Source organism: Geodermatophilus siccatus (assembly GCF_900103785.1).
Classification (GTDB): Bacteria; Actinomycetota; Actinomycetes; order Mycobacteriales; family Geodermatophilaceae; genus Geodermatophilus; species Geodermatophilus siccatus.
This window is the reverse complement of record NZ_FNHE01000003.1, coordinates 281,038-392,596: the sequence shown is the minus strand read 5'-3', so window position 1 is coordinate 392,596 and position 111,559 is coordinate 281,038. Positions and strand designations below refer to the sequence as shown.

Here is a 111,559-nt window from a genome sequence, read left to right as displayed (position 1 = left end):
CCTCGTCGGTGTCCGCGTGCAGCAGGGTGATCGGCAGCCCGGACCCGGCGTGCCGCAGGTGGGAGAGCATGCCGGCCATCGGGGTGACGCCGATGCCCGCGCTGGCGAAGACCGCCGGCCGCCAGTCGTCGAGCACCACGTCACCGAAGGGCAGCGAGAGGGTCAGGACGTCGCCGACCTGCACGGTGTCGCACAGGTGGGTGGACACCTCGCCGGCGGGCTTGCCGTTGCCGCGGACCCGCTTGACGGAGAACTGGCGGTGCTCGCCGTCGTCGGCGGCGGTCAGGCTGTACTGGCGCGGCTGGTGCACCCCGTCGGGCATGCGCACCTTGACGGACACGTACTGGCCCGGCAGGGAGGTCTTGACCAGCCGGTCGTCGACCCGCCGGACCCGGAAGGTGACCACGTCGTCGGTCTCGGCGGTCTTCTCCTCGACCTGCCAGTCCCGCCACACGGTGTCGGGGCGCACCCCGCGGGCGCTGTACAGACCCCGCTCCTGGTTGATCAGGGCGTAGGCCATCAGCCAGTAGACCTCGTCCCAGGCGGCGGCGACCTCGGGGGTGACCGCGTCGCCGAGCACGTCGGCGATCGCCCAGAACAGGTGCTCGTGCACGATCCGGTACTGGTCCGGGTGCAGGCCCAGCGAGGCGTGCTTGTGCGCGATGCGGTTCAGCAGCTGCTCGGGCAGCTGCTCCGGCGACTTCACCAGCGCGCTGGCGAAGGCGGCCACCGAGCCGGCGAGCGCGACCTGCTGGGTGCCCTCGGCCTGGTTGCCGCGGTTGAACAGCCCGTCCAGCAGCTCCGGCCGGGCGGCGAACATGTGCTGGTAGAAGCGGCGCGCGATCTCACCGATGTTGTCGGCCACCGCCGGAAGCGTGGCCTCGACGACCGGTCGGGCTCGATCGGACAGCACGGGCACTCCCCCTCGTGTGGCACTCGGGAACGGCCCGTCGCTGGGCCGCCCGCCGCCCATCCTGGCCCACCCCGGCAGCCCGAGCCCCGGGGGGGCTGCGCGGTCAGTGCTCGTCGGCGTCGATCCGCTGCAGGTCGGCGGCCATGCAGGCGGCCTCGTGCGAGGCGCCGGCGATGGCCTGCTGCGCCTGGGCGGTGGCCGCGCTCTGCTCCTCGACGGCGGCGGCGATGGTGCTCTGCGCGTCGACGACGCCGCGGATGATGTCCTCGACGCTGCCCAGCGCGGTCCCGGCCGTGTCGACCTCGTGCCGGACGGCGTCGACGACGGCGCGGATCCGCTCGGTCGCCTGGGCGGTCTCCAGCGCGAGGTCCTTGACCTCCCCCGCGACGACGGCGAAGCCCTTGCCCGCCTCGCCGGCGCGGGCCGACTCGATGGTGGCGTTGAGGGCCAGCAGGTTGGTCTGGTCGGCGATCGCGGAGATGCTGCCGGCGATCTGGTCGATCTCGGCCATGGTCCCGGCCAGCCGGTCGACCGTCGCTGCTCCGGTGCGCGACTGCGCGCTCGCCTCGCGCGCGGTGGTGCTCGCGCCGCTGGCCGCGGCGGCGATCTCGGCGATGGCCGAACGCAGCCCCTCCATCACCTCGGTGGCCGTGGCGACGTTGCCGTCCAGCCGGCGCCCGGCGTCCACGAGGCCGGAGATGCGCTCGCCGAGCCGCAGGGCGCGCTCCTCGGCCACCTGCGCCTGCCGGGCGGCCGCGTCGGCGGCGTGCGCCCGCTCCTCGGCCAGCTCGACCTCCGCCCGGGCCTGGGCGACCTGCTGCTCCTCGGCCCGCCGCTGCTGCGCCCGCCGCCCGGCCTCGGACTGCTCGGCGAACCTCCACCCGTAGGTCAGGAAGGTCGCCTCGATCAGCAGGAACACCGCGTGCAGGGCGGCGAAGGCCATCGGGTGCTCGTGCGCCTGGTGGGTGGTGGACACCGAGGTCGGCAGCCAGATCCCGGCGACGGTGTGGTGCACGGCGACGAAGGCGACGGCCAGCAGGAACGGCGTCCACATCTGGTACAGCGCGACCAGCGCCAGCAGCACGTAGAACCAGATGTGCAGGTCGGTGAGGCCACCGCCGACGTGCAGCAGCACGTCGGCGCCGACCATCAGGCCCAGGCTCACGGCGGCGGCCCGGGCGCCCTGGCCGCGCAGCACCAGGCCCAGCACCGTCAGGACGACGATCACGGCGAGCTGCCCCCACAGCAGCCACCCGCCCACGTCGCGGACCAGGCCGATGAGCACCAGCGCGGGCACGTGGGCGGCGAGCACCCCGGTGGTCACGCGGTGGCGGGCGGCGAAGCTGCGGGCGTCGAGCTGGGCACCCCGCGGGACGGCCGCCCGGAACCCGCTGCGGACGTCGTCGTCGGGGTGCGGCGCGGGCGGCTGCGTGGTGGTCACGACGCCTCTTCGGTCCCCGGCCGGGGATTGTTGAGTCCGAACCGGTCCCCGGTCCGGGAGCCGTACCCGTGTGACGCCAGCGACTCCTGGGGCGGGTGCACCGGACACGCGCTCCCCGGGTGCTGGCCGGGCCCGGCCCCCGCTGGCGACGCTGGGGCCATGACTCTCGCCTACTCCTACGGGACCGCTCACGCCGTCGTGATGGTCGGCTCGGTGGGCAGCGCGGAGGGCCTCGTCCCGCGGCAGATCGGGCCGGCGCACGCGACGATCGGCCGGGTGACCGGCCGCAGCCGCAAGGCGCTGTGCGGTGCCTACGTCGCGGTGGACGAGGAGACCGTGTGGCCGCCGGAGGACTACGACAGCTCGCAGCTGTGCGCGGAGTGCGCCGAGCTCGCCGTCCTCTGACCCAGCGACCCCGTTCGCTCCCGCGAGGCGCTCCGCTCCTCGCTCGCCGGCGCTCGCTGTCGGGCTCCCGCCCCTGTCCGCTCACCCACCGGCCACCGACGGCAGCACCTGGACGACCGCGCCGTCGGGCACCGGCGTGCCCAGCCCGCCGGCGTACCGGACGTCGTCGCCGTCCACGTAGACGTTGACGAAGCGCCGCACCGCGCCGGCCTCGTCGCGGATCCGGCGGGCCAGCGCCGGGTGGACGGCGGCCAGCGTGTCCAGCAGGTCGGCGAGCGTGCCGCCGGCCGGCTCGACCTGCAGGTGCTTGGTGCCGCCGGCCAGGTCGGCCAGGACGCCGGGCAGCACCACCTCGACGCTCACGGTCAGATCCGGGCGGCGCGGACGACGAGCACGTCGGGCAGGTGGTCGGCGACCAGGGCGAAGGTGTCGCCCTCGTCGGCGCTGGCGTAGACGCAGCCGTCGCGGGTGCCGAGGTAGAGCCCGGTCGGGTCGGCCTCGTCGGCGCAGGCCGCGTCGCGCACGACGGCCGCCCAGCAGGCGTCGGGCAGGCCGGTGGTCAGGGCGGTCCAGGTCTCCCCCGCGTCGCGGGTGCGGTGCACCTGCAGCCGGCCCTCCGGGGGCACGCGCTGCACGTCGGCGACCAGCGGCACCACCCAGGCGGTGCCCGGGGTGGACGGCGAGGCGACCACCGGGAAGCCGAAGTCGGCGGGCAGGCCGCCGGCGATGGACGTCCAGGACCGCCCCGCGTCGTCGGTGCGGAAGACGCCGAAGTGGTTCTGGGCGTACAAGCGGTCCACACCGGCCGCGTCGACGGCGACCTTGTGCACGCACTGGCCGTACTCGGGCGCGGGCTCGGGCAGGAACACGGCGCTGATGCCGGAGTTGCGCGGCTCCCAGCCGTCACCGCCGTCCTCGCTGACGTAGACGCCGCCGGTGCTCATCGCGACGGTCACCCGGTCCGAGGCGGGGTCGGGCAGCACCGTGTGCACCGCTCCGCCGCCGCCGCCCGGTTGCCAGGTCGGCCGGTGGGGGTGGTCCCACAGCGGACGGACCAGGTCGAAGCTGCGGCCGCCGTCGGTGCTGCGCCACAGCGAGTGCGGCTCGCAGCCGGCCCACACGACGCCGGGCCGGTCGGCGCTGTCGGGGCGCAGCTGCCAGACGCGGGCGAGCGCCGCACCGGTGTCCTCGGGGAAGCGGATGGCGCCGCTCTCGGTCTCCTGCCAGCTGGCGCCGAGGTCGTCGGACCACATCACGGTCGGACCCCAGTGGCCGTACTGGATGCCCGCGAGCACGCGCGGGGTCGGGCCGCGGGTGTCGATCGAGACCGCCGCGACCTCCTGGGCGAGCAGGTGCGGCCCACCCAGCGTCCAGGTGCGGCGGTCGTCCTCGCTGCGGGCCAGCCACAGGCCCTTGCGCGTGCCGATGGCGAGCAGGTCGGTCATGGCGCCCCTCCGGATCGGGAGGGCGTCGGTCGGCCCCCTCGGACGTCAGACCGTCCGGGGGGCCGGAACTCAGCGGCGGGTGGCGCCGCCGGCGGGCTGGTCGGGACCGGCCTGACCGCTGGTGCGGTTGCCGTGGCCGTCGGCGAGGTCGGGTGCCAGCTTCTCGGCCTTGGCGCGCAGCTGCTCGGCCGCCGACGCGTGCTCCTGCGCGGTGGCCGCCCGTTCCCGGGCCTCCTGCTCGGCCAGCCGGGTGCGCTCCTCGACCTCGGCGCGCTCCCGCCGGGCACGGGCCGCCTGCTCCTCGGCGGCCGCCTGCTCCTTCTCGGCCTGTGCCCTGCGCAGCTCCGCCTCGCGCAGGTGGTCACGGGCCTGCTCCCGCTTCCGGGCGCTGTTGATGCGGTTGCGCTTGGCCATGGTCAGGGCGAGCGCTGCCAGCAGCGCCACCACGACCACGACGATCAGCACGATCACCCAGGTGTCCACGGCACTCTCCTCGCGCTCAGGGGACGCGGCGATCATGCCCCTTCGAGCCGGGTGGGAAACGGCTCAGTCGAGCGCGCTGCCGGCCTTCCACTCCTCCCAGGGGATGGTCCAGTCGTGGATGGGCGAGCGCAGCGTGCCGGCGTCGGAGCCGCGGATCTCCACGACGTCCCCGGGCTGCGAGAACTCGAAGAACCAGCGGGCCCGGTCGGTGGAGAGGTTGATGCAGCCGTGGGAGACGTTCTCCCGGCCCTGCTGGGCCACCGACCAGGGCGCCGCGTGCACGAACTCGCCGCTGTCGGAGATGCGGACGGCCCACTTCACCGGCGTGCGGTAGCCGCCGGGGCTGTCGACCGGGACGCCGTAGGTGCTGGAGTCCATGACCCGGTCGGCGTTCATCTCGGTGACCACGTGTGCGCCGTTGTAGCTGGGGTTGTCCGGGCTGCCGGCGCTCATCGGCCAGGTCTGCACCAGCTGGTCGCCGTCGTAGACCTCCATCTGGTGGGTGCTCGCGTCGGCGATGGACACGTGCCGCTCGCCGATGGAGAAGGAGACCGTGCGGTCGGTCTCGCCCCACACGCCGTTGCCGAGGTCGACGCCGTAGAGGTCGGCGTCGAGGGTGACGTCGGTGTCGGCCGGCCAGTACTGCGACGGGCGGAAGTGCACCTCGGTGTCGCTGAACCAGTTCCAGACGCCGTCGGTCGGGGTCGAGCTGGTCACCGTCAGGTTGCGCTCGACGGCGGCCTTCTCGATCACCGGCTGGTCGAAGTAGACGCGGATCGGCATGCCGACGCCGACCGTCTGGCCGTCCAGCGGGCCGATCGACGGCGTCAGCTGCCGCTGCGGGGTGACCGTGGTGAAGGTGGTCGCGGCCTCGGCGGGCTCCGCGCCCTCCCCCTCGGCGGTGGCGGTCAGCGTGTAGGTGGTGCCGTAGGCCAGCGGGGTCTCCGGCGTCCAGACGTCGACGGCGGGGTCCTCGGGCGAGTCGGCCACCGCCCCCGGGACCTCGGCCCCGGCTGCGTCGACGACCTCCACGTCGGTGAGCTCGCCGTCCGTGACGGAGATCTCCATCGGGATCGTGGGCGAGACGTCGGTCGCACCGTCGGTCGGCGAGACCTCGACCGCGACCGGGGGCACCTCGGCGGTGTTCGGCGCCGCCGCCGTCCCGCCGTCACGGGTCCCCTGGCAGCCGGCCAGCAGGGCCAGTGCCGTGGCCGTGACCAGCGCCGACGTCCTCCGCATCACCATCTCCTCCGCGTCCTGGGCAGTCGTCTCCCCCGGGACGACGGCTTGCACCGACCAACCAGTGTCCACGTCGATGCCGGAACGACCTCGTCCGCTGCGTTGCAGGACCAGCCGTCGACGGGCCCGGGAGCGCTGGTATCGTTCTGCCCCGTCACCCGGTGCAGCCGGACGACACGCGCCATTAGCTCAATTGGCAGAGCAGCTGACTCTTAATCAGCGGGTTCGGGGTTCGAGTCCCTGATGGCGCACCCGGCAACTTCACACCTGGCCTGTTGCCCCGAGCGGGACGGCCCACCCCGGCGCACCCACCGAAGGTGCGGTGGTCACGCACTCCGCGCTCCTCGTGGGTGAGGGCTGGGCGACGACCCCGCGGGAACTGGCCTTGTCCGGGCTACCGGGGCGGAGCTAGCGTTCGATCCCCGAGCCAGGGGTGGTGATGACCACGAACCCCGCACCGCCGATCCCGGCCCGCACCGGCCGTCTGGCGCAGGACCGGCTCCTCATCGCCGTCCTGCTGGCGGTCGCCGCCGTCTGCTGGTGGCTCACGCTCCGGTCGGACATGGCCATGGACGCCGCGCTGGCCGGCTTCCTGCTCGCCTGGCTGGCGATGATGGCCGCGATGATGCTGCCGGCGGTGCTGCCCGCCGTACGGCTGTACGCGCGGGCGAGCGCGCGCACCGCGGCGCCGACGCCGTTCTTCCTCGCCGGTTACCTCCTGGTGTGGACCTCCCTCGGGGTGCCGGCGTACCTGGCGTGGCGGGTGGTCTCACCAGCCGTCATGGACGGCGAGGCCTGGGTCGGCCGCTTCGCCGGGGTGGCGCTGCTGGTGGCCGCCGCGCACCAGCTCAGCCCGCTCAAGGACGTCTGCCTGTCCCGGTGCCGTACGCCGCTGGGGATGTTCCTGCGGGCTCGCGGGAACCTGCGCAACCCGCTCACCGCGGTGCGGCTGGGAGCCGGTCACGCCGCGTACTGCGTGGGCTGCTGCTGGGCCTTCATGCTCGTCCTGGTCGCGGTCGGGGTGATGGAGCCGCTGTGGATGGTGGGCGTGGCCGGGCTGATCTTCGCGGAGAAGGTCCTGCCGTTCGGGAAGCGCGTCGTCCGGCCGGCGGCCCTCCTGCTCGCCGCGACGGGACTGCTCCTGCTCGTCGCACCGCACCTCCTGTCCACCCTCACCACCGCCTGAGAGGCACCGCCATGACCGCCACCGTGCCGGACAGCACCAGCCGGACCAGCTACCGGCTGCGCGGCGTCGGATACGAGTTCTGCAACTGCAACCCCGGCTGTACCTGCAACTTCAGCGGCTTCCCCACCTCCTCGGACAACAGCTGCAAGGCGATGGTCGCCAACGTCATCACCGAGGGCCGTTCCGGCGACGTCGACCTGAGCGGGGTCACCGCGGTCGCCATCCTCGACTGGCCGAAGGCCATCCACGACGGGAACGGCCGTGCCGTCTTCGTCGTCACACCGGAGACGACCGACGAGCAGATCGGCGAGCTCGCCAACATCTACACCGGGGCCTACGGCGGGCTGCCGTGGGAGATCCTCGGCTCCACGTTCCAGGTCACCGGCCTGGTCAAGGCCCCGATCACGATCGAGGCCGAGGGCCTGCGGGCCACCGTCCGGGTGGAAGGCGTCGGGGAGGCCTCCGGCGACTACTTCAAGAACCCGGTCACCGGCGAGCGGCACGAGGCACACATCGTGCTCCCCGACGGTTTCATCTGGACCAAGGGCGAGTGCGGTGTGGGCAGTTACCGGGCGACGGCCGAGGGGTTGGACCTGTCCTTCCAGGACACCAACTGGATCCTCTACGAGTTCGACTGGTCCAACGCCTAGAACGGGTGCCCGGAGTCCACCGGGCGGCGAGCGGGGGGAGGTCCGACCCGTGTCCCTCGTGCGCCACGTCGTCCCGGCGCCGCTGCGCCCGTTCGTGGCGGCGGCGCACGCCTACCGCTCCCCCGCCATGCCCACGGGGCTGCACCGCGGGCTGCCCTCGCGCCACCTCGCGCTGGTCGTCGAGCTGGCCGCACCGCTGCGGGTCAGCGGCACCGGCCCGGCCGTGGCCGCGCACGCCGTGGTCGGGGGCCTGCACACCCGGCCGGCCCTCATCGACGCCACCCGACCGCAGGACGGCCTCCAGTACGCCCTCACCCCCCTGGCCGCCGGTGCGCTCCTCGGGCTGCCGGCGGCCGAGCTCGCCGAGCGCACCGTCGACCTGGCCGACGTCCTCGGCCGGGCGGCGGACCGGCTCGTCGACGACCTGGCCGCGGCACCCGGCTGGACCGAGCGGTTCGCCCGGCTCGACGCGGCGCTGCTCGACCGGCTCTGCGGGGGCGTCGCGCCCGTGCCGCCCGAGGTGCGCGAGGCCTGGCGCGTGCTGCACCGCAGCGCGGGTCGCTGCCGGGTCGAGGACCTGGCCGCGCACGTCGGCTGGAGCCGGCGCCACCTGAGCGAGCAGTTCCGGCTGGCCACCGGCGTCCCGCCCAAGCAGGCGGCGCGGATCGCCCGGTTCGAGGCCACCCGCCGGCTGCTGCTCGACCCGCGGCGTCCGCCGCTGGCCGAGGTCGCGGTCCGCTGCGGCTACGCCGACCAGCCGCACCTGGCCCGGGAGTGGCGGGCGCTGGCCGGGTGCAGCGTCGGCACGTGGCTGCGCGAGGAGCTCCCGTTCGTCCAAGACGGCGCCCGGGCCGAGCAGGCACCCTCCCCCACATGACCGATGCGACGACGACCACCGCCCCTGCTCCCACCGTCTGGCCGAGCGTCGGCTTCACCGACGTCGACGCCGGCGTCCGCTTCCTCACCGAGGGACTCGGCTTCACCGTCACCGCCTGCTACCGCGACGAGGACGGCACCGTCGCGCACGCCGAGGCGCGCTGGCCGGACGGCGGGGGCGTCATGTTCGGCACCCGCGGCAAGCCCGGCGACTGGGGCGCCCTCGGACCGCAGGGCGTCTACGTCGTCGCGGCCGAGCCGGCCACCGTCGACGCCGCCTGGGAGCGCGTCCGCGGCCTGGCCGGGGTCGAGGTGCTGCGGGAGCTGCACGACACCGACTACGGCTCGCACGAGTTCGGGGTCCGCGACGCCGACGGCAACCTCTGGACGGTCGGCACCTACCGCGGCGCCTGACCGGGCAGCGGGGACGCCCGGGACACCAGCCAGCCCAGCAGCACCTGCCACAGGACGAAGCAGGCGAGCGCCCCGAGCCACCCGGCGGGGGTGATCCCGAGGAGCACCGGCCGCGGGACCACGGCGACCGAGCACAGCACCAGGACGCCGGCCAGCCACACGGCCAGCGCGGTCCAGCCGTAGCACGGCGCCCGGCTGGGACGGACGGCGATGCCGAGGGCCGACAGGTCCTCGGGCGGGTGCCGGCACAGCATCCGCCGCCGCGACCGGTAGACGGGCACCCCGGGGTAGCGGTCGGCCAGCAGCCGCTCGCAGCGGCGGCGGCGCCGGCGGGAGAAGCGGGCGCGGCGAGGGAGGCTGACGGCCAGGACGCGGGCCGCGGCGGCGCGGAAGCCGGTGTCGCCCAGGACGATCCGGCCGCGGGCGGCGACCACCGCGGTCACGTCCCCCCAGCCGGTGCCCAGGCCGGTGTGGCTCGGGTGGTACCAGCCGTAGAGGCCGCAGCCGCACCCCCGCGCCGGCGGCAGGTGCCCCTCGTCCACCATGCAGCGGGCGTGCTCGACCGGCCAGCTCCAGGGGCCGGCGCCGACGTGCACCGGCGGGCGCAGCCCGTCCTCGGCCAGGCGGAAGCGCCGGTAGCCCCGCAGCTCCCCCGGGACCAGCGCCGGCGGATCCGCGCCGGGATCGGCCGGCAGGGTCACGCCGGGGCGGGTGCCGCTGGGACGGGTTCGGGGCTCGGCGCGGCCGGGGCCGGGTCGGCCACCGGCTCGCACTCGATCTCCCGGCGTTCGGGGCCGATGTCGCCGGCCACGCAGGGCTCGGCCACCAGGACGGTCCGGGGTGGCAGCGGTGCGGTCAGCGTGTGCATCTGCGGCTCCTCGCCGTGCGACTGGACCTCGAACCGCTCTCCGCAGCCGCGCCGGGGACGCGCCCGCCGAGTCGGCCCCGCTGACACGAAGTGAAGCACCAGCCGGGCCGCCGGGTAAGGCGTTCACGCCGTCGCGCAGGTGGCGGTGGAGGCGATCCGGCAGCCCCGGGCTGGAGCGCGTCGTGGCCCGGCGGCACACGGGACGTCGGGACACGCGGGGCGGACGGGTGCAGGATCGTGGGGCCTCCTTGACCCGTCCCGGACGTCCCGCCCAGGCTCGCCGGCAGCCGATCACGAGGTGGAGGCCGCCATGGGCGCAGCAACCCGTCCCACGCCCCACCCGAGGTGGCGCCGCACGCTCACCGCGGGGGTCGCTTCCGGCGTCCTGGTCCTCGCCCCCCTGGGCGGCGCGGCCTGGGCGGCGCCGGTGGCGCACCCGGACGGCGCCGAGCTCCGGTGTGACAGCAGCGTCAGCGCGCAGCTGGACGCGGTCGTCACCGCGACGCTGGAGCGGACGGGCGTCCCGGGGGTGATCGTCGGGGTGTCGGGTCCGGACTGCCGGTACGAGGCGGCGTTCGGGGTCGCCGACACGGCGACCGGGGAGCCCATGCGCACGGACTTCCACAGCCGCATCGGCAGCGAGACGAAGACCTTCACGGTCACTGCTCTGCTCCAGCTCGTCGACGACGGCGCGGTGGGCCTGGACGACCCGATCGGCGAGTACGTGGCGGGGGTGCCGGAGGGCGACCGGATCACGCTGCGGCAGCTCGCGCGGATGCAGAGCGGCCTGTTCAACTACAGCGCCGACGAGGACTTCTTCCAGGCCCTCGCCAGCGATCCGTACCGGAGCTTCACCCCGCAGCAGCTGCTGGAGTACTCCTTCGCGCACCCGCTGAACTTCCCGCCGGGTGAGGGCTGGGAGTACAGCAACACCAACACGATCCTGCTCGGACTGGTCGTGGAGCAGGTCAGCGGCCTGCCCCTGCACGAGTACCTCGAGCAGGAGGTGCTCGAGCCCCTCGCCCTCGACGACACGGTCCTCCCGACCGACAACGCCTTCCCGGAGCCGCACGCCGAGGGGTACACCGCCTTCGAGGGCCAGGTCGTCGTGGCCACCGACTTCAACCCGTCCTGGGGGTGGGCGGCCGGGGCGATGACCTCGACCCTCGACGACCTGCAGACGTGGGCGGAGGCCGTGGCCAGGGGCACCCTGCTCGAGCCGGGGACCCAGGCCCAGCGCCTGGAGACCGCCGCACCGCCGGGTGCGCTGCCCGGGGTCGGCTACGGGCTGGGCATCTTCGTCGTCCAGGGGTGGATCGGGCACAACGGGTCGCTGCCCGGGTACCAGAGCCTCACCCTCCACCTGCCGGAGCGGGAGACCAGCCTGGTGGTGCTGCTCAACTCGGATGCACCGCCGCTCAGCGGGGACGTGGCCCAGTCGTCGTCGGCGTTCGGCACCGCGATCACCGAGGTCATCAGCCCCGACGACGTCTTCCGGCTGGACCCCTAGACCCGCCGGGTCAGGACGGCGTGGGCGCGGGCGGCCGGTCCCCGGTCTCCTCGTCCGCCGTGGGGGTGCCGGCGAGCCTCCGCCAGAGCCAGCTCGACGGCACCCGGCGACCGCTGACCACGTACTCACGGACGGCGTCCACGATCAGGGTGCGCTCCAGCGCCCGCCGGGCGGCCGGCCAGCCGGCGAGCAGGAGCTCGTCCCCGGTGGCCAGCAGCGCATCGGGTCCGGGTGCCAGCGTGGCGTCGTCCCTGCGGAGCAGGAGCAGCGGCACGGCGTGGAGGCACTCGTCGCGGTCCTCCGGGTTGCGCATGAGGTCGCCGAGCCGGGCCTCCCCCGAGGCCAGCCACGGCATGAGGGCCGGGGCCTCCCGCTCGGTGAGCCGCACCTTCCACAGCGCCTGCAGGTGCTGCCCGCACAGGGCGGTGAGCCGGTCGACCAACTGCGCGGCCCACTCGTCCCCGAGCGCCGGCATGTCACGCAGGAAGCGCCACAGCAGCGGGGTGGAGAGCTGCGCGTAGACCTCGTGCGCGATCTCCTCGGTCGGGACCAGCAGCGCGTCGAGCTCCATCGCGGCGAACAGCGGCGCGCTCGACGGCACGTTCTGGCGGGCGGCGAGGAACAGGGTCGGGTTGGTCCGGCGGGCGGTCTCCACCAGGGAGAGGTTGGTGATGTCGTTGTCGGTCCCGGCCACGAAGCCCACGGCCTCCTCGAGCCCCACCGCGGCCAGCACGCCGGACTCGTAGCCGCCGGCCACGACCACGTCGTCCACGTCGTCGTGCGGGCTCGGGTCGATGACGGTCACGTCGATGCCCTCGGCGCGCAGGTCCTCGGTGAGCTCACGGCCCAGCCGGCCGTAGCCGCAGACCACCCAGCGGCCGCCGCGGGGCGGTGAGGCCCGGTGGGGCAGCGGGGCGCCGGGGCCGCTCTCCAGCCAGGTCAGCAGCTGGTAGGACGCCGGCGCCCGCAGCGCGAGCTGCACGTGGTCGCCGAACAGGTCGAACGGGTTGACCACGCTCGGCGAGCCGAAGACCCGCATCCGCTCGGCCATGACGTCGGTCGTCGCCCGGGCGATGACCGGGACGTCGGGACGCAGCAGCGCGGTGGTCATGACGACGGCGAGGTTGGCCTCGTCGTCGTCGGTGAGCGCGACGACGGCCTCGCAGCAGGGGTGGTCCAGGCCGGCGACCCCGAGGTGCCCGGGGTCCCGGGCGTCGGCGGCGAGCCCGGGGACGTCGCCGTGGTAGGACTCGAGCTCCAGCCCGTCGATCCGCTCGGCGTTGCGGTCGAGGACGACGACCCGGCGGCCCAGGGCGTCCATCGAGTGCCCGAGCAGCTCGCCGGCGCGGCCGTAGCCGGCGATGAGCACGAACGGCTCGGACAGCCGGGCCACCTTGCGGGTGAACTGCTGGAGCGCGAGCGCCGAGCGGAACGCCCGGTCCTGCAGCAGGCCGAGCAGCGAGCCGATCGCGTAGGCCCAACCGACCACCGTGAGGTAGATCGAGATGGTGAGCCACATCCGCTGGTTGTAGGTGAACGGGTACGGGATCTCACCGAAGCCGATCGTCGTCGCCGTGTAGCTCATGACGTAGATGGCGTCGAAGAAGCCCATGTCCCACGGCCGGCCCTCGGCGTCCTGGCCGGGGATCACCGTCAGGCCCACCACGCTGATCGAGAAGATCGCGATCAGCACGATCAGGGGCGCCCGCATCCGCCGCAGGACCAGGAAGACGGTCTCGGAGGCCCGGTTGGCCGACGCGGCGGACGCCAGCAGCCGGGCGCGCCGGGCCCGCCGCTCCTCCTCCTCGCGCCGGTTGCGGCGCGCCCAGAACGTCAGCAGGGGATTGCCCACGGCGGCCTCCGGCTCACCCGCGGTGGAAGGAGACGGTCTCGATCACCAGCAGGACGACGGAGACCAGGTTGGCCAGCAGCGCGCCCCCGGACAGGGACACGACGCTCGACGTCCAGCCCTCGGTCATGCCGGCCGACGAGACGTACTCGGCGTAGCCGTACATCAGGGCCGCCCCGACGAGCTGGAGGACCGCGACGATGCTGGTCGCCAGGTGCACGGCGCCGATCTGGGTGCGGTCGCCGAACTTCAGCACCAGGGCGATGAGGTTGACCACGACCGCGGCGAAGAGCTCGTAGGGGTTGTGCAGGTCGGGGTCGCGCATGTCGCCGAGGAAGAAGCCGAAGTTCAGCGTGGCGGCGAGCAGGACGAAGAACCCGAAGACGACCTTCTCCAGGTTCACGCGTCCTCCCACCCCGTCGCCCCGGCACCCGGGGGATCGGCCCACAGCATCGCTGCTGCGGCCCTGCAGCGCTACGGACGCTGCAACAGCGGCAGGACGACGCGGTCGACCAGGTCGGTCACCACGGTGTGGTCCAGCGGCCGCCCGGTGACCAGCCAGCGCAGCGCGAGCACCGCCGGGCCGACCTCCCCCGCGAGCGACTGCCCGGCGCCGGCGGGGATCTCGCCGCGCTCGACCGCGCGGGCGACGACGGTCTCCCAGGCGGCGTCCCAGTTGGCCAGCGGCAGGCGGCGGCTGCCCTCCTGCAGCACCGGGTCGTCGATGACGGCGCCGAGCAGGCTGCGGATCGCCCGCCCCGAGGGACCGCTGAAGAGCTCCACCACCTCGGTCAGGACGGTGACCAGGTCCTCGCGGAGCTTCCCCGTGTCGGGCACCTGCAGCACCGGCGCGCCCGCCACGTCCATCACGCTGAGCAGCAGCTCGGCCTTGCTCGACCAGCGCCGGTAGATGGTCGCCTTGCCGACCCCGGCGACCATCGCGACGGCGTCCATCGTCAGGCCGGCGTAGCCGGACCGGCCGAGCACCTCGATCACGGCCGAGGCGATCGCGGCGTCCCGCGACGCGTCGAGTCGACGTCCCCCGGTCCGCGTGCGGGTCGGGCAGACCGCTCGCGCAGTCTCGTCACACTGTGTCACGACACGAACGTAACCTGTATTGCGGAACCGTGCAGGACGGAGTGCACGCGCCGTTGCGCCGGACGCTTCGCACCGGGATGGGCACCGTCCGCCACGGGGCGTCCCGGGTCGGCCGGGATCCCGGCAACGCGGCGGGGCCGGCCGCGGTCCCCCGCGGCCGGCCCCGTGCGTTCCCCTCGACCGGCCCTCCCGTCCCCCGCGGTCGTGCCGGTCGTCGTGCGACCGGGTGCGCCGTCCCCGCGGCGTCCCCGGTCGTCCCTCGTTCCGGCCGGCGCCGCCGTCCCCCACGGCGGTGCCGGTCGTCGTGCCCGGCGGCGTCGTCCCCCTCGACGCCGCCGGTCGGTGCGCCGGCGGCTCCGTCCCCCCGTGCGATGGAGACGCCGGCTGTCCTCGGGCCCCGGCCGGGGCCGGTCCCACCGGTGACGCCCCGCTGCTCGTCGTCCCGGTGACACGGAGGACTCTGGCGGCCCATCCGCAGGACACCCGCGGGACAACCGCAAGAGACCCGCAAGACGCGGGAAACGGCGTTGCGGGCCTCCCTACGGTCGACACGTGACCCGCACCGAGCAGCGGACGCCGGTCCACCGCGCCGAGGACGGTGAACTGGTGGGCTGGCTCTCCACCGAGCGGCGTGGCGACGGCGACGTGGTGGTCGCTCGCGCGCTGTTCGGCGCCGCTCTGCGCGTCCTGCCCGACCGGCCGGCCGCGGAGGCGTTCCTCCGCCGCTGCGGTCTGCCGCTGCTGGCCGAGCGGTGGTGGTACCGGCCGGCCGACGGGACGGCGGAGCGGCCCACGTGGTTGGTCGAGGCCCGGCCGGGCGCGGTGACCGTCCGGTTCGGGTACGACCCGCACGACACCGCGACGCTCACGGGTGCCGACCTGGACCGGCTGCGGCCGGAAGCCGGGGGCGCCTGCCGCGGTTGACCCTCGCGTGAGCAGGGACGTCGAGGTCGTCGTCATCGGGGCCGGCCAGGCCGGGCTGAGCGCGGCGCACCACCTGGCCCGCCTGGGGCTCGACCTCGTCGTCCTGGACGCCGAGGAGCGCGCCGGGGGCGCCTGGCAGCACCGCTGGCCCTCGCTGACGCTGGCCCGCACCCACCACGTGCACGACCTGCCCGGCCTGCCGTTCCCCCCGGCAGGGGACGACGTGCCGGCCGCCGACGCGGTTCCCGCCTACTTCGCCGAGTACGAGCGGCACTTCGCCCTGCCGGTGCACCGGCCGGTCCGGGTGCGCGCCGTCCGCCGTGCGCCCGACGACAGCCGCAGGGAGCATCGCAGCGAGCTCTGCGCGCGAGGAGCGGACCGCGGCGCGGAGTCGGGCCGGAGGGCATGGCCGGACGACCGCTTCCGCGTCGAGACGTCGGACGGCGACTGGACCGCCGACGCCGTCGTCAACGCCACCGGCACCTGGACCCGGCCGTTCGTGCCGCGCTACCCCGGGCAGGAGCTCTTCCGCGGCCGCCAGCTGACCCCGGTCGACTACCGGGGCGCCGCGGAGTTCGCCGGGCAGTCGGTGGTCGTGGTGGGCGGCGGCGCCTCGGCGGTGCAGCTGCTGGGGGAGATCGCCGAGGTCGCCGACACCACCTGGGTGACCCGGCGCCCACCGGTCTGGCGCGAGGCGCCGTTCGGCCCCGACGAGGGGCGGGCGGCGGTCGCGCTGGTCGAGGACGCCGTCCGCGAGGGCCGCTCCCCCGGCAGCGTCGTCGGCGTGACCGGGCTGGTCGTCACGCCCTGGGTGCGGGAGGCGCGCGCCCGCAGCGTCCTCGCCCGGCTGCCGGTGTTCGACCGGTTCACCCCCGACGGCGTGGCGTGGGACGACGGCCGGTTCGTCCGCGCCGACGCCGTCCTGTGGGCCACCGGTTTCCGCGCGGCGCTGGGCCACCTGGCGCCGCTGGGGCTGCGCGGGCCCGGCGGCGGCATCCGGATGGAGGGCACGCACGTGGCCGGGGAGCCGCGGGTGCACCTGGTCGGCTACGGCCCCTCGGCGAGCACGGTGGGCGCCAACCGGGCCGGACGGGAGGCCGCGGTGGCGCTGCGCCGGCTGCTGCGCCCCGAGGCGGCCCTGCCCCGCTCGGCGTAGCGGTCCCCGGCGAGATCGGCGACCTCGCGCGGTCCCGGGGTCGGAGGCGTGCGTGATCGGCGATCTCGCCGCATCAGGGACCGGTCAGGGTCGGTCCAGGGGGTTCCCCGATACCCGCGGGCGCCGGCGGCCGAGAGCCTCGACGCCATGACCTCCCCGACCTCCCCCGGCCCGGTGACCCCGTGATCGCCGCACACCGCCTGACCAAGACCTACGGCCCCCGCACCGCCGTCGACGGGATCGGCTTCACCGTCGAGCCCGGCCGGGTGACCGGCTTCCTCGGCCCCAACGGCGCGGGGAAGTCCACGACGATGCGGATGGTCCTCGGCCTGGACCGCCCGACCTCGGGCAGCGTCACCGTCAACGGCCGCCGCTACGCCGACCACCCCGCCCCGCTGCGCGAGGTGGGCGCGCTGCTCGAGGCGCGCGCCCTGCACCCGGGCCGCTCGGCACGCGACCACCTGCGCTGGCTGGCGGCCAGCAACGGCATCCCGCGGACCCGCGTCGACGAGGTGCTCGACCTGGTCGGGCTCACCGCGGTCGCCGACCAGCGGGTCGGCCGGTTCTCCCTCGGCATGGGCCAGCGGCTGGGCATCGCGGCCGCGCTGATCGGCGACCCGCCGGTCGTCGTCCTCGACGAGCCGGTCAACGGCCTGGACCCCGAGGGCATCCGCTGGGTGCGCACCCTCGCCCGCGACCTCGCCGCCGAGGGCCGCACGGTGTTCGTCTCCAGCCACCTGATGTCCGAGATGGCCCTGACCGCCGACCACCTCGTCGTCATCGGCCGCGGCCGGGTGCTGGCCGACTGCTCGACGGCGGAGTTCGTCGCCCAGCACGCCGCCTCCCACGTGCGGGTCCGCAGCCCGCAGCACGACCAGGTCGCCACCCTGCTGCGCCGCGAGGGCCTGGACGTCGCCGCGCACGGCGGGGAGCTGCGGGTGCGCGGCCTGGAGGCGGCCGCCGTCGGTGAGCTGGTCGGCCGCTCCGGCCTGCTGCTGCACGAGCTGACCCTGGTGCGCTCCTCGCTCGAGGACGCCTTCATGACCCTGACCGGCGACAGCGTCGAGTACGCCGCCACCCCCGCAGGAGCCTCCCGATGACCGCGACCGTGGGCACGCACGCCTGGACCCGGACCGAGACCCCGGCGGCGCCCGGCGCCGGGGCGACGCTGCGGGCCGAGTGGGTCAAGTTCTGGACCGTCCGCTCGACGCCCTGGTCGCTGGCCGCGATGCTCGGGCTGGGCGCCGGCCTGACCACGCTGGTGTGCGCGCTGAGCGCCGAGGCGCTGGCCCGTGGGGACGTCGGCGAGCCGGTGGGCGCCTTCGTCACCTGGGGGGTGGTGTTCGCGCAGGTCACCGCCGTCGTCCTGGGCGCGCTCGTGGTCACCAGCGAGTACGGGACCGGGATGATCCGCGCGACGCTCGCGGCCACCCCGCGGCGCGGCGCGGTGCTGGCGGCCAAGGCCGCGGTGCTCGCCTCGACGCTGTTCGCCGCCGGCACCCTGACCGCGCTGGCCGGCTACCTCGGCGGCAACTGGTTCCTCGACCGCGAGGGCATCGGCCTGGCGCTGACCGACGACGGCGTGCTGCGGTCGATCCTCGGCAGCGGCCTGTACATGGCCGGGCTCGGGCTGTTCGCCGCCGGCGTCGGCCTGCTGGTACGGCACACCGCCGCGGCGCTGGCCGTCGTGCTGGGCCTGGTGTTCGTCGTCGGCAACCTGGTGATGGTGCTGCCCGGCGCCTGGGGCGAGTGGGCGACCAAGCTGATGCCGGGCAACGCCGGGTCGCGGATCGCGACGCCGGAGTCGTTCAACCCGCTGCTGCTCGACCCGTGGGTGGGCTTCGCGGTGTTCGTCGCCGAGGTCGCCGTCGTCCTGGCGCTCGCCGCGGTCGTGTTCGCCCGTCGCGACGCGTGACGCCCGATCCCCCGTTGATCATGGGGGCGTTGCAGGCGACACGGTCGGGCACGCCGTCGCCGTCGGCAACGACCCCATGATCATCGCCGGGGGGCGCCGGGACTCCCCGCGCACGGACGACGACAATGGTGCGGGTGACTGCCCCAGACCCACAGGCCGCTGGTCGGGAGACCGCCGACGAACTGGTCCGCCGCCTCTCCGCCGACGACGCCGCCGGGGTGGACGAGCTGCTCGCCGGCATCACCGAGATCCGCGACCTGGTGTTCGTCGGCGCCGGCCTGACCACGATCGCGCGCGCCCACGGCCGGCAGCTCCCCCCGGCCCAGCGCGCGCAGGCCAGCACCCGGCAGCTGAACCTCGGGCAGCTGCGGGACAGGCACCGCGGCGACCCCGACGGGCTGCGCACCTGGCTGCGCCGGTCGGCCGAGGAGGTCCTCGTCCTCCGCGCGCTGCGCGAGGCCGCCGCCCGCGTCGCCGGCTGAAGGACCCCCGGCCCCCCACCAGAGAAGGACCCCGTCCTCCCCACCCCTCGCAGGCTCGGGGCGGGCCCCTGGACGGGGCCGGCGGCGGGACCCTGCGGGGGGCCGCCCGGTCACGCCGGGCGGGTCGCCACCCGCGCCAGCGGGAGGGTGAGCAGCAGCGCCCCGGCCACGAGGACGTAGGTCCACGGCAGCCCGACCCCCGCCGCGACGAGGCCGAGCACGAGCGCGCCGACGGCGGTCCCCGCGTCGAACGAGGCGTTCCACATCGCGCTGGCGGCGGTGGCCCCGCCCTCGCCGGCGCGGGCGAAGGCGGTCAGCAGCGTCAGGTTCTGCACCGCTCCGTAGCCCGCGCCGAAGACGGCGGCACCGGCGAGGACCCAGCCGGCGCCGGCGCCCAGCCCGAGCGCGACGGCGACGAGCCCGGCCGCCGAGGCGAGCAGGGCCAGCGGCAGCAGCAGCCGGGTGCCCGTCCGGTCGGCGAGCACGCCGGCCCGCCAGCGGCCGGCCGCCGCGGTGACGCCGAAGACCAGCAGCGTCGCCGTCGCGAGGACGCCGTCGGGCCGCTCGATCGGCAGGAAGGTCACCAGCCCGCCGCCGGCGAGGGTGACCACGAGCAGCACTGCCGACGGCGGCAGCGCGGCCCGCACCGCGGCGCGGGAGGACGACGTCCCGGTGCGCGGCTCGGCGCGCACACCACGGACGACACCGGGCACCAGCGGCAGCGCGAGCACCGGCGCGGCGGCCAGCCACGCCATCCAGGCCGCGTGCCCGCCGAGCACGAGCGCCACCCCGGCCGGGACGAAGGCCAGGTTGGGCACCGCGATCGCCAGCCCGTAGAGGCCGATCGACTCGCCGCGCCGCTCCAGTGGGGCCACCCGCGCGGCCAGCGTCGCGCCGAGCACGGTGAGCACCGCGAAGCCGAGGCCGCGCACCGCGGACACCGCCGAGAGCCAGAGCAGCCCGTCGTCCACCGCGTAGAGCGGCGAAGGGGCGCCGAGGGCGACGAGCCCGGCGGCCAGCACCGGGCCCGCGCCGAACCGCGCGGTCAGCGCCGGCACCACCGACTGCCCGGCGACGGTGACCGCGAGGAACACCGCGGTGACCAGCCCGGCGGTGTCGGCGGCGGCGCCACCCGCGACCGCGTACGCGGGCAGCGAGGCCAGGGTCAGGGTGAAGCTGGTGAAGCCCAGCACCGTCGCACCGGCCAGCGCCCGCACCGCCGGCAGCCGCCACAGCGACGTCCGCGATCCCGTCGTCCCCTGTGCCACACCGCTCCCCTCGACCGGTCCCCGTGGCCCGGCCGACCAGCATGACCGGCCGGGCCGGCCGGCGCGGGGCCGGGGGCGCGCGAACACCGCGCCGGCCGACGGCGGTGCACCATCCGGAGGTGCCCGCACGCCAGCGCGTCCTGCCGACGGACCGTCCCCGCCCGGTGTTCAGCCGCCTGTACGCCCGCATCAGCGAGGGGATGGACGCCGAGGGCCTCGGCGCACTGCGCACCGAGCTGCTCGCGCCGCTGTCCGGGTCGGTGGTCGAGGTCGGCTGCGGCAACGGCCGCAACTTCACGCGCTACCCGGCCGCGGTGACCGGGGTGACCGCGGTCGAGCCCGAACCGCACCTCCGGGGCCTGGCCACCCGTGCGGCTGCGGCGGCGCCCGTGCCGGTCACGGTCGTCGCCGGCACCGCCGAGGCGCTGCCCCTGCCGGACGGCGGTGCCGATGCCGCCGTGCTCTGCCTGGTGCTGTGCTCGCTGCCCGACCGCGACCGGGCGCTCGCCGAGCTCACCCGCGTGCTGCGTCCCGGGGGGACCCTGGCCTTCCTCGAGCACGGCCTGGGCCCGACCCGGCGGGTGCGCGCGGCGCAACGCCTCGCCGACGCGACCCTGTGGCCGCTGCTGGCCGGTGGCTGCCACACCGCCGTCGACCCGGTCGGCTCGATCCAGCGCGCCGGGTTCGAGGTCACGACCCTGCGCCGCCTGCGGTTCCCCGACTCCCGCCTCACCCTCCCGGCCACGCCGCACGTGCTCGGCCTCGCCCGCCGCCCCGGCTGACCGCGGGCGGGGTAGGCAGGGGACGTGCCCCTGCTCACCGTCGGCCACGGCCCCGACGACCGCACCCGTCTCGGCGCCCGGCTGACCGGGGCGGGGGTCGGGCTGGTCGTCGACGTCCGCCGGTTCCCGGGCAGCCGCAGCAACCCCGACGTCCGGCGGGAGGCGCTCGAGCGGTGGCTGCCCACCGCCGGCGTCGGCTACCGGTGGGACGCGCGGCTGGGCGGGCGCCGCCGGCTCCCGCAGGACGAGCCCGTCGCCGACGGCTGGTGGGCCGTCGCCCAGTTCGCCGCCTACGCCGCGCACACCCGGACGCCGGAGTTCGCGGCGGCGCTCGACGAGGTGCTGGCCGAGGCGGCGACGGCGACCGTGGCGGTGATGTGCAGCGAGAGCGTCTGGTGGCGCTGCCACCGGCGGATCGTCGCCGACGTCGCCGTCCTCGGCCGCGGCGTGCCGGTGCACCACCTCATGCCCGACGGCCGGCTGACCCCGCACGTCCCGTCGGTCGGCGCGGTGCTCGGCGCCGACGGCGAGGTGTCCTGGCCGGCGGCAGCGCCCCCCTGACCGCGGCCGCGCAGGCGACCGGCCCCGCCTCGGGAGGCGGGGCCGGTCAGGTGGTGGGCGGGTGCCGGTCAGTCGAGCCGGTGACCGCAGTCCCGGCAGAACCGGGTGCCCGGCGCGTTGCCGGTGTGCGCGCAGGTCGCCCGCCGCACCACCGGCGTGCGGCTCAGCACGAACCCGTCCGGACGTCCCACGAAGCGGGTGGCCTCGGCGCGGGCGGGCCGACCGGCCGCGGGGGCCTCGGCGCGGGCGGGCCGACCGGCCGCGGGGGCCTCGGAGGCCGCGGACGCCGTCGCCAGGGACGGACGGCGACGCTGCAGGAACACCCCGCCGGCGGCCACGAGCAGTGCCCCGGCGCCGGCTGCGTAGGGCCACGTCGACGGGTCGGCCCCCTGGGCGGCCGCGGCCGGGTCCAGGGCCGGGGAGGACGTGCCCTCCCCGGTGGTCCCGCCCTCGCCGGACGAGAGGTGCAGGTCGACGCCGCGGTGCTCGAGGAAGGTGCGCAGCGCCGTGCCGTCGGTGATGAAGTTGAAGTTCTGCAGGTCGCCGAGGTAGGAGCTGTTCACCCCGATGACCGCGCCGTCGGTGTCGACGGTGGGGCCGCCGGACATCCCCGGGGCCACCTCGGCGTTGATCTCCGTCGTCGAGACACCCGTGGGCGAGGTCTGGACCGAGCTCACCGTGCCGCTCTTGAAGGAGGCGCGCAGCCGGTCGACGTCGGTCACGTCCTGGACGTTGCCGGGGTACCCGATCGCGGTCACCTGGTCGCCGGGCGCCGCCGGTGCGGTGGCGACCGACAGGTACGGCGTCGACTCCTCCAGGTTGTTGATCTTGAGCAGGGCGACGTCCCCCTCGTGGAAGGACCGCCAGTCCAGCACCTCGGCCGTCAGCGAGTCGTCCAGGACCGAGCCCTCCACGGTCGACGGCTGGGACGCCCGCACGATGCGGGTGGGCTCCGCCTCACCCTGCACGCCGACGACCCGCCAGCCGGCGAGGGTCCGCGCCGGGGGCTGCGGGATGCCGGCGTCGGCGAGGAAGGTCGTGAGGACCTCGCTGCGGATCTCCGCGGGGTCGTCCTCGACGCAGTGGCCGGCGGTCACGATGTGGCCGGAGGAGTCGGCGAACCAGCCGGAGCACTGGCCCGCGGGGAGCACGACCGGCTCGGCCGACCGGACCCACCGGCCCGCGCTCTGGTACTCGACGTGGGCCTGGTACTCGATCTGCAGGTGGACGATGGCCTTCTCCGCGTCGGCCGGCGAGGTCGGGCTCGAGCCGCTCCCCGGCTCGTCGGCCAGTGCGGCGACCGGCGTCGTCGCCAGCAGCGCGGCTCCGGTGGCCGCGGACAGGACGGCGGTGGCGAGGGTGCGCCGGGACAGGCGGCGGAGGCTGGCGGTCATGGCGGGGGTCCTCTCCGGAGGGGGCTCGGCGAGCCCGACACGACGAGCGTCGGGCGCACCGACGGCCCGCTCCAGGACCCCTGGGGTGGGCATCGCCCCACCCTCGGGGGCGTCTGCCCCACCCCTGGGGCGGCGGTGTGCGCCGTTGCCGTCGGGAGGGGCGCGCCGCATCATGGGCGCGTGCCTGACGGGGCGCTGAGCTGCCCACTCCTGCGCTACGCCGACGCGGACGGCCGCCCGGCCGAGTTCGTGCTGACCGGCGCGGCGCCACGGCTGACCGTGGGCCGGTCGCCGGAGAACGACCTCGCCCTGACGTGGGACGCGGAGGTCTCCCGTCTGCACGCCACGCTCGAGTGGATCGGCGGCGCCTGGACCATCGCCGACGACGGGCTCAGCCGGAACGGGACGTACGTCAACGGGGAGCGGCTCACCGGACGGCGGCGGCTGCGGGCCGGTGACGGCATCCGGGTCGGGGGGACCCTCCTGGCCTTCCGGGAGTACGCATCACGGCGGGACGAGTCGACGCGGGTGGCCGCCGACGTGCCGACGCTCGGTGCCCTCACCGAGTCGCAGCGCGCGGTGCTCCTGGCGCTGTGCCGGCCGTTCAAGCACGGCGGCGCCTACGCGACGCCGACGACCAACCAGCAGATCGGCGCCGAGCTCTTCCTCAGCGAGGACGCCGTGAAGACCCATCTGAGAGCGCTGTTCACGAAGTTCGGGGTCGGGGACCTGCCGCACAACCAGAAGCGCCTGCGGCTCGTGGAGCGGGCGCTGCAGAGCGGCGTCGTGCGGGACCGGGACCTGTAGCGCCGCTCCCGACCGAGCCGGCGGTCGGCCCACGGGGCCGGGTCCTGCGCGTCCTGGGCCGACACCCCCGTCCGCGTCCTCAGCCGGTGCCGTCCAGGGAGCCGGCGACCCGGTCGAAGGTGTCCACCCGCTCGGCGAACACCGACGGCGGGGCGAAGAAGACGAGCAGCTGCCGCGGTGACGAGTCCAGCGCCAGGACGCGCACCTGCAGGGAGGCGTCGTCCCCGAGGCCGAGCGTGCCGCTCATGGCGCTCGCCTCCAGGTCCCCGACCGCCTCCCGCTCCCCCGGGCGCAGGTCCGCGTCGCGGCCCGGGAGCAGCGCCTGCGCGGCCGGGAGCTGCGCCACCGGGGAGTCGCCGTCCAGGCGTGGCCGGTGGTAGATCGCCAGCCCCACGACCGCCGCGGGATCGGCGTCGACCGCTGCCGCCGCCGACGGGACCCCGGCCGGGTCGTCGGCGAACAGCGCGGTCAGGTCCGTCGGGGACAGCACGGTGACCGAGCTGGCGCCGGCCTCGTGGGTGCGGGCGACCCAGTCGGCCGGCACCTCCAGCGTGTAGGGGATGTCCTCGGCGGCGAAGGTCGTGAGCTCCTCGCCCCGGCCGCGGAAGGCGAGCAGGCCGACGACGACGGCCACGGCGACCAGGGCCGCGACGACGGCCAGCGCCGCGGCCCACCCGCGCCGGGAGCGCGGACGTGGCGCGTCGTCCACCGCGCCCGGGTGGGACGGGTCCTCGTCGCCGGGCGGCGGGCCGGGGGGTCCCTGCGACGGGGAGGGAGCCGGGGGCCCGGACGGCGTCCCGGCCTCCATCAGGGCGACCAGCGCCCCGCACGTCGCCGGGCGGTCCTCGGGGGACTTGGCCAGTCCCGCGGCGAGCGCCTCGTCGACGCCGCCGGCCAGCTCGGGCAGGAGGGTCGCCGCGCGCGGCGGCACCCGCGACAGGTGCGCCCACATCAGCGCGACGTCGTCCTCCCCGTCGAAGGGCGGGCGCCCGGCGAGCACCGCGTAGGCCACGCAGGCGAAGGAGTAGACGTCGGCACGGCCGTCGACCGGGTCACCCCGGATCTGCTCGGGCGCGACGTAGTCCAGCGTGCCGAGGAAGTGGCCGCTCGTGGTCAGCCCGGAGATCGACGTCGACCGGCGGGTCAGCCCGAAGTCGGTCAGGTAGGCGTGCCGGTGTCCCTGCCGCGAGCGCTCGTCGACCAGGACGTTGCCCGGCTTGACGTCGCGGTGGACCAGCCCCGCGGCATGCGCGGCGTCGAGGGCGTCGGCCACCTGGTGCAGCAGGTCCAGCGCCTCGGGCAGCGGCAGCCGGGTGCGCCGGTCCAGCTCGGTGCGCAGGTCGGACCCGGGCACGTAGCGCATGGCGAGGAAGAGCTGTCCCTCGGCGTCGCCCGCCTCGTAGATCGGGATGATGTTCGGGTGGTCCACGGCGGCGGCCAGCCGGGACTCGCGCAGGAAGCGGGCGCGGAAGTTCTCGTGGCTGGTGTACTCGGGGGCCAGCAGCTTCAGCGCCACCTTCCGGTCCAGCCGGACGTCGTGGGCGAGATAGACGACGCCCATGCCGCCGCGTCCGATGACCGAGTCCACCCGGTAGTGGGCGAACGACGTCCCCGGGTCGAGCAGGGCCGGCTGCGGCCGCATCTCAGCGCACCGGCGAGCCGCACGCGGCGCAGAAGCGGGCCCGCTCGCGCAGGGGGTCGCCGCAGTCGGAGCAGAACGCCGCCGCCGACCGGGCCGGCGGCACCGACTGCTCCCGGGCCGGGGCCTGCTTGAGCTGCGTCCGCTCGTACGTCGGCGCCGGGGCCGACCGGGCACCCGGCTGCGGTGCCGTGGGGGCCGACGCCCCCCGGGTGGCCGGGACCGGGGCCGGCTCGGGCCGCTCGGCCACAGCGGTCTCGGCCAGGGCCGCGGGGGTCGGCACCCCGCCCGTCCCCGGCCGGGTGCCGCGCGGCCGCCGGTGTCCGGGCCGGCGGCCGCGGCGGCGGAGGAGGAACGCCAGGCCGAGCAGGAGCAGGACGAGCCCCACTGCCCCGATCCAGAGGCCGAGCGTGCCGAAGCCGCCGCTCCCCTCGTCCCCGGCGGCCGTGGCGTCCTCCGCCCCCTCGGCACCGGCGGTGTCCTGGGCCCGCTGGAGGTGCTGAGCCGCGAGCGCGGAGTCGTAGTACGTCAGCGACTCCTCGAACGCGCTCGCCGCGGAGGCGTTCGCGTTCCCCGCGGTCAGGTGGTCCACGCCGCGGCGGAACACCGCGTCGAACTCCGAGCCGGCGGGCGGCGTCCCGGCGGCTGCGAGCGCCTCGTGCAGCCGCTGCACCGGGACCACGGTCGGCGTCCCGCCGACGGTCGCGGCCAGGCCGGTCACCTCGCCGGTCGCCGGGTCGAGGACCGGCCCGCCGGTCATCCCACCGGCCAGTGCCGCCGCGACGTCGGCGTCCGAGGAGAGCGCAGCGGTCCCGGGGTCGACGGCGACGGCCATCTCCCCGGGCGGCAGCTCCGCTGCCGGGGGCGCGGTGAACCCGGTGAGGAGCCCCTGCTCGAGCAGCTGCTGGTCGGGGGGCGCCAGCTCGGCGGTCGGAGTGCCGCCACCGCCGCTGATGCGCAGCAGGCCCACGTCGGCGGGCCCGTCGGGGACCGGCAGCAGGTCGGCCGGTGTGCTGGTCGGCTCCCGGGTGTGCGGGAACACCGTGTACTGCGGCACGAAGAACAGGACGCAGTGCTCGACCTGGTCGTAGCAGTGGTGCAGGTGCGGGGCCCAGTACTGGTCGACCGCCTCGGCGCGGCGGGCGAGGTCGCCGTCGTTGCCCACCAACGCGGTGCCCATCTCCTCCTGGAAGAGCCGGTTCGCCGCGAACACGACCACGTCGTCCTCGGTCACGGTGAGCGCCTGCCCGGTGGTGGCGATGACCCCGTCGGAGGAGGTGAAGACACCCGACGCGCTGCGGATCGGTACCTCGTACCTGCCTCGGATGACGTTGACGTCACCGGTGGAGTGGTCGATGTGGGCGATCTCCGCGGTCGCCGAGACCTCGATCCGGACGACGGCCGCGCGCGAGCCCTCGACACCGCTGACCACGCCCGCGCCCGCCGCGGGCGGGTCATCCGCGGCACCCGCCGTCCCCACGGCGAGCAGGGGGGACGACGCGAGGGCGAACACCGCGGCCGCCCGGGACCACCGGCGCCGGTGCCTGCCCGGCACCTCCGGTCCCGCCCGACGCCTCGGGTGGGTCGGCCGCGGTGGGTCCTCACGCCGACGGTCCACGACACGGCCTCCCGCCCCGGTCGGCCCCCGGTGCAGTACTGGCTGGGCCGAAGTGCCCGGCACGGTCCCGCCGCCGTCGACCGTTGCCAAGGCCCCGCGGGACGGGAACCAGCAGGCCGGTCGCCCGTTGAGCACGCCGTCACGCTCCGCCCCCGGGCCCCTCCCCGGCGTCCCGACCGCGGATGGCCTGGTCGGAGGCCCCGCCCGCGGCCTGCGGGGGCGGGAGGGTCTTCAGCCCATGTGCGGGTAGCGGTGGTCGGTCGGCGCCACGAACGTCTCCTTGATCGACCGGGTGCTCGTCCAGCGCTGCAGGTTCTGCGCCGCACCGGCCTTGTCGTTGGTGCCCGAGGCCCGCCCGCCGCCGAAGGGCTGCTGGCCGACGACGGCGCCGGTGGGCTTGTCGTTGACGTAGAAGTTGCCCGCCGCGAACCGCAGGACGTGCTGCGCGTGCGCGATGGCGGCGCGGTCCTCGGCGATGACGGCGCCGGTGAGCGCGTAGGGCGCCGCCGACTCCATCTGGGTGAGCACGGTGTCGTAGTCGGCGTCGTCGTAGACGTGCACCGCGAGGATCGGCCCGAAGTACTCGGTGGTGAAGACCTCGTGCTCGGGGTCGGTGCCCTCGATGACGGTCGGACGGACGAAGAAGCCCTCGCTGTCGTCGGCCTGTCCGCCGGCCACGATCGACAGCGCCGGGTCGTCGTCCACCCGGTCGATGACGCCGGAGAGCTTGGAGAACGACTTCCGGTCGATCACCGCGCCCATGAAGTTGGAGAAGTCGGTGACGTCGCCCATCGACAGCGACTCGGTGACCCCGACCAGGTCGTCGCGCAGCCGCCCCCAGACCGACCGCGGGACGTACGCCCGCGAGGCCGCCGAGCACTTCTGCCCCTGGAACTCGAAGGCGCCGCGCACCAGCGCCGTCCGCAGCACGTCGACGTCGGCCGAGGGGTGCGCGACGACGAAGTCCTTGCCGCCGGTCTCGCCGACGATGCGCGGGTAGCCGCGGTAGGAGGCGATGTTCTCCCCCACCCGCCGCCACAGCATCTGGAACACCGCCGTCGAGCCGGTGAAGTGGATGCCGGCGAGGTCCCGGTCGGCCAGCGCCACGTCGGAGACGGCGGCCCCGTCGCCGGTGACCATCGAGATGACGCCCGGGGGCAGCCCGGCGGCCTCCAGCAGCCGCATGACGAAGTGCGCGGCGAACTGCTGGGTGGGCGCGGGCTTCCAGACGACGGTGTTGCCCATGAGCGCCGGCGCGGTCGGCAGGTTGCCGGCGATCGCGGTGAAGTTGAACGGCGTGACGGCGTAGACGAACCCCTCGAGCGGCCGGTGGTCGCTGCGGTTCCACACACCCGGCGAGGAGACCGGCTGCGCGGACACGATCTCGCGGGCGAAGTGCACGTTCCAGCGCCAGAAGTCGATCAGCTCGCAGGCCGAGTCGATCTCGGCCTGGTAGGCGGTCTTCGACTGGCCGAGCATCGTGGCGGCGTTGAGCGTCTGCCGCCACGGCCCGGACAGCAGCTCGGCGGCGCGCAGGAACACCGCGGCCCGGTCGTCGAACGACAGGTCGCGCCACGCGGGGGCGGCCGCCTTGGCGCAGGCCACCGCCTCCTCGGCGTCGGCGTGGGTGGCGTTCGCGGCGGTGCCGAGGACGGCGGCGTGCCGGTGCGGCTGGACGACGTCGAAGCGCTCGCCGCCGCCCATCCGCTGCTCGTCGCCGATCGTCATGGTGAGCTCGAGCGGCTCGCCGGCCAGCTCGGTGAGGCGCTGCTGCAGCGCGGCGCGCTCCGACGAGCCGGGGGCGTAGGTGAGCACCGGCTCGTTGCGCGGCGGGGGGACGTTGGTGACGGCGTCCATGGGACTTCCCTTCAGTTGGTGCTGACGAGGGAGCGCAGGAAGAAGCGCAGGTTCGCGGGGCGCTCGGCCAGCCGGCGCATGAAGTAGCCGTACCAGTCGGCGCCGTAGGGCACGTAGGTCCGCACGCACAGGCCCTCGGCGGTCAGCCGACGCTGCTCGTCGGTCCGGATGCCGTGCAGCATCTGGACCTCCCACGAGTCCGGCGTCCGGCCGTACTCGGCCGCCAACCGCTGGGCGAGGTCCACCATGCGGGGGTCGTGCGAGCCGACCATCGGGTGGCCGGGGCCGCGCATGAGGACGCCGAGGCACCGGGCGTAGGCGGCGTCGACGTCGGCGCGGGACTGCCAGGCGACCGACGGCGGCTCGTCGTAGGCGCCCTTGACCAGCCGCACCCGCGACCCGGGGACGGCCAGCGCGGCGGCGTCGTCCTCCGTGCGGTGCAGCGCGGCCTGCAGCACGGCGCCGGTGCCGGGGTGGTCGCGGCGCAGCTCCGCGAGGACGCTGAGGGTGGAGTCGACGGTGGTCGACTCCTCCATGTCGAGGGTGACCGTGGTGCCGATCGCCGACGCGGCTTCGGCGACCGGGCGGACCAGCTCCAGCGCCAGGTCGGTGCCGCCGCCGGGCAGCGCCTGGCCGAAGGCCGACAGCTTCACCGACACCTCGGCCGCACGACCCAGCCGCAGCGGCGCCAGCCCGTCCAGCAGCGCCAGGTAGGCGTCGCGGGAGCGCACCGCCTCGGCCCGGTCGGTCACGCCCTCACCGAGGTGGTCGAGGGTCACCGCGAGCCCCTCGGCGGTGAGCCGGCGGACGACGGACAGCACGTCGTGGAGGTCCTCCCCGGCGACGAACCGGTCGACGACCCGTCGGGTGGCCGGGGTGCCGGTGACGAGCCGGCGCAGGCCCGGGCGCCGCGAGGCGCCGAGCAGCAGGGTCTTCTGGGAGAGCACGAGCCACCTCCGACACCGGGGACCGGACGTCTCCGACGCTAGGCAGCCCCGGTCCGGACGACCAGCGACAGACGTACGGTTCCCGCCATCCGGGGTCATACACCTGTACAGGAGGACGACGGCGTGCGTGACGAGCTGCAGGAGCTGGTCGACCGGGTCGCGGGACTGCTCGGCGCCCCGGCGACCCTCGAGGACGCCGAGTTCACCCTGCTGGCCTTCTGCGCCCACCCGGTCGACGGCGCCGAGACGCCCGTGATGGACGCCGTGCGCACCCGCTCGATCCTCGGCCGCGGGTCGACGCCGGAGACCCGGCGCTGGTTCGAGGACTTCGGCATCGCGGTCGCCGAGGGCCCGCTGCGCACGCCGGGAGACCCGGACGCCGGCATCCTCACCCGCTTGGTGCTGCCGGTCCGGCACGCCGGGCGCACCCGCGGCTACCTGTGGCTGCTCGACGGCGGGCGCACCGACCCCGCCGCCGACGACCCCGCGCTCGCCGCGGCGGTGGAGCTGGCCGCCGAGGCCGGGCGGCTGTTGGCCGAGCGGGAGGAGGACGCCGGCGACCTGACCCGCCCGCTGGCCACCGCGCTCACCGGCGCACCCGACGCGCAGGTGTCGGCGGTCCGCACGCTCACCGCGGCCTGGGGCGAGCGGACCCCGGTGCTGCTCGTGGCGCTGCGGCCGGCCGGTGCGGGGCTGCCCTCGCCGTGGCGGGCGCCGGCCGCGGGTGCGGTCAGCGCCGTGCTGCCCGGCGCGGGGCTGGTGGCCGTCGCGGTCCCGCTGCCCGGCCCGGCGGACCTGCGCCCGGCCGCCGCGGTCACCGCCGCCGCGCTGGCCGGCCTGCCGCCCGGGAGCACCGCGGGGCTCTCCGCCGTGGGCGCCGGAGCCGATCGGCTGCCCGAGCGGTGGGAGCAGGCGCGCACCGCCGCGCAGGTCGCCGCCGCCGTCCCGCGCTTCTCGCCCGTGGCGCACTGGGGCGAGCTGGGCGGGTGGCGGCTGGTGGCGGCGCTGCCCGGCCCCGACCCCGCCGTCCGCCCGCTGCTGGGCGACCCCGTGCTGACCGCCACCGCCGAGACCTGGCTGGACGCCGGGTGCAGCCCCGCGCGCGCCGCCGCGACCCTGCACGTGCACCGGCAGACGCTGTACCACCGGCTCGGGCGGATCGAGGCGCTGACCGGCCTGGACCTGGCCGACGGCGACGCGCGGCTGCTGCTGCACGCCTCGCTGCGCCGCGCCCGGCTCCCCGTGTCGTGACCGGCCCCACACACCGCCGTCCGCGCGCGCCGGAGCGCGGGGAGTCACCTAGTCTCGGAACCGGTATGGGTGCTGCAGGAGAGGCGTCGCCTCGACACACGCGGAGCGCCGACGTCCTCACCGAACTGCGCACGGCCACGGCGGCGGAGCACGAGCAGGTGGAGACGACGCTCGGCCTCATGGACGACCAGCTGGACCGCGACCGCCTGGTCGCCGTCCTCGGCCGGTTGCACGCGTTCTGGACCGCTGCCGAGGCGGGCCTGGACGCGTGGGCCCGCCGCTGGCCGGCGGACGCCGAGACCGTCGCCTGGTCGCAGCGGCGCCGGGCGCACCTGTTCGCCGAGGACCTGCGCGCCCTGGGCGCCGAGCCCGGTCCCGCGCCCCTGCCCGACCTGCCCGCCGTCGAGGACACCGACCAGGCCCTGGGCCGCCTCTACGTCCTGGAGGGCTCCACGCTCGGCGGCACCTTCATCTCCCGCCACCTCGCCACGCTGCCGACCCTCGGCCCCGACGTCCGGCTCGGCGCCTTCTCCCCGTACGGCGCCGAGACCGGCGCCATGTGGCACGCCTTCCGCCGGGTGACCCGCGACCGGGTCGCCGCCGGCGGCGACGCCGGCCGGGTGGTCGGCGCGGCGCGGGCCACGTTCACCGCGCTGGCCGCCTGGTGCGCGCCGGTCGGGGCCCCGGCGTGAGCAGCCCCGAGGTCGAGCTGCTGCCGGCGGGGACGCCGGTCGACCTCTCCAACTGCGAGCGCGAGCCGATCCACGTCCCCGGCAGCATCCAGCCGCGCGGCGTGCTGCTCGCGGTCACCGAGCCCGACCTCGTCGTCGAGCAGGTGTCGGAGAACCTCGCCGACCTGGTGGGCGTGGACCCCGCCGACGCGCTGGGCCGGCGGCTGTCCGACGTCCTCGGGGTGGCCGCGGCCGGGGCGGTGGCCCGCTCGGCCAGCGCCTTCGGCGACCTGCGGGAGCGCAACCCGGTGGAGCTCACCCTCGACGTCGGGGGCAGCCCGGTGCCGGTCGACGCGCTGCTGCACCGCGCGCTCACCGGCACCGGCGACGGCGTCCCCCCGTCGACGGCGCTGCTGGTCGTCGAGCTCGAACCGGCCCGCGGTCCCCGCCCGTTCTCGTTCCCGAACACCTACCAGGCGGTGCGCGGCACGGTCGGCGAGCTCAACCGGGCGACCTCGCTGCAGGAGCTCTACGACACCACCGCGCAGGCGGTGCGCGAGCTGACCGGCTTCGACCGCGTGATGGTCTACCGCTACGACGCCGAGTACAACGGCGAGGTCGTCGCCGAGGCCAAGGCCGAGGAGCTCAACTCCTTCCTCGGCCTGCACTACCCGGCCTCCGACATCCCGGCGCAGGCGCGGGCGCTGTACGAGAAGAACTGGATCCGGCTGATCTCCGACGTCGACTACCGGCCGGTGCCGCTGCGCCCGGCGCTGGTGCCCTCGACGGGGACGCCGCTGGACATGACCTTCTCCACGCTGCGCAGCGTCTCGCCGATCCACGTCGAGTACCTGCACAACATGGGGGTGCGCGCCTCCATGTCGGTCTCGCTGCTGCGTGACGACCGGCTGTGGGGCCTCATCGCCTGCCACCACTACTCCGGTCCGCACGCTCCGCCCTACGCCACCCGGGCGGCCGCGGAGTTCCTCGGCTCGACGCTGTCACTGCGCCTGGTCGACCGCGCCGAGGAGGACGAGGTGCACCGCGCGCTGCAGGTGCGCTCGACCCTGGCCTGGCTGACCGCGGCCACCCTCGACGAGGACCGCCCGCTGGCCGACACGCTGCTCGGCTCGCCCGGCCTGCTCGACCTGCTGCCGGCCGACGGCGTCGTGGTGCACCTGCAGCGCCACCGTGGCGCCCGCGGCACCACGCTGCCCGAGGCCACCGCCGACGCGATCGCGACCTGGGCCGCCGCCGCCCGGGGCGAGGAGGTCGTCGCCACCGACTCGCTGCCCCGGCACGCCCCGGAACTGCAGGTGCCGTGCGAGGTGGCCTGCGGGGTGCTCGTGCTGCCGCTGCCGGAGGGCCAGTACGTGCTCTGGCACCGCGCCGAGGCCCGGCGCACCGTCGACTGGGGCGGCGACCCGCACAACAAGGCGATCGCCGAGCGGGAGGGCGACTCGGTCCGGCTGAGCCCGCGCAAGAGCTTCGAGCGGTGGCGGGAGACCGTCCGGGACCGCTCCGACCCCTGGACGGCGCAGGAGCTCGCCGAGGTCGGCGAGCTGCGCACCCACCTGCTCGAGGCGCTCTACGCGCGGTCGCGACGCGCGGTGCGCGCCGCGGAGCTCCTGCAGCGCAGCCACCTCACCGAGCCGCCGGAGTCGGCCTCCCTCGACGTCGCCGTCCGGTACGTGCCGGCCACGACCGAGACCCAGGTCGGCGGCGACTGGTACGACGTGTTCGAGCAGCCCGACGGGTCGACGGTCGTCGTCATCGGGGACGTCGTCGGCCACGACACCGAGGCGGCGGCCGTGATGGCACAGCTGCGCGGCCTGCTGCGCGGCATCGCCTACGGCAGCGCGGACGGTCCGGCCACGGTGCTGCGCCGGCTCGACTCCGCCGTCGCGGGGCTCGGGCTGCACGCCATGGCCACCGTGCTCGTCGGTCTGCTGACCCCGGAGCCTGCGACCGGCGGCGCCCGGCTGCGCTGGTCGAGCGCCGGGCACCTGCCGCCGCTGCTCGCCGACCCCGGCGACGGCGTGCTCGCGCTGACCACGCCGCGCGCCGAGCTGCTGCTGGGAGTGGACCCGGCGGCACAGCGCACCGAGTCCGAGGCCGTGCTGGAGCCCGGCTCGACGCTGCTGCTCTACACCGACGGCCTCGTCGAGCGGCGCGACCAGGGCTTCGACGACGGCGTGGAGCGGCTGGCCGACGAGCTGGTCGCCGTCCGGGACCGGCCGCTCGAGGTGGCCTGCGACGAGCTGATCGGCCGGCTGCTGCCCGAGGGCGCCGAGGACGACGTCGCGCTGGTCGCCGTCCGGCTGCGCGGCTGAAAGAGGACCCGCTCAGCACCGGTCCTGGTCGTGGTCACGGATCAGGCCTGCGACCACCTGCCGCTCCGTCTGCCGAAGCGGCTCGCCCGCTGCCCGTTCCGCACGACGACGGCGCACGTGCGGGACGTGGGGGCGGGTCAGGCCGGAGCGTCGGCGTCCTGCACGGACGCCGCGAACGCCTCGGGGCCCTGCTCCACCGCCGCCGGGTCCATCCACATGACCTGCCAGCCGTGGCCGTCGAGGTCGAAGAAGCTCCGTGAGTACATGAAGCCGTGGTCCTCGGCGCCATCCGCCTCGCGGCCGCCCGCCGCGAGCGCAGCGGCGCCGACTGCATCGACCTCATCGCGGGACGACACGCTGAAGCAGTACAGCGCCAACGCGTGTGTGGCGGGGTCGGCGATCGGCAGCTTCGAGAACTCCGCGAACTTCTCCCGGCTGAGCAGCATGACGAAGGCGTGCTCGCCGACCGGCATGCAGGCGGCGGTCTCGTCGGTGAACACCGGGTTGTAGCTGAACCCGAGCTCGGCGAAGAACGCCTTGCTGCGCTCGAGGTCCGCTACGGGGATGTTCACGAACAGCATGCGGCCGGGGTGTGCGGGATCGGTCATGCTGGGTCTCCAGACGGTGGCTCGACGGCGTACGTCCGGGTGGACCGGCGCAGCCGGCGGAACTCGTCGGTGGATCCCGGCTCGGACGCCGTCCTCCTGTCGAGCGAGCGCGTCGGGCGCAGAGCGGGCCAGGGCGGGGCCGGCAGGACGGCGCGGAGCGGGCTGACCGGTCCCGGCTGCCGCGCAGGAGCGCTCGGCGCAGCGCGGCCCCCATGGCCTGCACGCTCCGCATCGCGCGGGCCGACCGGCCGCTGGGGCCCTACCTGGTCACGCCCTGCGAGCGCCGGGACGGGGAGGACCAGCCGGGAAGCGGGTCGCCCATGGCGGCCTCCGGGGAGACAGCACCACCTCCGAGGGACGTGGACGACCCCGGATGGGGTCAGTGACCGGGCAGGTGTACCCATGCCTCGATCTCGACCAGCGCGCCGAGCGGCAACTGGTGGACGGCGACCGCCGACCGAGCCGGTGGCTCGTCGCCGAAGACCTTCGCGTACTCCTCGTTCATGACCGCGAAGTCATCCATGCTGACGAGGAAGACATTGGTCTTGACCACGTCGGTCAACCCGGCGCCGTGCGACTCCACGACCTGGCGCAGGTTCGCCAGCGCCTGCGCCGTCTGCGCTCGTACCCCATCGGCGAGGGCGCCGTCCTCGAGCCCGACCTGGCCTGAGACCGCCAGCCAGCCGCCGGCGGCGACCCCGGGCCGTAGAGGAAGGGGTCCGCTCATGCCTGCCTCCGTCTGTCGTCGTGGTGCGGCCACCGGTCGATGCACCAGTCTGCGGGTCGCAGCTCGGAAGACACGCGTGCGCGCCGACCCTCGGCTCCGCCACCTCCGTGTGCAGCGGGTGGACGGGCCAGGTCATCCCTCCATGCGGCCCCTCCGTCTGCCACGGTCGGGACGGCGGACCGTTCCGCAGGACCAGTGCCGCGTCGGTCGGACCCGAACACCGCGGTGCGAGGGCGAAGCGGCTCGACCTGGGTGTCGCGAGCCGATCCTCTGCGGTGATCGCCCGACGTGCTGAGTGGAGACGCTCACGGCGTCCGGTGCGGGTTCCTCCCACGGGCGCCATCAGCGCCGCCAGAAGAGGTGGTGGACGACGCCGCTGGGACTGGGCACGACGTCGTGGTGGTACCGGTCGCGGAGCTCCTCGGGGGACCTCCACAGCCGGGACCCGGCGCCGAGCTGCACCGGGGCGACGGCGATGTGCAGGGTGTCGATGAGGTCGGCGTCGAGGAACTGCCGGATGGTGGTCGCGCCACCGCCCAACCGGACGTCCTTGCCCTCGGCCGCCTCGAACGCTCGTCGCAGCACGGCGGCCGGCTCGCCGCCGATGAAGTGGAAGGTCGTGTCGGACAGGCGGAAGGAGGGCCGCTCGTGGTGGGTCATGACGAAGACCGGCGTGTGGAACGGCGGCTGCCGGCCCCACCAGCCCTGCCACTCGTGGTCGGCCCAGGGACCGCGCTGCGGGCCGAACTTGTTCCGGCCCATGATCTCGGCACCGATGTTGCGGTGGAAGTCTCGGACCATGTAGTCGTCCAGACCGCGACTCCCTCCTGGGTCGCTCCGGTTGGGCCAGCTGGCCGTCGCGAAGGCCCAGGCGCCGAGCTGAGCGGGGTCGGCGTGGCCGAACGGGCGTTCCAGGCTCTGTCCCTCACCGGCGCCGTAGCCGTCGCTGGAGACCATGAAGTTGTGCACTCGCACCAGTTGCGCCATTCCCACCCGCTCCCTCCTGACGTGCCATCGGTCGCTGCTCTCGACCGCTCCGCAGGGCCGGACTCATCGCGACTCACGACTCCGGTGAGGCGACGTCCGGTGGCGGATCCTCCTGCGGTACGTGCCGATCCACGAGCGAACGGGCCGTGCCGACCTCGTGAGGGTCACGCGGGTCTGGGCCACGCCGCCGTCGTCCCAGAGCCGGAGGCGAGCCCGACGTCGACCTCCGCAACGGATCCCGCTGCGGTCGAGGGGCGTGCTGCCCCGAGGAGCCGCTCAGCCGAGGGAGTCGACGAGCTCGCGGCAGGCGGTCTCGCAGCGCCGGCAGGCCTCGGCGCAGACGCGGCAGTGCTCGTGCATGTCGGCGTGCTGAGCGCACTCGTCACCGCAGGCCTTGCAGGCCGCGGCGCAGGCCTCCAGGACCGCACGGGTCAGGTTGGCGTCGTAGCCGGTGTGCCGGGAGAGCACCCGCCCCGTGGTGTCGCAGACGTCGGCGCAGTCGAGGTTGGTGCGGACGCACGTCGTCAGCTCGGCGACCATCTCCTCGCTGAGACAGGCGTCGGCGCAGGCCGTGCACGACTGGGCGCACTCGAAGCACGCCTCGATGCACGCGGTGAGCTTCTGCTTGTCGACACCCCCGAGGTCGGCCGGGTAGGTCTCGAGCATCTGGCTGGCAACGGTCACGGGTCGGTCCTCCGTCGTCGACGACACTGACCCCGCCCCCCTACCCACGCCGCGCGGTACCCGTGCGGGCTCCCCGGCCGGTCGCCGGGGAACCCGCCTCAGGCCTCGCCCTCCCCCGGCGGGGAGCTGAACCGGGCGCTGAGCCCGTCGCCCTGGTCGCCGCCCTCCCCCGGCAGCGGCGCCTCGTCCTCGGCCGCACGCACGACGGCGTCGTCGGCGAGGTCGTCGTCGTCACGGCCGGCCGGGGCGTCGCGCTCGAGCTCCTCGAGCACCCGCCGCTCGTCGTCGGTGAGGTCGCCGGTGCCCAGGTGCTCCCCGGGCTCACCGGCGTCCGACCCGCTCGCCATGGCCGAGTCGGGGTCGAGGTCGTCCGGGCTGGTCATCGTCGTCTCCTCGGGCCGGCTGGCGGGTCAGCGGGGGAAGTTCGGTTCCAGGCGCGGCACGATCTGCATCTCCGGCACGAAGGCCGCCGGGTGCAGCGTCACCAGGTAGCGCACCATCTCCGCGACCGCCGACGGCGGCATCATCAGGTGGGCCGGGATGCCCCACTGCTCCATCATCGGCGTGTCCATGGCCGCGGGGATGACCGCCTGCACGCGGCACGGGAAGGGCCGCTCGACGCCGTCCTCGCCCTTCACCGCCTTCTCGCGCAGCTCCCGCTGGATGCACCTGGTGGCGTTGAGGAAGCCGGCCTTGGAGCCGTTGTAGGCGATCGCGCCGCTGCCGGAGGTGATCGCCGAGAGGCTCACGATGTGCACCACGTCGGCGGTGCGCCCCTCGGGCAGGTGCTGCACCCGCTTCATGAACTCGCTGGTGAGGAAGACCGGCCCCTCGCAGTTCACCGCCTGCACCCGCTGGTAGTCCGCGAGGTCGATGTCGGTGATGTAGCCGGGCCGGTCGATGCCGGCGACGTTGGCCAGGATGTCGAAGGCGTCGCCGTGGGCGTCGAAGAGCTGCGCGACCACCGCGCGGCGGCTGGCGTCGTCGGTCACGTCGAGCGCGACGACCTCCGCGGACCCACCGGCGTCGGCCACCAGCTCCGCGGTGCCCTTGGAGCCGCCCTCGTCGATGTCGGCGACGGCCACGTGCGCGCCGGCCTCGGCCAGTGCCACGCAGGTGGCCCGGCCCAGTCCGCTCGCCCCGCCCGTGACCAGGGCCACCCGCCCCTGCAACGCCCTGCTGTCGGCCATCCGCTCCTCCGTCTGTCGGTCGTGGTGTTCCCGACCAGCCTGGTGGATGCCGCCGCCCGTCGCAGGTCGGACGATCACACGGTGGTCGCCCTCCCCGACGCCGCCCGCACCCCGCCGAGCCCGGTCCCCCACACGTCGGCCAGCGTCACGGTCTGCAGCCCGCGCTCGGCGATCAGCTCCAGCAGCTCGTCGTAGACCTGGGTGATGGTGGGCTGGTTGGCGTGGCCGACCACGACGGCCTGCGCGGTGAACCACCGGTCGGCGGCGTCCACCAGCTCGGCGGGTGTGAGCAGCCGGTTGTCCTCCAGCGTGCTGTTCCACATGACGACGGTCGGGTGCCCGAGCTCGGCGCTGATCCGCTGGACCCGCTCGTCGTGCGCGCCGAACGGCGGCCGCAGGAACGGGGTGCGGATGCCGAAGGCGCTCTCGATCCAGTCCCGGTTGCGGCCGATCTCCTCGGCCACCTGGTCGTCGGAGAGCGTGGTCAGGTCGGGGTGCGACCAGGTGTGGTTGCCCATGGCGATCTGCCCGGAGTCGATCAGCGGCTGCAGCACGTCGCCGTTCTCCTCCCAGGAGGAGTAGCGGCCGTTGGGGAAGAACGTCAGCCGGACGCCGCTGTCCCGGGCGAACCGGCACAGCGACCCGACGACCTCCGAGCTGGTGCCGTCGTCGATGGTCAGCGCGAGCGACGTGCCGTCCCCCGGCAGCTGGTCGACGACGCCGGTGGGCGCGGGCAGCACGGCGGGCAGCGCTGGCGGTGCGACCGGTTCGGCGGCCGCGGCGGTGCTCACCGGCGCCCGCGTGGGGTCGACCAGCCCGGCCGTGCCCTGGCCCACGGCCGTGCCCGCCAGCCCGGCGGCGAGGAAGAGGAGGAACCGACGACGCTCCATGCGGCGGACGCTAGGGAGCACCCCGGGCGCGCTCCGCGCAGCGACACGAGGCCCCGCGCAACGACACGGGGCCTCCCGGGTGGCCGGTACCACCCGTGCCCCCGCGGTCACCAGCCGTGCTCGGCGGCTCGGGGCGCACGCTCCACCGGCCGCTCGTGGGCCGCCCGCGCCCGGCCGCCCCGGCGCTAGCGTCGCCCGCATGGACGTCACATGGGACGACTCGCGGCGGGCGTTCGCCGACGCCGCGCAGTGGTTCGTCGGGACGACCGCCCTCGTCGGCGACCGGTGGTCCCGGCCCGCCCTGGGCGAGTGGGACGTCCGCGCCCTCGTGGGCCACACGAGCCGCTCGCTCCTGACGGTCGAGGCGTACCTCGCCCGTCCGGCCGCGACGGTCGACCTCGCCTCGGCCGGCGACTACGTCCGGGCGACGCGGGCGGTGGCGGCCGATCCGGCCGTGGCGGCGCGCGGACGGGACGCCGGGGCCGCCCTGGGCAGCGATCCGGCGGCCGGCGTGGCGGAGATCGCCGCGCGCGTGCTGCCGCTCGTCGAGGCGCAGGACGGCACGGAGCTGCTGACGACGATCGCGGGCGGCATGCGGCTGGCGGACTACCTGCCCACGCGCACGTTCGAGCTGGCGGTCCACACCGCGGACCTCGCCACCGCGCTGGAGGCGCCGCTCGACGTCCCGGCGACGGCCGCGGCCCAGGCGCTGCGGCTGGTCGCCGACCTCGCCGTCTCCGACGGCCTCGCGGGCCCGCTCCTCCTCGCCCTCACCGGCCGGGCGGGCCTCCCCGCGGGCTTCTCGGTGCTCTGACGCGGCCGGACGGTCAGCCGACCGGGACCAGCCCCGCCTCCTCGATGAGGCGGGCCTGCTCGCGGCACCACGGCGACCACGCGTCGCCGTCCTCGGACTCCTGGCGTTCGCGGAAGGTCGCCCAGTCCAGCAGCTCCCACTCGCCGACCTCGTCCGGGTCCGGCGCGGGGGTGCCGGCGAAGCCGCCGAGGTAGACCGGGCAGATCTCGTTCTCCACGACGCCACGGAACTCCGCGCGGTAGCGGTAGCCGGGCAGCGCCGGGCGCAGCCGGTCGACCTGCAGGCCCAGCTCGAAGGCGGCGCGACGGGCGATCGCGGCCGCGTCGTCCTCGCCGGGGCCGGGGTGCCCGCAGACGGTGTTGGTCCACATGCCCGGGAAGGTCTGCTTCCCCTCGGCGCGGCGGGTGACCAGCAGCCGGCCGGCGTCGTCGAAGAGGTACGCCGAGAAGGCCCGGTGCAGCGGTGTCTCGCCGTGGTGCACCAACGGCTTGGGCATCGTGCCGATCGCCGCCCCGTCGTCGTCGAGCAGGACGATGAGCTCCTCCGAGGTGACCACGGAGGACATTGTCGTCCCGCCGGGCTCTCCCCGCCGCGGCGCCGTGATCGTCCCGCGCCGAGCCCACCCGGCGCCTCGTCGCGGAGCCCTCCGGCCTGCCCCTCCTCGACCCACCACGGCCAGGAGCCGCGCTCCGCGATGATCACCACGGTTGCCGCCCCGCCTCGACCCCACCGTCCCGTCACCGACTGGCGCGGGCACGACCCCGCGGGCACGGTCTGCGGGTGGACAGCTTCACGCGCGACGGTCTGGTCTTCGACGTCCGGGACGGCGGCCCCGCGGACGGCGCCCCGGTGGTCCTGCTGCACGGCTTCCCGCAGGACGCCGCCGCCTTCACCGCCGTCGCCGACCAGCTGCGCACCGCCGGCCTGCGCACCCTCGCCCCCGACCAGCGCGGCTACTCCCCCGGCGCCCGCCCCTCCGGGCGCGCGGCCTACCGGCTGCGGGAGCTGACCGCCGACGTCCTGGCGCTGCTCGACGCCGCCGGGCTCGGCAGCGCGCACGTCGTCGGGCACGACTGGGGCGGCCTCGTCGCGTGGGCGCTGGCGGCCTGGCACCCGGAGCGGGTCCGCACGCTGAGCGCCCTGTCGGTGCCGCACCCGGCAGCGATGGCCCGGGCCTTCGTCACCAGCGACCAGGCACTGCGCTCGTGGTACATGGGGCTGTTCCAACTGCCGGTGCTGCCCGAGCGGCTGCTGCTGGCCGGGGACGCCGCGGCGCTGCGCCGGATGTTGCAGACCAGCGGCCTGCCGCCCGAGCTGTCCGCGCACTACGCGCGGCGGATGCAGGAACCGGGCGCGCTCACCGCGGCCCTGGCCTGGTACCGCGCCCTGCCCTTCGACGCCCGCGACCCGGTGGGCACGGTCCGCGTGCCGACGCTGCACCTGTGGAGCACCCGCGACGTCGCCCTCGGCCGCGCCGCCACCGAGCAGACCCGCCGGTTCGTCGACGCCCCCTACCGGCTCGAGGTGCTGGAGGGCGTTCCCCACTTCCTCCCCGAGCTGGCGCCCGGACGGGTCTCCGAGCTGGTCACCGAGCACGTCCGCGCGCACGGCTGACCGGGCGACCGCAGGCGGGGAGGAGCCGCCGCCGGGGTCCGCCCCAGCACCAGGCCCGCGACGGCCAGGACCAGTCCCACGACGGGGCCGACGACGAGCGCCACGTCGAGCGCCCGGCCACCGGCCGACACCGCCGGGGCGTGGTGAGCCGCACCCGAGGCCGCGGACAGCACCGGGTGTCCCGCGAGCACGGCGGCCGAGACGACGGCCATCTGCGCCCACGCCCGTCGCCGGGGCAGCACCGCCAGGTGCATGGCGCAGGGCAGACACCCCATCCCCATCGCCAGCAGGACGACGACGTGCACGGACGACGGCGTCGGACCCGAGGTGAGGGCCAGCACGTGACACGCCGCCGAGGTCACGGCGACCAGGACCGCGCCCCACCGGAGGACCCCCGTCACGGGCGTGCAGTTCGACTTTCGCACGACCTCTTCACCTTTGGAGACGACGGCTGTAACGTGGCTCACGCCGACTTTCTACACCCGTAGAACCAAAACAGGGAGCCCCCATGGCCGCACTCGCCACGGCGTCGACAGCCACCCACCCCCTCGAGCAGCTGACCGCGGACGAGGTCTCCACCGTCCGCGAGGTGCTCGCGACGGCCGGCCTGGTCGTCGGGTCGACCCGCTTCGTCTACGTCGGCCTGGAGGAACCGGACAAGGCGGCGCTGTACGCCGACGTCGTCCCCGAGCGACGGGTGCGGGTGCTCCTGCACGACGTCGAGCGGCCGAACGCCCACGACGTCGTCGTCTCCGTGACCGACGGGGCGATCGTCTCCGACCGGGCGCTGGACGCCGCCACCGACGGGCAGCTGCCGGTGCTCGACGAGGAGTTCGCGCTCGTGGAGGAGGTGCTGGCGACCGACGAGCGCTGGCTGGCCGCACTGGCCGCCCGCGGGCTCGACGTCGCCGACGTCCGGGTGGCGCCCCTGTCCGCCGGCGTCTTCGAGTACCCGGAGGAGGAGGGGCGGCGGATCCTGCGCGGCCTGGCCTTCCGCCAGGACCACCCCCGCGACCACGCCTGGGCCCACCCGGTCGACGGGCTGGTCGCCTACGTCGACGTGATGCACAGGACCGTCGACCGGGTCATCGACCTCGGACCCGTCCCGGTGCCCGAGGAGTCGGGCAACTTCCACGACCCGGCGGTCACCGGCCCCCTGCGCACCAGCCAGAGGCCGATCGAGATCACCCAACCCGAGGGCCCGAGCTTCACCCTCGACGGCAACCTGCTGACCTGGGAGGGCTGGCAGCTGCGGGTCGGGTTCGACGCCCGCGAGGGGCTGACCCTGCACCAGATCGGCTTCCACGACGGCGGACGGCTGCGGCCGGTCGTCCACCGGGCCTCGATCGCCGAGATGGTGGTGCCCTACGCCGACCCCTCCCCCGTCCGGTCGTGGCAGAACTACTTCGACACCGGCGAGTACCTGGTCGGCCGCTACGCCAACGCCCTCGAGCTGGGCTGCGACTGCCTCGGCGACATCACCTACATGGACGCCGTCATCGCCGACGAGCGCGGCAACCCCCAGGTGCTGCGCAACGCCATCTGCATGCACGAGGAGGACGTCGGCGTCCTCTGGAAGCACACCGACCTGTGGGCCGGCTCGTCGGAGACCCGGCGCCAGCGCCGCATGGTGGTCAGCTTCTTCACCACGATCGGCAACTACGACTACGGCTTCTACTGGTACCTCTACCTCGACGGCACCATCGGGTTCGAGGTCAAGGCGACCGGGATCGTCTTCACCTCCGCCCACCCGGGCGACGGCTACCCGTACGCGTCCGAGATCGCCCCGGGCCTGGGCGCCCCCTTCCACCAGCACCTGTTCAGCGCCCGGCTGGACATGGCCGTCGACGGGCCCACCAACACCGTCGAGGAACTGGACTTCGTCCGCGTCCCGATGGGGCCGGACAACCCGCGCGGCAACGCCTTCGCCCAGCGGCGGACGACGCTGCGCCGCGAGTCCGAGGCGCAGCGGATGGCCGACCAGTCGGTGGGCCGCGTCTGGCACATCAGCAACCCGAACAGCCGCAACCGCCTGGGCGAGCCGGTCGCCTACGCGCTGCTCCCGGAGGGGCAGCCGACCCTGCTCGCCGACCCGGACAGCCCCATCCACCGCCGGGCCACCTTCGCCGCCAAGCACCTGTGGGTCACCCGCCACGACCCGGCGGAGCGCTACGCGGCCGGCGACTTCGTCAACCAGCACCCCGGCGGCGCCGGACTGCCCCAGTACGTCGCCGCCGACCGGGAGCTGGAGGCGAGCGACCTGGTGGTGTGGCACACCTTCGGACTCACCCACGTCCCCCGGCCCGAGGACTGGCCGGTCATGCCGGTCGACCACACCGGCTTCCGGCTCAAGCCGGTCGGCTTCTTCGACCGCAACCCCACCCTGGACGTCCCCCCGAACGCCAGCGCCCACTGCCGCTCCCGCGCGGCCGGCGGCGGGAGCGACGCCGGGGACGGCTGCTGCCATGGCTGAGCACCGCGATCGGCAGACTGGGGGCACCGACGACCGACGGGAGCCCCGTGCCGAAGCTGGTGGACCGCGAGCAACGACGCCAGGAGATCCTGGAGGTGACCTGGCGCCTCATGGCCACGCGGGGAGCGGACGCCGCGACGATGCGGGAGATCGCCCGCGAAGCCGGCTACGCCAACGGTGCACTGGCCCACTACTTCGCCAACAAGGACGAGCTGGTCGAGGCGGCCTACGTGCACGTCTTCGAGCGGACCAACGACCGGATCCGGGCGGCCGTGGCCGGGGAGCGAGGGGTCGCGGCGCTGCGCGCCTTCCTGGTGGAGGTCGTGCCGACCACCGAGGTGACCCGGCTGGAGGCGCGCATCGTGCTGCCCTTCTGGAACCGCACGGTGACCGACGAGCGGCTGGCCCGGCTCAACGACGCGGCCATGCAGCGGTGGCGCCGTGACATCCGGGAGCTGCTGCGCCAGGGACGCGAGGACGGCGACGTCACGGTGGCCACGGCGGACGACGTCCTGGCCGACCAGCTGCTCGCCCTCGCCCTGGGTCTCCAGGTGCTCGCCCTCCTGCCCGACTCGCCCACGCCTGCGGCGACCCAGCTGGCGATGCTGGACGCGGCCCTCGCCGCGCTCAGTCCGCGCTGACGGGCCGCTCGGCCAGGGGACGGAGGAGGGCGCGCAGGCACTCCAGCGCCGCGGGGGTCCTCGCCGGCTCCTCGAGGCACACCTGCTGGAAGACCAGTCCGTCCACGGCGGCGAACACCAGGTGCACGAGGGCGTCGTCGGCAGCGATGCCCGCAGCCGCCAGCTCGGTCCGCAGCGCCTCGCGGTAGGTGGCGTAGACCTGCTCCACCTGCGGGCGGAGCTCCGGCCGGCGCCGCGCCTCCAGGATCAGCTCGTACTGGAACGCCTGGTCGTCAGGGTGCGCCCGGACCATCTCGGCCACCCCGGCGAACAGCGCGTCCAGGTCGCCGCTCCCCGGCTCGGAGCTGATCGAGCCCACGCTGTTGCCCAGCGAGAACTCCAGCGCCGCCTCCAGCAGGGCGTTCCGGGTACCGAAGTGGTGCGCCACGAGTCCGTGCGCGACTCCGGCCTCCTGGGCCACGGACCGGTAGGTCAGGTGGCGCAGCCCCCGGGTGGCGACCACGTGGACGGCGGCGGCCAGCAGAGCGCGCCGCCCCTCCCCGTAGCCCGGTGCCGGGCGCGCGGCCACCGCGGCGGTCTCGGTCCCTGTCATGTCCCCCCGATCCTCGATGGGCCGACGGTACGCACCGCCGGCGAGCCGGAGGCCGGCCCCTCCGGCCCCCCTCGCGCGACCCGGTCGCCACGGCGCGACGCCCTGCGCGCGGGCCGCACGACTCCGAGAAGACCCGAACTGACCGCTTGACCAGTTTCACCCGCATGTGCATCCTCTGTGTCGGCGCTCACAACTGTCCATCTGACCAGTTCTGGGTGCCGGGCACTCCGCACCACGTCGTCCCGATGCAGGACGACGCCCGTTCCCCGTCGCCGCGGTCCCCGACCACGGCGCCCGGATCCCGCCGCCTTCCTCCGGAGCGACCATGTCCCACTCGACCCAGACCGCCGCGCCTGCGCGTGAGCGGAACGACCACCGTCAGCTCAAGCGCGGCGCCATCGGCGTCGTCGGCATCCTGTTCTTCGTCCTGTCCGCCCAGGCGCCGCTGACCGGCATCGGCGGTGCCCTGCCACTGGCCGTGGCGCTGGGCAACGGCGCGGGTGCGCCGGCCGCGTACCTGGTCGTCGGCCTGGTCATCGCGCTCTTCGCGGTGGGCTTCATCGCGATGAGCCGGCACGTCACCGCCGAGGGCGCCTTCTACGCCTACATCGGCCGCGGGCTGGGCCGGCGCCTCGGCACCGGGTCGGCGCTGCTGGCGCTGTGGTCCTACAACACGGTGCAGGCCTGCATGTACGGCCTGTACGGCGTGATCGTGTCCTCCCTCGCCGGCACCTACCTGGGCGTCGCCCCGCCGTGGTGGGCGTGCGCGCTGGCCACGATGGTCCTGGTCCAGGTGCTCGGATCGTTGAACATCGAGCTCGGCGCCCGCTTCCTCGGCCTGCTCGTCGCCGGGGAGATGGGGATCCTGCTCGCCTTCGCGCTGGTCACCCTGTTCAGCGGCGGGGGCCCGCAGGGGCTGGACCCCGGCGCCAGCTTCGCGCCGTCCGCGCTGCTGGCCGGCGCGCCCGGCATCGCGCTGACCTTCGGCATCGCGTCGATGTTCGGCTTCGAGTCGACCGCGATCTACTCGGCCGAGGCGAAGGACCCCGCCCGCACCGTCCCGCGGGCCACCTACCTGGCCGTCGCCACCATCGCGCTGTTCTTTGCCTTCGTCTCCTGGATGGTGGTCAGCTCCTACGGCGCCGACCAGGTCGTCGCCGCCGCCGGGAGCGCCCTGGAGTCCGGCGACAGCACCGTGCTGCTGTTCGCGGCCATCTCGGGCGCCCTGGGCCCGTGGGCGGCCGAGGTCGGCGGCGTCCTGCTGGCGACCTCGCTGCTGGCCGGGATCCTCGCCTTCCACAACGCCTCCAACCGGTACGTGCACTCGCTGGGCGAGGGCGGGGCGCTGCCGGCGACGGTCTCCCGGACCACCCGGCAGGGCGCGCCCTTCGTCGCCAGCGGGCTGCAGACGGTGCTCGCCCTGGTGCTGGTCATGCCGTTCGCGGTGCTCGGCCTGGACCCGGTGCTCACGCTGTTCGCCTGGTTCAGCGGCGTCGCCGTCCTCGGCCTGGTGGTCCTGTACTTCCTCACGTCCATCTCGGTGGTGGTCTTCTTCCGGCGCACCCGGCTGGACACCCGACCGTGGCAGACGCTCGTCGCGCCGGTCCTCGCCGCGGTGCTGATCGCCGCGCTGGCCGCACTGGTGCTGACCAACTTCACCCTGCTGATCGGGGGCTCCCCGGGCACCGCGGTGCCGCTGGTCCTCTCCGTCCCCCTGGCGCTGCTCATCGGCGTCGCCCTGGAGTCGCTCCGCCGGCGCCCGGACGGCGAGGGGCTGACGGTCCCGCCTCCGCCGACCGCGGGTCTCGCGCCGACCACCCCCACCGTCTGACCACACCCGGAAACGCAAGGAGCGACATGTCCACCTCGCACGACACCGACGTCATCGTGGTCGGCGCCGGCTTCGCCGGGCTCACCGCCGCCCGCGAGCTGCGCCGGCAGGGGCACCGCGTGCTGGTACTGGAGGCCCGCGACCGCATCGGCGGACGCACCTGGACCGACCAGCGGCTCGGCCGCGACCTGGAGATGGGCGGCACCTGGGTCCACTGGATCCAGCCCCACACCTGGGCCGAGCTGAGCCGCTACGGCATCGGCGTGACCCCCTCCCCCACGCCGGTCACGGGCTACTGGCTCAGCGGCGGCACGCTGCACAGCGGCACCGCCGACGACCTGCTCGGGCTGATCGACCGAGGCATGACCGGCAGCACGGAGGAGTGCCTCACCCACTTCCCGCAGCCGTACCGACCGCTGCTCGCCGGCGACCGGCTCGCCGAGGTCGACGGCCTGACCATCCGGCAGAAGCTGGAGGAGCTCGACCTGACCCCCGAGGAGTTCGACGCCGTCGAGGGCATGTGGGCGACCAACTTCAGCGGCCGCACGGAGGACGGCGGCTACGCGCAGGGCCTGCGCTGGTGCGCCCTGGCCGGCGGCAGCTGGCAACTGATGTTCGAGGCCTGCGCCACCTACAAGATCGTCGGTGGCACCCGCGGCCTGATCGAGGCGATCGCCGCCGATGCCGGGGTGGAGATCCGCACGGGCACCCGGGTCGCGTCGGTGACCCGGGACGACGGCGGGGCCGGCGTCACGCTGGCGGACGGTTCGACGCTGACGGCCGCGGCGGTGGTCGTGACCCTGCCGCTGAACGTGCTGGACTCGGTCTCCTTCGACCCGCCGCTGTCGGAGGGCAAGCGGCGGGCCGCCCACCAGGGCCAGGCGTCCCAGGGCGTCAAGGTGTGGGCCCGGCTGCGTGGTGAGCACGAGCCGTTCGTCGCCCTCGCGCCCGGCTCCGCGCCGCTGACGCTGTGCCAGGTCGAGCACGTCGCTGACGGCGAGACGCTCGTGGTCGCCTTCGGCTCGGTCAGCGAGCGGCTGGACGGCACCGACCCCGCCGCCGTCCAGGAGGCGCTGCGCACCTGGCTGCCCGACGCCGAGGTGCTGGAGGTCGCCAGCCACGACTGGGTCGCCGACGACCTCTCGGGCGAGACCTGGCCGATGCAGCGCGCCGGCCAGCTCACCGGATCGCTCGCCGAGCTGCAGCGGCCGGAGGGCCGCGTGTTCCTCGCCGGCTCGGACTACGCCGACGGCTGGGCCGGGTTCATCGACGGCGCCATCGAGAGCGGGATGCGCGCCGGCCGCGAGGTGCACGCGCTGCTGACCGCCGTCGAGGAGCTCCCGGCGACCGGCACCAGCGCCCTCGTCCCGTCCTGATCCGCCGACCACCGAGAGAAGAGAGGACCCCGTGAAGCAGCACCTCGTCGAGTTCGTCCACGTCCGCGTCCACGAGGGCCAGGAGGAGGAGTTCCTCGCCAGCCGCCCCGGCGCCGTCGCCGCCGTCGCCGCCGCGATCCCCGGCTTCGTCGCGGCACCCGTCATCGCGAAGCGCGAGGACGGCACCTGGACCGACGTCTGGGTCTACGACAGCGTCGAGCAGGCCGAGGCGGCCAACGCCGAGGCCGCCGACATGCCCGAGTTCGGCCGGATGGCGGCCGTCAGCGAGGTCGTCTCGATCGACATGGCGTGGATGCCCGTCGCCTGACCTCCCCGGCACCACAGGCGCCCGGGCGCTGGGAAACCCCCGGCGGCCCGGGCGCCGGCACATCACGGCGTGGATACACCCATCGGCCCACCGCACATCCGAACCAGCGCCTCGAAGCCCTTGTGCCGACCATCACAGACCCGTACCGTTAGACCAGTAAGAGAACAGCTGATTCGACTAACGAACAGCCGTAGACCTGGAGACCTCCCCATGGCAGCCAAGCCCTTCGCCTCCTCCGCCGACCTCGGCGTCAAGGAGCAGACCCTCGAGGTGCTCGCCGACGGCGTGTACGCCCTGACCGCGGAAGGCGACCCCAACCTGGGCGCCATCGAGGGCGAGGACTTCCTCGTCTGCTTCGAGGCCCTGGCGACCCCGGTCGCCGCCCGCCGCTGGCTGGCCAAGCTGCGCGAGCACACCGACAAGCCCGTCCGCTACCTCGTGCTCAGCCACTACCACGCCGTCCGCGTGCTGGGCGCCAGCGCCTTCGACGCCGAGGTGATCGTCAGCTCCGAGCAGACCAAGCACCTCATCGAGGAGCGCGGCCAGCAGGACTGGGAGAGCGAGTACGGCCGGATGCCGCGGCTGTTCGAGGAGCCGGAGTCCATCCCGGGCCTGACCTGGCCGACCATGACCTTCCGGGACAAGCTGACCATCGAGCTCGGTGGCGACCGCGGTGAGCTGGTCCTGGAGTTCCTCGGCCGCGGGCACACCGAGGGCGACATCGTCGCGTGGCTGCCCAAGCAGGAGATCGTGTTCGCCGGCGACCTGGTGGAGTCCCAGGCCGCGCTCTACACCGGCGACGCGTTCCACTTCGACTGGGCCGCCGGCACGCTCGACCGGGTCAAGGCCCTGGGCGCGCGACAGCTGATCGGCGGGCGCGGCGCCATCGCCCGCGGCCGCGACCAGGTCGACGCCGCGATCGAGCAGACCCGCGACTTCCTGCTCACCATGCAGCGCACCGTCGGCGAGGCGCACCGGTCCGGCGGCACCCTCAAGGACGCGTTCGCCGCCACCCACGAGGCCCTGGCACCCAAGTACGGCTCGTGGCCGATCTTCGAGCACTGCCTCCCCTTCGACGTCCAGCGGCTGTGGGACGAGTTCTCCGGCATCGAGCGCCCCGTGATCTGGACCGCCGAGCGCGACCGCCAGGTCTGGGACGAGCTGCAGGGATGAGGCCCCCGATGACCTCTCCCGCCCCCGTGCTGGTCCTGGGCGCCGGCCCGGTCGGCCAGACCACCGCACTCCTGCTGGCCCGCTGGGGCCTGCCGGTCGTCGTCCTCGACGCCCGCCCCGAGCGCGACCCCGTCGGCAGCAAGGCCATCTGCCAGCAGCGCGACGTGCTCGACGTGTGGGACGCCGTCGACGTCGGTGCCGAGATCGCCCGCCGCGGGGTCACCTGGACCACCGCGCGCACCTTCCACCGCGACGCCGAGCTGTTCAGCTTCACCTTCGCCGACCGCGGCCGCTCGCCCTTCCCGCCGTTCGTGAACGTGTCGCAGTGCGAGACCGAGGCCCTCCTCGACGAGCGGATCGCCGCCTCACCGCTGGTCGACGTGCGCTGGTCGCACCGGGTCACCGGGATCGACCAGGACGACGACGGGGTCACCGTCACCTGCGAGACCCCGGACGGCGAGGTGCAGCTGCGCGGCTCGCACGCCGTGGCCTGCCCCGGCCCCCGCAGCGACGCGCTCCGGTCGATGCTGGGGCTGACCTTCCCCGGCGAGTCGTTCGAGGACTACTTCCTCATCTGCGACATCCGCACCGACCTGCCCGGGTGGGAGACCGAGCGGCGCTTCTACTTCGACCCGGAGTGGAACCGCGGCCGCCAGGTGCTCATCCACCCCTGCCCGGACTCCACCTTCCGCATCGACTGGCAGGTGCCGCCGCACTTCGACCTCGCCGCCGAGGAGGCCGCAGGTTCGCTGGACCGGCGGATCCGCCAGGTGATCGGCGACCGCCCCTACGAGATCGTGTGGAAGTCGGTCTACCGCTTCCACTCCCGGCTGGTGGACCGGATGCGGGTCGGGAAGGTCCTGGTCGCCGGCGACGCGGCGCACCTGGTCAGCCCCTTCGGCGCCCGCGGCCTGAACTCCGGCGTCCTCGACGCCGAGAACGCCGCGTGGAAGATCGCCTTCGTCCGGCGCGGCTGGGCACCCGAGGAGCTGCTGGAGAGCTACCACGCCGAGCGGCACGCCGCGGCGCAGGAGAACATCGACGTCACCACCGCGACGATGCGCTTCCTCGTGCCGCGCAGCGAGGAGGAGGCGCGCCACCGGCTCGACGTCCTGGAGCGGGCGGCCACCGACCCGGCCGCCCGGGCCCAGGTCGACTCCGGCCGGCTGGCCGAGCCGTTCTGGTACGTCGACTCCCCGCTCACCACCCCCGACCCGGCGCGCCCGTTCCCGGGCCGCCCGGCGCGCGGCGACGTCCCGGTGCCCGCCCCCGGCGTGCTGGTGCCGGACTGCCCGGTGACCGTGCCCGGCCGGCCCGAGGTCGTCCGGCTGCGCCAGCTCGCCCGCGAGGGCGTCACCGTCCTGCTCGGGGACGACGCCCCGGCGCCGGACCTGCCCGGCCTCGGCGACCTGCCGGTGTCGGTCCACCGCATGCGCGACCTGGACCCCAGCGGCCTGCTCCGGGAGGCCCTGGGCGCGCGTCCCGACGAGGTCTGGGTGCTGCGCCCGGACGCCCACGTCGCCGCCGTCCTGACCCGCTCCGCCGACGTCGCCCCCGCGGTGGCCCGGCTGCTCGCCCGCACCGTCCCCACCCCCGTCCCGGCGTAACCCGTACCGAGGAGGCACTCCCATGGCGTTCTACCGACAGGTGGGCGAGGTCCCGCCCAAGCGGCACACCCAGTTCCGCCGGCCCGACGGCGGCCTGTACTTCGAGGAGCTGGTCGGCGAGGAGGGCTTCTCCTCGGACTCGTCCCTGCTCTACCACCGCGGCGTCCCGTCGGCGATCGTCGACGCCCGGCCGTGGGAGCTGCCCGACCAGAGCCTGACCCCGAACGCGCCGCTGGTGCCCCGGCACCTGAAGCTGCACGACCTCTTCCCGGGTGAGGAGCACAAGGCCGTCGACGCGGTGACCGGCCGCCGGCTGGTGCTCGGCAACGGCGACGTGCGCATCTCCTACGCCGTCTCCTCGCTGCCGAGCCCGTACTACCGCAACGCCACCGGCGACGAGTGCGTCTACGTCGAGCGGGGCGCGGCCACGGTGGAGACCGTCTTCGGCGCGCTGACCGTCGGGCAGGGCGACTACGTGCTGATCCCGCGGACCACCACGCACCGGTGGATCCCGACCGGGGACGAGCCGCTGCGCACCTACGCGATCGAGGCGAACTCGCACATCGCCCCGCCCAAGCGCTACCTGTCGAGGTACGGGCAGTTCCTGGAGCACGCCCCGTACTGCGAGCGGGACCTGCGCGGGCCGGCCGAGCCGCTGCTGGCCGAGGGCACCGACGTCGAGGTCTACGTCAAGCACCGCGGCAACGGGCCCGGCGGGCTGGCCGGCACGGTGCACGTGCTCCCCGAGCACCCGTTCGACGTCGTGGGCTGGGACGGGCACCTCTACCCCTACGCGTTCAACATCGCCGACTACGAGCCGATCACCGGCCGGGTGCACCAGCCGCCGCCGGTGCACCAGGTCTTCGAGGGCCACAACTTCGTGATCTGCAACTTCGTGCCGCGGAAGGTCGACTACCACCCGCTGGCGGTGCCGGTGCCCTACTACCACTCCAACGTCGACTCCGACGAGATCATGTTCTACGTCGACGGCGACTACGAGGCCCGCAAGGGCTCGGGCATCGGCAAGGGCTCGATCTCGGTGCACCCCGGCGGGCACAGCCACGGCCCGCAGCCCGGCGCCGTGGAGCGCTCCCTCGGGGTGGAGTACTTCGACGAGCTCGCCGTCATGGTCGACACCTTCCGGCCGCTGGACCTCGGCGAGGCGGGCCTCGCCGTCGACGACGGGAAGTACGCCTGGACCTGGTCGGGGCGGGGGCCGTCGGCGTGACGGCGCTGTCCACCACGTCGTCCAGCGCACTGTTCGCCGGGCTGTTCGACGATGCGGCGCTGTTCCCGCCCGGGGACGCGCCGATGGCCGCCGCGGTCCCGGCGCACCGGGCGCTGCGGGCGCGGCTGGGCGAGCTGGTCGGGCCGTTCGTCGTCCCGGCCGCCCGCCTCGGCGAGCTGGGAGAGCACCTCGGGGACGCCTCGGGGGACGACGCCGCGCCGTTCGGGATCTCGCTGATCGCGGCGGCCGGCGACCTGCCGGCCGCCGCGGCCCGGGTGGACGCCGACCCGCGGCTGCGGCTGTCCGCCGTCGAGGTCCCGGTCGTGGCCGACGCCGCGGCGGCCCGCGAGGCGGTCCGGGTCCTCGACGACGTCCTGCCCGCCGGTGTGCCGGCGGCGGTCGAGCTGCCCCGCACCCCCGCCCGGGACGAGGTGCTCGACGTCCTCGCCGGGACCCGCCACCGCGCCAAGCTGCGCACCGGCGGGCTGCGCGCCGCGCTGTTCCCCTCCCCGGAGGAGCTCGCCGCGACCCTGGCCGCCTGTGCCAGGCGGGAGGTGGCGCTCAAGTGCACCGCCGGCCTGCACTCCGCCGTCCGGCACACCGACCCGGCCACCGGGTTCGCGCACCACGGGTTCCTCAACGTGCTCCTGGCCGTGGGCACGCTGACCTCGGGCGCGACCCCGACCGTCGCCGCCGGGTGGCTCGGCGAGACCGACCCCGGCGCCCTGGTCGCGGCGCTGCGCACCTGGCCGACGGAACGCGCCACCCGCGTCCGGGCCGCCTTCACCTCCTTCGGCACCTGCAGCGTGCTCGAGCCGGTCGACGACCTCGTCCACCTCGGCCTGCTGCCCTCCCCGGATCGGATCCCCGCGTGAACAGACCCCACGAGAACGCTCCGCTGGCGCTCCACGTCCCCGCGGGGGCCCCGAGATGACCTGGCTCGACCTGCCCCCCGACACCGGCTTCGGGCCGGACAACCTGCCCTACGGCGTCTTCTCGACCGAGCCCGACGGCCCCCGACGGGTCGGCGTCGCCATCGGCGGGCACGTCCTCGACGTCTCGCGGCTCGACGTCCCGGCCGCCGACGCGCTGGCCACCGGCTCGCTCAACGCACTGATGTCCCGTGGGCGGGCGACGTGGGACGCCCTGCGCGCCCGGCTGCAGGAGCTGCTGGCCGACCCGGCGCACCGCGCTGCCGTCGAGCCGCACCTGCTGCCGCGCGAGGCCGTGACGCTGCACCTGCCGGTCGAGGTCGCCGACTACGTCGACTTCTACAGCTCCCAGCACCACGCGGAGAACCTCGGGCGGATGTTCCGCCCGGACTCGGAGCCGCTGACGCCGAACTGGAAGCACCTGCCGATCGGCTACCACGGCCGCGCGGGCACGGTGCAGGTCTCCGGGACACCGGTGGTCCGGCCCAGCGGTCAGCGCAAGGCGCCGGCCGACGACGGGCCCACCTTCGGCCCCTCGCAGCGCCTGGACATCGAGGCCGAGGTCGGCTTCGTCGTCGGCACGCCCTCCGAGCTCGGCCGCCCGGTGCCGCTGTCGGCGTTCCCGGAGCACGTCTTCGGGGTCTGCCTGGTCAACGACTGGTCCGCCCGGGACCTGCAGGCCTGGGAGTACGTGCCCCTGGGCCCCTTCCTCGGCAAGTCCTTCCTCACCTCGGTGTCGCCCTGGGTCGTGCCGCTGGCGGCGCTCGAGGCCGCGCGCGTGGCGCCGCCGGCCCGGCAGCCGCAGCCGCTGCCCTACCTGGACGACACCGGCGAACCCTGGGGCCTGGACCTCACGCTGGAGGTGCGGCTCAACGGCGAGCTCGTCAGCTGCCCGCCCTTCGGCTCGCTGTACTGGACCCCGGCCCAGCAGCTGGCGCACATGACCGTCAACGGCGCGAGCCTGCGCACCGGCGACCTCTACGCCTCGGGGACCGTCTCCGGGCCGCAGCGCGACCAGCGTGGCTCGTTCATCGAGCTGTCCTGGGGCGGCACGGAGCTCCTGGCGCTGTCGGACGGGTCGACGCGCACGTTCCTCGAGGACGGCGACGTCGTCACGATCACCGCCACCGCACCCGGGCCGGACGGGACGCGCATCGCCTTCGGGGAGGTCACCGGCCGGATCCAGCCGACCCCGTGAGCGCGCCCGCCACGCCCGCCGTCCCGAACGGCACCGCCCCATCGACCACCTCCGCAGCGACCCACGAAGGACTCCGATGACCACCCCCGCCGTGACCGAGCCCGTGACCACCACGCCGGAGACGCCGACGTACGAGAGCCTGCTGGCGGGCGTCACCGCCGCCGACGGCCGCGAGGTCCTCGACCCGGCGACGGGTGAGGTCGTGGGCCGCGTCGTCCTCGGGTCCCCCGAGGACCTCGACCGCGCTGTCGCCCGGGCCCGCGCCGCCCAGCCGGGCTGGGCCGCCCGCGCCGACTCCGAGCGCATCGACCTCCTGCTGCGTGCCGCCGACGCCGTCGAGGCAGCGGCCGAGCCCCTCGCCGAGCTGCTCTCCCGCGAGCAGGGCAAGCCGCTCAACGGCCCCAACGCCCGCTTCGAGGTCGGCGCCTGCGCGGCCTGGCTGCGCGCCACCGCCGCCACCGAGCTCCCGGGCGGCACCGTGCTCGACGACGGCGGGACCCACGCGGAACTGCGCTACCGGCCCGTCGGTGTCGTCGGCGCGATCGGCCCGTGGAACTGGCCGATGATGATCACCATCTGGCAGGTCGCCCCGGCGCTGCGGATGGGCAACACCGTGGTGGTCAAGCCCTCGGAGCACACCCCGCTCAGCGTGCTGGCACTGGTGCAGGTCCTCAACGGCGTGCTGCCCGCCGACGTGCTGACCGCCGTGGCCGGCGAGGGCGACGTCGGCGCCCGGCTGTCGGGCCACCCCGGCGTCGACAAGCTCATGTTCACCGGCTCCACCGCCACCGGCCAGGCGATCATCCGCAGCTCCGCCGACACCGTGAAGCGGCTGACCCTCGAGCTCGGCGGCAACGACGCCGGCGTCGTGCTGCCCGACGTCGACCCGCGCGCCATCGCCGAGGGCCTGTTCTGGGGCGCGTTCATCAACACCGGCCAGACCTGCGCGGCGCTCAAGCGCCTGTACGTCCACAGCGACGTGTACGACGAGGTCTGCGCGGCGCTGGCCGACGTCGCGCGCGCCGTGCCCATGGGCCGCGGGCTCGACGAGCAGAACCTGCTCGGCCCGCTGCAGAACCGCGCGCAGTACGAGATCGTCGCCCGCCTGGTCGACGCCGCGCGCGACTCCGGCGCGAAGGTCCTGGTCGGGGGCGACCCCGACCCCGACGCCCCCGGGTACTTCTACCCGGCCACGCTCGTGGCCGACGTGGACGACGACAACCCGCTCGTGGCCGAGGAGCAGTTCGGCCCGGCGCTGCCCATCGTGCGCTACGAGGACGTCGACCAGGCGGTGGCGATGGCCAACCGGCTCGACGTGGGTCTCGGCGCCTCGGTCTGGAGCAGCGACCGGGAGGCGGCGCGCGCCGTCGCCGCCCGGCTCGAGGCCGGCACCGTGTGGATCAACTCCCACGGCGGCGTGCACCCGATGATCCCCTTCGGCGGGGTCAAGAAGTCCGGGTACGGCCTGGAGTTCGGCGTCGAGGGCCTGAAGGCGGTGGCCGTGCCGCAGGTGGTCAACGGCTGAGCACCACCGGCGACGCGGCACCGCCCGGCACGGGCGCCGGGCGGTGCCGCCGCCCCTCCCGTCCCCCGGCCGGCCCGGCGCCCGCCGAGGGCGACCGTAGGGTGGGAGGGCACGGTGCACCGAGAGGACGGCGATGGGCGAAGGCAACGGCGGGGGCGCGCCCCAGTCGCAGACGCTGGACCGGGGCCTGCGCATCCTCGAGCACCTGGCCGCCGTCGGCACCCCGCAGCCGATCGCCGAGATCGGCTCGGCGCTGGGGCTGCACCGGTCGATCACCTACCGCCTGCTGCGCACGCTGGAGGACCACCAGCTCGTCGAGCGGGACCCGGCCGGTCACTACCGGCTCGGTCTGGGGATGCTCGGCCTCGCCCGGGGCGTGCGGACCGACCTGCAGTCCGCCGCCCTGCCCCGGCTCGACGCCCTGGTCGCGGAGCTGCGCATGACGGCGTTCCTGGTCGTCCGGGCCGGTGACGAGGCGGTCACCGTCTCGAGCGTCGAACCGCACGACTCACCGGCGCACGTGGTGTACCGGCCGGGCATCCGGCACCCGGTGGGCCGGGGCGCACCCGGCCTCGCCCTGCTCATGCCCGAGGCCGCCTCACCCGATGACCGCGAGGCACTCCGCGAGGCCCGCCGGGTCGGGTGGGCCAGCTCGCACGGCGAGGTCATCCCCGGGGTCCGGTCGATCGCCGCCCCCGTGCTCGGGCCCGACGGGGGTGCCCGCGCCGCGCTGGCGGTCGTCTTCGTCGACGAGGGCGCGGACACCGAGCGGATCGGCCGCGCCGTCGTCCGCTCCGCGCAGCAGGTCGGCGCCGCGCTGCGCTGATCCGCCGGCCTGGTGCCCTGCCGGAGCGGCCGCCCTCAGGGCCCCCGCGCCGAGCCTGCGAGGCGTGGGGCGAGAGCGGTCCTTCCTCAGAAGTTGCCGCGCCGCGCCTGCTCCCGCTCGATCGCCTCGAACAGCGCCTTGAAGTTGCCCTTCCCGAAGCCGAGCGAGCCGTGCCGCTCGATCAGCTCGAAGAAGACCGTGGGCCGGTCGCCGATCGGCCGGGTGAAGATCTGCAGCAGGTAGCCGTCCTCGTCGCGGTCGACGAGGACGCCGCGCCGCTGCAGCTCCTCGACCGGTACCCGCACGGTGCCGATGCGGGCCCGCAGCTCGGGGTCCTCGTAGTAGGAGTCCGGGGTGGGGAGGAACTCGATCCCCTCGGCGGTCATCGCGTCGACGGTGGCGAGGATGTCGTTGGTCGCCAGCGCCACGTGCTGGGCGCCGGGGCCGCCGTAGAACTCGAGGTACTCGTCGATCTGCGACTTCTTCCTGCCCATGGCGGGCTCGTTCAACGGGAACTTGACCCGGTGGTTGCCGTTGCTGACGACCTTGCTCATCAGCGCCGAGTAGTCGGTGGCGATGTCCTCGCCGACGAACTCGGCCATGTTGGTGAAGCCCATGACCCGGTGGTAGAAGTCGACCCAGCGGTCCATGGCGCCGAGCTCGACGTTGCCCACCACGTGGTCGACCGCCTGGAACAGCCGCTCCGGCCGGCCGGGTCGAGGCTGGTGGGACGAGGTCCGGGCCGCGAACCCCGGCAGGTACGGGCCGGTGTACCGGGAGCGGTCGACCAGCGTGTGCCGGGTGTCGCCGTAGGTGGCGATGGCGGCCAGCCGGACGGTGCCGTGCTCGTCGCCGAGGTCGTGCGGCTCCTCGAGGACCGTCGCGCCCTGCGCCCGCGCGTGCGCGATGCACCGGTCGACGTCGGGCACCGAGAGCGCGATGTCGCGGATGCCGTCGCCGTGCCGGCGGTGGTGGTCGGCCAGCGGGCTGGCCGGGTCGTAGGCGCCGGTGACGACGAAGCGGGCCGCACCCGACCGCAGCACGTAGGCGAGGTGGTCCCGGGTGCCGGTCTCCGGACCGGAGTAGGCGACCAGCTCCATGCCGAGGGCCGACTGGTAGAAGTGCGCGGCCTGCGTGGCGTTGCCGACCACCCACACCAGCGCGTCCCAGCCGGAGACGGGGAACGGGTCGCCGGAGGCGTCGTACTCGACGAGCCCGACCAGCTGCCGGAGCTGGTCGAGGTCGAGCTGCGCGAGGCGCTCGTCGTCGTTGAGGGTCTGCTCGAGGCTCATGCCGGGCTCCTCCTCCGGACGTCCGTCGGTGTCGCCTGCACCACACACCGCGGGTCGGCACTGCGCAACCAGGACCGGTGCCCCTGCCCGGGCTGTCCACCCGGGCCAGCGGAACTGGTCATAGGCTGCGCAGACTGCACAGCTCAGGATGCCGGGAGGCGGGCAGGATGACCGACGGCCGGGGACTCGACGCGCTCGACGTGGCGCTGCTGAGCGCACTGCAGGACTCCCCTCGGGCAGGAGACCTGGAGCTGTCCCGGCTCACCGGGGTCGCCCGCGGCACCGTGACGGCTCGGCTGCGACGGCTGGAGGAGACGGGCGTGGTCCGCGGCTACGGGCCCGACGTCGACGTGCGCGCGGCGGGCTTCGGCGTGCAGGCCTTCGTGACGCTGGAGATCGCCCAGGGCGCGATCGACGCCGTCCGGCGCGACCTCGAGGAGATCCCCGGCGTCCTCGAGGCGCACTCCACCACCGGCAGTGGTGACGTGCTGTGCCGGGTCGCCGCCGTCTCGCACGAGGCCCTGCAGCAGGTCCTCGTCGACCTGGACCGGTCCTCGGCGGTGGTGCGCTCGACCAGCATCGTGGCGCTCTCCGAGCTCGTCCGGTGGCGGACCCGGCCACTGCTGGAGTCCGGGGCCGCACCGGGCGCCGGCCGCTCCGGCATGCGGCGGACGGCGGACCACCGGGACGGCAGCGATCCCACGAGTTCCGGGGACGACGACAGACCCGCACCGTGACCTGCGGTCGGGACCCACGTGGCGGCGTCGCGCGCCCGCACTCCTGGGGCGGGGCTTGCACCGGCCGTCGCGCATCCGTCAGACTGGCCACACAAATACTGAACGCTTGGTCGGGAAATCGTGTTGCCGACCCGCACCGACACGTCCGAGGAGCGCCGATGCCCCGCGGGTCCACCGAGGTCTCCCTGGTCGACGGGGTCCGTACCCCACGGGGCCGGCACGGGGGCGACCCGGCCGCCGTGGAGTTCGCCGAGGCCTGCGCCGCCCGGTCGATCGGCGTGCTGCGGCGGCTGGAGATCGTGAACGGCGACGGCCCGGGCGTCGCGATGCTCGTGGAGGAGGCATGAGCACCGCCGTCCCGACCCGGGTGGCCGTCATCGGCGGCGGCCGCATGGGCGCCGGCATCGCGCAGGTCTTCCTCGCCGCCGGCGCGCACGTCGCGGTCGTGGAGGCCGGTGGGCAGGCCGCGGAGGCCGCCCGCGGGCGCGTGGCCGACGGGCTGGAGGAGTCCGCCCGCCGGGGCACGCTGGACGGGGACGTCGAGACCGTGCTCAGCCGGCTGACCCTGCTCGAGACCCCCGCCGGCCTCGGTCGGGACACCGACCTGGTGATCGAGGCCGTCCCCGAGCGGGCCGACCTGAAGGCCGAGGTGCTGGGCGCGGCGGCGGCCGCCGCCGGTCCCGCCGCCGTGCTGGCCACGAACACCAGCTCGCTGTCGGTGACGGAGCTCGCCGCGGCGCTGGAGCGCCCCTCGCGCTTCCTCGGGATGCACTTCTTCAACCCGGTGCCGGCGTCGAGGCTCGTCGAGCTCGTCGTCGCGCCGGAGACCGATCCGGTCCTGGTCGACGCCGCCCGCGGCTGGGTGCGCGCCCTCGGCAAGACCGGCATCGTCGTGCGGGACTCCCCCGGCTTCGCCTCCTCGCGACTGGGCGTGCTGCTGGGCCTGGAGGCCATCCGGGTGCTCGAGGAGGGCGTCGCCGACGCCGAGGCCATCGACACCGCGATGGAACTGGGCTACCGCCACCCGATGGGCCCGCTGCGGTCCACCGACCTGGTGGGCCTGGACGTGCGGCTGGCGATCGCCGAGCACCTGCACCGCACCCTCGGCGAGCGGTTCGCCCCACCGCAGCTGCTCCGCGACAAGGTGGCGGCGGGCGAGCTGGGCCGCAAGACCGGGCGCGGGTTCCACACCTACGAGAGCTGAGAGGACCCGAGCCGGTGGACACCGCGGCCGTCGTCGACCCGGCCATGTACGAGGACGGCCCGCCGTTCCAGCTGCTGGACCGGCTGCGGGCGGAGACGCCGGTCGCCTGGGTGGAGGAGCCCGCCCTGCACGGCCAGCCGGCCGGCCCCGGGTTCTGGCTGGTGCTGCGGCACGCCGACGTGGAACGGGTGCTCCGGGACCCGGCGACGTTCTCCTCGTGGCTGGGCGCGACGCAGGTCCGCGACGCCGCCGACCTCGCCTGGGTCCGCCGGATGATGCTCAACACGGACCCGCCGGACCACTCCCGGCTCCGGCGGCTGCTCACCCGGTCGTTCACCCCGCGGGCCGTGGCCACGCTGACGGGGGCGATCGAGACGACGGCGGCCCGGCTGGTGGACCAGGTGGTGGGCGGCGCCGACGAGGGCCGGTGCGACGTCGCCAAGGACCTGGCCGCGGACCTGCCGCTGCTCACCCTCGCCGACGTCCTGGGCGTGCCGGCCGAGGACCGCTGGTTGATGTTCGACTGGTCGAACCGGGTGATCGGCTGGCAGGACCCCGACTACGCCACGTCCGCGGCGTTCGACGGAACCGGCGGGACGGCGATGGCCCGCGCGGCCGTCGCGCTGCGCCCGGCCCCCGGCCCGGACGGCCGGATGCCGGACCCGCGCACCCGCGCCGGCATGCCCGACCTCTACGCCTACGCCCGGCTGCTGGCCGAGGAGAAGCGCCGCTCCCCCGGCAGCGACGTGATGTCGATCCTGCTGGCCCAGGTGGACGAGGACGGCGGCCAGGTGAGCGACGAGGAGTTCGAGAACATGTTCTGGCTCTTCGCCGTGGCCGGGAACGAGACCCTGCGCAACGGCCTGCCCGGTGGGCTGATCGCGCTCCTGCAGCACCCCGACCAGATGGCCGCGGTGCGTGCCGACCCGGCCCTGCTGCCCGGCGCGGTCGAGGAGATGCTGCGCTGGTGGACGCCGGTGATGGTCTTCCGCCGCACCGCCACGACCGACGTCGAGCTCGCCGGCGTCCGCATCCGCGCCGGGGACAAGGTCGTCGTCTCGTTCACGTCCGCCAACCGGGACGAGGCGGTGTTCGCCGATCCGGACCGCTTCGACGTCCGCCGCTCCCCCAACCCGCACCTGGCCTTCGGGCACGGGCCGCACTTCTGCCTCGGTGCACAGCTGGCGCGGGTCCAGATGCGTGCGCTGTTCGCCGAGCTGCTGCGTCGCACCGGTGCGCTGGAGCTGGACGGGCCGCCGGTGCTCCTGCGGTCGAACTTCCAGCGCGGGGTCAAGCGCCTGCCCGTCCGGTGGGTCGGGACCGCGCCAGCGCGCTGACCACTGCGGCCAGGGACCCGGCCAGGCCCTCGGCGTCCCGCTCCTCGTCCTCCCGCCAGTGGCGGACCTGCTCGGCGGAGAGGGCGGCCAGCAGGACGTCGGCGCGCAGGTCGGCGTCCGGGGCCCCGGCCCGGTCCAGCAGGTAGCGGCAGTGCTGGCGCCAGAAGGCGTGCGCGCCGGTGCGCAGCCGAGCCCCCGGGGCAGCCGTCTCCGACAGCAGCACCAGGTCCAGGTGCCGCTCGAGGAACTGGAGGTAGGCCTGGACGAACGCGACCAGCCGGGGCACCGGGTCGGCACCGGGGCCGAGCGGCGGAGGGCCGGCCAGCATCAGCTGCTGCAGCTCGCGCTCGCGCTCGTCGAGCAGCGCGACCGCCAGGCCGCCCTTGTCGGTGAACCGCCGGTACAGCGTGCCCTTCCCCACTCCCGCGGCGGCGGCGACGTCGTCCATGGTCACGCCGCTGACGCCCCGCTCGCCGAACAGCCGCTCCGCGGCGGCCAGCACCCGGAGCCGGTTGCGGGCGGCGTCGGCGCGCTCGCGCACGACCGGTGATCCGAGGACGGGCAGCTCCACGCGACCGGAGGCGACCGCCGGCGTTGACGAAGCGGACTGCGGTCCGGTACCTTCGCAGGACATAACCGGACTCTAGTCCACATCGGCGCGGGGTCGCTGCGCCGCCCCTCCGAGGAGGTCCTCCGTGTCCACCTTCCTGCACGTCTCCGCCTCGCCGCGCGGTGCCGAGTCGGTCTCCCTGCAGATCGCCGGCGCCTTCGTCGAGACCTACCGGGACGCCCACCCCGACGCGGTCGTCGACACCTGGGACCTGTGGGACGGGACGCTGCCGGAGTTCGGGCCCGCAGCGGCGGGCGCGAAGATGACCGTCTTCGGCGGTGGCGCTCCCCAGGGCGCCCAGGCCGCCGCCTGGCGAGCCGCGGTGGAGACCTTCCGCCGCTTCGCCGCCGCCGACCGGCTGCTGTTCAGCGTGCCGATGTGGAACGCCGGGGTGCCCTACGTCCTCAAGCAGTTCATCGACGTGGTCTCCCAGCCCGGGATGGTCTTCGACGTCGACCCGGTCACCGGCTACCGCCACCTGCTCGCGGGCACGGGGAAGCGCGCCGCCGTCGTCTACACCAGCGCGGTGTGGGGCCCGGCCCTGGGTCCGGAGTTCGGTCGTGACTTCCAGTCCACGTACTTCGACGACTGGCTCGCCTGGACCGGCATCACCGACATCAGCCGGATCCGCTTCCACCCCACCCTGACCGGCGACGCCGAGGAGTCGCGCCAGGCGGCGATGGCGGCGGCCCGCGACATCGCCAAGGTCTTCTGAACGGCGGGGCGCGGGAGCGGGGCCCGCTCCCGAGCCCCGCCGCTCACGCGGCCGGGGGCCAGGTCCTGGCGACCATCGTGAGGACGTCGTAGGTCGCCACGGGTGCGCCCTCGCCGTTCACCACGACGGCGTCCCAGCGGACCTCGCCGTGGTCGGCGCCGCCGCGCGGGGTGATCTGCTTGCAGGTGAGCGTGACCGTCAGCTCCTCCCCCGGCTTCACGGGAGTCAGGAAGCGCAGGGCGTCGACGCCGTAGTTGGCCAGCACCGGACCCGGGTCCGGGTCGACGAACAGCCCCGCCGCCCACGAGACGACCAGGTAGCCGTGCGCGACCCGGCCACCGAAGAGCGGGTTGGCCCGGGCGGCCTCCTCGTCCATGTGGGCGTAGAAGGTGTCGCCGGTGAACTCGGCGAAGTGCTCGATGTCCTCCAGCGTCACCCGGCGCGGGCCGGCCGTGACGGAGTCACCGATGCGCAGCTCGGCCAGCGACTTGCGGAACGGGTGCACGCCGTCGTCGTTCCGCTCCGCCCCGGCGACCCAGCGGCCCCCGATGGCGGTGAGCATGTCGGGCGAGGCCTGCACCGCGGTGCGCTGCATGTGGTGCAGCACGCCGCGGATGCCGCCGAGCTCCTCGCCCCCGCCGGCCCGGCCCGGGCCACCGTGCACCAGGACCGGCAGCGGCGAGCCGTGGCCGGTGTTCTCCCCCGCGTCGTCGCGGTCGAGCACCAGGATGCGGCCGTGCGCGTGCGCCGCGCCGAGCACGAACTCCCGCGCGAACTCCCGGTCGTGGGTCACCACCGAGCCGACCAGGCTGCCCTGGCCGCGCGCGGCGAGCTCCACGGCCTGCGCCACGCCGTCGTAGGGCAGCACCGTGCTGACCGGCCCGAAGGCCTCGACGTCGTGCGGCTCGGCGGCGGTCAGGTCGTCGCAGCGCAGCAGCATCGGCGGCAGGAACGCGCCGCGGTCGCGGTCGGCCCCCACCACCTCGAAGCGGTCCGGGTCCCCGGCGACCAGCTCGGCGACGCCGCGCAGGGCCTTGAGCGAGCGCAGCACCTCCTCGCGCTGGTCGAGCCCGGCCAGGGCCCCCATCCGGACCCCCTCGGCGTCGGGTGCACCGACGACGACCTCGGCCAGCCGCTCCCGGGTCGCCTCGACGACGTCGTCCACCAGGTCGCGCGGCACGAGCGCGCGGCGGATCGCCGTGCACTTCTGGCCGGCCTTGACCGTCATCTCGGTGACCAGCTGCTCGACGAACAGGTCGAACTCGGGGGTGTCCCGGGTGGCGTCGGGCCCGAGCACGGAGCAGTTGAGCGAGTCGGCCTCGGCGTTGAAGCGCACCGAGTGGGCGACCACCGCCGGGTGGCTGCGCAGCTTGCGGGCGGTCGCGGCCGAGCCGGTGAAGAACACCAGGTCCTGGCCGGCCAACCCGTCGAGCAGGCCGGTCGCGCTGCCGGCCAGCAGCTGCACCGAGCCCTCGGGCAGCAGGCCCGACTCGACGATCGCCCGGACGACCGCCCCGGTGAGGTAGGCGGTCTGGCTGGCCGGTTTCACGATCGTCGGCACGCCGGCGAGGAAGGCCGGAGCCAGCTTCTCCAGGAAGCCCCACACCGGGAAGTTGAACGCGTTGATCTGCACGGCCACCCCGCGCAGCGGCGTGTAGAGGTGCTGGCCGACGAAGGTGCCGCCCCTGCCGAGCGGCTCGACCGCACCGTCGAGGACGACGGTGTCGTCGGGCAGCTCGCGGCGGCCCTTGCTCGCGTAGGACAGGACCGTCCCGAAGCCGCCGTCGATGTCGACCGCGCTGTCGCGGTCGGTGGCGCCGGTGCGGCGGGACAGCGCGTAGAACGCGTCCTTGTCGGCCATCAGGTGCAGGCCCAGCTGCTTGAGCAGACCGGCCCGCTGGTGGAAGGTCAGCTCGCGCAGCGCCGGGCCGCCGACGGTCCGGGCGTGGTCGAGCATGGCCGCCACGTCCAGGCCGGTGCTGCTGATCCGGACGACCGTCTCGCCGGTGACGGCGTCCGCGATCGGCGTCCCGTCGTCCGGTGCCACGTACCACCGCCCGGCGACGTAGCTCTCCAGGAGCGGGGCTGGGTCGGTCATGGTGGTCTCCTCAGGGGCCCGGCGGGTCCCGGGCCGGCAGGGGTCGGGGCAGGTGTCAGGACCTGGCGCGCAGGCCCTGGAAGGTCGTGGCGACGAGCGCGTCGGCGAGGTCGTCGGCGGACAGGCCGCCGTCCGGGCGGTACCACTCGGTGAGCGAGTTGACGGTGCCGAACAGCAGCCGGCTGGTGACCGCGGGGCCGACGTCGGGACGGACGTCGCCCTCCTCCTCGGCGGCGCGCACGAGGTCGGTGACGATCCGGTCGAACTCGCGGCGGCGTGCCAGCGCCGCCTCCTCGACGGGGGAGTTGCCGCGCACCCGGAGCAGCAGGGTGACGAACGGCAACTGCTCGGTGAGCACGCGGACCGAACCCCGGACGACGTGCTCCAGCCGGTCGATGGCCGGACCGCTGGTGGCGCCCGGCTCCTCGGTGACGGCGAACAACGCGTCCAGCGCGCGGTCCAGCGCCAGCCGCAGCAGCTCGACCTTGCTGGACACGTGGTGGTAGATCGCCGACTTGGTGACGCCGAGCCGGGTGGCGAGCTCGTCCATGCTCGTGGCGTCGTAGCCGCGCTCGTTGAAGACCGCGACCGCGATGTCCAGCAGGGAGTCCAGCGAGTGGCCGGGGCGGCCGCGCCGGGTCCGGGCCGGATCGGCCGTGGACGTCACGCGCGGTCCCGGTTGTCGTAGATCCGCTTGAGCTTGCCCATCGACCGGGCCAGGGTCTCCGGATCCACGACGAGCACCTCGATGCTGGTGCCGATGGTGTCCTTCACCGCCTTCGCGACCTCGGCGGCGGCGCTCGGCCGGCGATCGGCCGGGCAGTCCGGGCGCGCCTCGACCCGGCAGGTCAGGTGGTCCATCCGGCCGCGCGTGGTCAGCTCCAGGGCGAAGTGCGGCGACAGCCCGGCCGTACGGAGGACGATCTCCTCGATCTGGGTCGGGAAGAGGTTCACCCCGCGCAGGATGATCATGTCGTCGGTGCGGCCGGTGATCTTCTCCATCCGGCGCATGCCGGGCCGCGCGGTGCCGGGCAGCAGGCGGGTGAGGTCGCGGGTGCGGTAGCGGATGACCGGCATGGCCTCCTTGGTGAGCGAGGTGAAGACCAGCTCGCCCTGCTCGCCCTCGGGGAGCACCTCGCCGGTGAGCGGGTCGATGACCTCCGGGTAGAAGTGGTCCTCCCAGACGTGGAGGCCGTCCTTGGTCTCCACGCACTCCTGGGCGACGCCGGGGCCCATCACCTCGGACAGTCCGTAGATGTCGACGGCGTGGATGCCGGCGCGCTCCTCCATCTCCCGGCGCATCTGCTCGGTCCACGGCTCGGCGCCGAAGATGCCGATCTCCAGCGAGCTGGCCCTGGGGTCGAGGCCCTGCTTCTCGAACTCGTCGATGACGGTGAGCATGTAGGACGGCGTCACCATGATCACCCGCGGCTGGAAGTCGGTGATCAGCTGGACCTGACGCGGGGTCATGCCGCCGGAGACCGGGATGACCGTGCACCCGAGCTTCTCCGCGCCGTAGTGGGCGCCGAGCCCGCCGGTGAACAGGCCGTAGCCGTAGGCGTTGTGCAGCACGTCACCGGGCCGCCCGCCGGCCGCCCGGATGGAGCGCGCCATGACGGTGGCCCACGTGTCGAGGTCGCGCTGGGTGTAGCCGACGACCGTGGGCCGGCCCGTGGTCCCGGAGGACGCGTGCACCCGCCGGACCTGGTCCTGCGGGACGGCGAACATCCCGAACGGGTAGTTGTCCCGCAGGTCGGCCTTGCTGGTCGTGGGGAACCTCGCCAGGTCGGCGAGCTCCCTGCAGTCGTCGGGGTGCACGCCCGCGGCGTCGAAGGCCTGCCGGTAGTGCGGCACGTTGTCGTAGGCGTGCCGCAGCGTCCACTGCAGACGCTCCAGCTGGAGGGCACGGAGCTCGTCGACGGACAGGCGCTCCGCCGGGTCGAGGAGCGTCTGGTCGGGGGGCGGCCCCAGGTGCCGGGTGCTCTCGCTCGCCGTAGCCGTCATGGCCGGTGCCTCCGTCGTGCAGCGTCGTCGCCGGACGGTCGGCGGAGCGCGAGGCGCCAAATACCGACCGGATGGTCAGGTAATGAACTCCCCACCGGAGGCCCTGTCAAGCCCCCGGGAAGAACTCGCCCCGTGGGCTTGTGCGGCGGCGGCACGTCGTGCAGACTCATTACCGACCATACGGTCAGTAAATGACCGTTCGCCGTCGCACCGAGGGAACGAGATGTCGGCACCCACCCTGGAACGGCCCGCTCCTGACGAGGCCGCGCTGCAGCGGCAGTTCGACGCCACGATCGCCGCCGACCACCGCATCGAGCCGCGCGACTGGATGCCCGAGGGCTACCGCAGGACGCTCATCCGACAGGTCGCCCAGCACGCGCACTCCGAGATCATCGGGATGCAGCCGGAGGGCGACTGGCTGCTGGCCGCGCCCAGCCTGCGGCGCAAGGCGATCCTGCTGGCCAAGGTGCAGGACGAGGCCGGCCACGGCATGTACCTGTACTCCGCCGCCGAGACGCTCGGTGCCGACCGGGCCGACCTCACCGACAAGCTCATCGAGCGCAAGCAGAAGTACAGCTCGATCTTCAACTACCCGACGCTCAGCTACGCCGACGTCGGCGTCATCGGCTGGCTGGTCGACGGCGCGGCGATCTGCAACCAGGTGCCGCTGTGCCGCTCCTCCTACGGGCCCTACGCGCGGGCGATGATCCGCATCTGCAAGGAGGAGTCGTTCCACCAGCGGCAGGGCTACGAGCTGCTGATGACGATGATGCGCGGCACCGACGAGCAGCGGGCGATGGTGCAGGACTCCGTCGACCGCTGGTGGTGGCCCTCGCTGATGATGTTCGGCCCGCCGGACGACGACAGCCCCAACTCCGCGCAGTCGATGGCCTGGGGGATCAAGCGGCACAGCAACGACGAGCTCCGCCAGCGCTTCGTGGACATGAGCGTCCCGCAGGCGGAGTTCCTCGGGGTCACGCTGCCCGACCCGGACCTGACCTGGGACGAGCAGAGCGGCCACTGGCGCTTCGGCGCGATCGACTGGGACGAGTTCAAACGCGTCATCAGCGGCCACGGCCCGGCCAACGACGAGCGGATCGCCCGCCGCCGCGCCGCGCGCGACGACAACGCCTGGGTCACCGAGGCGGCGACGGCGTACGCCCGCAAGCACGACGGCGGCCGACCGGCCGAGGAGCACGCCGGGAGCGCGGCATGAGCCTCACCAGCGAAGGCGGGCACGGCGCGGTCCCCACCGGCGCCGAGATCCCCGTCGAGCCCAGGCCCGCCGCCAGCCGGCGCGACTGGCCCCTGTACGAGGTGTTCGTGCGCGGGAAGCGCGGCCTCAACCACGTGCACGTCGGGTCCCTGCACGCGCCGGACGACGAGATGGCGGTGCACGCCGCCCGCGACGTCTACACCCGGCGCAACGAGGGCGTGAGCATCTGGGTGGTCAAGGCCGCCGACATCACCGCCTCCAGCCCCGACGAGAAGGACCCGCTGTTCGCCCCGAGCGGCGACAAGGTCTACCGCCACCCCACGTTCTACGAGATCCCCGAGGACGTCCCCCACATGTAGGACCCCCTCTCCCCCGCTCCCCTCGTACCTCGGGGAGCGGGGCCCTGAGAGCGGCCGTTCCATCCGAGCGTTCATGAGGTAGGGAGCGTTGCGTTGGCGCACGAGGAGACCGTGTACGAGGCCCTGGACCACGCGCACGGCGGCGAGGGGCACTGGGCGTTCGGCACCGGGTTCGACGAGCCCCTCGCCGGCGTCGACACCACCGTCCCCGACGGCATCGACCCCGCCGACCTCGGCGAGTACTGCCTGGTGCTCGGCGACGACGCCCTGGTGCTCGCCCAGCGGCTGACGCAGTGGATCACCGCCGCGCCGGAGCTCGAGGAGGAGGTGGCGATCGCCAACGTGGCGCTCGACCTGCTCGGCCAGGCCCGGCTGCTGCTGGCTCGTGCCGGCTCGGTGGGCGTGCTGGGCCGGTCCCGGGACAGGGCCACCGAGAGCATCCCCGACGAGGACGCGCTCGCCTACTTCCGGGACCTCGACGAGTTCCGCAACTCCGGTCTGGTCGAGGCCCCCAACGGCGACTTCGCCCGGACGATGGTCCGGCTCCTCGTGGCCGCCACCGTCCGGCTGGCCGTCTTCACCCGCCTCCGCGGTTCCCGCGACCCCGTGCTCGCGGCGATCGCCGCCAAGGGCGTCAACGAGCTGGCCTACCACCGCGACCACGCCGCCCGCTGGGTGCTCCGCCTCGGCGACGGCACCGCGGAGTCGCACCGACGCGCCCAGGCGGCGGCCGACACCGTGTGGCCGCTGCTGGCCGACGTGTTCACCGCCACCGACGTCGAGCGGCGGCTCACGGAGGCCGGCGTCGCCGTCGACCCGGCCGACGTCCGCGAGGAGGTCTCGTCCGTGCTGACGCAGGTGCTCGACCAGGCGACGCTGCGGGTGCCCGCGTGGCCGGCCGACACGGCCCCGCGCGGGCGCGTCGGCGAGCACGGCCCGGAGCTGGCCGAGCTGCTCGGCACGCTGCAGGGGCTGGCCCGGCAGCACCCGGCGGCGACGTGGTGAGCGCCGTGCCCCTCGAGCCGGCCACCACGACCGACGCCCGGGCCATCGCCGAGACCGTCACCGACCCCGAGCTGCCGATGCTCACCCTCGCCGACCTCGGCGTGCTGCGGGACGTGCGGACCGAGGACGACGGCACGGTGGTCGTCGACATCACGCCCACCTACTCCGGCTGCCCGGCGATGGGCGTCATGCGCGCCGACCTCCTGCACGCCCTCCACCGCGCGGGCTTCCCCCGGGTCGACGTCCGCACGGTGCTCTCCCCCGCGTGGAGCACCGACTGGATCAGCGAGGAGGGCCGGCGGAAGCTCGCCGCCGGCGGCATCGCCCCTCCGGGCAGGGCGCCGGTCCGCCCTGCGGGCCCGGTGCCGCTGCAGCTCGGCCCGACCCGCCGCACCGCCACCTGCCCGCAGTGCGGCTCGCCCGACACCGAGGAGCTCAGCGAGTTCAGCGCGACCGCCTGCAAGGCCCTCCGCCGCTGCCGCAGCTGCCGCGAGCCGTTCGAGCACGTCAAGGAGATCTGACCCGTGACCACCGCCGAGGCCCCGGCAGTCCCCGCCCGACGCCGGCCGCAGTTCCACCCGTTGAGGGTCGCCCGCGTGGAGCAGCTGACCGACGACGCGGTCGCCGTCACCTTCGACGTCCCGCCGGAGCTGGCCGAGGACTACGCGTTCAAGCCCGGTCAGGCCCTCACCCTGCGCCGGGTGGACGGCGACCGCGACGAGCGGCGGTCCTACTCCATCTGCGCGCCGGTCGGTGCCGCGCCCCGGGTGGGCGTGCGCGAGGTGCCCGGCGGCTTCTTCTCCTCCTACCTCGTGCACGAGGTGCGGCCGGGCGACGAGATCGAGGTGCTCCCGCCGTCGGGCACCTTCACCGCCGACCTCTCCGTCCCGGCCGACCACGTCTTCGTCGTCGCCGGCTCCGGCATCACCCCGGCGCTCTCGCTGGCCGCCAGCGTGCTGCGCGACGGGCGGTCGACCGTCACCGTCTTCTACGGCAACCGGCGCACCAACACCGTCATGTTCGCCGACGAGCTCGCCGACCTGAAGGACCGCTACGGCACCCGGCTGCAGCTGGTGCACGTGCTGTCCCGCGAGCCGCGGGACGCCGAGCTGACCAGCGGCCGGCTCGACCGCGGCCGGCTGCACGCGCTGATCGACGCGTTCGTCGACGTCGAGCACGTCGACCACTGGTGGCTGTGCGGCCCGCACGGGATGGTCGGCGACGCCCGCGACCTCCTGGCCGAACTGGGTGTGCCGACCGACAAGGTGCACCAGGAGCTCTTCTACGTCGACGACGTCCCACCGCAGCCCGTCCGCGGCGACGACCAGACCGTCGAGGGCCCGAGCAGCCAGGTCACCGTCGTCCTCGACGGCCGGTCGACCACGCTGGCCCTGCCCAAGGACGAGACCGTGCTGGACTCCGCCCAACGGGTCCGCTCGGACCTGCCGTTCGCGTGCAAGGGCGGGGTCTGCGGCACGTGCCGGGCGCGGGTCACCGACGGGGAGGTGGAGATGCGGCGGAACTACGCCCTCGAGCCGAAGGAGGTCGAGGCCGGTTACGTGCTGACCTGCCAGTCGGTGCCCGTGTCCGACGCCGTCACCGTGGACTTCGACGCCTGACCCGATGGTCCTGGCCGAGACCGAGCGGCTGCTGCGTGCAGCGCGGACCGGGCCGCTGGTCGAGCGGTTGCCGGACCCCCTGGCTCCGTCCGCGCACCCCTCCGCCACCGAGGGGAGACAGGAGGGCACCGCCGCCTCCCGGGGGGAGCGGCCGGCCCGCTGGGTGCCCGCGTGATCCCCGTCCCCGTCGGGGCGGTCGCCGAGCTGGACGTGGTGGTGACGCCGGAGATGACCGTCCGGTTCGACGAGCTCGGACCGGTGCACCCCGTGTACGCGACCTACTCGATGGCCAAGCACTTCGAGGAGGCCGGCCGGAAGCTGCTGCTCCGCCACCTCCAGCCGGGCGAGGCCGGCATCGGGCGGTCGGTGTCGGTCGAGCACCTCGGTCCGAGCTGGGTCGGCGACGCCATCCGGGTGACGGCCCGCTGCGTGGCGGTGCGGGGGAACCGGCTCACCTGCGAGTGCAGCGCCGTCGACGCCGACGGCCGCGAGCTGGGGCGGGGGACGACCGTCCAGGCCGTCCTCCCGCAGGAGGTGCTGGAGGCCCGCATCGGGGAGGGCGCGCGTGAGCGCGTCCGTCGAGCCGGACCGGGTGACGCCCGGCGCCGCACGGACTGACCGCCCCGTCGACTCCACAGCCGGGGTGCTGCGGTGCTCCAGCTGTCAGCGCAGGGCTGCGCCCGAGGAAGGCGGCGAGGCGGGCGTGCGCGTCGGTCCCCGGGTACGCGTTCGGCAGCTGCTGCGCTCGGGTGCAGGCTGCTCCGCGGCCGGGCACCCGCACACCGTTGTGCCCACCGCCACACTCCGATACCTTGGCGCCGTCAGATTACTGACCTTTCGGTCAGTAACAGCCCGGTCGCACCCCTGGGGTCCCGATGTCGGCTCGAACGGACACCGCACCGCACACCCGTCAGCGGATGAGCTCCGAGGAACGCAAGGTCCTCGCAGGCACCCTCGCCGGCACCACCATCGAGTGGTACGACTTCTTCATCTACGCCCAGGCGGCCGGCCTGGTGCTGGCGCCGCTGTTCCTCGCGCCGGTGAGCGAGGACTCGCCCGGGCTCGCCACGGTCATCTCGCTCGCGACCATCGGGATCAGCTTCCTGTTCCGCCCCCTGGGCGCCATCGTCGCAGGGCGCTTCGGCGACCGGCTGGGCCGCAAGAAGATGCTCGTCTTCACCCTCGTGCTGATGGGTGCCGCGACCGCCCTGATCGGCCTGCTCCCGACCTACGAGCAGATCGGCGTCGCCGCGCCGGCCCTGCTCGTCCTCCTGCGGGTCCTGCAGGGCTTCTCGGCGGGCGGGGAGTGGGGCGGTGCGGCGCTGATGTCCGTCGAGCACGCACCGGTCGGCCGCCGTGGGTTCTTCGGCGCGTACCCGCAGATCGGCGTGCCGATCGGGATGATCCTCGCGACGGGCGTGCTGTGGGTCCTGAGCACCGTGACGACGCCGGAGCAGTTCCAGTCGTGGGGCTGGCGGATCCCGTTCCTCCTCTCGGTCGTCCTGATCGTCATCGGCTACCTCATCCGGCGCGCCGTCGAGGAGAGCCCCGTCTTCAAGGAGATGCGGCTGCGGCGGAAGGAGTCCTCGGCACCGCTGCGCGACCTCTTCCGGAGCAACACCAAGGAGGTCGTCCTCACCGCGCTGATCTTCGTGGCGAACAACGCCGCGGGTTACCTGCTCATCGCGTTCTTCATCGCCTACGCCACCGGCGCCCTGGAGATGCCGCGCGAGTCGGTGCTCCTGGCGACCACGCTGGCCTCGTTCGGCTGGCTGGTCTTCACCATGTACGGCGGCGCCCTCTCCGACCGCATCGGCCGGGTGCGCACCTTCCAGATCGGCTACGCACTGGTGTTCGTCTGGATGATCCCGCTGTTCCTGCTGATCGACTCCCGCAACATCTGGCTGTACGGGTTCGCACTGTTCCTGCTGACCATCGGGCTGGGTCTCTCCTACGGGCCGATGTCGGCCATGTACGCGGAGATGTTCCCCGTCGCGGTCCGCTACTCCGGCGTGTCCATCGGCTACGCGCTCGGCGCGATCCTGGGCGGCGCCTTCGCCCCGATGATCGCCCAGCTCCTCCTGGAGTCGACCGGGTGGTCGGGGTCGGTCGGCCTCTACATCATGGCCCTGTGCCTCGTCTCCTTCGCGGCGGTGACCGTCGCCGGCGAGACCAGGGGGAACGACCTCCGGGTCGCCGAGGCCCACGACCAGTACCTGCGCGAGCACCCCGAGGCGGCGGACGAGCTGGGCCGCCGGACCTGACGCCCGCCGCCCGGCCCGGTCAGCCCCGCGCGGCCACCTCGTCGGCCCCCCGCAGCCCGGCGGCGGCGAGCGCGGCGGGCAGCCCGTCGTCGTGGCGCCGAAACCGGGTGATGACGCCGTCGGCCACGAGGAACCCCGACGCGACGGCGGCCCGGCCCCGCTCGTCGCCCGTCGCGGGGTCGGCCCAGGTGGCGTCCTGCTCGACGACGACCGCACCCCCGGCGCCGCAGAACCAGCGCAGCGGGCGGGCGGTGAACCCCGCCCGGGCCATCCACGGGCCGAGCACCTCGCGACCGCGCACGCTGCCCCGCGGCCCGACCACCTCGAGGTCCGGCGCGCACAGCGCCATGGCGGCCACGGCGTCGGCGCGGTCCACCGCGTGCAGCCAGGCCTCGACGACCGCCAGCTGTCCGGTCACGACCGCGACCGTAGCCGCCGGGCGCATGGAGTGCTCCCCGCGAGGGCACATCCGGACCCCGACCGCAGCCGACCCCGGGAGGACCCCGTGACGACCACCCGCACCCGCCGCTGGCGCCTGGCCGCCGCCGGCATCGCGATCGCCGCGACCTCGTTCACCACCGCCGCGTGTGGCTCGGACACCGTGGACGACGGCGTCGAGCGCGAGGTCGAGGACGCCGGCAACGAGGTCGAGGAGGAGGTCGAGGGCGGCGACCAGGACGGCGACGGCTGACCCGCCCGCCGCGTGACCGTGCGGTGCGCGGGGTACGCGGCCGCCCGTGAGCACCGACGCGACCACCACCTCGGCCAGCCGCGCGCAGCGGCTCGACCGGCTGCCCTTCACCCGCGAGCACGGCCGGCTCGTGGTGGGCTCCGGGCTGGGCTGGGCGCTGGACGCCATGGACGTCGGCCTCATCTCCTTCGTAATGGCCGCGCTCGCCGTCCAGTGGTCGCTCACCCCCACCGAGCTGTCCTGGATCGGCTCGATCGGCTTCGTCGGGATGGCGCTGGGCGCCACGCTCGGCGGGCTGCTGGCCGACCGGATCGGCCGGCGGCAGGTCTTCGCGCTCACCCTGCTGGTCTTCGGCGTGGCCACCGGCGCCGCCGCACTCGCCTGGTCGGTGGCCTCGCTGCTGGTCTTCCGGTTCCTCATCGGCCTGGGGCTGGGCGCCGAGCTGCCGGTCGCCTCCACCCTGGTCAGCGAGTACGCACCCGCCCGGGTGCGCGGCCGGGTCGTCGTGCTGCTCGAGGCGTTCTGGGCGGTCGGCTGGCTGCTGGCGGCGCTGATCGGCTACCTCGTCGTCCCGGGCAGTGACGCGGGCTGGCGGTGGGCGCTGGCGCTGGGCGCCGCCCCCGCCCTGTACGCGGTCGTGGTGCGCCGCGGGCTGCCGGAGTCGGTGCGCTTCCTCGAGCTGCGCGGCCGGACCGACGAGGCCGAGGCCGCGGTGCGCCGCTTCGAGTCGGCGGCCGGCGTGGCGCCGGTGCCGTCGGCCCCGGCTCGGCCGGTGCCGGCCGCCCGACCGGGTGAGCTGTGGGCACCGGGCTCCCGTCGGCGGACGGCGGCGCTGTGGACGGTCTGGTTCGGCATCAACTTCGCCTACTACGGGGCGTTCATCTGGCTGCCCACGCTACTGGTCGCCTCGGGCTTCTCGCTGGTCCGCTCGTTCGGCTTCACGATGCTCATCACGCTGGCCCAGCTGCCCGGCTACGCCGCCGCGGCGGTCCTCATCGAGCGGTGGGGCCGCCGGCCGACGCTGGTGGTCTTCCTGCTGGGCTCCGCCGTCGGCGCCGGGCTGTTCGCGCTGGCCGCCGGCGACACCGCAGTCCTGGTCACCGGCATGGCGCTGTCCTTCTTCAACCTCGGCGCCTGGGGCGCGGTCTACGCCGTGACGCCGGAGGTCTACCCCACCGCGCTGCGTGCCACCGGTGCCGGCGCGGCTGCCGGCTTCGGCCGGATCGCCTCGATCGTCGCGCCGCTGTGCGTGCCGCCGCTGCTCGCCGCCGGCGGCAACGGCCTGGTGTTCGGCACCTTCGCCGCCTTCTTCGTGCTCGCCGCGCTGGCCGGCTGGGCGCTGCCCGAGCGCCGCGGCGAGTCGCTGGATACCCCTGTCCCCTGACTCCTCCGCGGTGATCGCGACACCCGGTCGCCGACGATCGATGCACCCAGGAGTGCAAAGGACTATTTGCAAACAGATCTCTGCACCCCTAGCCTCGGGAGGGTGACCGAGCAGACCCCGCCGACCCCGGCCGTCGACGTCCGTGACCCGCGGGTCCTCCGCGCCGTCGCCCACCCGCTGCGCGCGGCCCTGCTGGGCCTGCTGCGCGCCGAGGGGCCCTCGACCGCCTCGAAGCTGGGGCAGCGGCTCGGCGAGAGCAGCGGCAGCACCAGCTACCACCTGCGCCAACTGGCCGGGTTCGGTCTCGTCGAGGAGGTGCCCGGGGAGGGCACCGGCCGCGAGCGGTGGTGGCGCGCCCTGCACCGCAGCACCCGCTGGAACACCGAGGACGTCGTCGGCCGGCCCGGCGGGCGCGAGGTGGTCGAGGAGCTGACCCACCAGAACCTGGCGACGCAGCGCCGACTGCTGGCCGCGCACGCGGCGCAGCGGGAGCAGCTCGACGAGGCCTGGCGGGACGCGACCTCGCTCAACGACTGGGCGCTGCACCTCTCCCCCGCCGGGGCCCGGGCGCTGGTCGACGAGCTCAACGACGTCCTGGAGCGGTGGCGCGCCGGGCGGGAGGAGCCCGGCCAGCCGCTGGTGCAGGTGCTGGTCGACGTGTTCCGGCTCGTGGAGCACCCGTCGTGACCGGCGTCCGCTCCGCCACCCGCCGCTACGTCGGGCTGACCGCGCTGCACTGGCTGCCGGTCGGGCTCGGTGCGCCGGTGACCGTGCTGCTGGCCTCGGCCCGGGGCCTGTCCCCCGCCGACATCGGGGTCGTCGTCGCCGTCTACTCGGTCGTCGTCCTGCTCCTCGAGCTGCCCACGGGCGGGCTGGCCGACGCCCTCGGCCACCGGCCGGTCCTGGTGCTCGCCGGGCTGATGACCACCGCCGGGCTGCTGCTCCTGGCCGTCGCCGACAGCACTGCGCTCTTCGCCCTGGCCTGGGCGCTCAAGGGCGTCGGGCGGGCGCTGGACTCCGGGCCGCTGGAGGCCTGGTACGTCGACGCCGTCCACGCCGCAGACACCGACGCCGACGTGACCCCGGGCCTGTCGCGGGCGGGCGCCGCGGACGGGGCGGGCCTGTGCCTGGGCGCGGTGCTCGGCGGGCTGCTGCCGCTGCTCGCCGACGGCGCCGGCGACGCGGTGCTGGTCCTCCCGGTGCTGCTGGCCGCGGCGCTGTCGCTGGTCTCGGTCGCGGCCGTCGCCGTCCTCGTCGTCCCCGTGGGCACGCCCCGCGGCTCGGGTCTTCCCGCGCTGGGCGCCGGCGTCCGCGCCGTGCCCGCCGCCGTCCGCGACACCGCGCGGCTGGTGTCGCGCGACCGCCTGCTGCGACGGGTGCTCGCCGTCTCGCTGCTGGTCGGGGCCGTGCTGACCACGCTCGAGCTGCTCGGCCCGCTGCACGTCGCCGACCTCACCGGCAGCCGCACCGAGGGGGCCGCCGTCTTCGGCGTGGTCATGGCCGTCTCCTACGCCGCGGCGGGGCTCGGTGCCCTGCTGGCGCCGGCCGTCCGACGGCTGGCCCGCGGCTCGGTGGCGGGCGCCACCAGCGGGCTGGCGGTGCTCGGCGCGCTCGCCGTCGCGACGGTGGCGGTCGCGGGACCGCTCGCCCTGGGCGGGCTGTTCGCCGTCTACCACGTGGCGAACGCGGCGGCCTGGCCGCTGTGGAAGCAGGTGCTGCACGGGCAGGTGGCCGCGGGCCAGCGCGCCACCACGCTGTCGGCGTCGTCGCTGGCCCTGCAGGTCGGCGCCCTCGGCGGCAGCCTGCTGGTGCCCCGGCTGGCGGAGGTCGCGGGCACCGGCGCCGGCTTCCTCGCCGCCGCCGCGGCGCTGCTGGCGGTGGGGCTGGTGTCCGTCGGGCTGCGCCCGCGGCACTCCACGGCGCCGGGCCCGGGTACACCGGCCGCGGCGGGGGTAGCGCCGGGGCATGGCTGAACCGACCAGCAACCACCTGAAGGGCCTGAGGGTCGCCGTCACCGGCGCCAGCGGGAACGTGGGGACGGCGCTGCTGCGCCGGCTCACCGCACCCGGCAGCGGCGTGGCCGAGGTGCGGGGGCTGGTCCGGCGGCAGCCGCCCTCGATCGCGCCCTACGACGGCGTCCGGTGGCACCTCGCCGACCTCGGCGAGACCCGCAGCGAGCACGAGCTCACCCGGTTCCTCGACGGCGTCGACGCCGTCGTCCACCTGGCGTGGGCGCTGCAGCCGGGCCGGCAGCCCGAGCGGCTGCACCGGGTCAACGTGGACGGCACCCGACGGCTGGCGCGCGCCGCGGCCGGCGCGGGCGTGCAGCACTTCGTGCACCTGTCCTCGCTCGGCGCCTACGCCCCCGGCGGCGGCGACCGGGAGGTCGCCGAGGACTGGCCGGTCACCGGCATCCCCAGCGCCCAGTACAGCCGCGACAAGTCGCAGGCCGAACTCGTCGTCCGCGAGCAGCTCGGCTCCCGCGAGGGGACGACGCTGACCGTGGTGCGCCCGACCCTGGTGCTGCAGCCGGAGGCCAGCAGCGAGATCGGCCGCTACTTCCTGGGGCCGCTGCTGTTCGGCGCCGCCCGCCTGCTGCCCGGCTCGGTGGCCAGGCTGCTGCCGCTGCCGCTGCCCTCGCTGCGGGTGCAGGTCGTGCACGCCGACGACGTCGCCGACGCGCTGGTCGCGATGCTGGACCGCCGCGCCCCCGGGCCGTTCAACCTCGCCGCCGAGCCGACCTTCGACGCCGACTCGCTCGCCCGCACGCTGGGCGCGGTGCGGGTGCCGGTGCCGGCGGTCGCGGTGCGGGCGGCGCTGTCGGCCGCCTTCCACGCCCGCCTCGTGCCCACCGAGCCCGGCTGGCTCGACATCGCCCTGCAGGCGCCGGCGCTGGACAGCTCCCGCGCCCGCCGGCTGCTGGAGTGGTCCCCGAAGCACCCCGGGGACGAGGTGCTGCGGCAGTTCGTCGCCGCGCTCGGCCGCGGCGAGGGCGCGCCGGGCGCGCTGCTGCGCCCGGCCGGCGGCCCCGAGCGCGACCCCGCCGACGACCCGGCCAACGTGCCCGGGCCGCGCTGACCGAGCACCGTGCCGGTCGACTTCTCCGCCCCCGCCGACCGCGACGGCTGCGCCGGCCGGGAGGCCGGCACCTCGTGGCGGGAGGCGGTGCGGTCGGTGCTCCCCGGACCCCCTCGCCGGCGCGGGTGCCGGCGGCGAGGGGGTCCGTCGAGCGGAGGACGGGGTCCTGCCACGGTGGGGTGAGGGGGTCCTCCCTCAGCCGCGCGGCATGCCGGCGTCGCGCAGCAGCCCGCCGCCGATGATCACCCGCTGCACCTCGCTGGTGCCCTCGTAGAGCCGGTAGAGCCGGGCGTCGCGGTAGAAGCGCTCGACGGGCGTCGTCCGCAGGTAGCCCAGGCCCCCGTGCACCTGCACCGCGCGGTCGACGGCCCGGCCGACCATCTCGGTGCAGAAGAGCTTCGCCGACGACGGCCCGATGGAGGTGTCCTCGCCGGTGTCGTAGCGGGCGGCGACGTCGCGGACCATGGCCCGCCCGGCCAGCAGCTCGGCGTGCGTGTCGGCGATGAGCGCCTGCACCAGCTGGAACCGGCCGACCGGGGCGCCCCCCTGCTTCGCCGTCGCGGCGTAGGCCACCGACTCGTTCAGCACCCGCTGCGCCATCCCGACGCAGAGCGCGGCGATGTGCAGCCGGCCGCGGGAGAGCACGGTGAGCGCCTTGGCGTAGCCGCGGCCCTCCTCGCCGATCAGCGCGTCGGCGGGCACGCGGGCGTCGTCGAGGAAGACCTCGGCCGTCCAGGCGCCGGCCTGGCCCATCTTGCGGTCCTTGGGGCCGACGGTGACCCCGGGCGTCCTGGCGTCGACGACGAAGCTGGAGATGCCCCGCCCGCCCCTCTCGGCCGGGTCGCTGCGGGCGAAGACGACGAACAGGTCGGCGATCGGCGCGTTGGTGATGTAGCGCTTGGCCCCGGTGAGCACCCAGCCGTCGCCGTCCCGCCGGGCGGTGGTGCGCAGCCCCGCGGGGTCCGAGCCCGCCTCGGCCTCGGTCAGGGCGAAGGAGCCGATCAGCTCACCCGAGGCCAGCCGCGGCAGGTACGTCTTCTTCTGCTCGTCGCTGCCGAACTTCGCGATCACCTGACCGGCGATGCCGTTGTTCGTGCCGAACAGCGAGCGGAACGCCGGGGTGGTGTAGCCGAACTCGAAGGCCAGCTCGACGTCCTCGGCCATCGTGACGCCCAGGCCGCCGTGCTCCTCGGGCAACGCGTAGCCGAACAGGCCCATCTCGGCGGCCTGCGCGCGCAGCTCGTCGGGGATGCGGTCCTCGTCCTCGATGCGTTCCTCGAGCGGGATGACGACCTCCCGCACGAGCTGCCGGACGGCGTCCCTGACCTGGCGGAAGTCCTCGGCGTCCACGCCGCCATGGTGCCGCGCGTCCCGGCCGGCTGCCGCAGCGGGGCCGCCGGGGACACGCCAGCGCGCTGCGCAGTCACCCAGGCACGGTGGGTTGTGGGCGAGGGTGCGCGGCACTACCGTTCGGAAGGACCGCCCGAAACCGTCGGCGGTGCAGCACCCCTGGTCGGAGTCCCCGTGCCGCACCTGCAGATCGCTGTGGTCCCCGCTCCGGACCAGGTCGTCGTCCGGCTGACCGGCGACGTGGACGTCCCGGCCGCCGCGCGGCTCACGCGGGCCCTGCAGGAGGCCGCCGTCGTCGGACGCGGGGCGGTCGTCGTGGACGTCGCCGGGGCCTGCTTCCGTGACTGCTCCGGCCTGTGGGCGCTGGCCGTCTTCTCCGACGAGCTCGTGCCCGCCGGCCGCTCCTGCCGGGTCGTGGGCGCGCCCGCAGCCACCCGCCGGCTGGTCCGCTCCGCAGGGCTCGGCGACCGGCTCGAGCTCGACGGGCCCGTGGACGAGGTCGACCCGCGTCCCGCCGTCCCCCTGCCCACGCCGCGCCCGTCGCCCCCGGCGCGCCGCGCGGGTCTGCCGTACCAGGCACGACCCGCGCGGCGCGCCGAGGACCGGCCGCTGCGACGGCAGGTCCGCCCGGGGACGTTGCGCCGCTGGCGCTGATGGAGGACCCCGTCCTCCCCACCCCTCGCAGGCTCAGGGCGGGGCCGGCGGGACGGGGTCGGCGGGACGCTGCAGGGGGCCTCAGGCCAGGGTGCCCAGGCGGGCCATGTCCTCGTCGGAGAGGCGCACCTGGGCCGCGCCCAGGTTCTCCGCCAGGTGCTCGAGGGACTTGGTGCCGGGGATCGGCAGGACGACCGGCGACGTGTGCAGCAGCCAGGCCAGCGCCACCTGGGACGGCGTGGCGTCGAGCTCCCGGGCGATGTCGGCGACCGGGCTGTCCGGCGCGGCCAGGTCACCGGTCGCGATCGGGAACCACGGGATGAAGGCGATGCCGTGCTCGGTGGCGTGGTCGAGGACGTCCTGCGACTGCCGGTTGGTCAGGTTGTAGAGGTTCTGCACGCTCACGACGTCGACGATCTGGCGGGCCTGCTCGAGCTCGGCCACGGAGACCTCGGACACCCCGATGTGGCGGACCTTGCCCTCGTCCTGCAGCTCCTTGAAGGCACCGAGCTGGTCGGCCAGCGGCACCTCGGCGTCGATGCGGTGCAGCTGGATGAGGTCGATGCGCTCCAGCCGCAGCGTGCGGAGCGACAGCTCCACCTGCTGCTTGAGGTAGGCCGGACGGCCGACCGGGGTCCAGATGCCCGGGCCCTGCCGGGTCAGGCAGGCCTTGGTCGCGATGACCAGGTTCTCCGGGTACGGGTGCAGCGCCTCGGCGATGAGCCGCTCGCTGACCACCGGGCCGTAGGAGTCGGCGGTGTCGATGAGGTCCACGCCCTGCTCGACGGCGGCGCGCAGGACGCGGCGGGCGTTCTCCGGGTCGGCCGGCTCGCCCCACACGCCGGGGCCGGGCAGCTGCATGGCGCCGTAGCCGAGGCGGTGGACGGGCAGGTCCCCGCCGATCGAGAAGGTGTCGGTGGGCGCGACCGTGGTCATGCTGCCTCCAGGGGGTCGACCCGCGGCCGGGTGCCACGGGGATCTCTGTGCGCGGCAGCACCCGCACCGGGCGTTGCTCTTCCAGGATGTGACCGCCGACACACAGCTAGGAGGGCCCATGGGCGAGATCGTGGTGCTGCGGCACGGGCAGACCGAGTGGAGCCTCAGCGGCCAGCACACCAGCGTCACCGACCTGCCGCTGCTGCCCGAGGGCGAGGAGCAGGCCCGCCGGCTGCGCGGCGAGTTCGGGGACCGCAGGTTCGCGGCCGTGTGGGTGAGCCCCCGGCTGCGGGCGCGACGGACCGCCGAGCTGGCCGGACTCACGCCCACCGCCACCGACGAGGACCTCGTGGAGCTCGACTACGGCGGCTACGAGGGCCGGACGACGGTGGAGATCAGCGAGGAGATGGGCCGCACCTGGTCGGTGTGGGTCGACGGCACCATCCCCGGGGACACCCCCGGCGAGACGTTGCAGGACGTCGGCGTGCGGGTGGACCGGGTGCTCGACCGCGCCCGGCCGCTGCTCGAGGACGGCGACGTCATGCTCGTCGCGCACGGCCACGTGCTCCGCATCCTCTCGGCCCGCTGGCTGGGGCTGGACCCCCGGGCGGGGGCACTGCTCGCGCTACCGGCCGGCTCCTACGGGGTCCTCGGGCACGAGCACGCCCGGCAGGTGCTCACCGGCTGGGGCCTGCACTGACCCGTGCCATCGGCGGGGGGACGGGGCGGCCGAACAGCCAGCCCTGACCCAGGTCGGCGCCGAGCCGGGTCACCTCGTCGGCGATCCGCTCGGTCTCCACGCCCTCGGCGACGACCTGGGCACCCAGGGTGTGCGCGAGCTCGACGACCGAGCGGACCATGGTGCGCGCGCCGTCGTCGGGCAGCGCCTGCACCAGCGGCCGGCCCAGCTTGACGACGTCCGGCCGGACGGTGGCCATCAGCGAACGGCTCGACCAGCCCGCCGCGACGTCGTCCAGCGCGACCCGCCAGCCCCGCGAGCGGTGGTGCTCGAGCACCGACAGCAGGTGCCCGCGGTCCCGGACGGCGGAGACCTCGCCGACCTCGACGACCAGCCGGGACGGGTCGATGCCGGCGTCCTCCAGCGCCTGCACGGTGCCGGCCAGCTCCACCTGCGGCCGGTGCACCGACGCCGGGTCCGAGTTGACGAACAGGTCGGCGTCCCCGAGCCAGGACGCCGCCCCGGCGATCGCCGACTCGCGGCCGATCCGGTCCAGCCGGGGCAGCCAGTCGGCGCACTCGGCGACGAAGAAGAGGTCCTCAGCCCCGACCTCCTGACCGTCGACCGTCCCGCGCAGCAGCGCCTCCTGCGCGACCACGGCGCGGTCGGCCAACCGGACGATCGGCTGGTACACCGACCACAGCTCGGCCTCGGCCAGCAGGCCGATCTCCGCGGTGACCCCGCGGCGGGCCAGCTCGACGGCGAGCGTGGGGGCGGTGAGCAGCCGCGCGGCCAGGGCCGCTCCGCCGTCCGGCGGGTCGGTGGCCACCCGCAGGTCCTCGGCCTCCGCCGTCGTCAGCTCGCGGGCCAGCCGACGGAACAGCCGGTCGACGCCGCGGCCGCCGTCCTCGTCGTCGAGGTCGAGCAGGTCCGGGGACGACGACACCCCCAGCCCCAGCGCCCGCGCCGTGCGGGCCACCTCGGAGAGCAGGTGTGCATCGGGGGTCGCCAGCAGGACCCGGATGGCCCGCCCGGGGAGGTGCCAGTACTCCCGGCGCCGGAGTCGTCCGTCGGTGCTCGCCACCGCACGAGGATGACCGAGGCGTGCAACCGGACCCGAGAGGCGCGCGGTCGGTCATCGTAGTGCAAGGGCACTAAATGCGGCGACATGCAGCCCGAGACCTGTCGTCGTCGCTCACTTGAATGTCTAAGGTCAACTCATGGTGGTTCTGCACGAGGCCGGGCCGGTGCGCTCCTCGCGGGGCGGGCGTCCCCGGGACCCGAGCCGGGACGGCGTCATCCGGGCGGCCATCCTGCGTCTCCTGGCGGAGGTCGGGTACAGCGCGCTGACGATGGACGCCGTGGCCGCGGAGGCCGGCGTCGGCAAGGCGACGATCTACCGGCGATGGCGCACCAAGCACGACCTGGTGGTGGACACGCTCTCGGACATCAACCGCGCGATCGCGGTCCCGCCGGACACCGGCTCGGTGGAGAGCGACGCACGAGCGCTCATGGACCTGGTCGTCACGACCGTGCAGAGCCCGGCGGGTGCAGCGATCCGCTCGCTGCTCCCGGCGATGCAGTACCAGCCGACCCTGGTCGAGGCCTTCCGCAACGGCCCGCTGGCCGTGTGGCGCAACGCGTTCGCCGCTATGTGGGCCCGGGCCGAGGCGCGCGGCGAGGTCCGCGCCGGCATGAGCGGGACGGTGACGGCCGAGGCCATGAGCGCGCTGATCGTCCAGCGCTGGCTGCTGACCGGCGAGCCCCTGGACGCTGCCTACGTCGACGAGGTCTTCGAGACCGTCGTCCGGCCGCTGCTCCGCAACGCCCGCCCGGCCGGCTGACTCACCAGCCGAGCGTCCCCGGCTCCCCCTTGAACGGGCCGACGACCTCGTCGGTGATCCAGCCGCCGTAGAAGTCGCCGGCCTGTGCCCGCACGGTCTCGCCGTCGACCACCGCGCGGTCGACCCGGCTCGGGTAGAAGGCGATCGCTCCGCGCAGGGCGCCGTAGCGCTCGACCGGGTCCTCGTAGGACCAGGCCACGCCCGGGTACCGCCGTCCGTCGACGACGGCGTCCCAGTAGGTGGCCGCGCCCTTCCACTCGCACCACGAGCTGCCGGCAGCGTGCTGGAGGACGCCCTCGGCGACGTCCTCGCGCGGGACGTAGTAGACCGGCGGGTGGCTGGTCTCGCAGACGCGCACCGCGCGGTCGGTGCTCGCCACCACCCGGCCGCCGAGCTCGACGACGACCCGCCGCCCGGTCACCTCGGCCGAGGGCGGGCGCGGGTAGTCCCAGACCGACTCCTGCCCCGGACCCACGGGGTCGGGGCGCGGGGAACGCACGTCAGTCGTTCCGGTGCCGGACCCTCTGGACCACGACGAGGGTCATGAGCAGGCCGACCGCGCCGACCGCCGCCATGCCCACCGGTGTCTGCAGGAACTGCTGGACGGCGGCCTGCCCCTGCGCCTTCAGTCGCTGCGGGCTGCTCCGGTAGACCAGCTGGTCCAGGGTCGCCGCGAGCGACTCGCGGGCGGCGTCGATCTCCAGCTGGATCTGTCGAGGGTCGCGAGGCACGGCCGACAGCCTGCCAGACCGCGCCGCTCGGGGCGCGCCCGTCGGCCGGAGGCCACCCGCACGGGCGGCTCCGCGAACCCGCTGGCCCCGCTCCCTATGCTCGGGGGTCACGCGGGAGTGGTGTAACGGCAGCCACGCCAGACTTAGGATCTGGTGCCTTCGGGCGTGGGGGTTCGACTCCCCCCTCCCGCACGGTCGCGGCTCCCCAGCCGAGCGCGACCCGGAGCTCGACCGCCGTGGACGCACGGGCGGGGTCGTCGTCCACCACGGCCAGCAGGTGCGCCGCACCGTCGCGGACGGCGCGCGGGGCCAACCCCTCCACCACGGCCACGCGCCCCGCCGGCTCGCCGTCCACCCCGCGGGGCAGGCCACCTCGACGTCGGGCTCGAAGCGCGTGGCCCCGGCCGCCTCGCTGCACCGGTCGCGCCCCTCCACGGCCGGCTCGGGACGACCGGCCGGTCGGGACGTGTCCGGCCGCCGACACACCACCGTTGCAGCGCCTGCACGAGGGGTGAGGGCGCGTCGTTTCGAGAGCAGGATCACAGGATCGCATCAGCGCAGCTCAGCGGCTTGCTGAGCGTGAGCGATCCCGGACGGGCAGCGACAGGAACCCGTAGCCTGATGGGGCAGGCCCGTCGCGCACCGATGCCCGGCCCGGCCGCCCTCCCCCTGCACCGTCCATCGACCCCGTCGGAGCTCATGACCTCCCCGCGCCCCGAGACGACCGACCGAACCGAGAAGATCGAGGACAAGGACACAGACAAGGACCAGCCGAAGGGCCTCCAGCTGAGCGCCACCCAGGTCGCCGCCGGTGCCCTGGCCTCGGTCTCGTCGGCCGTGGTGGCCTCCTTCTTCGGTCTCGCCGGCACCCTGATCGGCGCCGCGCTGGCCAGCGTGATCAGCACCGTCAGCGCCGCCCTCTACAGCAGCTCCCTGCAGAAGACGAACGAGAAGCTGCGCACCGCCCGCAGCCAGCTCACCGGGCGCCAGTCGCCGGTCGCAGACACCAAGGTGGCCCCGGCCGCACCTGCGACTCCCGCGACCCAGGTGCTGCCCGCGCACCTCGACCCGCGCCGCGCCCCGGCCCGGCGTCCCCGGCCCCGGTGGACGAGGGTGGCCGTCTACGCCGCCGCCGTCTTCGTCGTGGCCATGGGCGTCATCACCGGCATCGAGCTGATCGGGCAGAAGCCGGTGTCCGCGCTCGTCGGCGGCACGCAGACGTCGCAGGAGACGACGATCGGTGCGATCACCAACGCGTCGTCGTCCTCCGACGTGCAGCAGGAGGAGGAGCCGTCGTCGCCGTCCTCCCCCACCACCGCGCCGGCGACCGGGACGAGCGCACCGACCACCGGCTCCGACGAGGAGTCGACGTCGTCGGACGAGGACGAGGACGAGACGTCCGACAGCGACGAGACCGGGTCGGCCACGCCGACGCGGACCTCGGAGGCGCGGCCGACCACGAGCAGCGAGCCGACGGGCTCGTCGCGGGGCTCGTCCGAGCAGGACTCCTCCCAGGGCTCGTCCTCGGGGGACGACACCTCGCCAGCGGCCGAGGCCGAGCCGACCCCCTGACCCGACGCGGAGACGCCCGCGGTCCCGGTGAGCACCGGGCCGCGGGCGTCTCCGCGTTCAGGCGCGGACGGCGACCGTCGCGTCGAACCAGGCCTCCAGCGGCTCGGCCGCCATCGGCCGGCACACGTAGTAGCCCTGCGCCACGTCGCAGCCCATCGCACCCAGGCTGTCGCAGGTCGCCTCGTCCTCGACACCCTCGGCGACGGTGGTCAGACCGAGGTTGTGCCCGAGCTCGACCACCGAGCGCACGATGAGCGCGTTGCTCGGCTCGGCCGCCATCCGCGCGACGAACGAGCGGTCGATCTTGAGCTGGTGGACCGGGAGGTCCTTCAGCTGCGCCAGGGACGTGTAGCCCGCGCCGAAGTCGTCGATGGAGAGCGTGACGCCGCAGTCGGCCAGCCGGGTGAGGATCCGCCGGGCCCGGTCGGGGTCGGCGGTGATCGCGCTCTCGGTGACCTCCAGCTCCAGGCTGGACGCCGGCACCCGGCGGCGCGCCAGCAGCTCCTGCACCTCCTCCACGAAGTGCTCGTCGAGGAGGTTGCGCGCCGAGACGTTGACCGCCACGGTCAGCACCCGGCCGGCGTCCCGCCACCGGGCGCACTGCTCGAGCGCGGCGTCGAGCACGTACCGGGTCAGCGGCCGGATCAGCGGCGTGCGCTCGGCGAGCGGGATGAAGTCGGCGGGCGGGACCAGACCGCGCTGCGGGTGCTCCCAGCGCACCAGCGCCTCGACACCGCACACCTCGGCACCGGGCAGCGCGACCTTCGGCTGGAAGTGCAGGACCAGCTCCCCGGTGTCGATCGCCCGGCGCAGCTGGCCCAGCAGGCCCAGCCGCTCGGGGCTGTGGTCGTTGAGCGAGACGTCGTAGACGCAGACCCCCGAACCGAGGTCCTTGGCCGAGTACATCGCGATGTCGGCGTTCTGCAGCAGCGACTCGACGTCGTCCCCGTGCACGCCGGACAGCGCGATGCCGATGCTGGCGTCGACGTCCAGCGAGACGCCGTCGACCTCGATCGGCGCCTCCATCGCGACCAGCGCCCGGTCGGCCAGCTGCCGTGCCGACTCCTCGTCGTCGACGCTGGGCAGCAGGATGGCGAACTCGTCGCCGCCGAGCCGGGCCACCGTGTCGCTGCCGCGGACCGTGGCCCGCAGCCGGTCGGCCACCGCCTGCAGGACGACGTCGCCGTAGGCGTGGCCGAGGGTGTCGTTGATCTCCTTGAACCGGTCGAGGTCGATGAGCACCAGCCCCACCGCGCCGGCGCCGGGTCCGGTCAGCGCGTCGTCGGCACGCCGGCGCAACAGGGTGCGGTTGGGCAGGCCGGTCAGCGCGTCGTGCAGCGCCTGCTGACGGTTGCGCTCGGCCTGCGCGACGGTCTCCCGCCGGCTGCGGGTGAGGACCAGCGTGAACCAGGTGACGAGGGCCAACCCGACGCCGAACAGGACCGGCGTGGCGACCACCAGCACCTGCTGGACGTCGCCGACGAACGCCAGCGCCTCGTCGGCCGCGGCCCAGTGCCGCTGCGCCTCCGCCTGGATCTGGTCCTCGAGCGCGTCGAAGTGCGGGTCGACGTAGGTGTCCTCGAACTCCTCGGCCCTGCCGCGGTTCCCCGCTGCGGTGTCCAGGAGCACCCGGACCGCGTCCTCGTACCGGGCGTGCAGCCGCAGCCACTCCTCGACCGGGTCGTCGTGGTCATCGCCTCCGACGGAGCCCATCGCCTCGATGGCCCTGCGGGTGGCCGCGCTGCTCTCCTCGTACTCGGCGCGCAGCTCGGCGTCCGGCGCGACCGCGAGCCGGTCGACCAGCTCCTCCTGCAGCTCCAGCGAGCGCTCGGCCCGCTGTGACCACGTGGAGACCGCGACGCTCTCCTCGACGTCCGCCGAGGCCCGGGCGTTCGTCACGGCGGCGGTCACCGAGAAGGCGGTGAGCACCAGCAGGACGGCGACCAGACCGGCGGTCGCCGTGTGGGTCGACGACCGCGGGCCGCGCCACGTCCCGGTCGCGGACGGGCGCCGGGCGCGCGCACGGCCGGGCCAGCGGTTGCGGTGCATGATCCCCTCGTCGACCGCACCCGCTCGGTGCGGGTGACAGGACAGGGATCGGGTGCCCGTCCGGCCGGGTGGAGCCGATCGCCGCACTCGTCGCTCCGAGGGGTGAACGCGGGTCAGGACCGGCCGAGCAGCTCCGCGACCACGGGCACCAGCGCGGCGAAGGCCTGGCCGCGGTGGCTGCGCGCGTCCTTCTCCGCCGCCGTGAGCTCGGCGGCGGTGCGGTCCAGCCCGTCCGGCAGGAACACCGGGTCGTAGCCGAAGCCGTTGGCACCCCGCGGCTCCCGGACGACCTGGCCGCGCCACGACCGCTCGAGCACCCGCTCGGCGCCGTCCGGCGTGACGACCGCGGCCGCGCACACGAACGCCCCACCGCGCCGCTCGTCGGGGACGTCGGCCAGCTGCCCGAGCAGCAGCGCGGTGTTCGCGGCGTCGTCCCCGTGTCGGCCCGACCAGCGCGCCGAGAGGACGCCGGGCATCCCGTTGAGTGCGTCGACGGTCAGGCCGGAGTCGTCGGCGACCGCCGGCAGCCCGGTGTACCGGACCGCCTCCCGGGCCTTGAGCAGCGCGTTCTCCGCGAACGTCGCGCCGGTCTCGGGCGCCTCCGGGTACTCCGGGACGTCGCGCAGACCGACCACGGCGACCCCGGGGACGGCGCTCTCCAGCAGCCGCTGCAGCTCGGCGAGCTTGCCGGGGTTGCGGGTGGCCAGCAGCAGGCGGTCGCTCATCGGACGCGGGCCTGCTGCAGCGCCTCGGTCTGGACGCGGCTCAGCTCGGCGCACCCGCCCACCGCCAGGTCGAGCAGCGCGTCGAGCGTGCCGCGGTCGAAGACGCCGTTCTCCGCGGTGCCCTGGACCTCGACGAAGCTGCCGTCGCCGGTGCAGACGACGTTCATGTCGGTGCCGGCGCGGACGTCCTCCTCGTAGGCCAGGTCCAGCCGCGGCTGCCCGTCGACGACGCCGACGCTCACCGCCGCGACCGACTGCACGATCGCGTTCTTCCTGGCCAGCTTCTTCCGCTCCTCGAGCCACGAGACGGCGTCGGCCAGGGCGACGTAGGCGCCGGTGATGGCCGCGGTCCGGGTGCCGCCGTCGGCCTGCAGGACGTCGCAGTCGATGGCGATGCTGTTCTCGCCGAGGGCGCCGAGGTCGATCGCGGCACGCAGCGAGCGGCCGATGAGGCGGCTGATCTCGTGGGTGCGCCCGCCGATGCGGCCCTTGACCGACTCGCGGTCGCCGCGGGTGTGCGTGGCACGGGGCAGCATCGCGTACTCGGCGGTCACCCACCCCAGGCCCGAGCCCTTGCGCCAGCGCGGCACCCCCTCGGTGACGCTGGCCGCGCAGAGCACGCGGGTCCGGCCGAACTCGACCAGCGCCGAGCCCTCGGCGTGGTCGAGCCAGTTGCGGGTGATCGTCACGGGACGGAGCTGGTAGGCCGCCCGGCCGTCGGGACGAGGCTTCGCCGGGGTCGTGGTCACGTCCGCCGACAGTAGTGCGGGCGTCTGCGTGCCCCCTGGTCCGGCTGGGCAGGATGCCCGGCATGCGATCTGAGCTGCGGACGGTCCGGACCGGAGGCGTGCCCACGGTGGTCGACCTCACCGACGAGTGCGCGGAGTTCGTGCGCACCGAGAGCGACGGCCTCCTGCACGTGTTCGTGCCGCACGCGACCGCGGGCCTGGCGATCATCGAGACCGGCTCGGGCAGCGACGACGACCTGCTGGCCCAGCTCGACGTCCTCCTCCCCCGGGACGAGCGCTGGCGACACCGGCACGGCAGCGCGGGACACGGCCGCGACCACGTGCTGCCGGCGTTCGTGCCGCCGCACGCGAGCGTCCCGGTGCTCGAGGGCCGGATGCAGCTGGGCACCTGGCAGCGGATCTGCCTGGTCGACACGAACACCGACAACCCGCAGCGGCACGTCCGGTTGTCGTTCCTCGCCGGCTGAGGCAGGCCCCTGCCCCACCGCACCGCGGCCCCCGTCGCGGGCCTCGCCGCGAGCTCGCGAGGGGTGAGGGGACGGGGTCCTCCCACCCGCCGGGGAGGCCGCGCGTCCACCCTCTGCACCGTGGTCGGCCGGGCGCGGCAGGATGACGGGTGTGACCGACACCGACGTCGCCCCCGTCCGCCTGGCCCCTGGTGACCCCGCGCCGGAGTTCACGCTGCCCGACGCCGACGGCAAGCCGGTGTCGCTCGCGAGCCACCGCGGCCGCCGGGTGATCGTCTACTGCTACCCCGCGGCCATGACGCCGGGCTGCACCACGCAGGCCGTCGACTTCACCGCCTCCGCCGGCGACCTGGCCGAGGCGGGCCTGGACATCATCGGCATCTCCCCCGACCCGCCCGAGAAGCTGCTGCGGTTCCGCGAGAAGGAGGGGCTGCGGATCACGCTGCTCTCCGACCCGGACAAGCGGGTGCTGGCCGCCTACGGCGCGTGGGGGACCAAGAAGCTGTACGGCAAGGAGGTCGTGGGCGTGATCCGGTCGACCTTCGTCGTCGACGCCGAGGGCCGCATCGAGAAGGCCGCCTACAACGTCAAGGCGACCGGGCACGTCGCCAAGCTGCGTCGCGACCTCGGTCTGGGCTGACGAAGGACCACCCTTCCCCCCACGCCTCGCGTGCTCGGCGCGGGGCCCTGGAGGACGGCCGCCGTCCACGCCCGCCACGTGCCGGGACGCGGCTGGCACTCCGGCCCGCACGGGTAGCCCTCCTCCCAGGGGAACGGCCCGTCCGCGTGGCTCCAGGCCAGCTGGAACGCCGGCACCGAGTACTCGGGTGGCCGCTGGTGGAAGCGGTTGGCACCCAGCACCACCTCGCCCGGGCTGGGTGAGGCCTCGACGTGGAGCCGCCCGGCCCAGTCCTCCCGCACGACCAGCTCACCGGGCACCAGGTCGCGACCGGCGGCGACCGCCTCGACCACCCGATGCAGCACGCCGTGGGTGGTGTCGACGCCCAGCCCGAGCAGCACGAGCTCGGGGTGCCCGAGCCGAAGGGCCCGATCGTGCAGCCGCAGGAGGGCTCGTCGTCCTCCTCGCCGGAGCCGACGTACCGCACCGCCCAGCGGTGCTGCCGGATCACCCGGGCGAGGTGCGCGTCCTCCTGGTCGAGCCAGGCCGTCGTCTGCGGGTCGAGGGGCATGCGCGGAGCCTGCCCGGGCGGTGCGCTGCGCTGCCGGCGGACTGTGGACGGCGCCGTCCGCTGTGGAGGGAGCCGCGGACCGTCAGTCCCCCGCCTCCGCGCGCCGGGCACGGGCGCGGCGCCGCCCCTCGTGCATGGCCTGCACGCGGGCGACCGGGATGGTGTGGCCCTCGGCGACCAGGTCGGCGGGCAGCTCCTGGGGGCCGGGCAGCAGCGCCCGCCACGGGTCGCCGTCCCCCAGCCGCTCCCCCGCCGTCCGGACGGTCACGTCCCCGGGCTGCACCGACGGCAGGTCCTCCCACGCCACCGGCGCCGACACCGGCAGGCCCGGGCGGATCCGCGGGCTGTAGGCGGCCACGATCGTCGAGGAGCCCGAACGGGTCGAGTCGAGGAACACCCGGCCGTGCCGGTCCTCGCGGATGTAGGCGGTCGTGGCCAGGTCCGGGTCGAGCGCGGCGGCGCGGGCGGCCAGGGCGCGGGTCGCGGCGGCGGCGTCCTCGGGCGACGCGCCCCGCACCGGGACGACGACGTGCACGCCCTTGGACCCGCTCGTCTTCACCGCCCCGGCGAGCCCCGCGTCGGCGAGCGCGCGCCGCACCAGCTCCGCGGCCAGCACCACCACGCCGAAGTCGGCCCCCTCCGGCGGGTCCAGGTCGAGCACGATGCCGGTCGGCTCCGCCTCGGCGCCTGCCACGAAGAAGGGGACGTGGAACTCGACCGCCCGCTGGTTGGCCAGCCAGAGCAGCGTGCGGCGGTCGTCGCAGAGCACCTGGTGCACCTCGCGGTGCGCGCCGAACGACCAGACGGGGACGGTGCGCACCCAGTCCGGGGCGCCCTTGGGGACGTTGCGCTGCATGAACGGCTCCTGGCCGGGCCGCACGCGCTTCACCGACAGCGGCCGGCCGGCCAGCTGGGGCACCAGCCGGAAGGCGTTCGCGTCCAGGTGGTCGACCAGCTCGCCCTTGGTGACCTCCAGCCCGTCGCCCAGCGGGGCGTCGAGGCTGGTCAGCCGGACGCCGTCCCGTTCGTCGTCGACCACGCGGTCCACGCTGCCGCCCGGAGGTCGCGGCGGCAACAGCGGCGGGCGCGGCTGCCGTCGCGCGGGTGACACCTGCGCCCCGGCTCCCGGGAGTGGCTCACCCGTCAGCGCGGCCGGTGGGCCGAGGGAGCGGGTTCCTCCTCCGCGATCGCCGACGTGTCGACCGACCGTGCTCCGGGGCAGCTCGGGCTGTGGCTCGCGCGGGAGGAGGAGGGCGCAGGCACGGTCGGGTACCTCGTCGTGCCACGGGGTCGTGGTGGCGGGACCGCCGGCCGCGCGCTGCGGGGGGTCGAGGACCTCGCCTGGTCGCTGCCCCGGCTGGACCGGCTGGAGCTCTTCGTGGAGCCGCGGAACACCGCGTCGACCCGCACCGCCGGGAGGGCGGGGTACCGGCGGGACGCCGCCGTCGGGCACCCGCGTCAGCCGGGCGGACCGGACGTCGAGATGCGGCGCTGGGTCCGTCGCCGTCCCGCCGCGAGCTAGACGTCGTAGGTGGCGCCGGGCTCGACCAGCTCGGCCGTGGCGAAGACCGCGCGCGCCGACGCCAGCTGCGCCGTCCGGTCGACCCACGCCGGGACGTGGGTGAGCAGCAGGCGGCCGACGCCGGCCGCGGCGGCGTGCTCGCCGGCCTCCCGGCCGGTGAGGTGCAGGTCCGGCGGCAGGCCGGGGACGTCGGGGTGCGCGGCCTCGGCCAGCAGGACGTCGGCGCTGCGGGCCAGCTCGACGACGGCGGTGCTGGCGCCGGTGTCCCCGGTGTAGACCAGCGACCGGCCACCGGCGGTCAGCCGGACGGCGTGGCACTCGACCGGGTGGGCGGTGCGGACGGTCTGCACCTGGAAGGGGCCGAGGTCGAACGGCGCGCCGGTGAGGACGGCGAAGTCGAAGACGTCCTCCAGCGGAGCGCCGTCCCCGTAGTAGGCCGCCGCCAGCCGCCGGTCGGCGCCGGCCGGGGCGTAGAGGGGCACCGGCCGCCGCCGGGAGCGCCCCGAGTAGCGGTGCCAGACGATGAACGGGGCGACGTCGAGGCAGTGGTCGGCGTGCAGGTGCGACAGGTACAGCGCATCGACCGTGGCCGGGTCGGCGAGGGCCTGCAGCGTCCCGAAGGCGCCGTTGCCGAGGTCCAGCAGCACGCGGAAGCCGTCGTGCTCCACCAGGTAGCTCGACGCCGGCGACGTCGGCCCCGGACCGCTGCCCGAGCAGCCGACCACCGTGAGCCTCACTCGACCGCCCTCTGCTGCGATGCCAACGACGCAGGTCAGGCTAGCTGCAGGGACCGGGAGACCGGGCTCACGCCCTGCTCACGCCCACAGCTGGCCCTCGAGCGCGGAGGTCGCCTCCTCCAGCGTGCCCGCGTAGGCACCGGTGGACAGGTACTTCCAGCCGCCGTCGCAGACGATGAAGACGATGTCGGCCTTGCGGCCGGCCGCGACCTCCTTGTCGGCGATGCCCAGCGCGGCGTGCAGGATCGCGCCGGTCGAGATGCCGGCGAAGACGCCCTCCTGCTCGACCAGCTGCCGGGTGCGGCGGACGGCGTCCTGCGGCCCGACGCTGAACCGGGAGTCCAGCAGCGCCGGGTCGTAGAGCTCGGGGACGAACCCCTCGTCGATGTTGCGCAGCCCGTAGACCAGCTCGCCGTAGCGCGGCTCGGCCGCGATGACCCGCACCTCGGGCTTCTTCTCGCGCAGGTAGCGGGAGACGCCCATGAGCGTTCCGGTCGTGCCCAGCCCCGCGACGAAGTGGGTGATGGAGGGCAGGTCGGCGAGGATCTCCGGGCCGGTGCCGGTGTAGTGCGCCTCGGCGTTGGCCGGGTTGCCGTACTGGTAGAGCATCACCCAGTCGTCGTGCTCGGCGGCCAGTCCCTTGGCGACGGCGACGGCCTGGTTGGAGCCGCCGGCGGCCGGCGAGCTGATGATCTGCGCGCCGTACATCTCCAGCAGCTGGCGCCGCTCGACCGAGGTGTTCTCCGGCATGACGCAGATCAGCCGGTAGCCCCGCTGCCGGGCCACCATCGCCAGCGAGATCCCGGTGTTCCCGCTGGTCGGCTCGAGGATGGTGTCGCCCGGCTTGAGCTTCCCCTCCTTCTCCGCCGCCTCGATCATCGAGATGGCGGCCCGGTCCTTGATCGACCCGGTGGGGTTGTGGTCCTCGAGCTTGGCCCACAGCCGGACGTCGGGGGTCGGCGACAGGCTCGGCAGCCCCACGAGCGGGGTGTTGCCGAGCGAGTCGACGAGGGAGGCGAAGCGGGCCATGGGAGTGCTCTTCCGGGAGACGGGCGGGGGGTGCTGCGAGCGAGGTGCGCTCAGCAGCCGCCGGCGACCGCCGGGAGGATGGTGACCGAGTCGCCGTCCTTGACCTGGGTGTCGAGCGCACCGGTGAAGCGCACGTCCTCGTCGTTGACGTAGACGTTCACGAAACGGTGCAGCTTGCCCTCCTCGGTGACGAGGCGGTTCTTCAGGCCCGGGTGCTTGGCGTCGAGGTCGTCGACGAGCGCGGCCAGGGTGTCCCCGTTGCCCTCGACGGTCTTGCTGCCGCCGGTGTGGGTGCGCAGGATGGTCGGGATCCGGACCTCGATGGCCATGGCGTGCTGTTCTCCTCAGGACTCGGGTTGCTGCTGCGCGGGCGCGCAGCGGGACGTGCGTCTGGTCGGGGAACGCCCGCCCGCCATGGGGCATTCCGGGGGCGCCGATCCGCGTGGCCCTCGTGCAGGGTCCCGCCGCGAGCTCGCGGGTGGCGGGGGGGCAGGAGGCTCCTTCGTCAGTCGTAGACGACGGTGGTCGGCGAGTGGCCGAACAGGTAGGACTCGACGACCTCGACGTCCTCCTCGGTGACGACGCCGTCGACGATGCGGAAGCTGCGGAACTCGACCTCGTCGCCGGCCAGGCCGGTCTGGTCCCCGTGGTGGCGGGTGGACACCAGGACGTAGTGCGCGTTCGGCTCGGAGGCGTAGCTGATGTCGGTCCGCGAGGGGTACGCCTCGGTGGCGGTGTGCGAGTGGTAGATCACCACCGGCTCCTCGTCCCGGTCGTCCATGTCCCGGTACAGCCGCAGCAGGTCACCCGAGTCGAACTCGTAGAACGTGGGCGACCGGGCGGCGTTGAGCATCGGGATGAAGCGCTCGGGGCGGTCACTGCCCTCGGGGCCGGCGACGACACCACAGGCCTCGTCCGGGTGGTCCTCCCGGGCGTGGGCCACGATGGCGTCGTAGGTCGCGCGGTCGATGCGCAGCACGCCTCCAGTCTAGGCGGCCCGCCGACGGCCCCCTGCAGGGTCCCGCCCCGAGCTGGCGAGGGGGGCAGGGGGTCCTTGCTCCGATACGGTGCCCGTCCGTGGTCCTGGAGCTGCTGATGATCACCGGGGTGCTGGCCGTGGCGGTGCCCGCACTGGTGCGCGGGGCGGTCGGCCTGCGCCGTCGCAGCGGCCACTACAGCAGCGACGTCACCGCCGACCGGATCTCCCTGGTGCTGCTGGTCACCGGCCGGCTGCTGACGCTGCTGCTGGCCGGGGCGCTCTCGCTCGTCGTCCTCGTCAGCGCCGTCGGGGCGATCGCACGGGACCTGCGGATGCCGGGCCTGGTGTCGGTGTTCTTCGTGCTCGACCTGCTGGTCGCGGTGCTGGTCGTGCTCACCTTCGGCCGGCGCGACCGGCGGCGAGTGCGTCGACGAGCGACCCCTGCAGCCCGGTGAGCCAGTAGTAGACGGCCAGCTGCTGCCCCTCCTCGCTGGCGAGGTCCTCCGGCGGCTCGGTGTCCTCCTGGACGTCGAGGCGGGTGCCCAGCGCCAGGCGCAGGTCGTTGCTGGTGCGCAGCCAGGCGGTCGCCTGCTCGGGGTCCAGGCGGACCGTCCCGCCGTCCGGCGGCAGGCCGGCGCGGACCGTGGCCAGGTCGTCGGCCTTGCCCGCACGCAGCGAGGACTCGGTCAGCTCGCGGTAGTCGGCGGCGAGCTCGGGGTCGCTGCGGTGGCCGGCGGGCAGCAGCCGGTCGAGGACCGGGTCGCCGGTGACGTCCTCGGCGTCGGCGGTGAGCAGCTGCTCGAGCTGGTCGAGCAGCAGGGCGAGGATGCGGGCCTCGGCGGGCTCGAGCCGGGCCACCAGCTCGTCGCCCTTGCGGCGGAAGGGCCTCATGCGGTCTCCTCGCCGGCGCTCGTCGCCCGCACGGGCCCGGCCTGCTGCGCTCCTGCGTGGGCTCGCAAGCTCGCTCACGAGTCCTGCTGGTAGCTGGCCCACAGGCCGTAGGCGTGCAGCCGGCTGGTGTCGTGCTCCATCTTCTCCCGCGGGCCGGAGCTCACGATCGCCCGGCCCTCCTCGTGCACCTGGAGCATCAGCGTGGTCGCCGTCGGCTCGTCGTAGCCGAACAGCTCCTGCAGCACGTAGGTCACGTAGGTCATGAGGTTCACCGGGTCGTTCCAGACGATGGTGACCCAGGGTCGGTCGAGGTCGCCGTGCTCCTCGACGGTCTCCTCCGGCGTCCGTGTCGGCGCGAGTGGTCCGGCCACGACCCCACTCTAGGAGACCCGCCCGGGCGGTGGCCCTGCTCGACCCCGCCTAGGCTCCGGAGCCATGCCGACGGGTCCCGCCCTGCTCACCGACCGGTACGAGCTCACCATGGTCGCCGCGGCCCTCGCCGACGGCACCGCCGACCGCGACTGCGTCTTCGAGGTCTTCGCCCGGCGCCTGCCGCACGGGCGGCGGTACGGCGTGCTCGCCGGCACCGGCCGGCTGATGGAGGCGCTGCCGCACTTCCGGTTCACCGACGAGGACCTCGCCGCGCTCCGCGAGCAGGGGCTCACCGACTCCCGGCTGCTGGACTGGCTGGCCGGGTTCCGGTTCAGCGGGGACGTCGACGGCTACGCCGAGGGCGAGCTGTTCTTCCCCGGCTCCCCCGTGCTCACCGTCCGCGCACCGTTCGCCGAAGGGGTGCTGCTGGAGACCCTGGTGCTCTCGGTGCTCAACCACGACAGCGCGATCGCCTCCGCCGCGGCCCGGATGGTCACCGCCGCCTGCGAGCGGCCGTGCATCGAGATGGGCTCGCGGCGCACCCACGAGGAGGCCGCGGTCGCCGCTGCCCGCGCCGCCCACCTGGTCGGCTTCGCCTCGACGTCGAACCTGGAGGCCGGCCGCCGGTACGGGGTGCCCACGACCGGCACCAGCGCCCACGCCTTCACCCTGCTGCACGATGACGAGGAGTCGGCCTTCCGCGCCCAGGTCGCCACGCTCGGCGTCGGCACGACGCTGCTGGTGGACACCTTCGACGTCGACCAGGGCATCCGCACCGCGGTGGAGGTCGCCGGCCCGGAGCTCGGCGCCATCCGGCTGGACTCCGGTGACCTGCCCACCCTCGCCGCCCACGCCCGCGAGCTGCTCGACGAGCTCGGTGCCACCCGCACGCGGATCATCGTCACCAGCGACCTCGACGAGTACGCGATCGCCGGGCTGATGGCCGCGCCGGTCGACGGCTACGGCGTCGGGACGGCACTGGTCACCGGCTCCGGCGCACCGACGATGGGCATGGTCTACAAGCTGGTCGAGCGCGACGGCGTCCCGGTGGCCAAGCGGTCCCTGGGCAAGCCGTCGGTGGGCGGCCGCAAGTCCGCCGTCCGCCGGCACGACGCCTCCGGGACGGCGACCGCCGAGGTGGTGACCAGCGAGGCGGTCCTGCCCCGGGACGGCGACCGGCAGCTGGTCGTGGAGCTCGTCCGGGGCGGCGAGCTCTGCACCCCGGCCACGCCGCGCGAGGCGCTGGCCGCCGCCCGCGCGCACCACCAGCGGGCGCGCGAGGCGATGCCCGCAGAGGCGTTCGCGCTGTCCCGCGGGGACTGCGCCATCGACACCCTGACGGCCTGAGGAGGACGAGATGACCCGCGCTCTGCTCGTCGTGGACGTGCAGAACGACTTCTGCGAGGGCGGCAGCCTCGCCGTCGCCGGCGGTGCGGACGTCGCCGCCGCGATCAGCGAACACGTCCGCGCGCACGCCGCCGACTACGCGCACGTGGTGGCCACCCGCGACCACCACGTCGACCCCGGCGGCCACTTCGCCGAGGAGCCGGACTACCTGGAGACCTGGCCGGCGCACTGCGTGGTCGGTACGGACGGCGTCGAGCTGCACCCGCGGCTGGAGCGCCGGCCCATCGAGGCGGTGTTCGACAAGGGCGAGTACGCCGCGGCCTACTCCGGCTTCGAGGGGCGCTCGGACGGCGTCCCCCTGGCCGACTGGCTGCGCGCGCACGGGGTGGACGCCGTGGACGTCGTCGGCATCGCCACCGACCACTGCGTGCGGGCGACCGCGCTGGACGCCGTCGGCGAGGGCTTCGCGGCCCGGGTGCTGCTGCCGCTCACCGCGGGGGTCAGCGAGGCGACCACGGACGCCGCCCTCGACCAGCTGCGCACCGCCGGCGTCGAACTGGAGGGCCAGGTCCACCGGGCGGCCTGACAGCCCTGGCCGCGGTGTCGTCCGACGCGAGCCGCCCTGCGAGGCGTTCCGACGAGTGGGGGCCGGAGGCCTCCCCGAGGAGGGACGGGACGGGCTCGGCGCCCGCCGGGGACCGACACCTGGCCGCGGTGTCGCCCGACGCGAGCCGCCCTGCGAGGCGTTCCGACGAGTGGGGGCCGGAGGCCTCCCCGAGGAGGGACGGGACGGGCTCGGCGCCCGCCGGGGACGACACCTGGCCGCGGTGTCGTCCGGAGGACGACGGATCACACAGCGTCGAGGACCTCGTCCCGCGTGAACCCGAGCACCTGCAGGACGGCGTCGAGGTAGGGCTGGTTGAGCGCCGTGTGCGCCTGCTCGCGCACGTAGGGCTTGGCGTTGAAGGCGATGCCGAGCCCGGCGGCGTTGAGCATGTCGAGGTCGTTGGCGCCGTCGCCGACGGCCACGGTCTGGTCCAGCGGGATGCCGTACCGGTCGGCGAAGCGGACCAGCGCGCGGGCCTTGCCGGCGCGGTCGACGATCTCCCCCACCAGGCCGCCGGTGAGCCGCCCGTCGGCCACCTCGAGGGTGTTGGCGGCGGCGAAGTCCAGGCCGAGCTGCTCGGCCAGCGGGTCGGTGATCTGGGTGAAGCCACCGCTGACGATGCCGCAGCGGAACCCGAGCCGCTTGAGGGTGCGGATGAGCGTGCGCGCGCCGGGGGTGAGCACCAGCGTCTCGCGGACCTCGTCGAGCACCTCGACCGGCAGCCCCTCGAGCGCGGCCACGCGGGCCCGCAGCGACTGGGCGAAGTCCAGCTCCCCGTTCATGGCGGCGGCGGTGATCCTGGCGACCTCGGCGGCCCGCCCGGCGCGCGCGGCGAGCTCGTCGATCACCTCGCCGCGGACCAGCGTGGAGTCGACGTCCAGGACGATCAGCCGCTTGCTGCGGCGGGCCAGGCCGACCTGCTCGACGGCGATGTCGGCGCCGCTGGTCGAGGCGACCGAGGCCAGGGCGGTGCGCAGCTCGGTGGCCTCCGTCCCGGAGACGGTCAGCTCGAAGCTGGTCACCGGGTAGTCCGACAGCCGGCGGATCGCCTCGATGTTGCCGCCGATGCCGGCGATGGCCGCGGCGGCGCCGGCCACGGCCTCCGGGGGCACCGGGCGGCCGAGCAGGATGACGTGGTGGGGGCGGCCCTCCGGGGCGGCGTCGAGGCCGGCGTCGGCGGCCGACTCCACCTCGACCCGCACCCCGGTCGCCTCCGCGACCTCGGCGGCGAGCCGCTCGAGTGCGGCGAGGAACCGGCACTCCTCCACCGGCCCGCCCTCGGCGGGCAGTGCCCCGACGACGACGCCGAGCACCAGCTGCCCGTGGACGACGACCTGCTCGACGTCGACCACCTCGACCGGCGGGAGCTCTCCGCCGGGCGCGGCGAGGGCCGCGAACAGCCGTGCGGTGACCCCTCGGCGGTCGCCTCCGGAGACGGTCAGCAGCGCCCGCGGGGTGGAGACGGCGGTCGGTGACGTGCGGGGAGCGCGGTCGAGCGGCACGACAGCCATCCTCCCGCACCGCCCTCGGGCGTCCTGCCAGGGGCCCGCGCCCCGGACGCGGCGACGCCCCGCCGGCCGGGGCCGACGGGGCGTCGCAGGCGGCCTCCCTGCAGGGTCCCGCCGCGAGCTCGCGAGCGGCAGGGAGCAGGGAGGTCCTTCCTCAGGTGGGGTCGGGGTCGTTCGGCCCCTGCCGGCGACCGCCGGTGGCACCCAGCTCGGCGACGTAGGAGTCGTGTCGCTTTCCAGCGTGCGCCTCGCGCTGCAGGCGCTCGACGAGGTGCGGGTAGTGCGCCTCGAAGGCCGGCCGCTCGGAGCGGATCTTCGGGATCTCCACGAAGTTGTGCCGCGGCGGCGGCGACGAGGTCGCCCACTCCAGCGAGTTCCCGTGACCCCAGGGGTCGTCCCGCAGCGCCAGCCGGCCGTACCGCCACGACTTCGCCACGTTGTAGAAGAACGGGATCGTGGAGGCGCCGAGGATGAACGAGAAGATCGTCGACACCGTGTTCAGCGTGGTGAACCCGTCACTGGCCAGGTAGTTGGCGTAGCGCCGGGGGAAGCCCTCGCCGCCGAGCCAGTGCTGCACCAGGAACGTGCCGTGGAAGCCGATGAAGGTCAGCCAGAAGTGCAGCTTGCCCAGGCGCTCGTCCATCATCCGGCCGCACAGCTTCGGGAACCAGAAGTAGACACCGGCGTAGGCGGCGAACACCACGGTCCCGAACACCACGTAGTGGAAGTGGGCCACGACGAAGTAGCTGTCGTTGAGCTGCCAGTCCAGCGGCGGGGAGGCCAGCAGCACACCGGTCAGGCCGCCGAGCAGGAAGGTGACCATGAAGCCGATCGAGAACAGCATCGGCGTCTCGAAGGTCAGCTGACCCCGCCACATGGTGCCGATCCAGTTGAAGAACTTGATCCCGGTCGGCACGGCGATCAGGTAGGTCAGGAACGCGAAGAACGGCAGCAGGATCGCGCCGGTCGCGTACATGTGGTGCGCCCACACCGTCAGCGACAGGGCGCCGATGGCGATGGTCGCGAAGACCATGCCCTTGTAGCCGAACAGCGGCTTGCGGCTGAACACCGGGATGATCTCGGTGATGATGCCGAAGAACGGCAGCGCGATGATGTAGACCTCGGGGTGCCCGAAGAACCAGAACAGGTGCTGCCACAGCATCGGCCCCCCGTTCTCCTCGGAGTAGACCAGGGAACCCAGCTGCCGGTCGGCCAGGAGGCCGAACAGGGCCGCGGTGAGGATCGGGAAGGCGAAGAGCACCAGCAGGCTGGTGACCAGCGTGTTCCAGGTGAAGATCGGCATCCGGAACAGCGTCATGCCCGGTGCCCGCAGGCAGGCGATCGTCGTGATGAAGTTGACCGCGCCGAGGATGGTGCCCAGACCGGACACCGCCAGGCCGGCGATCCACAGGTCGGCACCGGCCCCGGGGCTGTGGGTCCCCAGGGACAGCGGCGTGTAGGCGTACCAGCCGAAGTCGGCGGCGCCACCCGGGGTGAAGAAGCCCGAGACCGCGATCGTGCTGCCGAAGAGGAACAGCCAGTAGGAGAACGAGTTCAGCCGCGGGAACGCCACGTCGGGCGCGCCGATCTGCAGCGGCATGATCAGGTTCGAGAACGCGAAGAACAGCGGCGTCGCGAAGAACAGCAGCATCACCGTGCCGTGCATGGTGACCAGCTGGTTGTACTGCTCCGGCGACAGGAACTGCAGACCCGGCCGGGCCAGTTCCCCGCGCATGAGCATCGCCATCAGGCCGCCGATGACGAACCAGACGAAGGAGGTGGCCAGGTACATCAGGCCGATGGTCTTGTGGTCGGTGGTCCGCAGCAGGTTCGAGAGCCGCGAGCCCTTCTCCGCCTGGTGAACCGGGCTCGGCCGGCTCACGATCGGCGCCGGTGCGATCGTCACGGCCGCAGCTTAGACGGTTCCTGCGACGCGCCTCCTGCCGAGGCCAGAGGCACGCCGTCCCCGCGGCCCCCTCCCGCCGGGACCGTTGCCGAACCGTGACCTGGCGGGCCCCGTCAGCCGGCCCGGGTCCAGGTCGTCACGTCGACCGACACGGTGACCGGCGTCCGTTCGGGCAGCCCGGCCACGGCCGCCGCGAGTCCCGGGGGCGTCAGGTGCCGGGCGTGCGGCCCCATGCCGACCAGCGTCGTGACCGCCGCGCGGTCGAGCTCCAGCCGCTCCCGGTGCCCGGCCGCGGCGACCGGGCGCAGGTGCGGCTCGAGGGTCGCCGACAGCCGGCGGGCCTTGTCGGGGTCGACCCGCAGCAACCCCAGCGACCCGACCAGCTCGGCGAGGTGGTCGGCGGCCGGGGTGACGACGACCAGCCGCCCGCCCGGCCGCAGCACCCGCGCGATCTGGGGGCCGTTGCGCGGGGCGAACACCACCAGCACCCGGTCGACGGCGGCGTCGCGCACCGGCAGCCGGGCCCAGGCGTCGCCCACCACCGCCAGGGCCCGCGCGTGCGCGCCGGCCGCGCGGCGGGCGGCGTACCGCGAGGAGTCCAGGACCACCCCGACCGCGCCGGGCAGCCGGTCGAGGACGCCGGCCAGGTGGTGCCCCGTGCCCCCGCCGAGGTCGAGCAGCGCGCCCGGCGGGCCGTCCTCCCCCACGGTGACGGCATCCGCCAGGGCGCGGGTCACACCGGCGTAGTGACCGGCGGCGAGGAAGGCGACCCGGTCGGCGACCATCGCCGCGGAGTCGCCGGACGGCGGGACGTGCCCGGGCGGCAGCAGCGTGACGTGCCCCTGCCGCGCCCGGTCGAAGGAGTGCCCGGCCGGGCAGACCAGCCCCGCGTCGTCGGCTCGCACGGCCAGCGGCGCCCCGCAGACCGGGCAGGCGAGCAGCTCGACCGCTCCCGGGGGCCACGGCCGGCGGGGGCTCACCGGCTCGGAGCCGGGTCGGCCGCCCGCGGGGCGCCGCGGGAGGACGCCTCGGCCGCCCGGCCCGGCACCACACCGACAGCCAGGGCCGCCGCCACGGCACCGGCCGCGAACGCCGCCGGGTAGCCGGGCCCGCTGTCGACGAGCAGCGCGGCCAGCGGCACGGTGAGGGAGGCGGAGAGGTTCTGCGCGGTGTTGTGCGCGCCCAGCGCCCGCCCGGCCCAGGCGCTGCCGGCCTGCTCGGCGACGGAGGTGAACGCGATCCCGTTCGGGCTCACCGTGACGACGGCGGCGCAGACGACGGCCACGGCGGCGGCGGCCGGGGCCAGGACGTCCGGGGTGACGACGGCGACGACGGCCAGCACCCCGACGACGGCGGCCACCGCGATCGAGACCAGGCGCAGCGGCCGCACCCGGCTGCCCGCGCGGTCCGACCACGCGCCCGCACCGAGCCGCGCGGCCGCCCCGCCGAACTGGGTGACCGCGAGCAGCGTGCCGGCCCCGGCGGTCGACCACCCGGCCCCCCGCACCAGGAAGTCGAAGCTGAAGGCCGCCACCACGAACTGCGGGACGACGAGCAGCGTGCTGGCCGCGTGCACCCGCCACAGCACCGGCGAGCGGTAGGGCGAGGCCGCCCGCGGCGCACCCGGGGCCGGCACGGGTCGCGCCGGGTCGCGCACCAGCACCCCGACGAGGACGGCGGTGACCGCGCAGCCGGCGGCGAGCGCGGCGAACGCCGTCCCCGGGCCGTCCTCGGCCAGCCGCGGCAGCGCGAAGGCCGCCAGCCCCACGCCGATCGGCTGGCCCGCCTGGCGCACCCCCATGGCCAGGCCGCGCTGCGAGGCGGGGAACCAGCCGAGCACCAGCCGCCCGCTGGCCGCGTGCACCGAGGCGCTGCCGGCACCGGCGAGCAGCAGCCACAGCCCCGTGGCGACCGGGGTGCCGGCCAGGGCGGCGCCGGTCATGGCGGCCGCGGCGACGCCGAGCCCGGCGCTGAGCACCACCCGCTCGCCGTACCGGTCGGCCGCCGCGCCCCAGGCGAGCAGGCTCAGCACCAGGCCGGCCGTGGGGGCGCTGACCAGCAGGCCGATCGCGGCGAGGGAGAGCCCCTCCGCGCGGAGGGCGACGGTGAGGAAGGGCAGCCCGTTCTGGACCGCGCACGCGGCGACCAGCCCGACCAGGCTGACCCCGAGGTGGCGCCAGCGAGCCGTGCCTCCCGTGCTGCCGCCGGTGGCGGCCGTCACCTCACGACCGGGTGGAGGGTCACGTCGCGCAGCACGCCGGCGTCGGCCACCGCGGTGACGAAGGTGCCGTGCGGCTGCCGGCGCCGGTCGGTGGGCGAGCCGGGGTTCAGCAGCCGCAGGCCGGTGTCGGCGGTGGTGTCCCAGGGGATGTGGCTGTGCCCGAACACCAGCAGGTCGGCATCGGGGAAGCGGGCGGCACAGCGGGCCTCGCGGCCTCGCCTGTCGCCGGTCTCGTGGACGACGGCCAGCCGGATGCCGCCGACCTCGGCGCGGGCCACCTCGGGCAGCCGCTCGCGCAGCGGGCCGTGGTCGTTGTTGCCGTGGACGGCGACCAGCCGGGAGGCGCGCTCCTCGAACCGGTCGAGCAGCGCGACGTCCACCCAGTCGCCGGCGTGCACGACGACGTCCGCCGCGTCGATCGCGGCCCACAGCGCAGGAGGGAGGTCACGCGCCCGCTTCGGGACGTGCGTGTCCGCGGTGAACACCAGGGATACCGGCACGACGACATCGTCGTCCCCCGGACGACACGGCGGCCAACCGCGGTGCCCCGCCGCGGTGGCTCAACCCCGCTCGGCGAGGGACTTGAGGCGCTCGTTGTAGGCGGCGAGCTCGGCGTCCTGGGTGCGCTCGGCGACCCGGTCGAGGCGGCGGGCCTTCCGCTGCTCGGAGCCCATCCAGGCGAACAGCACGACCGCCAGGACGAAGACCGTCGGGATCTCGCCGAAGGACCAGGCGATGCTCCCGGCGGTCTGCTGGTCCGACAGCGGGTCGACGCCCCAGCCGGCCGGCGGGTCGGCGAAGGTCTCCACCACCAGCGAGCCGGCCATCAGGATCGCGACGCCGAAGAAGGCGTGGAACGGCATCGGGAGCAGCAGCTCGACGATCCGGCCGCCGTGGCCCGCCGTCCGGGGCCAGGGGTCCTGGGCCAGGATCGGGCCGAAGAACAGCAGCCCGGTCACCGTGAAGTGGGCCAGCATGAACTGGTGGCCCACCGGGTTGGCCATGAGCGCGTCGAACAGCGGCGTGAAGTAGACCGCGTAGAGGCTGGCCAGGAACAGCGGCAGCGTGAACGCCGGGTGCGACAGCACGCGGGCGACCCGGCTGTGCAGCGCGTCGAGCAGCAGCGCCCGCGGGACGCCGGCCAGCCGCTTGCCGCGCGGCAGGGTCCGCAGCGCGAGGGTCACCGGGGCACCGACCAGCAGCAGGATCGGCACCACCATCGACAGCACCATGTGCTGGGCCATGTGCACGCTGAACAGCACCATGCCGTAGCCGTTGAGCCAGGTGCCGGTCACCGCGAACAGCGCGGCACAGCCGGCCACCCAGGACGCCGTCCGCCACCACGGCCAGGCCACACCCGTGCGGCGCAGGAGCACGACCGCGACCAGGTAGCCGACGAGCCCGAGCAGGCTCAGCACCGCCAACCACGACCAGCCGTCGAGGTGCGGCAGGAACATCCGCCCCCAGGTCGGCGGCTCCGCGGGCACCCACATGCCCGAGTGATGACCGTGGTCCACCGCTGCCTCCTGCCGTGCCGTCCACCTGCGACCCCACTGTCCCACCAGGCGACGTGGTGGAACGGCCCCCTCGCAGGGCCCCCGAGCGGAGCGAGGCGAGGGGGTCCTTCACTCGTGGACCGGCGCCTCGTGGCCGGCGTGCGCCTCGGCCTCCAGCTGGAAGGTGCAGTGCTCGACGTCGAAGTGGTCCCCCAGGCAGGCGCAGAGCGCGTCGAGCACCCGCCCGCCGTGGCCGTCGGCCAGCGCCTCGTCGCTGACGACGACGTGCGCGGAGAGCACCGGCAGGCCCGAGGTGATCGTCCAGGCGTGCAGGTCGTGGACGCCGACGACGCCGTCCACCCTGAGGACGTGTGCCCGCACGTCGTCGAGGTCCACCCCGCGCGGCGCCGCCTCCAGCAGCACGTCGACCGCCTCGCGCAGCAGCGACCACGCCCGCGGCAGCACCAGCGCGGCGATGAGCAGGGAGGCCACCGTGTCGGCCGGCGTCCAGCCGGTGGTCGCGACGACGACGGCGGCGACGAGGACGGCGACCGAGCCCAGCGCGTCGCCGAGCACCTCGAGGTGGGCACCGCGGACGGCGAGGGACGCCGAGCGGCCCGAGTGCAGCAGCGCCAGGCCGGCGAGGTTGACGGCCAGGCCCACCGCGGCGACGGCGAGCACCACGCCGGAGTCGATCTCAGGCGGGTCCCCGATCCGGCGGACCGCCTCCACGACGACGTAGCCGGCGACGGCGACCAGCAGCAGGCCGTTGGCGACGGCGCCGAGGATCTCCGCGCGCTGCCAGCCGAAGGTGCGGCGTCCGCGGGCGGGGCGCTGGGCCAGCGAGACCGCCCCCAGCGCCAGGCCGAGGCCCAGGGCGTCGGTGGCCATGTGCCCGGCGTCGGCGAGCAGTGCCAGCGACCCGGAGACCACCGCCCCGACGATCTCCGCGGCCACCATCGCGACGGTGAGGCCGAGGACGACGGTCAGCCGGCGGCGGTACGCGGCCGAGGCGGTTCCCGTGGGCGCGCCGTGGTCGTGCCCGTGCCCCATCAACCGGCCCTCCCCCACCGTCGCGTCCCGCACGGTCGAGTGTCCCGCACGGCCCTGGTGACGGGCCGGAACGACCCCCTGCAGTGACCCTGGCCCCGTCCCGGGTCCCGGCCCGGGCTCGCGGGGGTCGGGGAGGACGGGGTCCTCCTCCCGCGAGTGGCGGGGGCAGGGGGGCGTTCCTCAGAGCTGGACGCCGCGCTCCCGCAGGTAGGGCACCGGGTCGACCTTCTCGCCGTTGAGGCCGCCGAGGCGCACCTCGAAGTGCAGGTGCGGGCCGGTGGACCGGCCGCGGTTGCCGAGCAGCGCGATGGTGTCGCCCGCGCGGACGACCTGGCCGGGCGACACGAGGATCTCCTCCATGTGGCCGTAGGCGGTGACGTCGCCGTTGGCGTGCTGGACGAAGACCGCCAGGCCGTAGCCGCTGGCCGGGCCGGCCTCGAGCACGACGCCGTCCATCGCGGCCTTCTCCGGCGTGCCGATCGGCGCGGCGAAGTCCAGGCCGGCGTGCAGCCTGCCCCACCGGGACCCGAAGCCGCTGCTCAGCCGGGCGCCGTCGACGGGCAGCACCGCCTCGGGGCGGGCGGCCTCCGCGATCGCCGCGGCGGCGAGCCGGTCGGCCTCGGCCTGCGCCTGCGCGGCGGCGGCCTGTTCGGCCTCCCGCGCGGTGCGGCTGGCGGTCAGCTCACCGAGCCGGGCGGTGGCATCGGCCTCGGGGACCGGTTGCGATCCTCCGTCCACCCCCAGCTCCGCGGCGACGCTGACCGACGAGCTCTCGGCCACGTCGATCCCCTCGGCGACACGGTCGCCGGCGGCGAACAGACCGAGGGCGCCGGCCCCGACGAGCGCGGCGGCCAGGCAAGCGGCCGGACGGCGGGCCGACGCCGGGATCCCGCGGGTACGACGGCGACCCCGTCGTCCGCGAGTCACGACCGGAGCGGCGGATGCCTGGCGGACGTCCTCGATGCCGGCGCGGGCAACGGTCTCGGCCTGCTGTGCGAGGTCGGCGAGGTCGGTGACCTCGGTGAGCCGGAGCTCCTCGGGAGTGGTGTCCGACGGTCGCGCATCCCCCATGCGGCGCGTCGGGACGTGGTGTGGGGCCGTCTCGCCCTGGTCGACGGGACGGTCGTGGTGGAGCTGGCTCATGCACCTGGCTTCCGGAGGGGACAGGGTCGTCGTGCGGAGGTCCGGGGGAAGCGGACGGAAGCCATGTAAACACGTCGTGACCGAATCGTGATCTGAACGAGTGGGAATACGAGCACGGTGAGTGACCGAGCTCACCGGAGGTCGCCGCGGTGGTTGGACAGAGCGTCCGACCGACCTGGCGCTGGGTGAGGAACACGCCGTCTCGGGCCGAAACACGGGCGATGGACATCACGTCGGGGCAGAAGGCCCTTGTCCGAGACCCGTCGACGCCTCCCGAGGAGCCCACTCCCATGCGCGCAGTGACCTGGCACGGCCGAGCCGACGTCCGGGTGGACACCGTCCCGGACCCCACGATCAAGGACCCCACCGACGTCGTCGTCGAGGTCACCTCGAGCGGCATCTGCGGGTCCGACCTCCACCTCATCGAGGTCATGGCGCCGTTCATGACGGTCGGCGACGTGATGGGCCACGAGCCCATGGGCGTCGTCCGCGAGGTCGGCCCGGAGGTCACCGCCGTCCGGCCCGGCGACCGGGTCGTCGTCCCCTTCAACATCTCCTGCGGCACCTGCTGGATGTGCTCGCAGGGCCTGCAGTCCCAGTGCGAGACGACGCAGAACCGCGAGCAGGGCTTCGGCGCCTCGCTGTTCGGCTACACCAAGCTCTACGGCCAGGTGCCCGGCGGGCAGGCCGAGTACCTGCGGGTGCCCTTCGGCAACACGCTGCCGATCAAGGTCCCCGAGGGGCTGCCCGACGACCGGTTCGTCTACCTCTCCGACGTGCTGCCGACCGCCTGGCAGGCGGTGCAGTACGCGGCGACGCCGCCCGGCGGCACGCTGCTCGTCCTGGGCCTGGGCCCGATCGGCGACATGTGCACCCGCATCGCCCACCACCTGGGCATCGACGACGTGTACGCCTCCGACGTCGTCCCGGAGCGGATCGCCCGGGCCGCCGCGCGCGGCACGCACGTCATCCGCTCGACGGACAAGGACGACGTCGTGCAGCAGATCCAGGACGCGACCGCCGGGCGCGGCGCCGACGCGGTGATCGACGCCGTCGGCATGGAGGCGCACGGCTCCCCGCTGGCGAGCATCGCCCAGAAGGCGACCGCGGTCGTGCCGGACGCGGTCATGGAGAAGGTCATGCAGGTGGTCGGCATCGATCGGCTGGCCGCCTTCAACACCGCCATCGACGCGGTCCGCCGCGGCGGGACGATCTCCCTGTCGGGCGTCTACGGCGGGGCGACCGACCCCGTGCCGCTCATGCGGATGTTCGACAAGCAGATCCAGCTGCGCATGGGCCAGGCCAACGTGTGGCGCTGGGTGCCCGACATCCTGCCGATCCTCACCGAGGGCGACCCGCTGGGCGTCGACGACTTCGCCACCCACCACGTGCCGCTGGAGCAGGCGCCGCAGGCCTACGCGGACTTCCGCGAGAAGCGGGACGGCGCGGTCAAGGTCCTGCTCAGGCCCTGACCTGACGCGACGGGGGCCGGCGCTCGTGGCCGGCCCCCGCCGCGCGTCGAGCGGCCGCCCGGCCGGCCTGTGACCGGTCGCACCCCCACCCACCGGGGCACGGGACCAAGGACCCTGGCAGGGTCGGGAGGGAACACCCCGGCAGGACGACGCAGTCCGAGCCCCACCCGGATACCGCATCGTCCTGGAGCCGCCCCGTGCCCCGCGCCCTGCTCGCCCTCGCCATCGGCGCCTTCGGCATCGGCACCACCGAGTTCGTCGTGATGGGCATGCTGCCCGAGGTCGCCGAGGGCCTCGGGGTCTCGGTGCCGTCGGTCGGCCTGCTCATCTCCGCCTACGCAGTCGGCGTCGTCGTGGGAGCACCCACCCTGACCGCGCTCGGCGTGCGCTTCCCGCCGCGGCAGACCCTCGTCGGCCTCATGGTGCTGTTCGTCGTCGGCAACGCCCTGTCGGCGGTGGCGCCCACCTACGAGACGCTCGCCGCCGCCCGGGTGCTCACCGCCCTGGCGCACGGCTCCTTCTTCGGCGTCGGCGCCGTCGCCGCCCGCCGGCTGGTCGCGCCCGAGCGGGCCACCAGCGCGATCTCGCTGATGATCAGCGGGCTGACCGTGGCCAACGTCGTCGGCGTCCCGCTGGGCACGTTCGTCGCGCAGCAGACCACCTGGCGGCTGGTGTTCGCCGCCATCGCCGTCATCGGCCTGGTCACCATCGCCGGGCTGCTGACCTGGATGCCGGCCGAGCTGGGTGAGCCCGGCGACCTGCGCACCGAGCTGGCCGCCTTCCGCCGCGGTCAGGTGTGGCTGGTGCTGGGCCTGACGATGGTCGGTTTCTCCGCGTTGTTCGCCGTCTACAGCTACGTCAGCCCGATCCTCACCGAGCTGGGCGGCCTGCCCGTGGAGTGGGTGACGCCGGTGCTGGCGCTCTTCGGCGTCGGCACCACCGTGGGCACCCTCGTCGGCGGCCGGCTGGGCGACCGCTACGGCTTCTCCCTCGTCACGGTCGGCCTGCTGGCCACCGCCGTCGTCCTGGCCGCGTTCGCCCTGGTGGCCCGCACCCCGGTCGCCGCCGTCGTGCTGCTGGTGCTGTTCGGCGCGCTGGCGTTCGGGCTGGGCCCGGTGGTGCTGAACGGCGTCATCGAGGCCGCACGGGTGCGCGGCGGCAGCCTGGTCTCCGCGGCCAACCAGGGCGCGTTCAACGCGGCCAACGCCCTGGGCGCGGCGCTCGGCGCGGCGGTGCTGTCGGGGGGCCTGGGCTACACCGCCCCGATCTGGGTGGGCGCGGCCCTGGCGCTGGCCGGCGCCGGGATCGCCGTCGTCGTGCGGGCGGCCGACCGGCGCGACCGGGTGCCGACGACGGCCGGTGCGGACGCCGTCCCCGCGGAGTGCCGCACCGCCGCCTGACCGGCCGACGGCCGGGGTAGGGCCCGGTCATGACGACCCCGACCCCCACCGCGGAACGCTCCGGCCGGTTCGCCCTCGGCGACCGGTCGGT

General features: G+C 74.9%; 117 protein-coding genes and 2 tRNA genes (2 of these 119 running past the window's edge). 63 read left to right on the top strand and 56 right to left on the bottom strand.

Annotated elements, in window-relative coordinates; genetic code table 11:
- Together BLS21_RS07825 and BLS21_RS26175 are read right to left on the bottom strand one after the other, a co-directional pair.
- Window positions 1–865, bottom strand: the 5' portion of a protein-coding gene (locus BLS21_RS07825; protein ID WP_245700156.1) for a globin domain-containing protein. 326 nt of this gene lie to the left of the window's left edge; the window shows 865 of its 1,191 coding nt (coding positions 1–865); it begins with the start codon at window positions 863–865; the stop codon falls past the left edge of the window.
- 151 nt (window positions 866–1,016) lie between these two features.
- Window positions 1,017–2,354, bottom strand: coding sequence for a methyl-accepting chemotaxis protein (locus tag BLS21_RS26175; RefSeq protein WP_091216039.1), 1,338 nt, complete (start codon window positions 2,352–2,354; stop codon window positions 1,017–1,019).
- 159 nt (window positions 2,355–2,513) lie between these two features.
- Between BLS21_RS26175 and BLS21_RS07815 the strand changes: the two genes are divergently transcribed.
- Complete coding sequence (locus BLS21_RS07815; RefSeq protein WP_091216036.1) at window positions 2,514–2,759, top strand: hypothetical protein; 246 nt, start codon at window positions 2,514–2,516, stop codon at window positions 2,757–2,759.
- Window positions 2,760–2,840: 81 nt separating this feature from the next.
- Here the strand turns inward: BLS21_RS07815 and BLS21_RS07810 are convergent, their stop codons facing one another.
- The 4 genes from BLS21_RS07810 to BLS21_RS07795 form a co-directional block, all read right to left on the bottom strand.
- The gene (locus BLS21_RS07810) at window positions 2,841–3,122 is read right to left on the bottom strand and encodes a ubiquitin-like small modifier protein 1 (protein WP_091216034.1); all 282 of its coding nucleotides are present in this window, start codon (window positions 3,120–3,122) and stop codon (window positions 2,841–2,843) included.
- Between the two features lie 2 nt (window positions 3,123–3,124).
- Window positions 3,125–4,204, bottom strand: a complete 1,080-nt coding sequence (locus tag BLS21_RS07805; protein WP_091216031.1) for a sialidase family protein — start codon at window positions 4,202–4,204, stop codon at window positions 3,125–3,127.
- A gap of 69 nt (window positions 4,205–4,273) precedes the next feature.
- Window positions 4,274–4,687: a hypothetical protein gene (locus tag BLS21_RS07800; RefSeq protein WP_091216029.1), complete on the bottom strand. Its 414-nt coding sequence runs from the start codon at window positions 4,685–4,687 to the stop codon at window positions 4,274–4,276.
- Between the two features lie 63 nt (window positions 4,688–4,750).
- Window positions 4,751–5,926 (bottom strand): Ig-like domain-containing protein, encoded by a 1,176-nt coding sequence (locus BLS21_RS07795; protein WP_245700154.1) that lies wholly within the window; start codon window positions 5,924–5,926, stop codon window positions 4,751–4,753.
- 178 nt (window positions 5,927–6,104) lie between these two features.
- On the opposite strand from BLS21_RS07795, the gene BLS21_RS07790 reads away from it, so the two are divergent.
- From BLS21_RS07790 to BLS21_RS07770, 5 genes are all read left to right on the top strand, one after another.
- Window positions 6,105–6,177 (top strand) — tRNA-Lys (locus BLS21_RS07790).
- 188 nt (window positions 6,178–6,365) lie between these two features.
- Complete coding sequence (locus BLS21_RS07785) at window positions 6,366–7,112, top strand: DUF2182 domain-containing protein (protein ID WP_139177046.1); 747 nt, start codon at window positions 6,366–6,368, stop codon at window positions 7,110–7,112.
- An 11-nt stretch (window positions 7,113–7,123) separates the two neighbouring features.
- Complete coding sequence (locus tag BLS21_RS07780; protein ID WP_091216020.1) at window positions 7,124–7,762, top strand: DUF1326 domain-containing protein; 639 nt, start codon at window positions 7,124–7,126, stop codon at window positions 7,760–7,762.
- A 49-nt stretch (window positions 7,763–7,811) separates the two neighbouring features.
- Window positions 7,812–8,639 carry an AraC family transcriptional regulator gene (locus tag BLS21_RS07775; RefSeq protein WP_217636038.1) on the top strand — a complete coding sequence of 276 codons (828 nt, stop codon included), beginning with the start codon at window positions 7,812–7,814 and terminating at the stop codon, window positions 8,637–8,639.
- A complete protein-coding gene (locus BLS21_RS07770) occupies window positions 8,636–9,052 on the top strand; it encodes a VOC family protein (protein ID WP_091216018.1) in 417 nt (138 codons plus the stop codon). The genes BLS21_RS07775 and BLS21_RS07770 overlap by 4 nt, the downstream gene beginning before the upstream one ends.
- On the opposite strand, the gene BLS21_RS07765 is transcribed toward BLS21_RS07770, so the two are convergent.
- Both BLS21_RS07765 and BLS21_RS25070 read right to left on the bottom strand, forming a co-directional pair.
- On the bottom strand, window positions 9,037–9,753 hold the full coding sequence (locus BLS21_RS07765; protein ID WP_091216015.1) for a hypothetical protein: 717 nt from the start codon (window positions 9,751–9,753) through the stop codon (window positions 9,037–9,039). The genes BLS21_RS07770 and BLS21_RS07765 overlap by 16 nt on opposite strands.
- Window positions 9,750–9,920, bottom strand: coding sequence for a hypothetical protein (locus BLS21_RS25070; RefSeq protein ID WP_175479483.1), 171 nt, complete (start codon window positions 9,918–9,920; stop codon window positions 9,750–9,752). The genes BLS21_RS07765 and BLS21_RS25070 overlap by 4 nt, the downstream gene beginning before the upstream one ends.
- Window positions 9,921–10,230: 310 nt before the next feature.
- Here BLS21_RS25070 and BLS21_RS07760 point away from each other — a divergent pair, with 310 nt between their 5' ends.
- Complete coding sequence (locus BLS21_RS07760) at window positions 10,231–11,430, top strand: serine hydrolase domain-containing protein (protein ID WP_091216492.1); 1,200 nt, start codon at window positions 10,231–10,233, stop codon at window positions 11,428–11,430.
- Window positions 11,431–11,440: 10 nt separating this feature from the next.
- Here the strand turns inward: BLS21_RS07760 and BLS21_RS07755 are convergent, their stop codons facing one another.
- From BLS21_RS07755 to BLS21_RS24550, 3 genes are all read right to left on the bottom strand, one after another.
- Window positions 11,441–13,282, bottom strand: coding sequence for a potassium channel family protein (locus BLS21_RS07755; protein ID WP_091216012.1), 1,842 nt, complete (start codon window positions 13,280–13,282; stop codon window positions 11,441–11,443).
- 13 nt (window positions 13,283–13,295) lie between these two features.
- Window positions 13,296–13,682, bottom strand: coding sequence for a DUF6394 family protein (locus BLS21_RS07750; protein WP_091216009.1), 387 nt, complete (start codon window positions 13,680–13,682; stop codon window positions 13,296–13,298).
- Between the two features lie 71 nt (window positions 13,683–13,753).
- Window positions 13,754–14,377: a TetR/AcrR family transcriptional regulator gene (locus BLS21_RS24550; protein WP_175479482.1), complete on the bottom strand. Its 624-nt coding sequence runs from the start codon at window positions 14,375–14,377 to the stop codon at window positions 13,754–13,756.
- A gap of 552 nt (window positions 14,378–14,929) precedes the next feature.
- On the opposite strand from BLS21_RS24550, the gene BLS21_RS07740 reads away from it, so the two are divergent.
- The 5 genes from BLS21_RS07740 to BLS21_RS07720 all read left to right on the top strand — a co-directional run bounded on the left by BLS21_RS07740 (window position 14,930) and on the right by BLS21_RS07720 (window position 18,854).
- Window positions 14,930–15,301 (top strand): hypothetical protein, encoded by a 372-nt coding sequence (locus tag BLS21_RS07740; RefSeq protein ID WP_091216005.1) that lies wholly within the window; start codon window positions 14,930–14,932, stop codon window positions 15,299–15,301.
- 7 nt (window positions 15,302–15,308) lie between these two features.
- Complete coding sequence (locus BLS21_RS07735) at window positions 15,309–16,457, top strand: FAD-dependent oxidoreductase (RefSeq protein ID WP_091216002.1); 1,149 nt, start codon at window positions 15,309–15,311, stop codon at window positions 16,455–16,457.
- 182 nt (window positions 16,458–16,639) lie between these two features.
- The gene (locus BLS21_RS07730; protein ID WP_091215999.1) at window positions 16,640–17,557 is read left to right on the top strand and encodes an ABC transporter ATP-binding protein; all 918 of its coding nucleotides are present in this window, start codon (window positions 16,640–16,642) and stop codon (window positions 17,555–17,557) included.
- A complete protein-coding gene (locus tag BLS21_RS07725; RefSeq protein WP_091215995.1) occupies window positions 17,554–18,372 on the top strand; it encodes an ABC transporter permease subunit in 819 nt (272 codons plus the stop codon). The genes BLS21_RS07730 and BLS21_RS07725 overlap by 4 nt, the downstream gene beginning before the upstream one ends.
- A gap of 134 nt (window positions 18,373–18,506) precedes the next feature.
- Window positions 18,507–18,854, top strand: coding sequence for a hypothetical protein (locus tag BLS21_RS07720; RefSeq protein ID WP_245700152.1), 348 nt, complete (start codon window positions 18,507–18,509; stop codon window positions 18,852–18,854).
- Between the two features lie 110 nt (window positions 18,855–18,964).
- On the opposite strand, the gene BLS21_RS07715 is transcribed toward BLS21_RS07720, so the two are convergent.
- The gene (locus tag BLS21_RS07715; RefSeq protein WP_091215990.1) at window positions 18,965–20,122 is read right to left on the bottom strand and encodes an MFS transporter; all 1,158 of its coding nucleotides are present in this window, start codon (window positions 20,120–20,122) and stop codon (window positions 18,965–18,967) included.
- 119 nt (window positions 20,123–20,241) lie between these two features.
- On the opposite strand from BLS21_RS07715, the gene BLS21_RS07710 reads away from it, so the two are divergent.
- Together BLS21_RS07710 and BLS21_RS07705 are read left to right on the top strand one after the other, a co-directional pair.
- The gene (locus BLS21_RS07710; RefSeq protein ID WP_217636036.1) at window positions 20,242–20,904 is read left to right on the top strand and encodes a class I SAM-dependent methyltransferase; all 663 of its coding nucleotides are present in this window, start codon (window positions 20,242–20,244) and stop codon (window positions 20,902–20,904) included.
- A gap of 24 nt (window positions 20,905–20,928) precedes the next feature.
- On the top strand, window positions 20,929–21,465 hold the full coding sequence (locus tag BLS21_RS07705; RefSeq protein ID WP_091215987.1) for a DUF488 domain-containing protein: 537 nt from the start codon (window positions 20,929–20,931) through the stop codon (window positions 21,463–21,465).
- 68 nt (window positions 21,466–21,533) lie between these two features.
- Here the strand turns inward: BLS21_RS07705 and BLS21_RS07700 are convergent, their stop codons facing one another.
- A complete protein-coding gene (locus BLS21_RS07700) occupies window positions 21,534–22,859 on the bottom strand; it encodes a S1 family peptidase (RefSeq protein ID WP_175479481.1) in 1,326 nt (441 codons plus the stop codon).
- 180 nt (window positions 22,860–23,039) lie between these two features.
- On the opposite strand from BLS21_RS07700, the gene BLS21_RS07695 reads away from it, so the two are divergent.
- Window positions 23,040–23,666 carry an FHA domain-containing protein gene (locus BLS21_RS07695; protein ID WP_217636035.1) on the top strand — a complete coding sequence of 209 codons (627 nt, stop codon included), beginning with the start codon at window positions 23,040–23,042 and terminating at the stop codon, window positions 23,664–23,666.
- 79 nt (window positions 23,667–23,745) lie between these two features.
- On the opposite strand, the gene BLS21_RS07690 is transcribed toward BLS21_RS07695, so the two are convergent.
- From BLS21_RS07690 to BLS21_RS07675, 4 genes are all read right to left on the bottom strand, one after another.
- A complete protein-coding gene (locus BLS21_RS07690) occupies window positions 23,746–25,308 on the bottom strand; it encodes a serine/threonine-protein kinase (RefSeq protein ID WP_091215981.1) in 1,563 nt (520 codons plus the stop codon).
- Between the two features lies 1 nt (window position 25,309).
- Window positions 25,310–26,860, bottom strand: coding sequence for a zinc ribbon domain-containing protein (locus tag BLS21_RS07685; protein ID WP_091215979.1), 1,551 nt, complete (start codon window positions 26,858–26,860; stop codon window positions 25,310–25,312).
- Between the two features lie 294 nt (window positions 26,861–27,154).
- Window positions 27,155–28,780 carry an L-glutamate gamma-semialdehyde dehydrogenase gene (pruA, locus tag BLS21_RS07680; protein WP_091215978.1) on the bottom strand — a complete coding sequence of 542 codons (1,626 nt, stop codon included), beginning with the start codon at window positions 28,778–28,780 and terminating at the stop codon, window positions 27,155–27,157.
- Window positions 28,781–28,791: 11 nt separating this feature from the next.
- Complete coding sequence (locus BLS21_RS07675; RefSeq protein WP_091215975.1) at window positions 28,792–29,727, bottom strand: proline dehydrogenase family protein; 936 nt, start codon at window positions 29,725–29,727, stop codon at window positions 28,792–28,794.
- A gap of 123 nt (window positions 29,728–29,850) precedes the next feature.
- Here BLS21_RS07675 and BLS21_RS07670 point away from each other — a divergent pair, with 123 nt between their 5' ends.
- The 3 genes from BLS21_RS07670 to BLS21_RS07660 all read left to right on the top strand — a co-directional run bounded on the left by BLS21_RS07670 (window position 29,851) and on the right by BLS21_RS07660 (window position 33,982).
- Window positions 29,851–30,978, top strand: a complete 1,128-nt coding sequence (locus tag BLS21_RS07670) for a PucR family transcriptional regulator (RefSeq protein WP_091215972.1) — start codon at window positions 29,851–29,853, stop codon at window positions 30,976–30,978.
- A 65-nt stretch (window positions 30,979–31,043) separates the two neighbouring features.
- Window positions 31,044–31,670, top strand: coding sequence for a biliverdin-producing heme oxygenase (locus tag BLS21_RS07665; protein WP_091215968.1), 627 nt, complete (start codon window positions 31,044–31,046; stop codon window positions 31,668–31,670).
- Window positions 31,667–33,982 carry a SpoIIE family protein phosphatase gene (locus BLS21_RS07660; protein WP_091216486.1) on the top strand — a complete coding sequence of 772 codons (2,316 nt, stop codon included), beginning with the start codon at window positions 31,667–31,669 and terminating at the stop codon, window positions 33,980–33,982. Before BLS21_RS07665 ends, BLS21_RS07660 begins: the two co-directional genes overlap by 4 nt.
- Window positions 33,983–34,119: 137 nt before the next feature.
- On the opposite strand, the gene BLS21_RS07655 is transcribed toward BLS21_RS07660, so the two are convergent.
- The 7 genes from BLS21_RS07655 to BLS21_RS07625 form a co-directional block, all read right to left on the bottom strand.
- A complete protein-coding gene (locus BLS21_RS07655) occupies window positions 34,120–34,590 on the bottom strand; it encodes a VOC family protein (RefSeq protein ID WP_175479480.1) in 471 nt (156 codons plus the stop codon).
- A 379-nt stretch (window positions 34,591–34,969) separates the two neighbouring features.
- Complete coding sequence (locus BLS21_RS07650; protein WP_091215964.1) at window positions 34,970–35,317, bottom strand: RidA family protein; 348 nt, start codon at window positions 35,315–35,317, stop codon at window positions 34,970–34,972.
- A 342-nt stretch (window positions 35,318–35,659) separates the two neighbouring features.
- Entirely contained in the window at window positions 35,660–36,304 is a 645-nt protein-coding gene (locus tag BLS21_RS07645; protein ID WP_091215962.1) for a dihydrofolate reductase family protein, read from the bottom strand.
- A 276-nt stretch (window positions 36,305–36,580) separates the two neighbouring features.
- Window positions 36,581–36,988: a four-helix bundle copper-binding protein gene (locus BLS21_RS07640; protein ID WP_091215959.1), complete on the bottom strand. Its 408-nt coding sequence runs from the start codon at window positions 36,986–36,988 to the stop codon at window positions 36,581–36,583.
- A gap of 98 nt (window positions 36,989–37,086) precedes the next feature.
- Window positions 37,087–37,371: a hypothetical protein gene (locus BLS21_RS07635; RefSeq protein WP_091215956.1), complete on the bottom strand. Its 285-nt coding sequence runs from the start codon at window positions 37,369–37,371 to the stop codon at window positions 37,087–37,089.
- Between the two features lie 27 nt (window positions 37,372–37,398).
- Window positions 37,399–38,178: an SDR family NAD(P)-dependent oxidoreductase gene (locus BLS21_RS07630; protein WP_091215954.1), complete on the bottom strand. Its 780-nt coding sequence runs from the start codon at window positions 38,176–38,178 to the stop codon at window positions 37,399–37,401.
- A gap of 74 nt (window positions 38,179–38,252) precedes the next feature.
- A complete protein-coding gene (locus BLS21_RS07625) occupies window positions 38,253–39,068 on the bottom strand; it encodes a polysaccharide deacetylase family protein (RefSeq protein WP_175479479.1) in 816 nt (271 codons plus the stop codon).
- 199 nt (window positions 39,069–39,267) lie between these two features.
- Between BLS21_RS07625 and BLS21_RS07620 the strand changes: the two genes are divergently transcribed.
- Window positions 39,268–39,882, top strand: a complete 615-nt coding sequence (locus tag BLS21_RS07620) for a maleylpyruvate isomerase N-terminal domain-containing protein (protein WP_091215949.1) — start codon at window positions 39,268–39,270, stop codon at window positions 39,880–39,882.
- Between the two features lie 13 nt (window positions 39,883–39,895).
- Here BLS21_RS07620 and idi read toward each other — a convergent pair whose 3' ends face one another.
- The gene (gene idi, locus BLS21_RS07615; RefSeq protein WP_091215946.1) at window positions 39,896–40,447 is read right to left on the bottom strand and encodes an isopentenyl-diphosphate Delta-isomerase; all 552 of its coding nucleotides are present in this window, start codon (window positions 40,445–40,447) and stop codon (window positions 39,896–39,898) included.
- A 215-nt stretch (window positions 40,448–40,662) separates the two neighbouring features.
- Here idi and BLS21_RS07610 point away from each other — a divergent pair, with 215 nt between their 5' ends.
- The 3 genes from BLS21_RS07610 (at window position 40,663) to BLS21_RS07595 (ending at window position 44,610) form a co-directional block, all read left to right on the top strand.
- A complete protein-coding gene (locus BLS21_RS07610; protein WP_091215945.1) occupies window positions 40,663–41,496 on the top strand; it encodes an alpha/beta fold hydrolase in 834 nt (277 codons plus the stop codon).
- A gap of 508 nt (window positions 41,497–42,004) precedes the next feature.
- Entirely contained in the window at window positions 42,005–43,969 is a 1,965-nt protein-coding gene (locus BLS21_RS07600) for a primary-amine oxidase (RefSeq protein WP_091215940.1), read from the top strand.
- A gap of 47 nt (window positions 43,970–44,016) precedes the next feature.
- Complete coding sequence (locus BLS21_RS07595; protein ID WP_091215938.1) at window positions 44,017–44,610, top strand: TetR/AcrR family transcriptional regulator; 594 nt, start codon at window positions 44,017–44,019, stop codon at window positions 44,608–44,610.
- Here BLS21_RS07595 and BLS21_RS07590 read toward each other — a convergent pair.
- Window positions 44,597–45,202, bottom strand: coding sequence for a TetR/AcrR family transcriptional regulator (locus BLS21_RS07590; protein WP_091215936.1), 606 nt, complete (start codon window positions 45,200–45,202; stop codon window positions 44,597–44,599). The two genes, BLS21_RS07595 and BLS21_RS07590, sit on opposite strands and share 14 nt — an antisense overlap.
- A 325-nt stretch (window positions 45,203–45,527) precedes the next feature.
- Here BLS21_RS07590 and BLS21_RS07585 point away from each other — a divergent pair, with 325 nt between their 5' ends.
- From BLS21_RS07585 to BLS21_RS07540, 10 genes are all read left to right on the top strand, one after another.
- Window positions 45,528–47,033 carry an APC family permease gene (locus BLS21_RS07585; protein ID WP_091215934.1) on the top strand — a complete coding sequence of 502 codons (1,506 nt, stop codon included), beginning with the start codon at window positions 45,528–45,530 and terminating at the stop codon, window positions 47,031–47,033.
- Window positions 47,034–47,059: 26 nt separating this feature from the next.
- Window positions 47,060–48,409, top strand: a complete 1,350-nt coding sequence (locus tag BLS21_RS07580; protein ID WP_091215932.1) for a flavin monoamine oxidase family protein — start codon at window positions 47,060–47,062, stop codon at window positions 48,407–48,409.
- Window positions 48,410–48,440: 31 nt separating this feature from the next.
- The gene (locus BLS21_RS07575) at window positions 48,441–48,737 is read left to right on the top strand and encodes a hypothetical protein (RefSeq protein ID WP_091215929.1); all 297 of its coding nucleotides are present in this window, start codon (window positions 48,441–48,443) and stop codon (window positions 48,735–48,737) included.
- Between the two features lie 210 nt (window positions 48,738–48,947).
- On the top strand, window positions 48,948–49,910 hold the full coding sequence (locus tag BLS21_RS07570; RefSeq protein WP_091215927.1) for an MBL fold metallo-hydrolase: 963 nt from the start codon (window positions 48,948–48,950) through the stop codon (window positions 49,908–49,910).
- 8 nt (window positions 49,911–49,918) lie between these two features.
- The gene (locus BLS21_RS07565) at window positions 49,919–51,517 is read left to right on the top strand and encodes an FAD-dependent monooxygenase (RefSeq protein WP_091215925.1); all 1,599 of its coding nucleotides are present in this window, start codon (window positions 49,919–49,921) and stop codon (window positions 51,515–51,517) included.
- Between the two features lie 22 nt (window positions 51,518–51,539).
- A complete protein-coding gene (locus BLS21_RS07560; protein WP_091215922.1) occupies window positions 51,540–52,745 on the top strand; it encodes a homogentisate 1,2-dioxygenase in 1,206 nt (401 codons plus the stop codon).
- The gene (locus BLS21_RS07555) at window positions 52,742–53,620 is read left to right on the top strand and encodes a hypothetical protein (RefSeq protein ID WP_245700149.1); all 879 of its coding nucleotides are present in this window, start codon (window positions 52,742–52,744) and stop codon (window positions 53,618–53,620) included. The genes BLS21_RS07560 and BLS21_RS07555 overlap by 4 nt, the downstream gene beginning before the upstream one ends.
- 55 nt (window positions 53,621–53,675) lie before the next feature.
- Complete coding sequence (gene fahA / locus BLS21_RS07550) at window positions 53,676–54,875, top strand: fumarylacetoacetase (protein WP_091215920.1); 1,200 nt, start codon at window positions 53,676–53,678, stop codon at window positions 54,873–54,875.
- 76 nt (window positions 54,876–54,951) lie between these two features.
- Entirely contained in the window at window positions 54,952–56,400 is a 1,449-nt protein-coding gene (locus BLS21_RS07545) for an aldehyde dehydrogenase family protein (RefSeq protein ID WP_091215918.1), read from the top strand.
- A gap of 133 nt (window positions 56,401–56,533) precedes the next feature.
- Window positions 56,534–57,226: an IclR family transcriptional regulator gene (locus BLS21_RS07540; protein ID WP_091215916.1), complete on the top strand. Its 693-nt coding sequence runs from the start codon at window positions 56,534–56,536 to the stop codon at window positions 57,224–57,226.
- Between the two features lie 86 nt (window positions 57,227–57,312).
- Here the strand turns inward: BLS21_RS07540 and hppD are convergent, their stop codons facing one another.
- A complete protein-coding gene (gene hppD / locus BLS21_RS07535) occupies window positions 57,313–58,518 on the bottom strand; it encodes a 4-hydroxyphenylpyruvate dioxygenase (RefSeq protein ID WP_091215913.1) in 1,206 nt (401 codons plus the stop codon).
- Window positions 58,519–58,685: 167 nt separating this feature from the next.
- Here hppD and BLS21_RS07530 point away from each other — a divergent pair, with 167 nt between their 5' ends.
- From BLS21_RS07530 to BLS21_RS07515, 4 genes are all read left to right on the top strand, one after another.
- Window positions 58,686–59,255, top strand: a complete 570-nt coding sequence (locus BLS21_RS07530) for an Lrp/AsnC family transcriptional regulator (RefSeq protein WP_091215911.1) — start codon at window positions 58,686–58,688, stop codon at window positions 59,253–59,255.
- 158 nt (window positions 59,256–59,413) lie between these two features.
- Window positions 59,414–59,602, top strand: a complete 189-nt coding sequence (locus tag BLS21_RS07525; protein WP_091215909.1) for a hypothetical protein — start codon at window positions 59,414–59,416, stop codon at window positions 59,600–59,602.
- The gene (locus BLS21_RS07520) at window positions 59,599–60,459 is read left to right on the top strand and encodes a 3-hydroxyacyl-CoA dehydrogenase family protein (RefSeq protein ID WP_091215906.1); all 861 of its coding nucleotides are present in this window, start codon (window positions 59,599–59,601) and stop codon (window positions 60,457–60,459) included. Before BLS21_RS07525 ends, BLS21_RS07520 begins: the two co-directional genes overlap by 4 nt.
- A 14-nt stretch (window positions 60,460–60,473) precedes the next feature.
- On the top strand, window positions 60,474–61,796 hold the full coding sequence (locus tag BLS21_RS07515; RefSeq protein ID WP_245700148.1) for a cytochrome P450: 1,323 nt from the start codon (window positions 60,474–60,476) through the stop codon (window positions 61,794–61,796).
- Here the strand turns inward: BLS21_RS07515 and BLS21_RS07510 are convergent.
- Complete coding sequence (locus tag BLS21_RS07510; protein WP_217636033.1) at window positions 61,750–62,367, bottom strand: TetR/AcrR family transcriptional regulator; 618 nt, start codon at window positions 62,365–62,367, stop codon at window positions 61,750–61,752. The two genes, BLS21_RS07515 and BLS21_RS07510, sit on opposite strands and share 47 nt — an antisense overlap.
- A 124-nt stretch (window positions 62,368–62,491) precedes the next feature.
- Between BLS21_RS07510 and BLS21_RS07505 the strand changes: the two genes are divergently transcribed.
- Entirely contained in the window at window positions 62,492–63,121 is a 630-nt protein-coding gene (locus tag BLS21_RS07505; protein WP_091215901.1) for an FMN-dependent NADH-azoreductase, read from the top strand.
- Window positions 63,122–63,164: 43 nt separating this feature from the next.
- Here BLS21_RS07505 and paaZ read toward each other — a convergent pair whose 3' ends face one another.
- Genes paaZ through paaK form a run of 3 tightly spaced genes read right to left on the bottom strand, consistent with a single transcriptional unit; the run spans window position 63,165 to window position 67,223 of the window.
- Window positions 63,165–65,219 carry a phenylacetic acid degradation bifunctional protein PaaZ gene (gene paaZ, locus BLS21_RS07500; RefSeq protein ID WP_091215897.1) on the bottom strand — a complete coding sequence of 685 codons (2,055 nt, stop codon included), beginning with the start codon at window positions 65,217–65,219 and terminating at the stop codon, window positions 63,165–63,167.
- A gap of 55 nt (window positions 65,220–65,274) precedes the next feature.
- Entirely contained in the window at window positions 65,275–65,886 is a 612-nt protein-coding gene (locus BLS21_RS07495; protein WP_091215894.1) for a TetR/AcrR family transcriptional regulator, read from the bottom strand.
- The gene (gene paaK / locus BLS21_RS07490) at window positions 65,883–67,223 is read right to left on the bottom strand and encodes a phenylacetate--CoA ligase PaaK (RefSeq protein ID WP_091215891.1); all 1,341 of its coding nucleotides are present in this window, start codon (window positions 67,221–67,223) and stop codon (window positions 65,883–65,885) included. The genes BLS21_RS07495 and paaK overlap by 4 nt, the downstream gene beginning before the upstream one ends.
- 223 nt (window positions 67,224–67,446) lie before the next feature.
- Here paaK and paaA point away from each other — a divergent pair, with 223 nt between their 5' ends.
- The 7 genes from paaA to BLS21_RS07455 all read left to right on the top strand — a co-directional run bounded on the left by paaA (window position 67,447) and on the right by BLS21_RS07455 (window position 73,686).
- Complete coding sequence (gene paaA / locus BLS21_RS07485; RefSeq protein WP_091215889.1) at window positions 67,447–68,439, top strand: 1,2-phenylacetyl-CoA epoxidase subunit PaaA; 993 nt, start codon at window positions 67,447–67,449, stop codon at window positions 68,437–68,439.
- Window positions 68,436–68,798, top strand: coding sequence for a 1,2-phenylacetyl-CoA epoxidase subunit PaaB (paaB, locus tag BLS21_RS07480; RefSeq protein ID WP_091215887.1), 363 nt, complete (start codon window positions 68,436–68,438; stop codon window positions 68,796–68,798). Before paaA ends, paaB begins: the two co-directional genes overlap by 4 nt.
- Window positions 68,799–68,909: 111 nt before the next feature.
- Window positions 68,910–69,803 (top strand): 1,2-phenylacetyl-CoA epoxidase subunit PaaC, encoded by an 894-nt coding sequence (paaC, locus tag BLS21_RS07475; RefSeq protein ID WP_245700146.1) that lies wholly within the window; start codon window positions 68,910–68,912, stop codon window positions 69,801–69,803.
- Between the two features lie 5 nt (window positions 69,804–69,808).
- Window positions 69,809–70,324, top strand: a complete 516-nt coding sequence (gene paaD, locus BLS21_RS07470; RefSeq protein WP_245700143.1) for a 1,2-phenylacetyl-CoA epoxidase subunit PaaD — start codon at window positions 69,809–69,811, stop codon at window positions 70,322–70,324.
- 3 nt (window positions 70,325–70,327) lie between these two features.
- A complete protein-coding gene (gene paaE / locus BLS21_RS07465; protein WP_091215877.1) occupies window positions 70,328–71,422 on the top strand; it encodes a 1,2-phenylacetyl-CoA epoxidase subunit PaaE in 1,095 nt (364 codons plus the stop codon).
- A gap of 171 nt (window positions 71,423–71,593) precedes the next feature.
- Complete coding sequence (locus BLS21_RS07460; protein WP_091215874.1) at window positions 71,594–72,040, top strand: thioesterase family protein; 447 nt, start codon at window positions 71,594–71,596, stop codon at window positions 72,038–72,040.
- Window positions 72,041–72,339: 299 nt separating this feature from the next.
- Entirely contained in the window at window positions 72,340–73,686 is a 1,347-nt protein-coding gene (locus tag BLS21_RS07455) for an MFS transporter (protein ID WP_245700140.1), read from the top strand.
- Window positions 73,687–73,705: 19 nt separating this feature from the next.
- On the opposite strand, the gene BLS21_RS07450 is transcribed toward BLS21_RS07455, so the two are convergent.
- Window positions 73,706–74,104 carry a nuclear transport factor 2 family protein gene (locus BLS21_RS07450; protein WP_175479478.1) on the bottom strand — a complete coding sequence of 133 codons (399 nt, stop codon included), beginning with the start codon at window positions 74,102–74,104 and terminating at the stop codon, window positions 73,706–73,708.
- Window positions 74,105–74,191: 87 nt separating this feature from the next.
- Between BLS21_RS07450 and BLS21_RS07445 the strand changes: the two genes are divergently transcribed.
- The 5 genes from BLS21_RS07445 (at window position 74,192) to BLS21_RS07425 (ending at window position 78,839) form a co-directional block, all read left to right on the top strand.
- Window positions 74,192–74,377: a hypothetical protein gene (locus tag BLS21_RS07445; protein WP_091215865.1), complete on the top strand. Its 186-nt coding sequence runs from the start codon at window positions 74,192–74,194 to the stop codon at window positions 74,375–74,377.
- A gap of 46 nt (window positions 74,378–74,423) precedes the next feature.
- Complete coding sequence (locus BLS21_RS07440) at window positions 74,424–75,761, top strand: MFS transporter (RefSeq protein ID WP_091215863.1); 1,338 nt, start codon at window positions 74,424–74,426, stop codon at window positions 75,759–75,761.
- A gap of 102 nt (window positions 75,762–75,863) precedes the next feature.
- Window positions 75,864–76,448 carry a winged helix-turn-helix domain-containing protein gene (locus BLS21_RS07435; RefSeq protein ID WP_175479477.1) on the top strand — a complete coding sequence of 195 codons (585 nt, stop codon included), beginning with the start codon at window positions 75,864–75,866 and terminating at the stop codon, window positions 76,446–76,448.
- Entirely contained in the window at window positions 76,445–77,734 is a 1,290-nt protein-coding gene (locus BLS21_RS07430) for an MFS transporter (protein WP_175479476.1), read from the top strand. Before BLS21_RS07435 ends, BLS21_RS07430 begins: the two co-directional genes overlap by 4 nt.
- On the top strand, window positions 77,727–78,839 hold the full coding sequence (locus tag BLS21_RS07425; protein ID WP_091215855.1) for an NAD-dependent epimerase/dehydratase family protein: 1,113 nt from the start codon (window positions 77,727–77,729) through the stop codon (window positions 78,837–78,839). The genes BLS21_RS07430 and BLS21_RS07425 overlap by 8 nt, the downstream gene beginning before the upstream one ends.
- Window positions 78,840–79,034: 195 nt before the next feature.
- Here BLS21_RS07425 and BLS21_RS07420 read toward each other — a convergent pair whose 3' ends face one another.
- Window positions 79,035–80,189, bottom strand: coding sequence for an acyl-CoA dehydrogenase family protein (locus tag BLS21_RS07420; protein ID WP_091215852.1), 1,155 nt, complete (start codon window positions 80,187–80,189; stop codon window positions 79,035–79,037).
- A 174-nt stretch (window positions 80,190–80,363) separates the two neighbouring features.
- Between BLS21_RS07420 and BLS21_RS07415 the strand changes: the two genes are divergently transcribed.
- Window positions 80,364–80,843, top strand: a complete 480-nt coding sequence (locus BLS21_RS07415) for an STAS domain-containing protein (RefSeq protein ID WP_175479475.1) — start codon at window positions 80,364–80,366, stop codon at window positions 80,841–80,843.
- Between the two features lie 81 nt (window positions 80,844–80,924).
- Here BLS21_RS07415 and BLS21_RS07410 read toward each other — a convergent pair whose 3' ends face one another.
- Window positions 80,925–81,779 (bottom strand): aldo/keto reductase, encoded by an 855-nt coding sequence (locus tag BLS21_RS07410; RefSeq protein WP_091215845.1) that lies wholly within the window; start codon window positions 81,777–81,779, stop codon window positions 80,925–80,927.
- A gap of 118 nt (window positions 81,780–81,897) precedes the next feature.
- Between BLS21_RS07410 and BLS21_RS07405 the strand changes: the two genes are divergently transcribed.
- The gene (locus tag BLS21_RS07405; RefSeq protein WP_091215843.1) at window positions 81,898–82,479 is read left to right on the top strand and encodes a histidine phosphatase family protein; all 582 of its coding nucleotides are present in this window, start codon (window positions 81,898–81,900) and stop codon (window positions 82,477–82,479) included.
- On the opposite strand, the gene BLS21_RS07400 is transcribed toward BLS21_RS07405, so the two are convergent.
- On the bottom strand, window positions 82,457–83,542 hold the full coding sequence (locus BLS21_RS07400; protein ID WP_091215841.1) for an EAL domain-containing protein: 1,086 nt from the start codon (window positions 83,540–83,542) through the stop codon (window positions 82,457–82,459). The two genes, BLS21_RS07405 and BLS21_RS07400, sit on opposite strands and share 23 nt — an antisense overlap.
- 136 nt (window positions 83,543–83,678) lie before the next feature.
- Between BLS21_RS07400 and BLS21_RS07395 the strand changes: the two genes are divergently transcribed.
- Window positions 83,679–84,302 carry a TetR/AcrR family transcriptional regulator gene (locus BLS21_RS07395; RefSeq protein WP_091215837.1) on the top strand — a complete coding sequence of 208 codons (624 nt, stop codon included), beginning with the start codon at window positions 83,679–83,681 and terminating at the stop codon, window positions 84,300–84,302.
- Between the two features lies 1 nt (window position 84,303).
- Here BLS21_RS07395 and BLS21_RS07390 read toward each other — a convergent pair whose 3' ends face one another.
- Together BLS21_RS07390 and BLS21_RS07385 are read right to left on the bottom strand one after the other, a co-directional pair.
- Window positions 84,304–84,801 carry a DUF427 domain-containing protein gene (locus BLS21_RS07390; protein ID WP_091215834.1) on the bottom strand — a complete coding sequence of 166 codons (498 nt, stop codon included), beginning with the start codon at window positions 84,799–84,801 and terminating at the stop codon, window positions 84,304–84,306.
- Between the two features lies 1 nt (window position 84,802).
- Complete coding sequence (locus tag BLS21_RS07385; RefSeq protein ID WP_091215831.1) at window positions 84,803–85,033, bottom strand: DUF3618 domain-containing protein; 231 nt, start codon at window positions 85,031–85,033, stop codon at window positions 84,803–84,805.
- Between the two features lie 111 nt (window positions 85,034–85,144).
- Between BLS21_RS07385 and BLS21_RS07380 the strand changes: the two genes are divergently transcribed.
- A tRNA-Leu gene (locus tag BLS21_RS07380) sits at window positions 85,145–85,225 on the top strand.
- Window positions 85,226–85,732: 507 nt separating this feature from the next.
- Window positions 85,733–86,605: a hypothetical protein gene (locus BLS21_RS07375; protein ID WP_091215828.1), complete on the top strand. Its 873-nt coding sequence runs from the start codon at window positions 85,733–85,735 to the stop codon at window positions 86,603–86,605.
- Window positions 86,606–86,662: 57 nt separating this feature from the next.
- Here BLS21_RS07375 and BLS21_RS07370 read toward each other — a convergent pair whose 3' ends face one another.
- From BLS21_RS07370 to rph, 3 genes are all read right to left on the bottom strand, one after another.
- Window positions 86,663–88,654: a putative bifunctional diguanylate cyclase/phosphodiesterase gene (locus tag BLS21_RS07370; RefSeq protein ID WP_091215825.1), complete on the bottom strand. Its 1,992-nt coding sequence runs from the start codon at window positions 88,652–88,654 to the stop codon at window positions 86,663–86,665.
- A gap of 113 nt (window positions 88,655–88,767) precedes the next feature.
- On the bottom strand, window positions 88,768–89,379 hold the full coding sequence (gene rdgB / locus BLS21_RS07365) for an RdgB/HAM1 family non-canonical purine NTP pyrophosphatase (RefSeq protein ID WP_091215823.1): 612 nt from the start codon (window positions 89,377–89,379) through the stop codon (window positions 88,768–88,770).
- On the bottom strand, window positions 89,376–90,128 hold the full coding sequence (gene rph, locus BLS21_RS07360) for a ribonuclease PH (RefSeq protein ID WP_091215821.1): 753 nt from the start codon (window positions 90,126–90,128) through the stop codon (window positions 89,376–89,378). Before rph ends, rdgB begins: the two co-directional genes overlap by 4 nt.
- Window positions 90,129–90,190: 62 nt before the next feature.
- On the opposite strand from rph, the gene BLS21_RS07355 reads away from it, so the two are divergent.
- Window positions 90,191–90,595: a YjbQ family protein gene (locus BLS21_RS07355; RefSeq protein ID WP_175479474.1), complete on the top strand. Its 405-nt coding sequence runs from the start codon at window positions 90,191–90,193 to the stop codon at window positions 90,593–90,595.
- Between the two features lie 151 nt (window positions 90,596–90,746).
- Window positions 90,747–91,235 carry a thioredoxin-dependent thiol peroxidase gene (gene bcp, locus BLS21_RS07350; RefSeq protein WP_217636032.1) on the top strand — a complete coding sequence of 163 codons (489 nt, stop codon included), beginning with the start codon at window positions 90,747–90,749 and terminating at the stop codon, window positions 91,233–91,235.
- Here the strand turns inward: bcp and BLS21_RS07345 are convergent.
- Together BLS21_RS07345 and BLS21_RS07340 are read right to left on the bottom strand one after the other, a co-directional pair.
- A complete protein-coding gene (locus tag BLS21_RS07345; protein ID WP_245700185.1) occupies window positions 91,175–91,579 on the bottom strand; it encodes a DUF4262 domain-containing protein in 405 nt (134 codons plus the stop codon). The two genes, bcp and BLS21_RS07345, sit on opposite strands and share 61 nt — an antisense overlap.
- A gap of 288 nt (window positions 91,580–91,867) precedes the next feature.
- Window positions 91,868–92,824, bottom strand: a complete 957-nt coding sequence (locus BLS21_RS07340) for a DNA polymerase domain-containing protein (protein WP_091215813.1) — start codon at window positions 92,822–92,824, stop codon at window positions 91,868–91,870.
- Between the two features lie 72 nt (window positions 92,825–92,896).
- Between BLS21_RS07340 and BLS21_RS07335 the strand changes: the two genes are divergently transcribed.
- Complete coding sequence (locus BLS21_RS07335; protein ID WP_091215810.1) at window positions 92,897–93,307, top strand: GNAT family N-acetyltransferase; 411 nt, start codon at window positions 92,897–92,899, stop codon at window positions 93,305–93,307.
- On the opposite strand, the gene BLS21_RS07330 is transcribed toward BLS21_RS07335, so the two are convergent.
- The 4 genes from BLS21_RS07330 to BLS21_RS07315 all read right to left on the bottom strand — a co-directional run bounded on the left by BLS21_RS07330 (window position 93,304) and on the right by BLS21_RS07315 (window position 96,052).
- Window positions 93,304–94,044 (bottom strand): MBL fold metallo-hydrolase, encoded by a 741-nt coding sequence (locus BLS21_RS07330; protein ID WP_091215808.1) that lies wholly within the window; start codon window positions 94,042–94,044, stop codon window positions 93,304–93,306. The genes BLS21_RS07335 and BLS21_RS07330 overlap by 4 nt on opposite strands.
- Window positions 94,045–94,122: 78 nt before the next feature.
- Window positions 94,123–95,073, bottom strand: coding sequence for a PLP-dependent cysteine synthase family protein (locus BLS21_RS07325; protein WP_091215805.1), 951 nt, complete (start codon window positions 95,071–95,073; stop codon window positions 94,123–94,125).
- A 50-nt stretch (window positions 95,074–95,123) separates the two neighbouring features.
- A complete protein-coding gene (locus BLS21_RS07320; RefSeq protein ID WP_091215802.1) occupies window positions 95,124–95,402 on the bottom strand; it encodes a ubiquitin-like small modifier protein 1 in 279 nt (92 codons plus the stop codon).
- A gap of 176 nt (window positions 95,403–95,578) precedes the next feature.
- The gene (locus tag BLS21_RS07315) at window positions 95,579–96,052 is read right to left on the bottom strand and encodes a M67 family metallopeptidase (protein WP_091215800.1); all 474 of its coding nucleotides are present in this window, start codon (window positions 96,050–96,052) and stop codon (window positions 95,579–95,581) included.
- Between the two features lie 98 nt (window positions 96,053–96,150).
- On the opposite strand from BLS21_RS07315, the gene BLS21_RS07310 reads away from it, so the two are divergent.
- Window positions 96,151–96,507, top strand: coding sequence for a hypothetical protein (locus BLS21_RS07310; RefSeq protein ID WP_091215797.1), 357 nt, complete (start codon window positions 96,151–96,153; stop codon window positions 96,505–96,507).
- Here BLS21_RS07310 and BLS21_RS07305 read toward each other — a convergent pair.
- The gene (locus BLS21_RS07305) at window positions 96,446–96,943 is read right to left on the bottom strand and encodes a DUF2017 family protein (protein WP_091215795.1); all 498 of its coding nucleotides are present in this window, start codon (window positions 96,941–96,943) and stop codon (window positions 96,446–96,448) included. The two genes, BLS21_RS07310 and BLS21_RS07305, sit on opposite strands and share 62 nt — an antisense overlap.
- 74 nt (window positions 96,944–97,017) lie before the next feature.
- Window positions 97,018–97,314: an ATP-dependent Clp protease adapter ClpS gene (gene clpS, locus BLS21_RS07300; RefSeq protein WP_091215792.1), complete on the bottom strand. Its 297-nt coding sequence runs from the start codon at window positions 97,312–97,314 to the stop codon at window positions 97,018–97,020.
- Between the two features lie 64 nt (window positions 97,315–97,378).
- On the opposite strand from clpS, the gene BLS21_RS07295 reads away from it, so the two are divergent.
- Entirely contained in the window at window positions 97,379–98,662 is a 1,284-nt protein-coding gene (locus BLS21_RS07295; protein ID WP_091215789.1) for a nicotinate phosphoribosyltransferase, read from the top strand.
- A gap of 10 nt (window positions 98,663–98,672) precedes the next feature.
- Window positions 98,673–99,248, top strand: coding sequence for an isochorismatase family protein (locus BLS21_RS07290; protein ID WP_091215787.1), 576 nt, complete (start codon window positions 98,673–98,675; stop codon window positions 99,246–99,248).
- Window positions 99,249–99,511: 263 nt separating this feature from the next.
- Here the strand turns inward: BLS21_RS07290 and serB are convergent, their stop codons facing one another.
- From serB to BLS21_RS07250, 8 genes are all read right to left on the bottom strand, one after another.
- Entirely contained in the window at window positions 99,512–100,780 is a 1,269-nt protein-coding gene (gene serB, locus BLS21_RS07285; protein ID WP_245700138.1) for a phosphoserine phosphatase SerB, read from the bottom strand.
- A 151-nt stretch (window positions 100,781–100,931) separates the two neighbouring features.
- Entirely contained in the window at window positions 100,932–102,683 is a 1,752-nt protein-coding gene (gene ctaD / locus BLS21_RS07280; RefSeq protein WP_091215782.1) for an aa3-type cytochrome oxidase subunit I, read from the bottom strand.
- A gap of 113 nt (window positions 102,684–102,796) precedes the next feature.
- Complete coding sequence (locus BLS21_RS07275; RefSeq protein WP_245700136.1) at window positions 102,797–103,663, bottom strand: putative RNA methyltransferase; 867 nt, start codon at window positions 103,661–103,663, stop codon at window positions 102,797–102,799.
- Entirely contained in the window at window positions 103,660–104,904 is a 1,245-nt protein-coding gene (locus BLS21_RS07270) for an MFS transporter (RefSeq protein ID WP_091215779.1), read from the bottom strand. The genes BLS21_RS07275 and BLS21_RS07270 overlap by 4 nt, the downstream gene beginning before the upstream one ends.
- Window positions 104,901–105,404 carry a metallophosphoesterase family protein gene (locus BLS21_RS07265; RefSeq protein ID WP_091215777.1) on the bottom strand — a complete coding sequence of 168 codons (504 nt, stop codon included), beginning with the start codon at window positions 105,402–105,404 and terminating at the stop codon, window positions 104,901–104,903. The genes BLS21_RS07270 and BLS21_RS07265 overlap by 4 nt, the downstream gene beginning before the upstream one ends.
- Window positions 105,405–105,464: 60 nt before the next feature.
- Window positions 105,465–106,421: a cytochrome c oxidase assembly protein gene (locus tag BLS21_RS07260; RefSeq protein WP_091215775.1), complete on the bottom strand. Its 957-nt coding sequence runs from the start codon at window positions 106,419–106,421 to the stop codon at window positions 105,465–105,467.
- Between the two features lie 108 nt (window positions 106,422–106,529).
- Window positions 106,530–107,486, bottom strand: a complete 957-nt coding sequence (locus tag BLS21_RS07255) for a cation diffusion facilitator family transporter (protein ID WP_245700133.1) — start codon at window positions 107,484–107,486, stop codon at window positions 106,530–106,532.
- 147 nt (window positions 107,487–107,633) lie between these two features.
- Window positions 107,634–108,596, bottom strand: coding sequence for a M23 family metallopeptidase (locus BLS21_RS07250; RefSeq protein WP_091215771.1), 963 nt, complete (start codon window positions 108,594–108,596; stop codon window positions 107,634–107,636).
- A gap of 290 nt (window positions 108,597–108,886) precedes the next feature.
- On the opposite strand from BLS21_RS07250, the gene BLS21_RS07245 reads away from it, so the two are divergent.
- From BLS21_RS07245 to BLS21_RS07235, 3 genes are all read left to right on the top strand, one after another.
- A complete protein-coding gene (locus BLS21_RS07245) occupies window positions 108,887–110,068 on the top strand; it encodes an alcohol dehydrogenase catalytic domain-containing protein (protein WP_091215769.1) in 1,182 nt (393 codons plus the stop codon).
- A 197-nt stretch (window positions 110,069–110,265) separates the two neighbouring features.
- On the top strand, window positions 110,266–111,468 hold the full coding sequence (locus BLS21_RS07240; RefSeq protein ID WP_091215767.1) for an MFS transporter: 1,203 nt from the start codon (window positions 110,266–110,268) through the stop codon (window positions 111,466–111,468).
- 29 nt (window positions 111,469–111,497) lie between these two features.
- Window positions 111,498–111,559 carry the 5' portion of an oxidoreductase gene (locus tag BLS21_RS07235; protein WP_091215765.1) on the top strand. 826 nt of this gene lie beyond the right edge of the window, so the window shows 62 of its 888 coding nt (coding positions 1–62); its start codon is at window positions 111,498–111,500; its stop codon lies beyond the right edge, outside the window.

Bases quoted from the DNA above. Each gene is read 5' to 3' on its own strand.
- BLS21_RS07295 (WP_091215789.1), top strand. From the start codon at position 97,379: ATGCCGACGGGTCCCGCCCTGCTCACCGACCGGTACGAGCTCACCATG.
- BLS21_RS07630 (WP_091215954.1), bottom strand. From the start codon at position 38,178: ATGGCCGACAGCAGGGCGTTGCAGGGGCGGGTGGCCCTGGTCACGGGC.
- BLS21_RS07650 (WP_091215964.1), bottom strand. From the start codon at position 35,317: ATGAGCGGACCCCTTCCTCTACGGCCCGGGGTCGCCGCCGGCGGCTGG.
- BLS21_RS07525 (WP_091215909.1), top strand. From the start codon at position 59,414: ATGCCCCGCGGGTCCACCGAGGTCTCCCTGGTCGACGGGGTCCGTACC.
- BLS21_RS07725 (WP_091215995.1), top strand. From the start codon at position 17,554: ATGACCGCGACCGTGGGCACGCACGCCTGGACCCGGACCGAGACCCCG.
- BLS21_RS07320 (WP_091215802.1), bottom strand. From the start codon at position 95,402: ATGGCCATCGAGGTCCGGATCCCGACCATCCTGCGCACCCACACCGGC.
- BLS21_RS07305 (WP_091215795.1), bottom strand. From the start codon at position 96,943: ATGAGGCCCTTCCGCCGCAAGGGCGACGAGCTGGTGGCCCGGCTCGAG.
- BLS21_RS07410 (WP_091215845.1), bottom strand. From the start codon at position 81,779: ATGACCACGGTCGCGCCCACCGACACCTTCTCGATCGGCGGGGACCTG.
- BLS21_RS07620 (WP_091215949.1), top strand. From the start codon at position 39,268: ATGGACGTCACATGGGACGACTCGCGGCGGGCGTTCGCCGACGCCGCG.
- BLS21_RS07565 (WP_091215925.1), top strand. From the start codon at position 49,919: ATGACCTCTCCCGCCCCCGTGCTGGTCCTGGGCGCCGGCCCGGTCGGC.
- BLS21_RS07425 (WP_091215855.1), top strand. From the start codon at position 77,727: ATGGCTGAACCGACCAGCAACCACCTGAAGGGCCTGAGGGTCGCCGTC.
- BLS21_RS07655 (WP_175479480.1), bottom strand. From the start codon at position 34,590: ATGACCGATCCCGCACACCCCGGCCGCATGCTGTTCGTGAACATCCCC.
- paaB (WP_091215887.1), top strand. From the start codon at position 68,436: ATGAGCCTCACCAGCGAAGGCGGGCACGGCGCGGTCCCCACCGGCGCC.
- BLS21_RS07370 (WP_091215825.1), bottom strand. From the start codon at position 88,654: ATGCACCGCAACCGCTGGCCCGGCCGTGCGCGCGCCCGGCGCCCGTCC.
- fahA (WP_091215920.1), top strand. From the start codon at position 53,676: ATGACCTGGCTCGACCTGCCCCCCGACACCGGCTTCGGGCCGGACAAC.
- idi (WP_091215946.1), bottom strand. From the start codon at position 40,447: ATGTCCTCCGTGGTCACCTCGGAGGAGCTCATCGTCCTGCTCGACGAC.
- BLS21_RS07805 (WP_091216031.1), bottom strand. From the start codon at position 4,204: ATGACCGACCTGCTCGCCATCGGCACGCGCAAGGGCCTGTGGCTGGCC.
- BLS21_RS07545 (WP_091215918.1), top strand. From the start codon at position 54,952: ATGACCACCCCCGCCGTGACCGAGCCCGTGACCACCACGCCGGAGACG.
- BLS21_RS07395 (WP_091215837.1), top strand. From the start codon at position 83,679: ATGGTGGTTCTGCACGAGGCCGGGCCGGTGCGCTCCTCGCGGGGCGGG.
- BLS21_RS07325 (WP_091215805.1), bottom strand. From the start codon at position 95,073: ATGGCCCGCTTCGCCTCCCTCGTCGACTCGCTCGGCAACACCCCGCTC.
- BLS21_RS07700 (WP_175479481.1), bottom strand. From the start codon at position 22,859: ATGACCGCCAGCCTCCGCCGCCTGTCCCGGCGCACCCTCGCCACCGCC.
- BLS21_RS07520 (WP_091215906.1), top strand. From the start codon at position 59,599: ATGAGCACCGCCGTCCCGACCCGGGTGGCCGTCATCGGCGGCGGCCGC.
- BLS21_RS25070 (WP_175479483.1), bottom strand. From the start codon at position 9,920: ATGCACACGCTGACCGCACCGCTGCCACCCCGGACCGTCCTGGTGGCC.
- BLS21_RS07760 (WP_091216492.1), top strand. From the start codon at position 10,231: ATGGGCGCAGCAACCCGTCCCACGCCCCACCCGAGGTGGCGCCGCACG.
- BLS21_RS07785 (WP_139177046.1), top strand. From the start codon at position 6,366: ATGACCACGAACCCCGCACCGCCGATCCCGGCCCGCACCGGCCGTCTG.
- BLS21_RS07455 (WP_245700140.1), top strand. From the start codon at position 72,340: ATGAGCTCCGAGGAACGCAAGGTCCTCGCAGGCACCCTCGCCGGCACC.
- BLS21_RS07625 (WP_175479479.1), bottom strand. From the start codon at position 39,068: ATGGAGCGTCGTCGGTTCCTCCTCTTCCTCGCCGCCGGGCTGGCGGGC.
- BLS21_RS07585 (WP_091215934.1), top strand. From the start codon at position 45,528: ATGTCCCACTCGACCCAGACCGCCGCGCCTGCGCGTGAGCGGAACGAC.
- BLS21_RS07540 (WP_091215916.1), top strand. From the start codon at position 56,534: ATGGGCGAAGGCAACGGCGGGGGCGCGCCCCAGTCGCAGACGCTGGAC.
- paaA (WP_091215889.1), top strand. From the start codon at position 67,447: ATGTCGGCACCCACCCTGGAACGGCCCGCTCCTGACGAGGCCGCGCTG.
- BLS21_RS07815 (WP_091216036.1), top strand. From the start codon at position 2,514: ATGACTCTCGCCTACTCCTACGGGACCGCTCACGCCGTCGTGATGGTC.
- BLS21_RS07635 (WP_091215956.1), bottom strand. From the start codon at position 37,371: ATGACCAGCCCGGACGACCTCGACCCCGACTCGGCCATGGCGAGCGGG.
- paaK (WP_091215891.1), bottom strand. From the start codon at position 67,223: ATGACGGCTACGGCGAGCGAGAGCACCCGGCACCTGGGGCCGCCCCCC.
- BLS21_RS07355 (WP_175479474.1), top strand. From the start codon at position 90,191: ATGCGATCTGAGCTGCGGACGGTCCGGACCGGAGGCGTGCCCACGGTG.
- serB (WP_245700138.1), bottom strand. From the start codon at position 100,780: ATGGCTGTCGTGCCGCTCGACCGCGCTCCCCGCACGTCACCGACCGCC.
- paaZ (WP_091215897.1), bottom strand. From the start codon at position 65,219: ATGACCGACCCAGCCCCGCTCCTGGAGAGCTACGTCGCCGGGCGGTGG.
- BLS21_RS07530 (WP_091215911.1), top strand. From the start codon at position 58,686: ATGACCGACGGCCGGGGACTCGACGCGCTCGACGTGGCGCTGCTGAGC.
- BLS21_RS07560 (WP_091215922.1), top strand. From the start codon at position 51,540: ATGGCGTTCTACCGACAGGTGGGCGAGGTCCCGCCCAAGCGGCACACC.
- hppD (WP_091215913.1), bottom strand. From the start codon at position 58,518: ATGAGCCTCGAGCAGACCCTCAACGACGACGAGCGCCTCGCGCAGCTC.
- BLS21_RS07690 (WP_091215981.1), bottom strand. From the start codon at position 25,308: ATGCGGCCGCAGCCGGCCCTGCTCGACCCGGGGACGTCGTTCGCCCAC.
- BLS21_RS07665 (WP_091215968.1), top strand. From the start codon at position 31,044: ATGGGTGCTGCAGGAGAGGCGTCGCCTCGACACACGCGGAGCGCCGAC.
- BLS21_RS07795 (WP_245700154.1), bottom strand. From the start codon at position 5,926: ATGCGGAGGACGTCGGCGCTGGTCACGGCCACGGCACTGGCCCTGCTG.
- BLS21_RS07600 (WP_091215940.1), top strand. From the start codon at position 42,005: ATGGCCGCACTCGCCACGGCGTCGACAGCCACCCACCCCCTCGAGCAG.
- BLS21_RS07250 (WP_091215771.1), bottom strand. From the start codon at position 108,596: ATGAGCCAGCTCCACCACGACCGTCCCGTCGACCAGGGCGAGACGGCC.
- BLS21_RS07245 (WP_091215769.1), top strand. From the start codon at position 108,887: ATGCGCGCAGTGACCTGGCACGGCCGAGCCGACGTCCGGGTGGACACC.
- BLS21_RS07375 (WP_091215828.1), top strand. From the start codon at position 85,733: ATGACCTCCCCGCGCCCCGAGACGACCGACCGAACCGAGAAGATCGAG.
- BLS21_RS07645 (WP_091215962.1), bottom strand. From the start codon at position 36,304: ATGGCGCAACTGGTGCGAGTGCACAACTTCATGGTCTCCAGCGACGGC.
- BLS21_RS07570 (WP_091215927.1), top strand. From the start codon at position 48,948: ATGGCAGCCAAGCCCTTCGCCTCCTCCGCCGACCTCGGCGTCAAGGAG.
- BLS21_RS07580 (WP_091215932.1), top strand. From the start codon at position 47,060: ATGTCCACCTCGCACGACACCGACGTCATCGTGGTCGGCGCCGGCTTC.
- pruA (WP_091215978.1), bottom strand. From the start codon at position 28,780: ATGGACGCCGTCACCAACGTCCCCCCGCCGCGCAACGAGCCGGTGCTC.
- BLS21_RS07405 (WP_091215843.1), top strand. From the start codon at position 81,898: ATGGGCGAGATCGTGGTGCTGCGGCACGGGCAGACCGAGTGGAGCCTC.
- BLS21_RS07770 (WP_091216018.1), top strand. From the start codon at position 8,636: ATGACCGATGCGACGACGACCACCGCCCCTGCTCCCACCGTCTGGCCG.
- BLS21_RS07590 (WP_091215936.1), bottom strand. From the start codon at position 45,202: ATGACAGGGACCGAGACCGCCGCGGTGGCCGCGCGCCCGGCACCGGGC.
- rdgB (WP_091215823.1), bottom strand. From the start codon at position 89,379: ATGAGCGACCGCCTGCTGCTGGCCACCCGCAACCCCGGCAAGCTCGCC.
- BLS21_RS07290 (WP_091215787.1), top strand. From the start codon at position 98,673: ATGACCCGCGCTCTGCTCGTCGTGGACGTGCAGAACGACTTCTGCGAG.
- BLS21_RS07780 (WP_091216020.1), top strand. From the start codon at position 7,124: ATGACCGCCACCGTGCCGGACAGCACCAGCCGGACCAGCTACCGGCTG.